We start from the raw sequence: 93449 nt of genomic DNA, 5'->3' as shown, positions 1-93449 counted from the left end.
CAGGTTGGGGATCAAACGCAGGCTGGCGGCGTGTTCGACCGACTGGTGGGTCGGGCCGTCTTCGCCCAGGCCGATGGAGTCGTGGGTGAACACGTGCACCACGCGCAGCTTCATCAGCGCGGCCATGCGGATGGCGTTGCGACTGTAGTCGCTGAAGGTCAGGAAGGTGCCGCCGTAGGGGATGAAGCCACCGTGCAGGGCCACGCCGTTCATGATGGCGGCCATGCCGAATTCGCGCACGCCGTAGTTGATGTGGCGGCCACCGTTGCCCACACCGGTAATGGTGTCGAAGCGCAGGTTGGGCGTGCTCTTGGTGTTGGTCAGGTTGGAGCCGGTCAAATCGGCCGAGCCACCCAGCATTTCAGGCAGGGCGGCGGTAAAGGCTTCGAGTGCCAGTTGCGAGGCCTTGCGCGAGGCAACCGTTTCGCCCTTGGTGTGGGCGGCGATGACGGTGTCCACGGCGGTCTGGGCGAAGTTCTTCGGCAGCTCTCCCTTCATGCGGCGCAGCAGTTCTTTGGCTTCAGCGGGGAAGGCGGCCTTGTAAGCGGCGAACTGGGTGTTCCAGGCGGCTTCGCGGGCGGCACCGGCGCTCTTGGCATCCCAGGCGGCAGCGATATCCTTGGGAATAGTGAACGGGGCGTAAGGCCAGTTCAGGGCTTCGCGGGTCAGCTTGATTTCTTCGGCACCCAGGGGTTCGCCGTGGGCCTTGGCGGTGTTGGCGCGGTTCGGGCTGCCTTTGCCGATATGGGTCTTGCAGATGATGAGCGTGGGCTTCTCGGCCTGGGCCTTGGCGTGGGTGATGGCTTCCGATACGGCAGCCGCATCGTGGCCGTCGATCGGGCCGATCACGTTCCAGCCGTAGGCCACAAAACGCAGCGCGGTGTTGTCGATGAACCAGGGCGCGACCTGGCCGTCGATGGAGATGCCGTTGTCGTCGTACAGGGCGACCAGTTTGTTCAGCTTCCAGGCACCGGCCAGGGCCGCGGCTTCGTGGCTGATGCCTTCCATCAGGCAACCGTCGCCCATGAAGGCGTAGGTGTGGTGGTCGACGATGGCATGGCCGTCACGGTTGAACTCTTGCGCCAGCAGCTTCTCGGCCAGCGCGAAGCCGACGGCGTTGGTGATGCCCTGGCCCAGCGGGCCGGTGGTGGTTTCCACGCCGGGTGTGATGCCGTACTCGGGGTGGCCCGCGGTCTTGCTGTGCAGTTGGCGGAAGTTCTTCAGCTCGCTCATGGGCAGCTTGTAGCCGGTGAGGTGCAGCAGCGCATACAGCAGCATGGAGCCGTGGCCGTTGGACAGGATGAAGCGGTCGCGGTTCATCCAGTTCGGGTTCTTCGGGTTGTGCTGCAGGTGCTGGTCCCACAAAGCCACGGCCATGTCGGCCATGCCCATGGGAGCACCGGGGTGTCCCGAGTTGGCGGCTTGCACCGCGTCCATGGCGAGCGCGCGGATGGCGTTGGCCATGGCGGCCGACGGTTTGCCCGTGGCCTGCGCGGGTGCCGCTACGTCAGGGGTGGTTGCGCTCAAGAGGGTATCGGCCATCGGGGGGTGCTCCAGTGGAAATGCAGGGTGAGGATTCTTGTGAGTCCGGTATTTTACGGGGCTGCCATTGGGCGCTGTGTACTGGCCCGGTAACACGGGGTGCGTGGCATCACAATGGATGCCCCAGCCCACCCATCCCGAACCCCCATGCCGCTCGCCAAAATCGAAGTCCGCCGCAGCCGCCCCGCCGCCGAAGTTACCGCGCTGATGGAAGCCGTCTACCTGGCCCTGCGCGATGCCCTGCAGGTGCCCGAAAACGACCGCCAGATCCGCTACATCGAACACCGCCCCGAGCACTTCTGGGTAGCCCCCGGCAAGACCGAGAACTACACCCTGGTGGATATTCTGATGTTCCCCGGTCGCCCCATCGAGACCAAGCGCGCGCTGTACCAGGCCCTGATGCAGCGCCTGGGTGCCCTGGGCATTGCGCCCGCCGACATCATGGTGGTGCTGACCGAGCCACCCATGGAAAGCTGGGGCATACGCGGCATACCTGCCAGCGCGCTGTAATGGAAAGTTTAAGCTTTTTAGGCCTCTAGCGCATATTCGGTATACGCTAGTAGCTACTTTTTACATAGCAAACAGCAGCAGCCAGCCCACTGCCGCCCCGGCCACCAAAAATGGCAGGGACCAGATGTGGAAGCTGATCCAGGCTTTTTTATCTGGTGCCATGCGTAGGGCGATCAGGTTGGCGAGGGAGCCGACCATCAGGCCGAAGCCGCCGATGTTGACGGCATAGGCCAGCACCTTCCAGTTTTTGGAGAACTCGGCCAGTGCAATCGCGGCGGGTACGTTGCTGACGATTTGCGAGGTGGCGATGCCAGCCCAGAACAGGTGCAGCGGCTGGGCCAGTTCCCAACCTGCCAGTGCGTACTGCACGGCATCCAGCCCGACCAGCAGGCGTAGGTCGATGAACATCAGCACAAACACCAGCAGCAGCCCCCAGTCGATTTGCGCCAGCACGCGCCAGTGCAAAGCCCCCAGGCACAGCAGTACGGCCACCAGGGCCCAGGGGGCGTAGTGCAGGTCGGTCAGCACCAAAAACACGGGGTACAGCAGCAGCGACGCGCCCAGCAGCCGCCGGTTGAGCGGGTGTTCCGTGACGGGGTCGGTGGCCTGCAGGGCGCGGCCTGAGAAGGCCAGGGCCGTCACTGCCAGCAGCAACAGCATCAGCACCGCCACCAGCGGCAGCATGTGCAGCACAAAACTGCCAAACGAGCTGCCCGAGAGTTGCCACAGAAACAGGTTTTGCGGGTTGCCGATGGGCGTGAGGGCCGAGCTTGCATTCACCGCCAGCGCCTCGAACACCACCAGCCGGGTGGTCGGCAGCGGGGTGATGCGGCAGATGCCCAGGGTGAGCGGCACGATGACGAACAGCGCCACGTCGTTGGTCAGCACGGTGGACAGCACGGCGGCGGCGCTGACCAGGCACAGGGCGGCCGCGCGTTCGCTGGTCATGTAGCCCACCAGCCAGTGGCCCAGGCGGTGCAGGGCGCCGCTGGCCTCCACGCCCTGGGTCAGGGCCAGCAGACCGGTGAGGGCGGCAATGGTGGGCCAGTCCACCAGGCTGGGGTAGGCGGCCAGCGGGGTACGGGTGGCGAAGCTCAGGGCCACCAGCCCCAGCAGCAGGATTTGCAGAAAAGTGTCTTGGCGCAGCGCCCGCCAGGCGCGCTGCAGCGGCTCAGCCACCGCGCGGCTGCTGGATCTTGCGCACCAGCGCGGTGGTGGAATAGCCATCGACGAACGGAATCGCCCGCGCCGTGCCGCCGTAGGCCTGCACCACGGCGGTCTCGGCCAGCTTTTGCATGTCGTAGTCGCCGCCTTTGACCAGGATGTCGGGGCGCAGTTCGGTGATGAGCTCCAGCGGCGTGTTCTCGTCAAACCAGGTGACCAGGCTCACCGACTCCAGCGCGGCCATCAGCACGGCGCGGTCGGCCTCGGCGTTCAGTGGGCGGTCCGGGCCCTTGCCCAGGCGGCGGGCCGAAGCATCGCTGTTCAGCGCCACAATGAGGCTGCCGCCCAGCGACCGGGCCTGCGCTAGGTAGCTGGCGTGGCCGCGGTGCAGGATGTCGAACACGCCGTTGGTAAACACCCAGGGGCGGGGCAGGTCGGCGAGCCGGGCCGGTGCGTCGGCACGGCTGCAGATTTTGGCCAGAAAGGCGGGAGGGGCTAAGGTGTCAGTCATGCGCAAATGCTAGCAGCCCTCAAGAACCGCGCTGCTTTGCCGATGATGGAACTGATACTCTTGCCCACACCATGAACCTCATTGCCGTCAACACCGCCACACTGCGCCTCGGACAACCGCTGCCGTTCGCCTTGCGCAATGAGCAGGGCGTGCTGCTGGCGCACAAGGGCTACATCATCACCGAGCGCGAGGAGATCACCTACTGGACTTCGCGCGGCATGACCCTGTGTGTGGACGTGGATGCCGCCGACAACCACCGCGCCTACGTCGGCAAGCTGTACGACATGGTGCGCACGGAGACCCCACTGGGCGACATTGCCGAAATGCAGCTGGAGGTATCGGACCTGGCCAAGGGTACCGCCACCGAAGCGACCCGCATTCCCGACTGGACGGCGCTGCAAATCCGCGCCAACGGCCTGCTGCGCGACCCGCAGGGCGACCAGTTTCTGCCCCGGTTGGAAAAGCTCTACACCGAGCTGCACACCCTGGTGGAGCACCACCCCGATGCCACGCTGTGCGCGCTGATGCACTTGTCAGCCACCGAGGTGCAGATGTACAGCGCCACCCACGCCATGTTGGTCTACGTGGTGTGCAGCCTGGCCGCGCGCGAGGTGCTGAATTGGCCGTCCGACCAGGATGCCACGCTGGGCAAGGCCGCGCTGACCATGAACATCGCCATGACCGCGCTGCAGGACGAGTTGACGGTGCAAAACCAGGCCCTGACGGCCAAGCAGATCGAAGCCGTGGAGCAGCACGCGCAGCGCGCTTTCAGCATGCTGGTGGCCATGGGCGTGGACAACGAAGACTGGCTGCTGGCGGTGCGCCACCACCACGACCGAGCGCCCGGCCCGCTGGAGGCCAAAACCGTGGCCATGCGCCTGGCCCGGCTGCTGCAGCTGGCAGACACCTTCATCGCCCGGCTGTCCCCGCGGGTCGGCCGCCTGTCGATGCCACCGAATGCCGCCATGCAGGCCTGTTATTTCGACGAAAAACAGCATGTGGACCAGGCCGGCGCGGCCTTGATCAAGGCCGTGGGCGTGTACTCACCGGGGGTGTATGTGCGGCTGGCGAATGGCGAGGTGGCGATGGTCATTCGCCGCAGCGCCAACACCACGGCCCCGCGCGTGGCGGTGATCATCAACCGCGACGGCATGCCCATGGGCGAGATGATCGTGCGCGAAACCAATATGCCGACCACCAAGATCATCGGCCACGTACCGCACCGCGAAGTGAAGGTGCAGGTGCAGCTCGAGAAGCTGCTGGCGTTGATCTAACTCAGGTGGCGGCGGGAACTGCCGGTTCCACTTCGGCCGCCAGCTCTTTGCTGACTTCCTTGCGGTAGCGGTTCAGCTCTTGCACGGTCTTGAAGCTGCGGTCCATCAGCAGGCTCAGGTTGTGCAGGATGCGATCGACCACCTTGCCCTCCCACACCGCGTCAAACTTGATTTGCGTGTCCAGCCAGTGCTCCAGCCAAGCAGGATCGGGCAGGCGGCTTTGGATGGTGTCGCGCGGGAACAGGCTCTCGTTCACGTGCAGGTTGGTGGGGTGCAGCGCCTGGGCCGTGCGGCGGGCGCTCGCCATCAGTACGCCGACCTTGGTGAAGGCGGTACGGGCCTCGTTGCCCACGTTGGCGATGGCGCGCTTCATGTAGCGCAGGTAGGCACCGCCGTGGCGGGCTTCGTCCTGGCTGAGCTTGATGTAGATGTTTTTGATGACCGGCTCGGAGTGCCATTCGCTAGCGCGGCGGTACCAGTGGTTCAGCCGGATCTCGCCACAGAAGTGCAGCATCAGGGTTTCCAGCGGCGGGGCCCGGTCGAACTCGAAACGCACGTCGTGCAGCTCTTGCTCGGTGGGCACCAGCTCGGGGCGGAAGCGGCGCAGGTATTCCATCAGCACCAGCGAATGTTTTTGCTCTTCAAAAAACCAGATCGACATGAAGGCGGAGAAGTCGCTGTCATCTTGGTTGTCGCGCAAAAACATCTCGGTGGCGGGCAGGGCCGCCCACTCGGTGATGGCGTTCATCTTGATGGTTTGCGCTTGCTCGTCAGAGAGCAGCGCCGGGTCAAACGCGTCCCATGGAACGTCTTTGTCCATGTTCCAGCGCACAGCTTCTAGTTGTTTGAAAAGTTCAGGGTAGAGCATGGCAATCCTTCGTAACACCTAAGACTATACGCAGCACCGGCCTGTGCGGATTCAAGCCTTTCTCGGCAGGCGCTGTGCAAGTCGCAATTTTTCATTTTAGGCGGTCAATCCGCTCCTTTATGATAGAAGGGTGGCAGTCCGACACATCCGCAGATAAAATAAAACTTGTTGGTCACAAAGTGACTGATTGGTATATTATCGTTATATGTGTTTCCCACCCACTCCGCGCTTCACATTCCTTTACCCCCGTCTTGCGGCGCGGGTCGGGAACTTATGGCGGTCAGGGCCTGTCTGTACCGGCACAGCGGCCGATGGGACGCACACCTTTTTCTGGCAGCGAAGCCGTCCGCACTCTGTGTGTCGGAACGCAACCCCGGGGCGGTTCTCCTCCTCCCTCACTCCCTCGTTCGCCTTGGGGTGCTTCGCAGCCACTTTCCTTCCCGCGGTATGCCCAGCCGCATAAAACTGGCTATCGTCGGCTCCGGCATCTCCGGGCTGGCGGTGGCGCACAGCCTGCAGGGCCAGGCCCACACCACGCTGTTTGAGGCGGGCAGCTACTTTGGCGGCCATACCCACACCGTCGATCTGACCCTGCCCACCCCCGACGGCCTAGTCACCCACGGTGTGGACACCGGTTTCCTGGTCTTCAACGAACGCACCTACCCGCAGCTCATTGCCCTGCTGGCCGAGTTGAATGTGGCCACATCCAAGACGGATATGTCGTTCTCGGCCCAGATACCTGGCGAACGCTATGTGGAATGGAGCGGCAGCACCCTGGCCAGCGTGTTCGCCCAGCGCAGCAACCTGTGGAGCCCGCGCTTTTGGGGCATGCTGCGCGACCTGCTGCGCTTCAACAAGATCACCACCCAGCTCGCGCTGGAGGGAAACGATGCCGCCCTAGCCCAGCCGCTGGGCGAATTCTTGGACCAGCACCGCTTTGGCGCCGCCTTCCGCGATTGGTACTTTTTGCCGATGATGGGCTGCATCTGGAGCTGCCCCACCGCACAGATGCTGCTGTTCCCGGTGGTGACCATGGTGCGCTTTTGCCACAACCACGGTCTGCTGCAGGTGCTGAACCGCCCCCAGTGGTGGACGGTGACTGGCGGCGCGCGGCATTACGTGGACAAGATCACCGCCAAGATTACCGACAAGCGCCTGAACAGCCCGGTGATGCGCATCGAGCGCACGTTGGATGGCGTGTTTATCACCAGCCAGCACCACGGCTTTGCCCGCACCGAGCGCTTCGACAAAGTGGTGCTGGCCACCCATTCCGACCAAGCTCTGGCCCTGCTGGCCGCCCCCAGCGAAGCTGAGCAGGCCACGCTAGGCGCTATCCACTACCACGCCAACCGCGCCGTGCTGCACACCGATGCCTCGGTGCTGCCACGCAACCCCGCGGCCTGGGCCGCCTGGAACTACGAGCGCGCCCCGGCCACCGCCACCGAATCGGCCCGCGTGTGCCTGCATTACTGGCTCAACAAGCTGCAGCCCCTGTGCTGGGCGCAGCCCGTCGTGGTGTCGTTGAATCCAACCCGCGAGATTCCGCGTACCCATGTCATGGGCACTTTTGACTACGCACACCCGGTTCTCGACCTCGCCGCCATCGCCGCCCAGCAGCGCATGCCCGCGCTGCAAGGCCAGCAGAACACCTATTTCTGCGGCGCGTGGATGGGCTACGGCTTCCATGAAGACGGCCTGAAAGCCGGGCTGGCGGTGGCTGAGTTGCTAAAGGCCCGGGTATGAACCAGGCACAGATTGGCTTCGGCCAGGTCCGCCACACCCGGCTGCGTCCGGTGCGCCACGCTTTCGCCTACCCCACCTACTTTTTGATGTTGCCCATGCGCAACCTGTGCAACACACCGCTGGCGATCAACCGCCGCGCCGCTCTGAGCTTTTACGATTGCGACCACGGCGATGGCCAAGGCAGCGCGCTGGCCTGGATGGAGGCCCTGCTGCAGCGTGAAGGCATTACCGATGCCGACGGCGAAATCTGGCTGCACTGCTACCCGCGTGTCTTCGGCCACACCTTCAAGCCCGTCAGCTTCTGGTACTGCCACCGTGCCGACGGCAGCCTGCGGGCCATCGTGGTCGAGGTCAACAACACCTTTGGCGAGCGCCACTGTTACGTGCTGGACCAGCCCCGCTACGGCGTGGAGCTGACGGCAGCCAAGGTGTTCCACGTGTCGCCGTTTTGCCCGGTGGAGGGTGGTTACCGCTTCCGCTTCATGCGATCCGAGAACCAAGAGGTACAGCGCACCGTAGCCCGCGTGGACTATGACGACCAGCAGGGCGCGCTCATCGAAACCAGCGTCAGCGGCACGCTGCAGCCCATCACCCCGGCCAGCATCCGCCAGGCGCTGTGGCGTTATCCGGCCATGACGCTGGGCGTGGTGGCGCGCATCCACTGGCAGGCCTTCCGCCTGTGGCGCAAACGCGTGCGATTTTTCAGCAAACCTCTGCCGCCCAAAGATTTTGTGACGAGATAGAGACAGAAACGCCATGAACACCACCACCGCCCCCCGCTTTTCCGTGCCCAGCGATGCGCCCGCCGCCGCCCGCACCGCCCTAAAGCTGTTGCAACGCCTGCGCCACGGCAGCATCACCATGCAGTTGCCCGACGGCAGCATGCACGTGTTTGGCAACCACCAGCAGCACGGCGACGCTCCCACGGCGGCCATGACGCTGAAGAACTGGAATGTGTGTTCGGCGGCCCTCAAATCCGGCGACATCGGCGTGGCCGAAACCTATATCGACGGCGACTGGACCACTCCCAACCTGACCGATCTGCTCACCGTCTTCATCTGCAACCGGCAAGAAATCGAAGACGTGATCTACGGCAACTGGGTGGGCCGCCTGTGGTACCGCATGAAGCACCTGCTCAACCGCAACACCAAGGCCAACAGCCAGAAGAACATCCACGCCCACTACGACCTGGGCAACGCCTTCTACAGCCTGTGGCTGGACGACAGCATGAACTACTCGTCCGCCTGGTTCGAGGGCGACCTGGACAAACCGCTGCGCGAGGCGCAAAACGCCAAGGTCCGCCGCGCTCTGGCTATGGCCCAGGTGCAGCCCGGCGACCGGGTGCTGGAGATTGGTTGCGGCTGGGGTGCGCTGGCCGAAATGGGCACCATCGAATTCAACGCCCACGTGACCGGCGTGACCCTGAGCACCGAGCAACTGGCCTTTGCCAACCAGCGGGTGCAGCGCCTGGGCGTGGACAGTCGCGCCGACCTGCGCCTGCAAGACTACCGCGACATTGCCGATGCGCCTTTCGACGCGATCTGCTCCGTCGAAATGGTCGAAGCCGTAGGCCGCGAATACTGGCCCATCTACTTCCAGACCGTGGCCCGCCTGCTCAAACCCGGTGGCCGCGCCTGTGTGCAGAGCATCGTCATCGACGACAGCCTGTTCGAGCGCTACATCTCCAGCACCGACTTCATCCAGCAGTACATCTTCCCCGGCGGCTGCCTGCCCTGCCCGCGCGAATTCCGACGCGAAGCCTTGGCGGCCGGGCTGGAGGTGGTGGACGAATTCGCCTTCGGCCCCGACTACGCCGAAACCCTGCGCCGCTGGCGCGACAAGTTCTTGGCTGCCCGCACAGAGGTGCTGCAACTCGGTTTCGACGAAAGGTTCATGCGCTTATGGGAGTTCTACCTGGCCTACTGCGAAGCCGCCTTCGACAAGGGCAACATCAACCTCGTTCAGTACACGCTATTAAAAAAATAGCTACTAGCGTAGGTTTTATATGCGCTAGTGGCCTATTTTGCTTAAATCTGTGGGCGGCGGACGTACCTACCGACGTGGCCTCTGCCATGCCACAGGCCCGCCTGGTGGGCAGCACCCGGCTGAAGGTCTGGGGCTTTGACATCTACGACGCGCAGCTGTGGGTGGCCCCTGGTTTCCAGGCCGCGCGCTATGCCGACACCGCGTTGGCGCTGGAACTGCACTACTTGCGCGACTTCAGCCGCGCCGACATCGCCCGCCGCTCGCTGGACGAGATGCGCCGCAGCGCCCCTATTTCTGACGCACAGGCCAAGGCCTGGCAGCAAAAGCTGGAGGCAGCGTTTTCCGACGTGAAAAAGAACGACCGCATCCTGGGCATCTACCTGCCGCAGACCCGCACCGCCCGCTTCCTCACCAATGGCCAGCCCACCGGCGAGGTCAGCGATGGTGACTTTGCGCGCCTGTTCTTTGGCATCTGGCTGTCGCCCCAAACCTCCGAGCCGGCGATGCGCAAGGCGCTGCTGGCGGGCACCCCATGACTTCTGCCGCGGCATTCACCGCCCGCAACGGCTTTGTGTACGGCCTGATGGGCCTGCCGCTGGCCTTTGTGGCACTGCCGCTGTACGTCGTACTGCCCAACCACTACGCCACCACCCTGGGCGTGCCGCTGGCCGTGCTGGGGCAGATCTTGCTGGGCGCGCGCCTGTTCGACGGCATCATCGACCCGCTGTTGGGCCGCTGGGGTGATGCGCTGTTTGCCCGCTCTGCCCGCGCCGTGCTGGGCGTGGCGGCGATGGCGGCGGTGGTCATGGCGCTGGGCTTCTGGGGCCTGTTCTTTCCCGCCACCCAAGACCACGTGCTGCTGTGGGCTGCGGCCCTGCTGGTCATCACCTACACCGCCTACAGCACCCTGGGCGTGCTGCACCAGTCCTGGGCCGGGCTGTTGGGCGGTAACGAGGCCCAGCGCAGCCGCATCGTCGCCTGGCGCGAAGGCCTGGGCCTGGTGGGGGTGGTGACCGCCAGCGTAGCCCCGGTGCTGCTGGGCCTGCCCACCACGGTGGTGCTGCTGGCGCTGGCCTTGGCCCTGGGCTGGCTGGCCTGGACCCGCGCCATCGCGCCCGCCCCGCAAAGCCCGTCCAAGACCCACGCCACGTTACTGAAACCGCTGCACAACCCCGCCTTTCGCCGCCTGCTGGGCGTGTTTATGGTGAACGGCATTGCCAGCGCCGTGCCCGCCACCCTGGTGCTGTTCTTTGTGCAAGACCGCCTGCAGGCCCCACAGGCGCTGCAGCCGCTGTTTCTGGCCACCTACTTTCTGTGCGCCGCCCTGTCGATTCCGCTGTGGTTGCGGGTGGTCCCCCGGCTGGGGTTGGCGCGCACCTGGCTGGTAGGCATGGGCGTGGCGGTGGCGGCGTTTGTGGGTGCGTCGGTGCTGGGCGCGGGCGACAGCACGGCGTTTTTGATCGTCTGCGCTGCATCTGGTATTGCCTTGGGCACCGACTTGGCTTTGCCCAGCGCGCTGCTGGCGGGCCTGGTGCAAAAGCAAGGCGCTAACGGGCAGGGCTTCGCCGGCCTGTACTTCGGCTGGTGGAATTTCGCCACCAAGCTGAACCTGGCCCTGGCCGCCGGCCTGGCCCTGCCACTGCTGGCCCACTTTGGCTACACACCCGGCGCGCAGGATGCCGCCGCCCTGAACGCCCTCACCGCCACCTACTGCCTGCTGCCCTGCGCCCTGAAGCTGGCAGCGGCGGCAGCGCTCTATTTGCTCATCATTCGCTCCAAGGACTCCCCATGAAACGCCGTCTTCTTTTACTCGCCACCAGTGCTGCCCTGGCGGGCTGTGCGGGTCCCCAGGTCGCCGACTATGCGGGCCAAACGCCCAAGCTCGATTTGCGGACCTACTTCAACGGCACGCTGGACGCGTACGGTGTGTTCACTGACCGCTCCGGCAAGGTGGTCAAGCGCTTCACCGTGCTGATGGTCTGCAGCTGGACCGGTGACGACGGCGTGCTCGACGAGTCGTTTACCTATTCCGACGGCACGCTGCAAAAGCGCGTCTGGCGCCTGCACCGCGAAGCCGATGGCCGCTACACAGGCCGGGCCGACGACGTGGTCGGCACGGCTCTGGGCGCGGAAAGCGGCAACGCTTTCCACTGGCAGTACACGCTGGCCCTGCCGGTGGACGGCTCGGTCTACAACGTGCAGTTTGACGACTGGATGTACCTCATGACCGACAAGGTGATGCTCAACAAAGCCACCATGAGCAAGCTGGGCATCAAGCTGGGCGAGGTTACCTTGTCTTTCACCAAACGTTAAGCCAAATCGGCCTCTAGCGCATATTCCACCTGCACTAGAAGCTATTGAAATCATAGTAAATACCATGGCACTGAATCCCCCCCTCACCGACTGGCGTGGCAAAACCGTGTGGCTGATCGGCGCGTCCAGCGGCATTGGTCGCGCCACCGCAGAGCTGCTGCACGGCCAGGGCGCGCAGGTGGTGGTGTCGGCCCGCCAGGCCGCCGCACTCGATGCCTTTGTGGCCGAGCACCCAGGCGCGCAGGCCCTGCCGCTGGACGCGGCCGACCCGGCCGCCGTGCGCGCCGCCGCCGCATCGCTGGACCGCATCGACGCGGTGGTCTACTGCGCGGGCTACTACCGCCCCCAGCGCGCCACCGCCTACAGCCTGGCCGAGATGCAGCAGCACCTGCAGGTCAACTATGTGGGCGCGCTGCACATGCTGGATGCCGTGCTGCCCACCCTGCTGCGCCAGGGCCATGGCCACATCAGCCTGGTGGCCAGCGTGGCCGGGTACAGCGGCCTGCCGCAAAGCCTGGCCTACGGCCCCACCAAGGCCGCGCTCATCAACCTGGCCGAAACCCTGTACCTGGACCTGCACGACAGCGGCATCGGCGTGAGCCTGATCTGCCCCGGCTTTGTGCAAACCCCGCTCACCGCGCAAAACGAGTTCCAGATGCCCGCCCTCATTACCTCCGACCAGGCCGCCAGCGCCATCCTGCGCGGCTGGGCCCGGGGCCAGTTTGAAATCCACTTCCCCAAGCGCTTCACCCGCTGGATGAAAACCCTGCGCCTGCTGCCCTACCGCGCCTACTTTCCCGCCATCCGCCGGATGACCGGGCTATGAGCGACCCTATCGACACGTCTATCGACAGCATCGTCGAATTCTTCGAGACGCTGACCCCGCAATCCGTCGCCCGCTGCGGCGACTTCTATGCGCCCAACGCCCGCTTCAAAGACCCGTTCAAGGACGTGCAAGGCGTGCCTGCCATCCAGGCCATCTACGCCCACATGTTCACCGCGCTGGAGGCCCCGCGCTTCGTGGTGTTGGAGCGCATCGCCAGTGGCCCCCAGTGCTTTTTGACCTGGGACTTCCACTTCCGTTTCAAAAATTTCGCCACTGGCACCGACCAGACTATCCACGGCGGTAGCCACCTGCAGCTGGACGCAGAGGGCCGCATCACCCTGCACCGCGACTACTGGGATGCGGCGGAGGAGCTGTACGAAAAGCTGCCGGTGGTCGGCGGGCTGATGTGCTGGCTGAAAAACCGCGCCAACGCGTAAGCCTGCGTCAGCTTACGTAAGGGGCGGTGTGGCTAAGATGCCGAGGTGATCCACCCCACCCCCACCCCGTGAAAATCTTCCAGCGCGAGCAACGTTCCCTGTTCGGCGAGATCCTGGACTGGATGCTCACGCCCCTGCTGCTGCTGTGGCCGATCAGCTTGGCGCTGACCTGGCTGGTGGCGCAGGGCATTGCGGGCAAGCCGTTTGACCGGGCGCTGGAATACAACGTACAGGCCTTGTCGCAGTTGCTGGTGGTGTCGCAGCCGCACCAGGCGCAGTTCAACCTGCCCTTGCCCGCCCGCGAATTCATGCGCGCCGACGACTCCGACCAGGTCTACTACCAGGTGCTGGGCGGGCGTGGCGAGTACCTCAGCGGCGAGCACGACTTCCCTGCGCCGCCCAGCACCGAAAAGCCCGCCGAAGGCCCGGTGCACCTGCGTGACGACGAAATGCGCGGCCTCGACGTGCGCGTGGCCTACCTGTGGGTCACGCTGGACCTGCCCGGCAGCCCGCTGGCCCTGGTGCAGGTGGCCGAGACGCGCGAAAAGCGCTCGGTGCTGGCGGCTGAAATTATCAAGGGCGTGATGCTGCCGCAGTTCGTCATCCTGCCGCTGGCCGTGCTGCTGGTCTGGCTGGCGCTGGCGCGCGGCATCCAGCCCCTGAAGCGCCTGGAAGAACGCATCCGCGCCCGTACCTCGGACGATCTGAGCCCGCTGGACGAAAAAGCCGTGCCGCTGGAGGTTGCGCCGCTAGTCTCGTCCGTCAACGACTTGTTGACCCGGCTCAAAGACTCCATTGCCACCCAAAAGCGCTTTCTGGCCGATGCCGCCCACCAGCTCAAAACCCCGCTGGCGGGCCTGCGCATGCAGGCTGACCTGGCCCAGCGCGAAGGCACCAGCACGGCCGAACTCAAACGCTCGTTGCAGCAAATTGGCCGCTCCAGCGTGCGCGCTACCCACACCGTCAACCAGCTACTGGCCCTGGCCCGGGCCGAAAACGGCAGCGTCAGCCTGAGCCTGCAGCTCTGTGACCTGGCCCGCCTGACCATGGAAGTGGTGCGCGACTCGGTCCCCCGCGCGCTGGAAAAACGCATCGACCTGGGTTTTGAGGGTGCCGACTCCGGCAACCCCGGCGTGCAGCTCAACGGCAACCCCACGCTGATCAAGGAACTGGTGCGCAACCTGGTGGACAACGCTATTAACTACACCCCCTCGGGCGGCATCATCACCGCCCGCGTGCTGGCCGATACCGACACCCCCATCGGCCCCATCAGTCCGATTGGCCGCGCCAACCCCAGCGTGCTGCTGCAGGTGGAAGACACTGGCCCCGGCATTCCCGAGGCCGAGCGCCCGCTGGTGTTCCAGCCCTTCTACCGCGCCCTGGGCACTGAAGCCGACGGCTCCGGCCTGGGCCTGTCCATCGTCCAGGAAATCGCCCGCCAGCACAGTGCCGAAGTGACCCTGGAAGACGCCCACCCCGGTGCCACCCCGCCGGGTACGCGGGTGGCGGTGCGGTTTGCGAGGGCGGGGTCTGGGGAGGAGTGAGCTTTCTGCCGCCCGCTGCAGAGGCGCTCAATGGGTCTGAAAAAGCAACCGCGCCTTCCAGCACAAAGCCATGTCAGCGGTGCTTGTCACTGTGTGTTCTGCGTGAAAGCCTCTAGCTCGCTGGTGTAGCGTTCGTTGCGGATTCCGCCATTGCTGTAGTACTCCTCCTCGGTGCGCACGAAACGTTTGACTTCGGGTGCGTACCAGAAGGCCTTGTAGGTACGTCCTGTAGCGGTGGCAGCGAGCGTTTTCGTGACCTGTGCGACGGCGACCGTGGTGTTCTGCATGGCCTGCGTCGTTGCCAGGGTCGATTGGCTCGGCTCGATTTCTGCCTCCCAACGGCCTTCGGCTTCTATCTTCAAGGCGTTGAAGGTACCTGCAGGGACCTGGATGGATTCGTAGCCGATGACCGTGTATTTGTTGTGGAAGGTCTCGGTCTTGTGGCCTTTGTTCGGGTGCTGTTCGGTGTAGTCCAGATTCCATGTTTTGCCTACCGTCAAGGGAAACGCCAGGGGGCGGTTGACCACGGTTTCCTTGCCGTTGACATCGCGCACACGGCTCCAGTCGATCCCTGCCACTGCTTCGCGTGGCGGCTGGGTCGAGCCCTCTTGCTTGGTTTGGTAGTAGATGCTGGTGGAGGTTGCGCGCAACACCGTGAAAACCTCGTGGCTCTGTGTCCAACCGGCGGAGCCCCTTTCGGTCGTGAGCTTATAGGTCCAGGTGTCACCTGGCTTGGGTGTGGGGGTGTCGACCGATTGCGCCAGTAGCGGCAGCGTCCAGGCTGCGCAGAGGCATCCGATTGCAATCCATTTCATAGTTCCGCTCAGATTTTTAGTGGATGAAATGACATGCTAGTAGGGGATGGTAAAGAGTCTGGATTGACCGCCTCAGGGATGCATGCACGCCGTATCCACCACGCGCCGCAGGATGGTGCGGGGCGCGACGGCGTTCCAACTCATGGGGCCGTGCTCGGAAAACACCATCTTGCCTTGGCCCATGGGTTCGGGGTGCTCGGACGCATAGATGCGGCGCACCCGGCGGGCGGCGCAGTCGATTTCGATTTGGTCTTTGGACGAGGCATACGGCTCGCCTGCGCCCACCTGGGGCGTGGTGTGGTCGCGCAGCATCCAGACCATCACGTTGGAACCGACCTTGGGGGGAATGGCCGAGTCGATGTAGAAGACCGAGGCCTCGCTGCTGGAGATGCGTACCCAGTCAGCCAGCGCCGGGCCGCAGGCCAGGGCCCATAGCAGGGGCAGCAGCAGAGCTTTGTTCATGGGGTGGATTGTGGCCAAGCTGCGGGCGGGGATGTTGCGCCAGGTCAATGGACTAGCCCGTGGCCGTCCAGCGGCAGGCACCGTCGTCGCCCACGTCGATGGCGGGGTTCTCCATAAACGAGGTGGTACCCAGGCTGCTGCGCTTGGGCGTGTAGACGAAGCGCTGGATGCGGGCACCCTGGGTTTCCACCTCGTAACTGCCCGCGGCTTGGCCGCCCACCATTTCCAGCCAGACGGTGGTGAACGCAAAGGGCCTGCCGGGCGCGGTTTCCACGTGCGACTCGCGTAGGCGCACCAGGCTGATGGGGCGGCTGTGGCTGCCGTAGCGCACGAAGCCGCCGCTCCAGCCGCTGGTGTCATCGCCCACGGTGCTGAACTGTAACTGGACGGGTTTTTTGCCGCCCTCGGCGACCAGGCAGCGGGTGGTGAACACCCCGGCATCGGCGGCCGGGGCCAGCGCGGCCAGCAGCGCGGTGAATAGCAGAAATCGCATGCTCCCAAATCCCCAAGGTGGCGGACTGGCCACTATACATTCGACGGAGTTACCTATAAATTTATAAGAAATAGGCCGCTAGTGCATATGCTACTTACGCTATTAGCTATTAAAAACATAGCAAAACCAGCTTGCCACCAGGCGCGCGGTGCGGGCCCGTGCGGCCCATCTGTTAAAAGAAGCCGACTATGCCTACCCCTATTGCCTCTTCTCCCTCTACGCTACCCGCCGACAGCACCATCCACTGGACCGAAGCCGACCAGCCCCAGTCCGCCCATTGGCGTTCCGAGCGCGGCGCGCCCGCGCCCAAGCGCGTGGTGCTGGCCGACGACACCATGTCCGCCGACACCGCTTACCGCCTGGCCTGCGAGGGCACGGCCCTGCTGTGGCGCGGCGATTTCCACAACGCCCGCCAGTTGCTGCAGGCCATCGCCCGGCGCATCGACAAAACCCCGGCACGCAAGCAGCGCAAAGCCCCCAAGGAGGCCGCCGCCCCCGCCGAGGCCTTCCACCTGTACCGCCAGGCCCAGGCCCAGCGCGCCCGGGTGCTGAACATGCTGCTGCTGCCGGTGAACGCCGACTACACCATCCCGCTGCGCCGCGCGCCCAATGTGCATGCCGCCTGCCTGGCAGCCTGGGGCCCGGCGGACCTGGCCGTCGGCCCGTCGGTCATCACGCTGCGCGAGCTGCAGGGCCTGACCAGCACCCACGAATGGCGCCGCAAGGGCTTGGAGATCGCGGCGCTGGGCGAGGCCCCGCTGAACCGCATCCACCCGCACTACGGCGTGTTTTCGCCGGTGCGCGGCGAGTACATCGACCTGGTGGCGAAAGCACCCTTGCCAGCGCCCGGCGTCGCATTTGACATCGGCACCGGCACCGGCGTGCTGGCCGCCGTGCTGGTACGGCGCGGCGTGGCCCAGGTGGTGGCCACCGACACCGACCCGCGCGCCCTGGCCTGTGCCCGCGACAACCTGGCCTTGCTGGGCGTGGCCAAGCAGGTGCAGGTGGTGCAAACCGATCTGTTCCCCGAAGGCCAGGCCACGCTGATCGTCTGCAACCCGCCCTGGCTGCCTGCCCGGCCCGGCTCACCGATCGAGCACGCGGTGTACGACGAAGACAGCCGCATGCTGCTGGGCTTTTTGGCCGGGCTGAAAGGGCACCTGGCACCCGGCGGCGAGGGCTGGCTGGTGTTGTCCGACTTTGCCGAGCACCTGGGCCTGCGCACCCGCGCCGAGCTGCTGGCCGCGTTTGACACCCACGGACTGAAGGTGCTGGAGCGCCTGGATGCCAAGCCGCTGCACCCCAAGGCCACCGATGCCACGGCCGCCCTGCATGCAGCGCGGGCGGCGGAAGTCACGTCGCTCTGGCGCCTAGCGGTAGCAGGCGTTTAAAAAGTCTTGACCCAGCCCACGGTGGCCATGCCCAGCATGGTCATCAGCAGGGAGCCCACCACGTGGGCGGAGATGGCCAGCCCGGCCCACAGCATCCGACCCTGCTGGACCAGGGTGACTACCTCGGCGGAGAAGGTGGAAAAGGTGGTCAGGCCGCCCAGAAAACCGGTGATCACCAGCAGCCGCCATTCGGGTGGCAAGCCGCCATGGTCGGCAAAGTAGGCCACGGCCACACCGATCAGGTAGCCGCCCAGCATATTGGCTAGCCAGGTGCCCGGCGGGATGCTGGGGTACACCGCGTTGAAGGCCAGGCCCAGGCCCCAGCGCAGGATGGCTCCCAGCGAAGCCCCCAGGGAAATGACCAGCAGCGACCGAACTAGGTGGATTGTTTCCATGTCGGGCTCCTAAGCCGGGCAGGTTTTGAGGGCTTTGCCGCCCAGCGCCGGTTTCAGCGCCTCCAGCCGGGTTTTCAGCGCCGCATCCACCGTGGGCAGCTTGAGCCGCATGCCGTGGGATTCCAGGCGCTCGGCCACCACGTGGGCGGTGCGTACCCCGTGCTGGGTTACCTCGCCCAGCAGCTTGTTGGCCGCGGCTTCGGTGTCAAAGCTGCCCAGCGACAGGCCGGGCTCCAGGTTGGCGGGTGCGGGCTCGTATTTGACGTGCATGCCACGCAGTTCGGCCTTTTTGCGCTCCAGCAGCTCGGTGCTGGCGTAGCGGCCCATGTAGACCATCCAGCGGCCCGGCTCCACGCCCGGCTCCAGCGACCACGACCCGGCGGGCAGGGCATCGGCCAGGGCTTTGGCCAGCAGAGTGCCGCGCGCCACGTCGAACATGCCCGCGGTCAGGCATTCGGTGGGCTCGGCAGGGGCGCTGGCTACCTGGGTGGGCGCAGAAGCCGCCTCCGCGCTGTGCGGCGGCACCAGCACCACCATTTCGGGGTGGATTTGCTGCTCCAGCCGTTGCGGCTCGGACACCGGGGCCGGTGCCAGGCCGTAGGCCGCCAACAAGCCCTGCGACCAGGCGAAATACACGCCGTTGGCCAGCAGCAAAAATAAAACGATTCCGCGCAGCATCGGCTTAACTGCCATCTTTGGCGGGGCGCACGCTGACTTCGGCGCTGGTCACCGTCTGCATGCCTTCGGGGGTTTGCACCCGCAGGCCGCCCAGCGGGTCCACGCCGCGCGCCATGCCCACGGTGCCATTGCTGAGCGTGATGGCGCGGTCCAGCAGCAGGTCGCGCTGGGCAAACTGCGGCTGGAACGGGGCGAACCCGGCCAGCTCGAATGCCTTCAGGGCCTGCACCAGCGGCGCGGCGATGCGCAGCAGGGCGGCACCGGCATCCACGTCCGGCAGCACTTCCTGCAGCCAGGCCGGGGGCGTGGACAGGCCAGCCGCCTCCCGGGGGGCGATGTTCAGGCCGATGCCGATGACGGCTACGCGCTGGTCGCCCTGGCCGGCGGTCTCTATCAGGATGCCGCCGAGCTTGCGGCCCTGCAGCCACACGTCGTTGGGCCATTTCAGCTGCAAGTCGGGGTGCAGGCTCTGCGCCACGCTCACGCCCACGGCCAGCGACAGGCCGGACCAGTCGGCGGGGGCCAGCGGCAGCGCCAGCGAAAAGGTCAGCGATGCACCCACGGCGCTGTGCCAGTCGCGGCCCAGGCGGCCCCGGCCCGCGGTTTGCTGCTCGGCCACCAGCAGGGTGGGCTCAAAGTGCCCGGCGCGCACGCGGCGCATCAGTTCGCTGTTGGTGGAATCGACCTGCGGCAGCACCTCGACGGTGAAGTCGGGCAGCAGCGGGTAGATGGCTTCCCAGATGGACTCGGCAGGCCAGATCATTTGCGCAACTTGCTGATACGGCGCTTGGGGGCCAGCAGCGTGCCCCGGCAGCTGGGTGCGCCGCACCAGCAGGGGTATTCGGCCTTGAGCTTGGGGGTGTAGCGTTCTTCCAACATCAGGCCGTAGTCGTAGTTCAGCTCTTCGCCCGCGGCAATGTCACGCAGGGCGATGATGAAAATGCGGCCGTCTTGCTCGTCGGTTTCGCAGTTGGGCTCGCAGGCGTGGTTGATCCAGCGCGAGGCGTTGCCGCCAAAGTTGGCGTCGATCACCCGGTCCGCATCCACATGGAAGTAGAAGGTGTGGTTGGGCTGCGCGGGGTCGTGCGGGTGGCGTTCCTGGGCTTCATCCCACGAGATGACCTCGCCCACGTACTCGGCCACCGTGTCGCCCGCGGCGATGTCTTGCAGGGCAAAAACGCCTTTGCCATGCACGCCAGAGCGGCGCACCTGGATGCGGCGGCCGGTTTTTGTAACGGCTTTCACGGGGGTTTTGGAAGTCAAGGGCAAAACTCTGTTAACTTAAATAAGGGAACCAAGCGTGCGCAATTGCACACTGGTTGAAACGGATTGTAGAAGTGGCCCCGGCTATATAAGAGCCGCCGCCCCGCAAAGCCCCCCACAGAATTCAGAAATTGGCGAAATTCCTATGACAAAAACATTGGTGATTGCAGAAAAACCGTCTGTTGCACAAGACATCGTGCGGGCGCTTACGCCCACCGCAGGCAAGTTTGAAAAGTTCGACGAGTATTTCGAGAGCGAGAAGTACGTGGTCACCAGCGCGGTGGGCCACCTGCTGGAGATCCAGGCCCCGGAAGAGTTCGACGTGAAGCGCGGCAAGTGGAGCTTTGCGCATCTGCCCGTCATCCCACCGTATTTCGACCTCAAGCCCGTCGACAAAACCAAAACCCGCCTGAACGCCGTGGTCAAGCAGGCCAAGCGCAAGGACGTGACCGACATCATCAACGCCTGCGATGCGGGCCGCGAGGGGGAGCTAATCTTCCGCCTGATCGAGCAGTACGCCGGGGGCAGCAAGCCGCTGGCCAAGCCGGTGCGCCGCCTGTGGCTGCAGTCCATGACGCCGCAAGCCATCCGCGACGGCTTTGGTGCGCTGCGCTCCGAGGCGCAGATGCAGGGCCTGGCCGATGCCGCCCGCTCGCGCTCCGAGGCCGACTGGCTGGTCGGCATCAACGGCACCCGCGCCATGACCGCGTTCAACTCGCGCGACGGGGGCTTCTTTTTGACCACCGTGGGCCGGGTGCAAACCCCCACCCTGTCGGTGGTGGTGGAGCGCGAGGAAAAAATCCGCAAGTTTGTCAGCCGCGACTACTGGGAAATCCACGGCAGCTTCCAGGCCGAGGCCGGTGCCTACCCCGGCAAATGGTTCGACCCGCAGTTCAAGAAACCGCCGTCTGGCCCAGACGGCCAGCCCGACCCTGAGCAGCGTGCAGACCGCGTCTGGACCGCCCGCGAAGCCCAGGACATCGCCAACGCCGCCCGCGGCAAGCCCGCCACCGTCACCGAAGAAAGCAAGCCCACCACCCAGGCATCGCCCGCTTTGTTCGACCTCACGTCGCTGCAGCGCGAGGCCAACAGCCGCTTTGGCTTCAGCGCCAAGACCACGCTGGCCCTGGCGCAAAGCCTGTACGAGCGCCATAAGGCCCTGACCTATCCACGTACCGACTCCCGCGCCCTGCCCGAAGACTACGTGCCCGTGGTGCATGAAACCATGGCCATGCTGGCCAACAGCGGCATGGCGCACCTGGCCCCGTTTGCCAAGCAGGCGGTGGCGAACCACTACGTCAAGCCGACCAAGCGCGTGTTCGACAACAGCAAGGTCAGCGACCACTTTGCCATCATCCCCACGCTGCAAGCCCCCAGCGGCCTGAGCGATGCCGAGCAAAAGCTGTACGACTTCGTGGTGCGCCGCTTTATGTCGGTGTTCTTCCCGAGTGCCGAATACCAAATCACGACGCGTATCAGCACCGTGGCCGTGGAAGCCAAAAAATACGCCTTCCGCACCGACGGCAAGGTGCTGGTCAAACCCGGTTGGCTGGCCATCTACGGCAAGGAAGCCGTCAACGACGACGATGAAAAAGACGGCAAAAACCTGGTCATCGTGCGCCCCGGCGAAACTGTGCAAACCATCGCTGCCGACCCCAAGGCCCTGAAAACCCGACCCCCCGCGCGCTATTCCGAAGCCACCCTGCTGGGGGCCATGGAAGGCGCGGGCAAGACCATCGACGACGACGAGCTGCGCGAAGCCATGCAGGAAAAAGGCCTCGGCACGCCTGCCACCCGCGCCTCCATCATCGAAGGCCTGATCGCCGAGAAATACCTGCTGCGCGAGGGCCGCGAAATGCTGCCCACCGCCAAGGCCTTCCAGCTGATGACGCTGTTGCGCGGCCTGGGCGTGGAAGAACTCTCCAAGGCCGAGCTCACCGGCGAGTGGGAATACAAGCTGGCGCAGATGGAGCGCGGCCAGTTGAGCCGGGCCAGCTTCATGGCCGAGATTGCGGGCATGACCGAGCGCATGGTCAAAAAAGCCAAGGAATACGACCGCGACACCATCCCCGGCGACTACATCACCGTGGCCACGCCTTGCCCCAACTGCGGCGGCATCGTCAAGGAAAACTACCGCCGCTACACCTGTACCGGGGCCGACGGCCACAGTGACGGCTGCGGCTTCTCGTTTGGCAAATCGCCTGCCGGCCGCACCTTCGAGCGTGCCGAGGTCGAGCAGTTCATGCGCGACCGCAAGATCGGCCCGCTGGAGGGCTTCCGTTCCAAGGCAGGCTGGCCGTTCACCGCCGAGATGACCATCAAGTTCGACGAGGAAACCAAGAACTACAAGCTGGAATTCGACTTTGGCGACGACAAAAAGGGCGAAGAATCCGGCGAGTTGGTGGACTTTGGCGATGCGCCATCGCTGGGCAACTGCCCCAAATGCGGCAGCCCGGTGCACGAGCACGGAGCCAACTTTGTCTGCGAAAAAACCGTGCCCACGCTGGCCCAGCCCACCCCAAGCTGCGACTTCAAGAGCGGCAAAATCATTTTGCAGCAGCCGGTAGAAAACGCCCAGATGTCCAAGCTGCTGGCCACCGGCAAGACCGACCTGCTGGACAAGTTCGTCTCCATGCGCACCCGCCGCGCCTTCAAGGCCCACCTGGCCTGGGACGCGGAAGCGGGCAAGGTGAACTTTGAATTTGCCCCCAGCAAGTTCCCGCCCCGCCCCGGTGCTGCGGCCAAATTTGCTGCCAAAGCCGCCCCTGCAGCCAAGTCGGCTGCGGCAAAAAAGGCCGCTCCAGCCAAGAAGGTGGCTGCCGCCAAAAAAGTGCCCACCAAGAAAGTTGCTGTCAAAAAGGCCAGCACCAGCACCGGCGGCCTGACCCCCAGCGCGGCCCTGGCTGCGGTGGTCGGTGCCGAGGCCCTGCCGCGCCCGCAGGTCATTAAAAAGCTGTGGGACTACATCAAGGCCAACAACCTGCAAGATGCCGCCAACAAGCGCAACATCAACGCCGACGCACTGTTGGCCCCGGTCTTCGGCAAGCCGCAGATCAACATGTTTGAGTTGACCGGGCTGATCGGCAAGCACTTAGCTTAAAAAAACAGGCGCTATCTAAAACGTAGCTGTCAGTGCAGGTACTTACTGCGCTGGCGGCTATTTTTATATAAAACTCTTACCCGCATGCGAGAGGCTACGGTCTGTCGGTGTCTGCGCGTCTTCCTCTATATTGCGGATGCCTGCGATGTGGTGGGTTTCTTCTTGGGACAGGCGGGCGCATAGTTCTATTCCTGTTGACCGCCCCAGGAGGAACCATGCCTCTGTCTATCCGTCCTCTGCGCCTGTGCGCACCGTTTGCGGCTCTCTACGCGGGGGCTCTGGCCCACGCCGAGTCGCCGCCCACCCATCCTGCCGATCTGATGGCCACCGTGGTGCTGGCAGCGGCCAAGCCTGCGGCATCGGCGGCCTATGCATCCGCTGCGGTTGTGTGGGTTCCTCCGGCGACCTGGTTGCTGTATTTCGTGCCGCTGGTGGCGCTGTTTGGCGCGGTGGTCGCCATCCTGGTGATCCGCTCGGCCTTGCTGAAAGCACCACAATGGTCTTTGGCCGATGCCTTGTCTGAAGAGACGCTGTTACCTGCCTATACCGAGGTGATGGTGAATGGCGTGACCACCCGCACGCTGGACAAGGACCCCGACGGCAAGCCGGTGCTGGCCCCGCAAATGCGCGCCAGCAGCAGCCGGGTGATTGCCCTGATGGGCATGGTGGCAATTTTGTTTCTGTTCATCGGCTTTGGCGCGTTCGCACTGTTTGCCCTAGGTAGCACCGGCAGGATGCCCGACCGGATGGACAGCGTGGTGGACTTTCTGATGGCCGGTCTGACGCTGTTTGCCCCGTACTTGGTGAACAAATTTGCATCGGTGTTCCAGGGCTTGGCCGGGAACAAGCCGACCCCATGAACAGCGGGTGGTTTGCTCCTTAAAAAATAGCGTTATGCGCAGGTACTGCCTGCGCTAATGGGTATTTTTATGCCTGGGCTGCGATCACCATGATCTCGACCTTGATCTCTTGCTTGGCCAGCCGCGCCTCTACCGTGGCGCGGGCGGGGCCGATGCCGGTGGTGCCGATCCAGGCATCCCACACGGCGTTCATGGCGGCGAAGTCGCCCATGCTGGACAGGTAGATGGTGGCGCTCAGGATGCGCGACTTGTCGCTACCGGCCAGGGCCAGCACGCTGTCGATCTGGTCCAGCACGCTTTGCGTTTGGGCGGCGATGGGCAGGCTGGCATCTTCGGGAATCTGCCCGGCTAGGTAGGCCACGCCGTTGTGGAGGGTGGCGTCGCACAGGCGGTTACCGGGGTGGATGCGCTGGATGGTCATGGGAGCAACTTTCGGGTGGATGAAAAGAAAGGCCGATAGTAAGGGGCATCAGGCGGTGGCCTGGAACCACGTGGCTTCGTCGATGTGCACCAGGGTGGGTCGGTCGCGCCCGGGGGTGCGGGCCAGGGCGGCGCGCAGTTGCGCGGGGTTGGCCACGGTATCCGTGTGGCAGCCAAAGCCCTGGGCGATGGCCACAAAGTCGGGCGTGGCCAGGTCTACGCCGATGGGGGCTACGCCGGTGCGCAGCATGAACTTCTTGATTTCGCCGTAGCCCTGGTTGTTCCACAGCAGTACCACCACCGGCAGCTGCGCCTCGACGGCCGTGGCCAGCTCGGACAGGGTGAACAGCAGGCCGCCATCGCCCACCAGCGCCACCACCGGCGTGCCGGGGGCCGCCAGTTGCGCGCCGTTGGCCGCAGGCAGGCCGTAGCCCAGCGTGCCGTAGCCGGTAGAGGCGTTGAACCAGCGGCGCAGGCCCAGCGGGTTGAAGCTGAGGTTGCCCACGTACACGGTTTGGGTGGAATCGCCGACGAAGATGGCACCGGGCAGGGCCTGGTCTACCAGCGTGATCAGCGCGGTCAGGCTGCGGGTGGGGGCGTCGAACTCGGCCTGCGCATCGGTCCATGCGGCCTGGGCACGGGCCGCCCCCCAGCCGGGGGTGGGCACGCAGGTGGGCAGGGCATCCACCAGCGCGCCCAGGGCCTGGGCTGCGTCGGCCACGATGCCGATCTCGCAGCGGTAGTTGCGGGCCAGCTGGGCCGGGTCGATGTCGATGCGCACCAGCCGCCCCGGCAGCGCAAAGCCGCCATCAAACACTGCGTCGTAGTCGGTCTCGCCCAGCTCGGTGCCCACGGCCAGCACCACGTCGGCCTGGCGCGCCAGCAGCCTACCGGCCTGGGTGGACTGGATGGAGCCGCACAGCAGCGGCTCGGTGGGCAGCAGCAGGCCTTTGGCGTTGATGGTCAGCTGCACCGGGGCCTGCAGCGCCTGGGCCAGCGCCCACAGCGGCTGGGCCGCGTCCAGCGCACCGCCGCCGACCAGAATCAAGGGCCGCTGTGCCGATGCCAGTAGCTGGGCCGCCTGCTGGACCTGTGCGGGCGCTGCCGCCGGGCGCAAGGGCAGTGCGGCCATGGCCAATTGCAGGTGGTCCGCCGGGGCGACGATCACGTCCAGCGGAATCTCGATGTGCACCGGGCCGGGCCGGGCGCTGGCAAACACCGCAAAGGCGCGCGCCAGCACCTCGGGCAGTGCGTCGGGCGACATCAGGGTGTGCGAGAACACGCTGACCCCCGCCACCAGCTTTTGCTGCGACGGCAGCTCGTGCAAATGGCCGCTGCCGCGCCCCAGCTGGTGGCGTGCGTTGACGCTGGAGATCACCAGCATCGGGATCGAATCCGCCAGCGCCTGGGCCATGGCGGTGACGATATTGGTCATGCCCGGCCCAGTGATGATGAAGCACACGCCCGGCTTGCCGCTGACCCGGGCATAGCCGTCGGCCGCAAACCCGGCCCCCTGCTCGTGGCGTGGCGTGATGTGCCGCAGGCCGGACGCGGCCACGCCCCGGTACAGCTCTACGGTGTGCACGCCGGGAATGCCAAAAATGCATTCCACGCCGTACTGGGCCAGTAAACCCACCAATGCTTCGCCGCAGGTCGCCATGGGATTCCAGGCCTTTTAAAAGAGGGAAAAAAAGGGGGGGTGAGCGGTGTGTTGTGAAACACACCGGTTGCTATGCTAATAGTAGCTGCATACGCTGGGTACACCAGCGCATGCAGCCTATTTAGTTTAAAAATGACAGGTCCGTTCAGCCCAGGTTCGGCACCGTGTCCTGGTAGCTTTTCAGGGCTTGCACCTGGGTCCACCAGTCGGCAAATCCGGGGATGTTGCAGACCGTCGCCGCATCGGGCGTCAGCGACACGTAGAACACGATGGGGGCCAGGTACAGGTCGGCCAGGCTCAGTTCGCCCGCGATGAAGGGCGCGCTGCCCTTGGTTTGCATGGCAAATTCGATCACCTTGCGGCCATTGTCGATACCGGCCTGCAGCATCGCCGCGTTCTTGCCGCCCACAAAATCGGGAAACAGGTGGTAGGCCGCCACGCCGCCCAGCAGCGCGCCGTAGCCGTAGGAGTCGATCAGGCCGACCACCATGTCCATGCGGGCACGGTCGGCCGGCGTAGCGGGGATGAGCGACTTGCCGGGCAGCACGTCGTTCAGGTAGCGGGCAATGGCCGCGGTTTCCAGCAGGCGAAGGTCGTTGACATCGAGCACCGGCACCTTGCCAAACGGGTGGCGAGCCAGGTGCTCGGGCGATTTGGGTTCGCCGGCCAGCACGTTGAGCGGAACCTGCGTGTAGTCGGTAAAGCCCTTTTCGGCCAATACCATTTTGACGGTGCGCACATAGGTGGAGCCGTCAAAACCCCAGAGCGTCATGGTGGACATCGGATGATCCTTTGCGTGAAGTGGAGCAAGAATTTGCCCGCGTAGGATGCCACCGATGGGAATTACCTGTGGGCTAGTGGGGCAAGTTCTCACTGCCGGTGAACCGTCACGATCACGCCGTCGAGTTGGGGGCAGAAATTGGCAAAGTACTTTTCCCCGGCAAGCTCCAGGGTGGCGGGTTTGGCGCATGCATCGCTTGGAAAGACCGCCGAGCTGCGCAGCCACGCAATGATGGCCGCCACTTCCTCCACGTCCAAAGCCATCAGCGACGCGCTGTTTGAGGAGCGTATGCATGCAATGGGCGGCGTACCCAGTGCGATCTCCAGGCAGACCGGGTTGACACCCTAGTTCAATGCGGTGGCGAGGTGCTTGGGGATCGCAGTGTTCATACAGGGAGGTGTGGGAGTCGCTGGGCGTGGTGCAGGCCGCAGGCTGTGCGGGGCAAGCTGGCATTGTCACCCACGCAAACGGGTCCGGCGCAGAGTTTGGGGGGCGGCCCCCGTCCAAGCTCATGCCAGCAAAAACCGCCGCCCCACCGGCGCGCCTGCTTCCAGCATCTCCACCGTCTCGTCTTTCAAGTCCACCCCCGACAACTGCCGCTTGCGGGATTCGCGCAGCAGCATGTGGAGTTTGTAGGCGGCATCGAAGTACGACAGGCCTTCGGGGCGCACGTTGGAAATGCAGTTGCGGGCGGCATCGGTCAGGCCGACCTGGGGGGCCCAGGTGAGGTACAGGCCCATGCTGTCGGGCGCGCTCAAGCCCGGGCGTTCGCCCACCAGCACCACCACGGCTTTGGCACCCAGCAATTGGCCTACCTCGTCGCCCACCGCCACGCGGCCCTGGCTGACGATGGTGGTGGGAGCGATGGACCAGTCTTCGGTCTCCAGGCGTTGCAGCAGGGCGTGGATGAAGGGGGGGGCGTTCTGGGCGATGGCCAGGGCCGACAGGCCGTCCACCACCACCAGGGCCAGGTCGTACGGGCACACGGGCTGGTACAGCGCCGCCAGTTGGTTGTGCGAGGCGGTGTTCAGGCGGCGACCCAGGTCGGGGCGCTGCAGGTAGGTGCTGCGGTCGGGGGCGGCACTGGCCAGTGGCAGGGCATCGGGGTGGCCGGGCAGCACATCGCCCAGCGCCTGCACCAGGCTGGCGGTGTCGAGCGGCAGGTGTACGGCATCGCGGGCGCGGGCGTGGTCGAGCTGGAAGTCGAGCTGCGGCGCGGTGGGCAGGCTGATGCCGCTGCGGCCCAGCGCAATGCGGGCGGCGGTGAGGCTGCGCAGGGCCTGCCAGGGGTTGGAAATTACAGTCATTTCAATTGCTCCACGTTTCGCGCTACCTTCAACCTGTGAAAGTAGCGCGTATTTGCGAAAAACACCGCAGAACCGGCTTTGCCGGGCTGCTGGTGTTGCCCCCTGCAAGGGGGGGAGCGCTGCCACACGCAGTGGGCAAGCCTGGGGGTGTACATAACTATTCCATCGCCAGCAAGGCTTGGGCAAATGGTTCGGGCAGGGCCGCGCCGAGCTGGGCCACACCGTCCCCTTCAAAAATTTGCATGCGGTGCAGCCAGGCCTCGAACTCGGGCGCGGGACGCAGGCCGAGCAGGCGGCGCACGTACAGCGCGTCGTGGAACGAGGTGGTCTGGTAGTTCAGCATGATGTCGTCCGAGCCGGGGATGCCCATCACGAAGTTGCAGCCCGCCGCGCCCAGCAGGGTGAGCAGCACGTCCATGTCGTTCTGGTCGGCCTCGGCGTGGTTGGTGTAGCACACGTCGCAGCCCATGGGCAGGCCCAGCAGCTTGGCGCAGAAGTGGTCTTCCAGCCCGGCGCGGATGATCTGCTTGCCGTCAAACAGGTATTCGGGGCCGATGAAGCCGACCACGGTGTTGACCAGCAGCGGCTGGAAGGCGCGGGCCACGGCGTAGGCGCGGGCCTCGCAGGTCTGCTGGTCCATGCCATGGTGGGCGTTGGCCGACAGGGCGCTGCCCTGGCCGGTTTCAAAGTACATCACGTTGTCGCCCACGGTGCCACGGTGGAGCGACAGGGCGGCGCTGCGGGCCTCGGCCAATAGCGCCAGATCGATGCCAAAGCTGCGGTTGGCCGCCTCGGTGCCGGCGATGGACTGGAACACCAGGTCCACCGGCGCGCCGCGCTCAATGGCCTGCAGGGTGTTGGTCACGTGGGTCAGCACGCAGCTTTGGGTGGGGATCTCGTAGCGCTGGATGATGGCATCCAGCATGGTCACGATCTTGATCACCTGGGGCACATTGTCGGTGGCGGGGTTGATACCGATCACCGCGTCGCCGCTGCCGTAGAGCAGGCCGTCGAGCACGCTGGCGGCGATGCCGCTGGTGTCGTCGGTGGGGTGATTTGGTTGCAGCCGGGTGGACAGGCGCTGCTCCAGCCCGATGGTGTTGCGAAACGCGGTGATGACGCGGCACTTCCTGGCCACCAGAATCAAATCCTGGTTGCGCATGATCTTGCTTACCGCCGCCGCCATCTCGGGCGTGATGCCGGGGGCCACCACGGCCAGCGTGGCGCTGTCCACCGCGTCGCTCAGCAGCCAGTTGCGGAAATCGCCCACGGTCAGGTGGCGGATCGGGGCGAAGGCGGCGGCATCATGGCTGTCGAGGATCAGGCGGGTGACTTCGTCGCTCTCGTAGGGCACCACCTGCAGGTTCAAAAACGTAACTAGCGGCAGATCGGCCAGGGTCATTTGCGCCGCCACCCGCTCTTGCGCATTGCCCGCCGCCACGCCCGCCAGCACATCGCCCGAGCGCAGGGGCGTGGCCTTGGCGAGCAAGTCACGGAGATCGCGGAAGCGGTAGGTGTGGGCACCGACCGTATGGACAAACTGGGGCATGCGGACCTTTGGGGTTGGAACGGCTTTGGTGCACGCAAAGCGTGCACAGTGCAAGTTGTGCAACTTTGATGCCAGCCGGGAGGGGCGTCAAATACTACAAAATATATAGCTACTAGCGCAGGCGAAATATGCGCTAGAGGCCGATTTGATGCTTAAAACTAGCTGTGCCGGTGTTGGGCCAATAGTTTGCCCATTGCCGCCTTGGCGCAGCGCTGCACCGCCATCAGCATCGGGCTGTGCGGCGCGGCCACGCCCCAGCGCTGGCGCAGGTCGTGCTGGATCCGGCCCAGCAGGTGGGCGGCCATTTCGGCATCGGCCAGCGCCCGGTGGGCCTGGCCGGACCGGGGCAGGCGGTGGTAATCCACCAGGGTGCCGAGTTTGTGGTTCGGCGCCTGCGGGTACAGGCGGCGCGACAGCAGCAGGGTGCACACAAAGGGCTGGTCCGCCGGGTCATCGATGCGGGCCAGCTCGGCCTGCCAGAACTTGCGGTCGAACGCAGCGTTGTGCGCTACCAGCGGCAGCTGGCCCACAAAGCGGCTGGCCTCGGCCATGGCCTGGGCGGCACTGGGCGCGCCGGCCAGCATGGCGTTGCTGATGCCGGTGAGCTGGGTGATGAAGCTGGGGATGCGCACCCCGGCGTTCATCAGGCTCTGGAAGCGGTCCACCACCTGGCCGTTGTCGACCAGCACGATAGCCACCTCGGTGGCACGGTCGCCCTGGCCGGGGGAGATGCCGGTGGTTTCGAAGTCGATCACGGCCAAGCGGGTCATGGCATGTTTCCTGGCAGGTCCCCTGGTAGCAGGGCCCACAAGGGCACGGCCTGCACGCCATCGCTCAGTGCAAAGCGGTGCTGGCCGGGGTAGACCACGTACAGCGCGTCCAGTTTCAGGTCGCGCTGGGCGATGCGCATGGATTGCGTGACCTTGGGTGCGTCGGCGCGCTGGAATTCCACCCCGATCCGCTGGCTGCCTTTGAGCATCAGCAGGTCCAGCCGGGCACCGGCGTGGGTGGACCAGGTCCAGGCGCTGTCGGGCTTGGCGATGCGCAGCACCTGCTCCAGTGCAAAACCCGTCCAGCTAGCACCGCACAGCGGGTGCGCCAGCAGCTGCGGCAGGGTCTGCACGCCCAGCAGCGCATGCAGCAGGCCGGAGTCGCGCAGGTAGAGCTTGGGGGCTTTCACCTGGCGCTTGCCCAGGTTTTCAAACCACGGCGGCAGCTGGCGCACCATGAAGGTTTGGGTCAGGTGGTCCAGGTAGCGGCGCACCGTGGTTTCGCTGGTGCCCAGCGAGCGCGCCAGCGGGGCGGCGTTCCAGGTCTGGCCGTGGGTCTGGGCGGCCATCTGCCAAAAGCGCAGCATGGTCGGTGCGGGCACGTTCATGCCCAGCTGCGGCAGGTCGCTGTACAAAAACCGCTGCATGGCCGCCTCGCGCCAGTGGGCGCTGACGGCATCGTCGGGCTCCAGAAACGCCTCGGGGAAGCCGCCGCGCAGCCACAGGCGGTGCACGGCATCGCCGTCTGCACCCACCTCGTTCAGGTTGAAGCCGGTCACCTCCAGCGTCACTGCCCGGCCCAGCAGCGACTCGCTCCGGTGCATGGCGCGCGGCGTGGCGCTGCCCAGCAACAGGTACTGGCCTTTGCGCTGGATGTGCGTGGGGCGGTCGATCAGCACGCGCAGCACCTCGCACAGTTCGGGCATGTGCTGCACCTCGTCGATCACCACCAGGCCGTTCAGCGGGACCAGCGCGGCCATGGGCTCGGCCAGGCGGCGGCGTGCAGCGGCGTTTTCCAGGTCGAAGTAATTCGGCGAGTCGGGGGCCACGAAGGCGCGCGCCAGCGTGGTTTTTCCCACCTGCCGGGGCCCCACCAATTCGACCGCGCGGAAGGAGGTAAGCAGCTGGCAGAGGCGGTTTTGGAGGTCGGTGCGGGCAATCATGGAGGCGCGATTTTAAGGATAAATTGCTGGTAATTCGATTTACATGTGCAGGACATTCCAGCATTTATTTTTTATTTGCAGGTATATCCCATATAGCATGTTGGATTTTTCATATGAATGCAGGGTAAAGATCTAAAGGTCCGGTTTTGCATGATGCTCTTATTTTTAGAGCTGTTCACGCAGGGCTTACCTGCGCCAAAGCCCTGTTTGGCATCCAAGTGCATACCAACGCCCAATTAACTCCGGTGCTGCAAGAACGCGCCAGAGCGGCTACATTTTTTGCATGCCAGACATGACCACCGCCGCCGCCTTGACTCCGCCTTCCACCTCCAGCCCCACAGACACCGGCTTCCACACCCGCGAATGGATGGCCCTGGCGGCCATCATGGTGGGGGTGGCGCTGGGGGCGCTGGATACCGCCATCGCCAACACCGCGCTGCCCGCCATTGCCACGGATCTGCACGCACCGGCGGCCACTTCGATCTGGATCATCAACGCCTACCAGCTGGCCGTGGTGGCCAGCATGCTGCCGTTTGCGGCACTGGGCGATCTGGTGGGGCCACGGCGCATCTTTATCGGCGGGCTGGCGGGTTTCACCGTGGCATCGCTGCTGTGTACCTTGGCCAGCAGCCTGCCCCAGCTGGCGCTGGCCCGGGCGCTGCAGGGCATAGGCGCGGGCGCGCTGATGAGCGTCAACATTGCGCTGATCCGCCAGCTGTACCCGGCCGAGCGGCTGGGCCGGGGGGTGGGGTTGAATGCGCTGGTGGTGGGAGTGGGCTTCACCATCGGCCCGGCGGTGGCCTCGCTGGTGCTGTCGGTGGCCTCCTGGCCCTGGCTGTTTGCCATCAACGTGCCGCTGGGCCTGGTGGCGCTGGCCTTTGCGGTGCCCACGCTGCCGCGCAGTGCCCCACGTGGCCACAGCTTTGACCGGGTGGCCGCGTTCCTGACGGCCATCACCTTTGCTGCGCTGATTCTGGCGCTGGGCTCGGCTGCGCAGCGCGAGGCCTGGCCGCTGGTCGCCACGCCCTTGGCCGTCACGTTGGTGGCGGGCGCGCTGCTGCTGCGCCGCCAAGCTGGGCACCCGGCACCCATGCTGCCGCTGGACCTGCTGCGCCGCCCGATGTTTGCGCTGTCCACCGTCACCGCCATGGCGGCCTTTGCGGCGCAGGGTCTGGCCTTTGTGTCGCTGCCGTTTTACTTTGAAGAGGTGCTGCACCGCGACCCCATCAGCACCGGCTTTTTGATGGTGTCGTGGGCGCTGGTGGTGGCACTGGCGGCGCCCATTGCCGGGCGCATGTCCGACCGCCATCCACCCGGCCTGCTGGGCGGTGTGGGGCTGGCTTTGCTGTGTCTGGGCATGGTGTCGCTGGCGCTGCTGCCCACCGAGCCGCAGACGCTGGACATCGTGCTGCGCATGGCGCTGTGTGGTGCGGGTTTTGGTTTCTTCCAGTCGCCCAATCTGAAGGCGCTGATGTCCAGCGCCCCGCCCGAGCGCAGCGGCGGTGCCAGTGGCGTGATCGGTATGGCCCGCTTGATTGGCCAGACCACCGGCGCGGCCTTGGTGGCCCTGTGCTTTGGCCTGGCGGGCAGCCTGCACGGCCCCACCTGGGCACTGGGGCTGGGTGCCATGTTTGCGGGCTTGGCCTCCATGGCCAGCTTTGCACGGCTGTGGGCGCGGTAAAGAGCGGGTGAAGTGCACGCCGCCTGTGCGCTAGCGCACAGACCCGGTCCGGACCCGCTTTTACAAGCGGTAGATGTTGATACACAAAGGAGCCAGGCAATGTATATTGGAATGGTAGGACTCGGTCGGATGGGGGCCAGCATGGCCACCCGCCTTTTGCGCGGTGGGCACCGCTGCGTGGTCTATGACCGGCATACGCAGGACGTGGAGCGCATGGTGGGGCTGGGTGCCACCGGCACCGGCTCGCTGCAAGAACTGGTGGACGGCTTGCCGCAGCCGCGTGCGGTGTGGCTGATGGTGCCTGCGGCGGCGGTGGACGAGCTCCTGGCGCAGCTCACCCCGCTGCTGGCCGCGGGCGACATCGTGATAGACGGCGGCAACTCCCACTACCACGACGACATTTGCCGGGCCACCGCATTGAAGGCCCAGGGCCTGCATTACGTGGACGTGGGCACCAGCGGCGGCATCGCCGGGCTGGAGCGCGGTTACTGCCTGATGATTGGCGGAGAAAAAGACACGGTGCAGCACCTGTCGCCGCTATTTGCCACGCTGGCACCCGGTGTGGGCAACGCCGTGCCCACACCGGGCCGCCGTGCGGATGCCGGCAGTGCCGACCAGGGCTATCTGCACTGCGGGCCGCATGGCGCGGGCCACTTCGTCAAGATGGTGCACAACGGCATTGAATACGGCGTGATGGCCGCGTATGCCGAGGGCTTCAACATCCTGCGCAACGCCAATGTGGGCCAGCGCGACAGCGTGGTGGATGCCGAAACCACCCCGCTGCGCCATCCCGAGCACTACCAGTACGCGATGGACCTGCCCGAGATTGCCGAAGTCTGGCGGCGCGGCAGCGTCATCGGTTCCTGGCTGCTGGACCTGACCGCCACGGCGCTGACGGCCGACCCCGGGCTGGAGGGCTTTGACGGCCGGGTGTCGGACTCGGGCGAAGGCCGCTGGACCATCCAGGCCGCGATCGACGAAGCCGTGCCGGTACCCGTGTTGAGCGCCGCGCTGTACGCCCGCTTCAGCTCGCGCAATGAGGCCGACTTTGCCAACCGCGTGCAGTCCGCCATGCGGCATGAGTTTGGTGGCCACGTCGAGCAGCCTGCGGCCGGGGCCAAGCCGCAGGGCTGACCGGCAGGTGCCGGATTTTCGGCTTGGCGTAGTTCACTGCTCAGCGAGGCATCCCCATGCAATCTGGTAACAACGAGACCCTGGACCGGCTGTGCATCAACACCTTGCGCACCCTGGCCATCGACGCGGTGCAGGCGGCCAATTCCGGCCACCCGGGAACCCCCATGGGCGCGGCACCCACCGTGTACACCCTGTGGCAGCGCTTTCTGTGCTTCGACCCGACCGACCCGGCCTGGCCCAACCGCGACCGCTTTGTGCTGTCGGGTGGCCATGCCTCGGCCCTGCTGTACGGCCTGCTGCACCTGGGCGGTGTGCAGCAGGGCGACGCCGCGGGTGGTGCCGAGCCTGCGCGCCTGGCGGTGACGATGGCGGACCTGCAGAGCTTTCGCCAAGCCGGCAGCCGCTGCACCGGCCACCCGGAACACGGCTGGACGGCGGGGGTCGAAACCACCACCGGCCCGCTGGGCCAGGGCGTTGCCACCAGCGTGGGCATGGCCATCGCGCAGGCCTGGCTGGCAGCCACCTACAACCGCCCCGGCTACACCCTGTTCGACCACAAGGTCTACGCCCTGGCGGGCGACGGCGACATGATGGAAGGCATCAGCGCCGAAGCCGCGTCGCTGGCAGGCCACCTGCAACTCGCCAACCTGTGCTGGATTTACGACTGCAACCACATTAGTATCGAAGGGGCGACGGGCATCACCTTCACCGAAAACGTGGCTGCGCGGTTTGCGGCCTATGGCTGGCAGGTGCTGCAGGTGGCCGATGCCAACGACCTGGCGCTGCTGACCCACTGCCTGCAGGTATTTGCCCGCACGCAGGACCGGCCCACCCTGGTCATCGTGCAAAGCCATATCGGCTACGGCGCGCCGCACAAGCAAGACACCAAGGAAGCGCACGGCGAGCCGCTGGGGGTGGACGAGGTGCGGCTGGCCAAGCAGTTCTATGGCTGCGACCCCGACGCGCAGTTTGCGGTGCCCGAGGGCGTGGCGGCGCATTTCAGCGCCCACTTCGGCCAGCGGGGCCGGGAGGCGCACGCGGCATGGACCACCCGGTTTGCCGCCTACCGTGCGCTCTACCCGGCACTGGCCGCGCAGATCGCGCACCTGCAGCAGCGCACCCTGCCCGCGGGCTGGGACAGTGCGCTGCCCTCCTTTGCCGCCGATGCCAAGGGCCTGGCGACGCGCGACGCATCGGGCCAGGTGCTGAACGCCATTGCCGCCCACATGCCGTGGCTGCTGGGCGGCGCGGCGGATTTGTCGCCTTCCACCAAGACCGCACTGGACTTTGCCGGGGCCGGTGTGTTTGGGCCGCCTGTTACTGCTGGAACCCAGGCTCTGGGTTCGTACGCCGGGCGCAACTTCCATTTCGGGATCCGTGAACACGCCGTGTGCGCCGCCGCCAGTGGCATGGCGCTGGCCGGGCTGCGCGCCTACGCGGCCAGCTTCTTGATTTTTACCGACTACTGCCGCGGGGCCATCCGGCTGGCCGCCATGATGGGCCTGCCGGTCATCTACGTGTGGACGCACGACTCCATCGCCATGGGCGAAGACGGGCCCATGCACCAGCCCATCGAGCAACTGGCCTCGCTGCGGGCTTTGCCCGGCATGCTGGTGCTGCGCCCGGCCGATGCCAACGAGGTGGTCGAAACCTGGCGGGTGGTCCTGCAGCGCAGCGACTGCCCGGCCAGTTTGGTGCTGTCGCGCCAGGCCCTGCCCACGCTGGACCGCAGCCGGTACGCCAGCGCCGCCGGGGTCGCCCGCGGGGCCTACATCCTGGCCGATGCGGCAGATACGGAGAACGGCCCGCCCGCGGTGCTGCTGCTGGCCAGTGGCAGCGAGGTGGCGCTATGCATCGCCGCCTATGAGGAGTTGCAAGGCGAGGGTATCCGGGCCCGCGTGGTCAGCATGCCGTCGTGGGAACTGTTCGAGCAGCAGGGTGCCGCCTACTGCGACAGCGTGCTGCCCGACGGCGTGGAGGCCCGAGTCTCGGTAGAGGCGGCTTCGCCCCTGGGCTGGGAACGCTATGTAGGCCGCCGCGGTGCGGTCATCGCCATGCGTTCCTTCGGGCTCTCGGCACCCGGCAAAGTAGTGCAGGCGCATTTTGGTTTTGATGTGGCGCATGTGGTAGCTGCCGCCAAGCAGCAAATAGCTCTGTGCCGCGAGATCTGATGCCGGCGCTTGCGCCCGCCGACATGGCCATGCTGGATGGCCTGCAGCGCAGCGCCTTCGACTATTTCGTCCAGCACACCAACCTGGCCAATGGCCTGGTGGCCGACACTTCGCGGCCCGGCTCGCACGCGAGCATTGCCGTGGTGGGCTTTGCGCTGTCGGCCTATCCGGTGGCGGTGGAACGCGGCTGGATGGCGCGTGGCGACGCCGTACAGCGCAGCCTGGCGGCATTGCGCTTCTTTGCGCACAGTGACCAGAGCGGCACACCCGAAGCCAGCGGTGCCCACGGCTTCTACTTCCATTTTTTGCACATGGACAGCGGCACCCGGGCCTGGCGGTCCGAGCTGTCCTTGATCGACAGCACCCTGCTGGTGGCGGGCATGCTGACGGCCGCGGCCTATTTCACCGCCGCCACGGCCGACGAGACCGAGTTGCGCACGCTGGCCGACGCCTTGTACCGCCGGGTCGATTGGCGCTGGGCCCAGCACAAGGGTGCCGCTGTGGTACTGGGCTGGAAGCCCGAGAGCGGCTTCTTGCACTACGGCTGGCAGGGCTACAGCGAGGCCCTCATCCTCTACGTGCTGGGCCTGGGTTCGCCCACCCATCCCTTGACCGCCGCCAGCTTCGAGGCCTGGACCCGCACCTACCAATGGGAAAACCTGTACGGCTACGATTTTCTGTACGCGGGCCCGCTGTTCATCCACCAGTTTTCGCAGGCCTGGATCGACTTTCGGGGCATCCATGACCGCTTCATGCGCGAGAAGCGCTGCGACTATTTTGAAAACAGCCGTCGCGCCACCTACATCCAGCGCGAGTACGCCATCCGCAACCCGCGCAGCTTCAACGGCCTGGGCGCCGACGGCTGGGGCCTGTCTGCCGGAGACGGGCCGAGCACGCCCCGACAGCAGGTGGCCGGTCGGCGGCAGAGCTTTTACGGCTACGCTGCCCGGGGTGTGCCCTATGGCCCGGACGACGGCACGCTGTCCGGGCCCGCCACCCTGGCCTCGCTGGTGTTTGCCCCCGAGATCGTGGTGCCTGTGGTGCGCCAGTGGATGGCCCAGGGTGGCGAACGCACCGTGCTGGCCAGCGGCTTCAATGCCACGGTCCGCACGGCGGCCGGTGAGCCCTGGGTGTCCGAAGGCCGGTTCGGACTCGACCAGGGTTTGCTGGTGTTGATGCTGGAGAACCACCGTTCCGGGCTGGTGTGGCAGCTGTTGCGGAGCAGCCCGTACATCCGTGCGGGTTTGCAGCGGGCGGGCTTCCGCGGTGGCTGGTTAACGCCATGACGGCCGCAGACCCGGCCTGTGTCATGGTCGCGCAAGAGCGCAGTCCCCCGGCCCTCCCGCCTGGCTGGTCCAACCCGGTGGCGCGCGGGCGTTACGACTTGCTGGTGGTGGGCGCGGGCCCCGCCGGGCTGGTGGCGGCGCGCACCGCCGCCGCCGCCGGTGCCAAGGTGGCGCTGGTGGAAGCCCGCCAGATCGGTGGCAACTGCATCCATGCGGGCTGTATTCCTTCCAAAACCCTGCTCCGTAGCGCCAGCCTGTACGCCGACATGCGGGATGCCGCCGCGTTTGGCGTGCGGGCGCCTGCCGAGGTGGTCGTCGACTTCGGGGCCGCGATGGCCCGGGTGCAGCGCATCCGCGAGCGCCTGGGCCGCACCCTTTCGCCCGCGGTGTTGGCGGCCGAAGGCATCGCCCTGTACTTTGGCTATGCCCGCTTTGTCGGGCCGGATGCGGTGGAGGTGGCGGGCAGCACGCTGCGCTTCAAAAAGGCGCTGATCGCCACCGGTTCGCGCCCCGTGTGGCCGCAGATCGACGGGCTGGCCGAGGCGGGCTTTCTGAGCAACGAAACCGTGTTCGACCTGCAGGTGCTGCCGCCCAGCCTGCTGGTCATTGGCGGCGGGCCACTCGGCTGCGAACTGGCGCAGGCCTTTGCGCGGTTTGGCGCGCGCACCCTGATCTCCCACAGCGCGCCGCTGTTTCTGCCCAAGGAAGAGCGTGACGCGGCACAAATGGTCTCCGATGCCCTGGCCCACGATGGCGTGGAAATCCACCTGAACTGCCAGATTCTTTCGGTGCGTGCCGAAGGTGGGCGCAAGCGCGTCCGGATGCAGGTCGAAGGGGATGTGTCGGACACCGTGGTGGACGCCATATTGACCGGCATTGGCCGCCGGCCTGCGGTGCAGGGGCTGAACCTGGAGCGGGCGGGCGTGGCCTATGACGCCGATGTCGGCATCCAGGTGGATGACTTTTTGCGTACCACCAACCCGCGTATTTTTGCGGCAGGCGATGTCTGCCTGGAGCACCCTTTCACCAACACCGCCGAAGCCGCAGCGCGCATCGTGGTGCGCAACGCGCTGTTTCTGGGCCGCCAGCGTGCCAGCGCCTTGCTGATTCCCTGGTGCACCTATACCGACCCGCAGGTGGCGCATGTGGGTATGTACGTGCGCCAGGCACGGGAGCGCCATATCCCCGTGAAAACCTTCACCGTGCCCATGCACGCGGTGGACCGCGCGATTGCCGATGGTGAAGAAGACGGTTTCGTCAAAATCCATGTGCGGGAAGGCACGGACTGCATTCTGGGGGCCACCATTGTTGGCCGGTACGCCGGTGAAATGGTCAACACCGTGTCGATGGCCATGGTGACCGGCATGGGCCTGCGCCAGCTGGCCCAGGTGGTCCACGCCTATCCCACGCAAGGCGAGGCGATCCGGCAGGCGGCCAGCGCCTGTGCGGACACGCTGGCATCCCCGCTGCGGGCCTGGCTGCAGCGCAAATGGCTGGGACGGTAGCGGCATCGCCTGGGCCGGCGCGTAGGCGAAAATCGACACCATGACCTTACCCATTTCCCTGCCACTGCGCCGCTCCTGGCTGGCCCCCTTGGCGCTGGCAAGCGCTGTGCTGGCAGGCTGCGCATCCGCACCGCCCAAGGCCCCACCACTGTCGGCTCCCTCCCTCCCCAACGCCCAGCCCGTGGAGGCGGTGAACCGCGAGGCTGCACTCCAAACAGGCTTTGCGCGCTGGGTGGACAGCTTCCTGGCGACGGCACGCGCCGCAGGCATGGGCGAGGCCACGTTGCACGCCGCGTTCGACGGGGTGCGCTACCTGCCGCGCGTGGTCGAGCTGGACCGCGCGCAGCCCGAGTTCACCCGCACCGTCTGGGACTACCTGGACAACACCGTGTCGTCACAACGTATCACGCTGGGCCAGGACAAGCTGCTGCAGGTCCGCGCCGAGGCCGATGCCGCCGCCACCCGTTATGGCGTGCCGGCCACCATCCTGGTTGCCATCTGGGGCATGGAGAGCAACTACGGCGGCAACTACGGCAACACCCCCACCATCGACGCGCTGGCCACGCTGGGATTTGAGGGGCGGCGCGAAGACTGGGCCCGCGGCCAGCTGCTGGCAGCCTTGAAAATTCTGCAAAACGACGATATCGACCGCGCCCACATGGTCGGCTCCTGGGCCGGCGCCATGGGCCAGACCCAGTTTTTGCCGTCGAACTTTTTGGCCTACGCGGTGGATGCCGACGGCGACGGCCGGCGCGACATCTGGGGCAGCATGGCCGACGTGATGGCCTCCACCGCGAATTTCCTGGCCCGCTCGGGCTGGCAGGCGGACCAGCCCTGGGGTACCGAGGTGCAGCTGCCGCCGGGCTTCGACGTGGCCCGCGCCGACACCACGGTGCGCCAGCCGTCGGAGCAATGGGCTACCGAAGGCGTGCGCACCCTCGACGGCACGCCGCTGCCCGTGCTGGCCGATGCCGACCTGCTGCTCCCCGCTGGCGCCCGCGGCCCCGCCTTCCTGGTCGGCCCCAATTTCCGCGCCATCCTGCGCTACAACAATTCCACCAGCTACGCCCTCGCCGTCAGCCTGCTGGCCCAGCGCCTGGGCAATGGCCCCGGCGTGCAAGCCCCCTGGCCCCGCGACCTGCGGGCGCTGACCCGCAGCCAGTTGCAAGCCCTGCAGACCGCGCTGAACCAGCGTGGCTTTGCCAGCGGCACGCCCGACGGGATGATGGGGCCTGCGACGCGGGAGGGGATTCGGCGCTTCCAGCGCAGTGTGGGCTTGCCTGCCGATGGGTATCCGGATCTGGAGTTGCTGGGGCGGTTGGGGGCGCAATAGCCCGAGGTCCTGCCTTTTTGCTCACGTTTTAATAGCGTGCTACGCAGGATCTATAAGCGCTGGAGCCTGATTTTCTTTAAATTTACCAGGCATCAGCCATTGTCTTCGTCGGCTTCTTCCAGATGGACGCGTTGCGGCACCTGCCGACCGCAGCGCCGTACGCAGACCATCTGCTCCAGCGCATTCGCGTCTTTTTCGCCGCGCTGCGGGTCGCGGGCGTAGGCGACTCCGCGCAAGGGGCTGGCTGCGTCCTCGGCGCAGGCTATCTGGTCCCTGCGCCGATCCAGTTCGTCAAAGTGGTAGACGCAGCCCTCCAACGCCCGCAGGGGACGGCCTTTGCGCAGCAGGTGCACGGTCACCCGTATCGTTTGGAACGGTCCCGTGCGGCCGAGGAACTCACCGCCGTCCAGGTACATCCTGAACTCGCCCTGGTCGCGGCTCCAGCCCAGGTAGTGGGCACCCAGGGACGCGAAGGCATTGCTGCCCAGCGTCAGCGCGGCCAGCGAAACTAGGATGGGCAGAGCCCGGCGGCGTAGCTTTCCCATGGCGTGCTGACTTAGACCAGGGCCACCGTCAGCTTGTAGCTGCTGGTCGAGCTACCGTCTGGCGACACCACATCGATGCTGATCACCGTGCCGGCTGCGACGGCCACTGTGCTGCTGGCACCTTGGGCCACGGCCGTTCCGTTGAGCTTCATGGAACTGATGTTGTTCGACATGGCCGTCGGCTTGATGGCAATGCTGGTGGTTCCGTTCGGCACGTTGAGGGTATAGGCATAGGTCCAGGGATCGAACTTGTTGGGCACCTTGTTGGGCGTGCTGTTGCTGGGCGCGGCCCAGTACACATCGACGCCCACCAGGGTGGCACCAGCGAATTCGATATTGCTCAGTACCGAATACTTCTTGTAGCCATCGGCCGTGTTGTAGTTGACCGTCGCGCCGCAGGGGTAGCTGCTGGTGGGGGAGGTGAAGTAATCCACCGGGCTATCGAGGCCGGTGCCGATGGAGTTGCCAATCGCCATCCAGTTCTTGTCGCGCCACATGTCGCCGATCATGCTCATGCGCGAGTTCTTGGTCGTTGGGCTGGTCGGATTGCCCAGGCGGCCACCACGTATGGACGGTGCGGTTGCGGCATCGCCGCGGTCTATCAGTTGCTGGAAGCACTTGATGAAGTTGTTTACGCCTTCCATGCCCACCGACACGTCCTGGTGCGCATTAGTCACCTCGGTAACCTGGCCGAGGACACTGCTCTTCTTGTAATTGGCCAGCAGTTGCTGGGTCAGCGACAGGAAGATGTCGGCCTTGGCGGTGTTGTACTGGGTGGTATCTGCGGTGTAGGCCCGGTTGCAGGCCTACATGTCCGAACCAAAGACCCAGCCGGTCTGGTTGACGATGGCAGTCATCAGGCCATTGGTATGCCCAGGCTGGGTGTAGGCCGTGACCTGCACATTGCCCAGGTCCAGCACCTGGCCATCCTTGATGGCCACCGCCGCCGTGCCGGCCGCCTTGAAATCCGCGCGGCTGGCGGCCATGAAGGCGGCTTTTTCGATGGCCGAGGCGTACAAGGTGATGCCAGCCGAGGTGAAGTTGTAAATCTGCTCCGCGTGGTCGGGATGGTTGTGGCCGACGATGATGTCGTAGGGCTTGGTGGCAATGCTGTCGATAAAGGTTTTGAGGTTGGCTTTCTGGTAGCCGTACTCGCCCGCGTCAAACACCAGACCGCGTGTGCTGCCCTCGATGTAGAACACAAAGGCCTGGAAGTATTCGGCCGGGTTGTTGATCTTCCATACCGTGGGCGTGGTGCTGGTGCCGGGGTGCATCAGCTTGGCTTGGAAGGCGCCGACGTTCGGGCGCACGATGTTCCAGGTGAAGCTCTGCACCGCGCTGGTCGCCAGGCCGTTTTTCTTGGCTACTGCCTTCAGCTTGTACAGGCGGAAGTCGGTGGTCGAGGTGAGTGGATTGACGAATTGCAGCACGCCGTTTTTGTCGAAGTCGTATTCGGTGCCGGTGGTCGTCGGGTCGGCAGGCTCGGTGCCATCGAAGGTGTAGGTGTAATAGATCTGGGCACCTGGCGTGGGCGTGGAAATCCGGATGTAGCGGCGCGGGGCGGTGGTGCCGGGTTTGCACATCACCTGCGGCGGTGCAACCAGTTGGCCGGTGATGGTGTCCAGAATAGTCTTGGCTTCGCCAGCGGTCAGGGCGGCCGTGGGGGCGAACTGCGTGCTGCTGCTGCCCTTCATGTAGCCCGCCGCGACCATGGCGTTGACGCTGGCCTTGCGGCTGGCGGTGGTTGCCCCCGCATCGGTGAAGGTGGACAGCGCATTCGTGCTGGAGACTGGAATCTTGAACGCCTTGGCGTAGATTTCTGCCGCCTCTTCACGCGTCACCTTTTGGTCGGGATAAAAGTAGCCCAGCACGTTGCTGACAATCGATTCTTCCAGTGCGGTTTCGATTTCTTTGGCGTTCGCGGTCACACCCAGTTTGACGTCGACGAAGGTGGGTTGCGTCAGCCGGTACGGGTTGTTGTACTCGGAGGAATGCACCCAGTCGAAATACTTGGAGATCGATGCGACGAAGCTGGCCCGTGTCATGGTCTCTGCATTGGGATCGGGTGCGTCATCGCCGCCGCCACAGCCCGCCACCACTGTGGCAGTGGCGGCGGAGGCCAGTAACGCGGGCAACCCCAGCAATTGGCCGAAGAAGCGGCGCGACATCTTGTCTTGCGGAGCTTCCGCTGCGATGGGGCCTGGTGCAGTTAGCTTGGCGCTGCGGGGGATCATGGTCTTTTCGGTCATGCGGGGTGCTCCTGGGTAGAGTTTTAAAAAGCGTCGCCGCGGCTGCAATGCGATCGTTGGGGTATTGGTTCAGGTAATGTACGAACTAGTGAGTGATATCCGTATCAGGTAAAACCCGAGCCCATAAACGGGGCCAAACCGCAGTCAGCCAGGCCTTTGCGCGGGTGTGTATACGGGCCGGTCGTTGCCTTTGGTACCCAATTCATGGGGATAATCCAAACCAACTAAAAGGATTCCGTTGGCCATGAGTAAAACCAGTACTGCGCACGCGATCGACCAGACTGTTGGCGCAGGTACAGCCAGCGCACCAGAGACAATGCTTGAAACTGGCCATGCGCGCGACTCTGCGAAAACCTTGCAGAATATTTTGGAAGTGGCCTCGCAGGAATTTGAGAGCAAGGGCTTCAACGGTGCGCGCATCGACGCCATTGCCGAGGCCACACGCACCAGCAAGCGGATGATTTACTACCACTTCGATGGCAAAGAGGGTCTGTATATCGCCGTGCTGGAAGCCGCGTACCGCCGCATCCGCGAAATCGAGTTGTCCATGCATCTGGAGGATTTGGACCCGGTGGATGCACTGCGCGAGTTGACCGGATTTACCCATGACTACCATCTGCAGAATCCCGGATTTGTGCGCCTGGTGATGGTGGAAAACATCCACAACGGCGCCTATCTGGCACGCTCTAAAGTGATCCAGAGCGTCAACAATTCCGCCATTGAAACGCTAAGTGCCATCTACGAGCGCGGGGTAGAGTCCGGGGTTTTCCACCCAGGCATCCGGCCTATAGATTTGCATTTTTTAATCAGCGCACAGTCGTTCTACAACGTCTCCAATCGAAAGACTTTTGCGCTGATCTTCAAGCAAGATGTGGAGTCTCCCGCAGCCATCGCGGCGCGGCGTGCCGGCATTATTGAGAGTGTGGTGCGGATGGTGCTGAAATAGGAAGCAGCCGTCTTTTGGATGGCATGGATTGCTTGCAAATTTATAGCAGTCTATACAAGCTTTAAAAGCGCTGGTGGCCTATTTAACGCGCAGATTCAATTACAAAGTGCGCCTGATCACAACTGGGCCTGGCTGCCATGCACTCAACCGTGGCGCGCAGTGTCCAGCATGGTGGCCCGCACAATATCGTTCAGGCCGCTCTGGTAGGCTTTGCACTGGCTCTTGAGCCACTCCACCACATCGGCATCGATACGCACGGTTAACTGCTGCTTAGCAGGCCGACAGAACTTGCCTCGCACTGCCCCTTCTAGCCCGCCACTTTGGTGGCGGGAAGGTCCGAAAAAACAATAGCGCTTTTCGGCAAAATCAAACGTCAATATTCCCCGCCCGCAGCGCATTCGCCTCAATGAACTCGCGGCGTGGCTCCACCTCGTCGCCCATCAGCATGGTGAACACGCGATCGGCTTCGATGGCATCGTCGATCTGTACGCGCAGCAGGCGGCGCACGGTCGGGTCCATCGTCGTTTCCCAGAGCTGGGCGGGGTTCATTTCGCCCAGGCCCTTGTAGCGCTGGCGGCTGGTGGCGTGTTCGGCTTGGGCGATGAGCCAGGCCATGGCTTGGCGGAAGTCGCTGACCTTCTCTTCCTTTTGGCGCTCGCCTTCACCGCGCATGACCTTGGCACCTTCGCTGAGCAGGTCTTTGAAGGTGTTGGCGGCCTCGGCCAGGGCGGCGTAGTCGGAGCCGTGCACGAAGTCTTGCGTGAGCACGCTGCTTTTGATGTTGCCGTGGTGGCGGCGGCTGATGCGCAGGATGGGTTTGTCGGTGCGCACGTCGAACTCACCGGCTACCTCGGCATCGGGCAGACGGGCTTGCAGGGCGGCGGCGGACACTTCGGCGTCGGCCACGGTGTCCAGGTTGAGCGCCACACCATCGGCCACCGAGCGCAGGGCTTCGGCATCCATGAAGTTTTGCAGGCGGGCGATGACGGCCTGGGCCAGTTGGTGCTTGCGCGCCAGCTCGGCCAGGGTGTCGCCGCTGAGCGTGCTGCCGTTGTCGCCACCGGTGTAGACCGAGGCGTGGATGAGCGCGATGCGCAGCAGGAAGCCGTCCAGGGCGCTGGCATCTTTCAGGTACAGCTCTTCCTTGCCGGCCTTGACCTTGTACAGCGGCGGCTGGGCGATGTAGATGTGGCCGCGTTCCACCAGCTCGGGCATTTGGCGGTAAAAGAAGGTGAGCAGCAGGGTACGGATGTGCGCGCCGTCCACGTCCGCGTCGGTCATGATGATGATGCGGTGGTAGCGCAGCTTGGCGACGTTGAAGTCGTCGTTGCCGGTGGTGCCTCCGGCCTTGCCGATGCCGGTGCCCAGGGCGGTGATCAGCGTCAGGATTTCGTTGCTGGTCAGCAGCTTTTCGTAGCGCGCTTTTTCCACGTTCAGGATCTTGCCGCGCAGGGGCAGGATGGCCTGGAACTTACGGTCGCGGCCCTGCTTGGCGGAGCCACCGGCGGAGTCGCCCTCGACGATGTAGATCTCGCACATGGCGGGGTCTTTTTCCTGGCAGTCGGCCAGTTTGCCGGGCAGGCCCATGCCGTCGAGCACGCCTTTGCGGCGGGTCATGTCGCGGGCTTTGCGGGCGGCTTCGCGGGCGCGGGCGGCTTCGATGATCTTGCCGACGATGATCTTGGCATCGGCCGGGCGCTCTTGCAGGTAGTCGTGCAGCAGGCGGCTGACGATGTCTTCCACCGGGCCGCGCACTTCGGAGCTGACGAGCTTGTCTTTGGTCTGGCTGCTGAATTTAGGTTCGGGCACTTTCACGCTCAGCACGCAGGTCAGGCCTTCTCGCATGTCGTCGCCGGTGACTTCGACCTTGGCTTTTTTAGCGATTTCGCTGTCGTCGATGTACTTGTTGATGACCCGCGTCATGGCGGCGCGCAGGCCGGTCAGGTGGGTGCCGCCGTCGCGTTGGGGGATGTTGTTGGTGAAGCACAGCACCTGCTCGTTGTAGCCGCTGTTCCACTGCATCGCCACTTCCACGCCGATGTTGGTGTTCTGGTCGCTTTGGCGGTCGCCCATGGCGTGGAAGATGTTGGGGTTCAACACCGTCTTGCCCTTGTTGATGAAGTTCACAAAGCCTTTGACACCGCCTGCACCTGAGAAGTCATCTTCTTTGCCGCTGCGCTCGTCTTTGAGGCGGATCTTCACGCCGTTGTTCAAAAAGCTGAGCTCGCGCAGGCGCTTGCTCAAGATTTCGTAATGGAAGTCGGAGTTGGTCTGGAAGATTTCCAGGTCGGGTGCAAAGTGCACTTCGGTGCCGCGCTTTTCGGTGTCACCAATGATGTGCATGGGCGAGACTTCCACGCCGTTCACGGTTTCCAGCAGGCGGTTTTGCACAAAGCCTTTGCTGAATTCCATCACGTGGATCTTACCGTCGCGGCGAATGGTCAGGCGCAGCATTTTGCTCAACGCGTTCACGCAGCTCACGCCCACGCCGTGCAGGCCGCCCGATACCTTGTAGCTGTTCTGGTTGAACTTGCCGCCCGCGTGCAGTTCAGTCAGGGCGATTTCTGCGGCCGAGCGTTTGGGCTCGTGCTTGTCGTCCATCTTGATGCCGGTGGGGATGCCGCGGCCGTTGTCCACCACGCTGATGGAGTTGTCGGAGTGGATGGTGACCAGAATGTCGTCGCAGTGGCCGGCCAGCGATTCGTCGATGGAGTTGTCCACCACCTCGAACACCAGGTGGTGTAGGCCGGTGCCGTCCGAGGTGTCGCCGATGTACATGCCGGGGCGCTTGCGCACCGCTTCCAGGCCTTCCAGGATCTGGATCGAGCCTTCGCCGTAGGCTTCGGTGGCACCCGCCTGGTTGGTGTCGATGGTGGGCTGGAAGTTGGAGCTTTCGGCCGTGCTGTCGCCCGTGTTCACCGCTTCCATGGATTCGGCATCGGTGGGGACAGGAGGGGTTGGAACGGGCGTGTTTTCTTCGGTCATGGCGTACTCTGCTGGTGGGAGGGAGTGCCCCCCATGGAGCGTAATTTATAAGGAAAATAGGCCTCTAGCGTAGATAACGCATAGGCCTGTAGCTACTATTTTTGTAGTATTGAATCGGCAGCGTTAAATGCGCATCGGCATCACGACATATTTGAAATTTTCGTTCTCGGGAATGGTCAGCAGCGCCGAGCTGTTGCTGTCGCCCAGCGAGATGGTGACCATGTCTTGCTGCATATTGGCCAGCGCATCGATCAGGTAGGTGACGTTGAAGCCAATCTCGATACTGTCACCGCCGTAGTCCACGTCCAGCTCGTCCACGGCTTCTTCCTGTTCGGCGTTGTTGGACGCGACGCGCAGGCTGCCCGGTTCGACATTCAGGCGCACGCCCTTGAACTTGTCGCTGGTCAGGATGGCGGTGCGCTGCAGGCTGGACAAAAAGGCCTGGCGGCCCAGGGTGATGTGGTTCTGGTGGTTCTTGGGAATCACGCGGTTGTAGTCGGGGAACTTGCCCTCCACCAGCTTGGTGACGAACTCCATGCCGTCAAAGCTGAACTTGGCCTGGTTGTTGGCAAACTGCATCTCGATCGCACCTTCGGCATCGCTGAGCAGGCGCTGCATTTCCAGCACAGTCTTGCGCGGCAAGATCACCTCTTGCTTGGGCACTTCCACGTCCAGCGCGGCCGAGGCAAAGGCCAGGCGGTGGCCGTCGGTCGACACCAGGCTGAGCTGGTTGCCTTCGGCCACAAACAAAATACCGTTCAGGTAGTAGCGGATGTCGTGCACCGCCATGGCAAACGATACCTGGCCCAGCAGGGCTTTCAGGGTTTTTTGCGGCACGCTGAACACGGGGCCAAAGTTGGCCGCCTCTTGCACCAGCGGAAAGTCTTCGGCGGGCAGGGTTTGCAGCGTGAACTTGCTCTTGCCGCCCTTGAGGATGAGCTTGTTTTGGCTGGATTCGAGCGACACGGTCTGGTCGGCGGGCATGGTGCGCAGGATGTCGATCAGCTTGCGGGCACCCACGGTGGTGCTGAAGTCGCCCGCGTCACCGTCGAGCTCGGCGCTGGTGCGGATCTGGATTTCCAGATCGCTGGTGGTCAGCTGTACTGTGCTGCCGGTTTTGCGCAACATCACGTTGGCCAAAATCGGCAGGGTGTGCTTGCGCTCCACAATCCCGGCGACCGACTGCAGAACCGCGAGAACCTTGCTTTGTGTTGCCTTCAAAACGATCATGTCAATCCCATAATTTTTAGAAACAAGCTTTTTGGAAAATACCGGCAGGCCTGATTTTCCCTGTTTTTATCTGCACTTTTGGACCGCCTTCAGGACTTACGCAAGTCCCCCGTGCGCCCAAAGGGTCGCGCAGGGGACGCTGCGTAAGTTCTAACCCTTTAATGTTTGCTCCAGCACGTGCAATTGCTGGTTCAGCTCGGTGAGCTGCTGGCGTTCGCCGCCAATTTTGCGCACCGCGTGCAGCACCGTGGTGTGGTCGCGGCCGCCGAACAATTCGCCGATTTCGGGCAGGCTTTTTTGCGTCAGCTCCTTGGCCAGGTACATCGCAATCTGGCGCGGCCGCGCAATGCTGGCCGGGCGCTTTTTGCTGTACATGTCGGCGACCTTGATCTTGTAGTAGTCGGCCACGGTCTTCTGGATGTTCTCCACCGAGATTTGCCGATTCTGGATGGACAACAAGTCGCGCAAGGCTTCGCGGGCCAGCTGGATCGACATTTCCTTTTGGTTGAAACGCGAATAGGCCAGGCATTTGCGCAGCGCGCCTTCGAGCTCGCGCACGTTGGAGCGCACGTTCTTGGCCACGAAAAACGCCACTTCCTCGGGCATTTCGGTGCCCTCGGCACGCGATTTATTGATCAGAATCGCCACCCGCATTTCCAGCTCGGGCGGTTCGATGGCCACCGTCAGGCCGGAATCGAAGCGCGACACCAGGCGCTCGTGGATGTCGGCCAAGCCCTTGGGGTAGGTGTCGCTGGTCATCACGATGTGCGACTTCTTGGTCAGCAGCGCTTCGAAGGCGTTGAAGAACTCTTCCTGCGTGCGGTCCTTGTTGGCGAAGAACTGCACGTCGTCAATCAGCAACAGATCCAGCGAGTGGTAACGCTCTTTGAATTCGTCAAAAGTCTTGCGCTGGTAGGCTTTAACCACATCGGAAACGAATTGTTCAGCATGGATGTAGAGAACTTTGGCGTCGGGCCGGTCGGCCAAAAGGCGGTTGCCCACGGCGTGCATCAAATGGGTCTTGCCCAGGCCGACACCGCCGTAGATGAACAACGGGTTGTACAGCTGGCCGGGTGTGCCGGAAACGTGCATGGCGGCGGCGCGGGCCATGCGGTTGGCCGTACCTTCGACCAGCGTGTCAAAGGTCAGCGCGGTGTTCAGGCGGTTTTTGAATTGCGCCTGGGTCGGGTCTTCGGCGGCGGTAGTGGGTTCTGGAATCGCGCCTACGCCCTGGGGTGTCAGCGCCGTGGCGTGCACACGCACCTGGGCTTCCCGCGGAGTAAGGACTAACTCAAGTGGAATGGTTTGGCCATAAAGCTTTTCCAGCAGGGCACTGATGCGGCCTACGTACTGTGCACGGATCCAGTCCAGCTTGAAGCGGTTGGCGACAAACAAAGTGACTTTGGAGAAGTCGTCGTTGACCTGCGCCACCAGGGGCTTGATCCAGGTGTTGAACTGCTGCTCGGGCAGTTCTTGGGCCAACTGCTCTGCGCAGGCTTGCCATAGGCTGTGGCCTGCGCCTGCGCCGGTGTTGGTGGGGGTTCCCTCTGTCATTGTGGGGGGTGTCTACTTCTGTGGATAAATGAGGGATCGGCGAACCGACCATTGTAGTTTGTCCCGCCCTTATCCACAATTTGCTGCGAATGGCTTGCGCGCTGCCCCGGCACGCGCCTTGGCAAGGCATATCTTGCCACGCCCCGAAAAATTTGCCATAATGCCGGGTTTCCCTGACTAAATTCATCTAGACAGTTTCCGGGCCTCGCGTGAGTAACGTGAGTTAAGGCTTTGGGGTATCGAACAGATGGAGATGGGTGTAGCGGGCTTTGTGTCACTGAAGGTGGTGCCAGGCTTTCAGCTTCAGGGTCCATCAAAAGGGCATTCAACCGCCCCCCATTTTTTGGCAATGCACCAATAGGCGCTGCCGATCCGAACTCTTCTAGGATGTCATCATGAAACGCACTTACCAACCGTCGAAAATCAAGCGTGCCCGTACCCATGGTTTCATGGTCCGCATGAAAACCCGTGGCGGCCGTGCTGTCATCAACGCTCGCCGCGCCAAAGGCCGCAAACGTCTGGCTGTCTAAGCTGGCGCACTGACTTCGGTCTGAAACCTGCCGTGCAGCGACTTAAAACGCGGGCGCAGTTTCAGGCCGTTTTAGCGGGTAAAACCGTGGCCCGGACACCGCACTTTGCGTTGCACCGCGCTACTTTGGATGTGCTCCCCGTGCCGCCCAAAACCACCGCTAAATCCACACCCTCTCTTACAGAGCCCGAGTCCACGCGACCGCAGGCTCTGTTTGGCGTTCAGGACGTGTGGGTGGGGGCCATGGCACCCAAGCGCTGGGCCAAGCGTGCGGTGACCCGCAACGCGATCAAGCGCCAGATCTACCAGGTGGTCCAGGCTTTTGAGCCGCGCTTTCCGCAAGCGGCCCACGTGGTACGTCTGCGGGGGGTGTTTGACCGCAAGGTGTTTCTCAGCGCCACGTCCGAGCCGCTCAAGTTGGCGGTGCGTACCGAGCTGGAGCAGTTGTTTGGCATGGCTGTCACCAAAGTGGAACCTGCGCCATGATGCAATCCTTGCTGATGGGGGTCGTGCGTGGCTACCGGTTGCTGCTCAGCCCGTGGCTGGGTTCGGCCTGTCGTTTTGAGCCCACTTGCTCGGTGTACGCATTGGCGGTTTTAGAGCGGCATGGCGCGGCAGCAGGTTCTTATTTGACGCTCAGGCGGTTGGCGCGCTGCCACCCCTGGTGCGACGGTGGGCTCGACTTGCCTCCGCGCGAGCGTCCACGGCTTTTTTCTCCCTTGCTTTCCTCCTCTTCACATAAGAAGTCTTCATGAACGATATTCGCCGAACCATCCTGTGGGTGATTTTTGGTTTTTCTATGGTGTTGCTGTGGGATAAATGGCAAGTTTTCAACGGCCATAAAGCAACCTTCTTCCCGTCACCCGTGGAGCAGGCGGCTTTAGCCAAGCCTGCAGCAGGTACCTCCTCGGTACCCGCACCTGTGGCCGCTACGCCAGCAGCTGGCGTGGCCCAGGTACCTGTAGATCCTGCTGCGCCTGCCGCCACCAAAGAGCAGGTGCTGGTCACCACCGACTTGCTGAAGCTGACCTTTGACACCGAAGGCGGCTCCCTGGTGCGTTCCGAGTTGTTGGGTCAGGTCGATATGGCCGACAAGTCGAAGAACTTTGTCTTGCTCGACGACAGCAAAGACCGTTATTACCAAGCCCAGACCGGGTTGATTGCCGGTGTTGGATCGGTAGCCGGCGCGGCTTTGCCTAGCCATAAAACGGTAATGACCCTGGTGCCCGGCGAACGCACTTTGGCAGAAGGTGCCAAGGACCTGACGGTTCGCTTTGAATCGCCCGTAGTTGGCGGCATCAAGCTGGTCAAGACCTACTCGCTGGCCCGTGGTTCCTACGTGATCAACGTGAAGCATGAAGTGCAAAACGTCGGCACCACCGCGGTATCGCCCCAGCTGTACCTGCAATTGGTGCGCGACGGCAATAAGCCACCGGGCGAGTCCTCGTTCTACTCCACCTTCACCGGCCCTGCGGTCTACACCGATGCCATGAAGTACCAAAAGGTCGAGTTCAAGAAGATTGAAGAAAACAAGGTCGATATCGAGAAGACCTCCACCACCGGCTACGTGGCTATGGTGCAGCATTACTTTGCCAGCGCCTGGTTGCTGGGCGACGGCATCCAGCGCGACCTGTTCATGCGCAAGGTCGATACCAACCTGTACGCGGTCGGCATGATCACGCCGATGAACGACATCGCCCCCGGCGCCAGCAAATCGGTAGATGCCCGCATGTTCGTGGGCCCACAGCTTGAAAAACTATTGGAGTCGCTGACCCCCGGCCTGGAGCTGGTGAAGGACTATGGCTGGGTCAAGATTCTGGCCGAGCCGCTGTACTGGCTGCTCGACAAGATCCACAGCGTGCTCATGAACTGGGGCTGGTCGATTGTGGCCCTAGTGCTATTGCTGAAGATCGCCTTTTACTGGCTCAATGCCAAGGCTTACTCCAGCATGGCCAAGATGAAGGCCATCAACCCCCGCATCACCGAAATGCGCGAGCGCCTGAAAGACAAGCCTGCCGAAATGCAGCAGGCCATGATGAAAATTTACCGCGAAGAAAAGATCAACCCGATGGGCGGCTGCTTCCCCATCATGATCCAGATTCCGGTGTTTATGGCCCTGTACTGGGTGTTGCTGTCCAGCGTGGAAATGCGCAACGCGCCCTGGGCGCTGTGGATCCATGACCTGTCGTCGCCCGATCCGTTCTTCATCTTGCCGGTGCTGATGGCCATGACCACCATGCTGCAAACCTCGTTGAACCCCGCGCCGCCAGATCCGCTGCAGGCCAAAATGATGTGGTTTATGCCGCTGGCGTTCTCGGTGATGTTTTTCTTCTTCCCGGCCGGGCTGGTGATGTACTGGATTACCAACAACGCCTTGTCGATCGCCCAGCAGTGGATCATCAACACCCGTATGGGCGTTCCACCGAAGTTCCATTTGCCCTCGTTCAAATAACACCACCCTGTGGTGTACCAAAGCCGCTGAACCTCCGGGTTGGGCGGCTTTTTTTCTGGAAGACTTCACGCTATGCACAGCCGTAATAACGACCCTATCGCCGCCATCGCCACCGCCCCAGGTCGGGGTGCGGTCGGCATCGTACGGGTCAGCGGCAAGCACATCGGTGCGGTCATCGAAGCCCTGTGTGGTCGCCTGCTCAAGGCCCGCGAGGCCACGTACCTGCCGTTTCGCGACGCGGCGGGTGGCGCCATCGACCACGGCCTAGCCCTGCACTTCCCCGCCCCGCACTCCTACACCGGCGAAGACGTGCTGGAACTGCAGGCCCACGGCGGGCCAGTGGTGTTGCAACTCCTGCTGGCACGCTGCCTGGAGGCCGGTGCAGCCAGCGGTGTGCGGCTGGCCCAGCCGGGCGAATTTACCCAGCGCGCATTTTTGAACGACAAAATCGACTTGGCCCAGGCCGAAGCCATTGCCGACCTGATCGATGCCAGCACCGAGGCGGCGGCCCGCAGCGCGGCCCGTTCGCTGTCGGGCGAGTTCTCGCACGAGATACACGCCCTGCGCGACGGCCTGGTTCACCTGCGCATGCTGGTCGAAGCCACGCTGGATTTTCCTGAAGAAGAAATCGACTTCCTGCGTAAGGCAGACGCGCACGGGCAGCTATCAAAACTACAGCAAAAGCTGGCAACCGTGATGCAGCGCACCCGCCAGGGCGCTTTGCTGCGCGAAGGCATCAAGGTGGTGATTGCGGGCCAGCCGAACGCGGGCAAGTCGTCCTTGCTGAACGCCCTGGCCGGAGCCGAGTTGGCCATCGTCACCCCCATTGCTGGCACCACGCGCGACAAGGTGGCCCAAACCATCCAGATAGAAGGTGTGCCCATCCACGTGATCGACACCGCCGGGCTGCGCAGCAGCGAGGATGCCATCGAGGCCATCGGTATCGAGCGCGCCTGGGCCGAGATCGAAGCCGCCGATGCCGTGTTGTTTTTACACGACCTGACCCGTGCCGACTTGGCCGACTACCAGGCTGCCGATGCGGCCATTGCGGCCGAACTGGCCCAAAAGCTGCCGCCCCGCGTGCCGGTGATCGACGTGTGGAACAAGTTGGACTCGCACCAAGCCGCCCCTGGCGTGCTGGCCCTGTCCGCCAAGACCGGTGCCGGGCTAGACAACCTGCGCCGCAAGCTACTGGACGTGGCCGGTTGGCAGGCCTCGCCCGAAGGTGTGTTTATCGCCCGGGCCCGCCATGTGCACGCTCTGCAGCGGGTCGAAGCGCATGTGGATGCCGCCGTGGCGCATTTGGCGGCGCAGGCGCAGTTGCTGGACCTGTTGGCCGAAGAGTTGCGTTTGGCTCAGAATGCCCTGAACGAGATCACAGGCGCTTTCACCGCAGACGATTTGCTAGGGGTGATTTTTTCCAGCTTTTGCATTGGCAAATGAATGCCATAAACTCTGGCCATGACTACCGCAGCGCCCGATCTCCAAGGCCTAATTGATGCATTGCTGCTGAACAAAGCCCAGGACGGCCTGAACCTGAATCTAGCACCCGCCCAGTGGGATGCACTGGCGCACTATCTGCAGCCGCTGACCGTGGTGCAGGGGGACGTTCTGTTCAAACAGGGTGCGATGGACCGCACGCTGTATTTTGTTGCCAGCGGCAGCCTGAGCGTGCATTTTGAAGATGCCGAGAGCCGGATCCGGTTGGCCATTGTGGGCGCAGGCAGTGTGGTCGGGGAAGGCAGCTTTTTCACCGGAACCCCGCGCAGCGCCACAGTGCAGGCGGGCAGCACCTGTGCCTTGTGGAGCCTGTCTCCCATGCGGTTTACCGAAATGACCCACCGCAAGCCCGAGTTGGCCTTGGCGGTGGCAATGGGCGCTGGGGCGGTGGTCGCCAAGCGTTTGATGCACAGCCGATACCGTGTCGCGGTGACATGAGTAGGCGGCCCCCAAGGAAGGCAAAAGCATGTCTTTTTTAAACTGGTTTTCGCGCAAACCCCTGAAGGATGCAGTCCCTGCGCCCACCCCCGACGTAACCAGGTTGCGAGATGCCCGGATTGACCGCCGGGAGCGGCTGTATGCGATTATGCGGACCTCGCTGGTACAGGCCGGTGTGCAAACGACCAGCTTTAAATTCAAGGTGTTGGCACTGGACGACCAAGGACAGCAGTTTTTGGTAATGGTGGATGTGGCGAATCCTTGGGGCGGAGATGCCGGATGGCGGTCGCGCATCGAGACGCAAGTAGTGGAGGCCGCACAAGCCCAGCATGGGCTGGTGATTACGGCGGTGTACTGGCGTAATAACGCGGAACTGGTGGCCGCGCCGCCCAGCATGCCGGCCACGTTGTCGGGTCCGGAGTCCGGTCCGTCGGACCGTGTCACCCTGGCCGGTGGTGTGGGCCGCTATGAGCCCTTGCAAGACGACGAGGTGGCCGCCTTCCAGAAGGCTTTGGAAGCGGCTTCTCGCCTGCCCTCAGTGCCCGGAAAAATCCACTAACGTAAACAGTGACAAGCCGCTTTCACGCAGTTTGTTGGAGCCACCCAGCTCGGGCAAATCGACAATCGCCGCGCCTTCAACCACCGTGGCACCGAGCTTTTCGAGCAGCTTTTTACCGGCCATCATGGTGCCACCGGTGGCGATCAGGTCGTCGATCAGCAGCACCCGGTCGCCGGCCTTGACAGCATCGGTGTGTAGTTCCACCGTGGCGCTGCCGTATTCCAGCTCGTAGGTTTCTTCTACTGTGGTGAACGGCAGCTTGCCTTTTTTGCGTATCGGCACAAAACCGATATTGAGCTCATAGGCCACCACTGCACCCAAAATGAAGCCACGTGCATCCAGCCCGGCCACCACGTCGGGACGCAGGGCTGGGTCCATGTAGCGGTGCACAAAGGCATCGATCATCACGCGAAAGACGCGTGGGTTTTGCAGCAGCGGGGTGATGTCTCGAAACTGCACGCCGGGTGCGGGCCAGTCGGGCACCGTACGCATATGGGCCTTGAGGTACGCGCTGACGCTGAAGCTTGTCATGGGGATGTCACCAAAGGAGAGGGGTAGCTATTGTGCCTTGGCCTAACCGTGTCAGCCCTTTAAAAACTTATCTTCGGCCAATGCCAAGGTTGCGGCCTCGCCGCACAGCACCAGGGTGTCACCATCGTGCAGCAGCACGTTGTCGCCAGGCTCCTCGGTTTTTCCATTTTTGCGCCGCAAGCTGATCACCCGCACCCCCACGGCGTGCAAGGCCAGTCGGCCCAAAGGCTTGCCCAGGCATTTGGCGGCAATCGTCAGGGTCAGGGTGGTCAGGCGCTCGTGGTGCAGCTCGTCCACGCCGTTGTCATCGGCCCCGTGGAAGTAGCCGCGCAGCAGGTTGTAACGCGCGTCGCGCTGGTCCTGCACCACCCGGATCACCCGGCGCATGGGCACGCCCACCAGCGCCAGCGCGTGGCTGGCCAGCATCAAGGAGCCCTCGATCGCCTCGGGCACGACTTCGGTGGCACCGGCCTGGCGCAGTTTTTCCAGGTCGTGGTCGTCCTGGGTGCGTACGATCACTGGCACCTGGGGCGCGTGGGCGCGGGTGTGCACCAGGACCTTGAGCGCACCCGCCACGTCCAGGTAGGTGATGACCACGGCGCTGGCCCGTGCCAGGCCCGCCGCCATCAGCGCCTGCAGGCGAGCCGCGTCGCCAAACACCACCGAATCGCCCGCCGCCGCGGCCTGGCGCACGCGGTCCGGGTCCAAATCGAGTGCCATGTAGGGAATGCCTTCGCGCTCCAGCATGCGGGCCAGGTTCTGGCCGCAGCGGCCGTAGCCGCAGATGATCACGTGCTTGTTGGCATTGATAGATTTGCGGGCGATGTGGGTCATTTGCAGCGACTGCTGCAACCACTCACTGCTGACCAGCTTCATCACGATCTTGTTGCTGAACATGATGATGAAGGGTGTGGCCAGCATCGACAGCACCATGCTGGCCAGGATGGGATTCAGCAAAGACGGGGGCACGAGCCGATTTTCCTGTGCCAGTGTCAGCAGTACAAAACCGAATTCGCCCGCCTGCGCCAGGTACAGGCCGGTGCGCAGCGACACCCCCATGGTGCCACCCAGCAGCCGGGCCAGCGCGGTCACCATCGCCAGCTTGAACAACACCGGCAAGCTCACCAACAGCAGCACCAAGGGCCAGTGCTCCAGCACCAAGCGCCAGTCCAGCAGCATGCCGATGGTGATGAAAAACAGGCCCAGCAGCACATCGTGGAACGGGCGGATATCGGTTTCTACCTGGTGCTTGTATTCCGTCTCCGATATGAGCATGCCTGCAATAAAAGCCCCCAACGCCAGGCTTAAGCCCGCCAGTTCAGTCAGCCAGGCCAGCCCCAGGGTGATCAGCAACAGGTTCAGCACAAACAGCTCTTCACTCTTGCGCCGCGCCACGATGGTCAGCCACCAGCGCATCACCCGCTGTCCGCCGACCAACAGCACGGTGATCAAGGCTGCTGCTTTGAGCGATGCCAGTGCCAACGAGGTCAGCAGTTGCTCGGGCGACGAGCCCAGCGCCGGGATCAGTACCAGCAAGGGCACCACCGCCAGATCCTGGAACAGCAACACCCCCATGACACGCTTACCGTGCTCGGACTCCATCTCCAGCCGCTCGGCCATCAGCTTGACCACAATGGCGGTGCTGCTCATGGCCAGCGCCCCCGATAGCGCCAAAGCCGTTTGCCACTCCATGTGCCATAGCTTTGGGGCAGCGATTGCCAACGCCAGGGACGCAAAAGTGGCTAACAGCATGGTGACGGTGACCTGGAACAGGCCCAACCCAAACACATGCTGGCGCATGGCACGCAGCTTGGGCAGGTTGAATTCGAGCCCAATCACGAACATCAAAAACACCACTCCAAATTCGCCTAGGTGCTTGATGCCCTCGGAGTTCTGCGCCAGCGCCAGCGCATTGGGCCCAATCACCACGCCCACGACCAGATAACCGAGCATGGGCGGCAGCTTCAGTGAGCGGAACGTGACCACCCCCAGCACAGCGGCCAGCAGGTACATCAGGGTCAGTTCGAGTCCGGTCATGGGCCTATGCTAACAAGCGTAAACCCATAGCCATGCAAACAAAGTGCCAGATGCTCGCCGATAGAATCAGTCCATGACATCCGCATCGCCGCCCGCCCTTCCTTTTGACGCTGCCCGGGCCCTGCGCCAAGCGTGCGAGACCTTCGATATTGAAGCCGCAGCCGTTGCGGGCCTGAAAAACCGCCTGACCGATTCCTTCGCCCGTAGCGTGCACATGGTGCTGAACGTGCGGGGCCGCGTGGTAGTGATGGGCATGGGTAAAAGTGGCCATGTGGGCCGCAAAATCGCCGCGACCCTGGCCTCCACTGGCACCCCTGCCATGTTTGTGCACCCCGGTGAAGCCAGCCACGGCGACCTAGGCATGATCGAACCCCGTGACATCGTGTTGGCCATATCCAACAGCGGGGAGTCCTCCGAGATCACCATCCTGCTGCCGGTGCTCAAGCGCCAGGGCGTGCCCCTGATAGCTATCACTGGCGGCTTGCAATCCACCCTGGCCCGCCACGCCACCGAAGTGCTGGACGGCGGGGTCGACAAAGAAGCCTGCCCCCTGAACCTCGCTCCCACCGCTAGCACCACCGCGCAATTGGCGCTGGGCGACGCGCTGGCCGTGGCCCTGTTGGATGCGCGCGGTTTCCAGCCCGAAGACTTTGCCCGTTCGCACCCTGGGGGTGCGTTGGGCCGCAAGCTGCTCACCCATGTCAGCGACGTGATGCGCTCTGGCGACGAGGTACCACGCGTCAGCCCCGACACCCTGTTTGGCGACATGATGCGCGAGATGAGCGCCAAGGGTGGGCTTGCCGCCATCGTGGACGGGCAGCAGCAGGTGCTGGGTGTGTTTACCGATGGCGACCTGCGCCGCCTGATTGAAAACGGCGTAGACCTGCGGGCCGCACGGGCGCAAGAGGTCATGCATATGCACCCGCGCAGCATCCAGCCCCAGGCGCTGGCGGTCGATGCGGCTGAGCTGATGGAGCGCCACCGCATTACCAGCGTACTGGTGGTGGAACCCAGCGGCGTGCTGGTCGGTGTGGTGCACATTGGCGACTTGATGCGGGCGAAGGTCATTTGATGTCTACCCCGGCACTCCATTTCCCGCCCGAATTGCTGCTGCAAGCCCAAGATGTGCGCGTTGCATTTTTCGATGTTGATGGGGTGCTGACCGACGGCGGCCTGTATTTTTCCGAAACGGGCGAAACCCTCAAGCGCTTCAATACATTGGACGGCCACGGCCTCAAGCTGCTGCAAAAAGCCGGTATCACTCCAGCCGTTATCACCGGCCGCGACTCCCTGCCTTTGCGCGTGCGTTTGCAAGCCCTGGGTATCGCCCATGCGGTTTTTGGCACCGAAGACAAGCGCCCGGCTGCCGAAAAAATCCTGGTTGAGCTCGGGCTGGACTGGTCCCAGGCTGCGGCTATGGGCGACGACTGGCCCGATCTGCCGGTGATGCGCCGCAGTGCCCTGGCCTGCGCTCCTGCCAACGCCCAGGCCGAGGTGCTGTCGGCGGCCCACTATGTCACGCAGCGCTCTGGCGGCCACGGTGCCGCCCGCGAGTTATGTGACCTGCTGCTGGTGGCCAGCGGCCGCTACGCCGCGCTGCTGCAAGCGTACCTCGCATGAACGCGATGCTGCAATCGGCGTGGAACCGCCTGTCGATCTACCTGCCTATTTTGTTGATGGGTGTACTGGCCTTGGGTAGCTACTGGCTGGTGCGCAACACGCCGATTTTTGCGTCGGCCGATGTGGCGGCCCCTCCGACGCACGAGGCCGACTACTTCATGCGCAACTTTTCGGTAAAGAACTTTGATGCCCAGGGCCACCTGAAAAGCGAAGTTTTCGGCACCGAGGCCCACCACTTTCCCGACACCGACACGGTGGAAATCAGCCAGGTGCGCATCCGCTCGGTGAATCCGCAGGGTCTGGTTACCGTGTCTACCGCCGACCGGGGTCTGAGCAATGGCAATGGCTCGGAGGTGCAATTGTTTGGCAACGCCGTGGTGGTGCGCCAGGCGGTGGTCGACAAAGGCGTGGTCGTACAGCCCAAAATGGAGTTTCGCAGCGACTTTTTGCATGCCTATCTGGAGACCGAGCGGGTGCGTTCGAACAAACCTGTCACCCTAGTGCGGGGCGCAGACACCTTTACCGCTGACTCCATGGATTACAACAATCTCGACCGTCAGATGCAGCTCGACGGGCGCGTCAAAGGCATTTTGATACCCCAGCCGGCCAAATAAGGCCGCCCAAGGAAGCGCATGTCCAAACTGGTTTTCATCACAGGCGCCTCCAGCGGCCTGGGCCAAGCCATGGCTCTGCGGTTTTTTCAGGCAGGCTACCGGCTGGCTTTGGTGGCACGCCGTACTTCAGTGGTTGAATCATGGGCTAGCGCACAGGGAATAAGCACGAGTAGCTATCAAATATATAGTGCGGACGTGGCGGTGCCCGATAGCATCATCGCTGCAGGCAGGGCCTGCATCGCCAGCCAGGGTGTGCCGGACGTAGTGGTTGCCAGCGCGGGTATCAGCATTGGCATGGACACCGCCATGTTGGAAGATATTGCCGTAATGGCGAAAATTTTTGTTACCAACAACACCGGCATGGCAGCGACTTTCCAGCCTTTCTTACAGGCCATGGTGCAGCGGGGGAGCGGGGCCTTGGTGGGAATTGGAAGCGTGGCAGGTATTCGCGGGCTCCCTGGCCATGGCGCTTACTGCGCGAGCAAGGCCGCAGTGATTGCTTATTGTGAAAGTCTGCGTGGTGAGTTGCGTCCCAGCGGTGTCAAAGTCGTGACCATTTGCCCTGGTTATATCAATACGCCCTTGACACAAAAAAACGGTTACAGCCTGCCGTTTTTAATGCAACCAGACACCTTTGCCAATAAGGCTTTTGTTGCCATAGAGGCGGGTGTCAGCTACCGGGTCATTCCGTGGCAGATGGGAATCGTGGCCAAGTTAATGCGCTTATTACCCAATGCTATGTTTGACAAGTTATTGGTGGGCCGTGCCCGCAAACCCCGGCAGTCTGCCGATTCCCAAACCCATTGAATACAGCGCGTAGAAACAAAAAAGGCTCCGAAGAGCCTTTTTGAGTGGGATGAAATCCCGGTCAATGCATTAGTAACCGCCACGGCCGCCGCCGCCGCCATTACCACCGCCGCGAGGGCCGGAACCGTAGGGGCTACGAAAACCACCGTCGCCACTACCACCACCACCGCCGCCACTGCGACCACCACCGCCGCCGCCGTAACCGCCACCACCTTCGCCACGGCCACCGCCGCCGCCGCCATATCCACCGCCGCCACTGCGACCACCACCCCCGCCGCCGTAACCGCCGCCACCACCACCGCCGTATCCACCACCACCGCCAGTGCGTGGGGGACGCGCTTCCATGGGGCGGGCTTCGTTGACAACGCAACTACGGCCGCCCAGAGGCTGGCCATTCATGCCGTTGATAGCAGCTTGTGCTTCGGCATCGCTACCCATTTCGACAAAACCAAAGCCCTTGGAGCGACCGGTGTCGCGCTCCATCATGACTTTGGCGCTGGTGACGCTACCGAACTGGCCAAAAGATTGCTCCAGATCGCTGTCGCGCACGGAGTAAGGCAGATTGCCGACGTACAGTTTGTTGCCCATCAAGGGACTCCTCAAAAACACATTAATAAAGCGATGGAATCCCGAAAACGCAATCTGATAACTTAGGACGCGAAACCGATCGACACCGCAAACGTGTATGGAAAAGTAATCCACACTTTTATATTATGCGGCGACTTCGATGGAATTCAAATAAAAAATGCGTGCGTCTTGAGGCCTGAAAATTCCAGGCAACAAAAAAGGGCCACAAGGGCCCTTTTTGTTTTGTGGCTGGGGCGCAAGCCCCAAGCGAACAAATTTTAGTAGCTGTTGCGGCCACCGCCGTAACCGCCGCCACCATTGCCGCCGCCGCCGTAGCCGCCGCCGCCATTGCCACCACCGTAGCCACCGCCACCGCCACCGGAGCGGGGAGGACGTGCTTCCATCGGACGTGCTTCGTTGACAACCAGGTTACGGCCGCCCATAGCTTGACCGTTCATGCCCTTGATAGCAGCTTGTGCTTCGGCATCGCTGCCCATTTCGACAAAGCCGAAACCCTTGGAGCGGCCGGTGTCACGTTCCATCATGACCTTGGCGCTGGAGATGGAGCCGAACTGGCTGAAAGCCTGTTGCATGTCTTCATCGCGGAAAGAATAAGGCAGATTGCCTACGTAAAGTTTGTTGCCCATGAAAGGACTCCTCTAAAAAACGCAAAACGCGATGGAGTCCGATAACCGCAATCAACAAACCATTGAAGACTAAAGCAGACGCGAAACTGACCAATCACCGCAAACTCGTACTGCCACTGGGTGACAGAACATCATGATTATGCCTGTATCTGGCCCAGAAGCTACAAAAACTTGTGATCTTGTTGCTTTACAGCCCGTCATCGGTGCCGTAGTTGCGCCATTGCCGCATGGCGTTGCGCATGGTGAGTAGCTGGCGTTCAAACCGGGGGCAGGCTTGGCAAGCCATCAAATGCAGGCGCAAGGCCACCGTGTCGGACAGCGCAATGCGGCGGTCTTCGCGGGCTACCAAGAGGGCGGCAGCTTGTTTACAGGTACGCCGTAGCGGGATCACACGGTCTCCTTCGATGTGCCAAACCAATTGATTTCCAGGCATTCGCGCAGCCTCAGGCGGGCGCGGTGCAGTTGGACGTAAAGATTGGTCGGAGTCAGACCCAGTTCCTTACAAATGTCGTCGCTGGACAGCTCCAGCCACTCGCGCATCAAAAACACCCGACCCAGCATGGTGGGCAGTTTTTCGGTGCAGGCCTCCATGATCTGGAAGAACTGGCGCGAATTCAAATCCTGCTCGGGGTTACCCCACTCGACCGGGGTTTGGGCGAAGTGGCCATCGGCCTTGAACACCAGGTTGTCCAGCTCGTCAGCCGATTCGTTATCGGTGTCCAGGCACACCTCGCGGGCATTGCTGCGAAACAGGTCCAGCACCTTGTGCTTGAGGATGCCCACCAGCCAGGTTTTGAGCTGCGAACGGCTGCCAAACGACTGCGGTTTGCTCAGGGCGGCCAGCAGGGTCTCGGACACCGCGTCTTCGGCCCAGGCATCGTTGCGCAATTGCAGGCGCGCAAAACGCAACAAATACGTGCGGTGTTCGGCCAGTTCGTGGGTGAAATCCATGGCCGCGAGTATTACACCGGTACAGGAACGCTGCGCCGCTTGGCCACCGCAATCGGCGGGGCCCAGCGGGCGTTCTTGGGCTTTTTGCTGGTGATCAGGGTGATCTCGGCGGGCTCGAAGACTTCCAGGTTGTGGGTGATGGGCGTGGTCAGCACGTACTGGGCCTGGGTGGAGCGCAGGAAGTGGCCGACCAGTTGGATGTTGCGCACGTCCAGGTGGGCGAAGGGCTCGTCGATGAAGACGAAGCCACCGGAGGCGGTTTCGTCGTCTTTGAGCAACGCCACCAGCAGGATCAGCGACTTGATGACCTGCTGGCCACCCGAGGCCTCGCCGTCGTTCAGGCCGATGCTGCCCTTGCCGTCGAAGTTGAAGTGCACCTTGAGCCCGGCCTGGGCCAGCACGGTGTCGTCGTTTTCCAGCACCGGCAGGTCGGCGTTCACCGCCACCCCGGCTAGCTCGCCGAGTTCCTGGATGTTTTTGCGGTAGCGGCGCACGGTGCTGCGCAGCACCTCGATGTAGCTTTCGCGGGCATTGTGCACCGCGATACCGGCCTGGGCATTCTTGGCCTGGTGGTCGCCCAGGCTATAGCCCTGCTCGCGCACCAGCACCTCCATGCGGCGAAAACGCTCTTCCACCGTGGCATCTTTTTCCCAGGTGTCGAGCTGCAGCTCTTCATGCACCGATTCCAGCCGCAGCCGGGCCTGGGTGTCGTTCTGGTAGGTGCGCACCAGGGCCTGCACCACGTGGGGGGCGCGCCAGGCGGCGGGGATCTGGCGGCGGCGGTGGTTCGACGTGTCGATGTGGGCCGTGTGCTGTTTGCGGGTGACCAGCAGCTCGGCGGCCTGGCGGTCGGCCTCCTGGTTTTTCTGGCGCAAATTGTGTTCGAGCTGCCGGTACTGGGTATCGGTTTGCTGGTGCCGGGTTTTGGCATCTGCCGTGGCGGTGTCCAGGCTTTGCCAGCGCAGGCTGGCGGCGATGCGGGCTTGTTTGGCGGCGGGCAGGGCCTGCTTGGCAGCCGAAAACTCGTCGTTGCGCTCGGCCAGCTCCTGGGCGGCGCTGTGACCGGCCAGGGACTTTTGGCAGTCCTTGATCTGCAGACGGATGTCGCGCAGCTCTTGCCCCAGCGGACCCAGGGCCGCATCCAGGCTGCGCAGGTCGCGTTCCACCGCGTCGCGCCGGGCGGTGAGTGCCGCCGCGCCAAACTGGTGGTCGCGCGGCTCGACCCACAGCGAGCGGGCTCCGCGCCCGTCGAAGCTGTAGGCCTGGGGCGTGATCCAGCTGCCCGCCGTCTTGCGGCCCGCGGCCGGGCTGTCCACGCAGCGCAGATGTTGCAACTGTTGGATCAGCCAGCGCGGCACTTTGGCATCGAAGCGGATGTGGGCCAGCAGGGTGTCGGCATCGCCTTTGGGCGCGGTGTCACCGGGCGCGGTGATGTAGTGGCGGTAGCGGTCGGCGCTGGCGATGGTGTCGGCGGCGTCCATGTCTTCGGTCTTGTCCAGCAGCACCATCCAGCGGGAGGCGCGCAGCACGCCTTCCACGGCGGCGCGCCAGTGATCAATGCGCACTTCCACCACCTCGGCCAGGAAACGGTGGCCGATTTTCTGGGCTTGCAGACGCTGGCGCAGGCGGCGGGCATCGTCCGGAATAGGTGGAGTGTTTTGACCCTCTAGCGCTGATTGCGCCAGCACAGCCAGCTCTCTTTTTTGTAGTAAAGCGCTGTGTTTGCTTTGCAGGGCGGATTCGGTGCTGCGCAGGGTGTCCAGGTGGGCGGTCAGGGCTTCGGCATCGCTTTCCTTGTCCACCAGGGCCAGCAGCTCGGCTTCGCGCTTGGCCAGGGCTTCGAGGGGGCGCTCCAGGTCGCGGGTGCTGTCGCGCTGGACGGCGGCGGCATCGCGCTCTTGCAGCAGGCGGGTGGCGGCGGCATCGGTGGCGCTGCGGGCTTCCAGCAGCTCCAGCAGCTGGGCGTTTTGCCGGGCACGCTCGGCCACGGCCTGGCGGCTGTGCTGGCGCTGGCGGCGCTGGTCGCGGCTGCGCTCGGTGAGCTTTTGGCGCTGGCCGTGCCATTCCAGCACCGGCACCACCTCGGTGGCCAGGCGCTCCTGCTCCTGCACCTTGTGCTGCCAGGTCTGGTAGTTGCTGACGCGGTTTTGCAGCTCGGCGAGCTGGGCCTTGCTGTGGTCCAGTTCGTGGCTGGCCTGCTCCATTTCGCGGGCCAGTTGCTGCTGGTGCTCGCGGGCGGTGTCGTAGTGGCCCAGCACCTCCTGGTCGCCAAACACGTCGAACACCAGGCGCAGCAGCTCACGGGGGCTGAATTCGCACAGGCGGTCGGTCTGGCCCTGCTCCAGCGACAGCACTTTGGCTATTGCCGGAGACAAACCGGCGGCAGACAGCACCCGGCCCCAGGCCTCGATGCCCATCAGGCCCAGGTCTTTGTCGGGCATCTCGGTGAGCTGCTCGATGCTGACATCGCCCTCCAGCACCAGGTAGCGGCGCTGCCAGTCGCCGCCGTTGCGCTCGATGCGGCAGGCCAGCGTGACCTGGTCGCTGTAGAGCAGGCGCTTGGCGAAGGGGCGGCTGCTGGTCTGGCGGGTTTGGGCTTTGTTGTCGACCACGGCGCGCAGCCAGGCGATGTTGGCCCCGGCGTGGCGGGCGTAGGTTTTGAAGTCGCGCGGCTGCGAGCATTTCAGGCCCAGCAGGGTGCGCAACGCGTCCAGCAGCGTGGTTTTGCCCGAGCCGTTGGGCCCAGCGATGGTGATGATGGACGCGTCCAGCGGCAGGCTGACGCGTTGGCAGTAGTCCCAGTGGACCAACTCCAGGCTTTGCAAGTGGAACATGGGTATTTACCGGTAAGGTGCTATATAAAAAATAGCTGCTTGTGAAGGTGCAATATGCGCTAGAGGCACTTTTTTTATAAACTCAGGCCGCACTGGCGGCGTTCGCGGCTTCGGCGGCACGGGCGGCTTGTTCGCGTGCCAGCACCTCGGCCAAGGCTCCGTCGAGGATGCGCGGGGCCAGGATGTCGTAGTCCAGCAGTACGTCGAGCAGCGGGCCCTCGGCGATATCGTCCTGGCGGCGCAAGATGAAGCCGTGGCGCTCCAGCAGCTTGAGGTTGCCGTCGAGACGGGTTTTTTTGCCGAGCTGCGGGCCGTAGTCCTCCAGCAGGGCCTTGTACGACAGCACCGGGCTCACGTCGCGCACGGCGGGCAGGGGTTTGCTGCTGGCGAACATTTCGTTTTGCGGCTCGGCCACCGGGGCGCGGCTGGTCTGACGCTCGCGCTTGGGCAGGATGATCAGCGCCCACAGCACCACCAGCAGAGCCACACCGTCGCGCGGCAGCTCCAGGTTGTTGTTGGCGTTGACCCCGGCCTCGCCCATCACCTGGGTCTGGGCGGCGGGCAGCAGGGCCAAGCTGACGTGGTCGGCGTAGATGTTGTCCATCCAGCGCAGGCCAATGTCGGCCAGGCGCTGTTCGACCTGGGTGAACAATTCGGCGTTGACCAGGGCGCGGCGCACCCGGGCGTGGGTGCGTGGCAGGCTGCGGCGGGCCAGCAGTTCGGCGACTAACAGGGCGGCTTCGTCCATGGCTTACTCGCTTTTTTCGGTGGATTCAACAGGGTGTAGTTGCCCGGCGCTGACACCGGCCAGCGTAGGGTGGTCCAGCGTCAGGAAGTCGGTACTCCATTCGACGCGCCAGGGCTGGCGGGCCAGGTCGCCAGTGGCACCCGGCAGTTGGCAGGCCTGGGCATCGCCCAGCAGCGGCAGGAGCTGGGCTTTGTAGGCCACGTGGGCGTATTCGGCATCGACAGGTATGTCGCCCAGCAGCGCATCGACGGCGCGGCGGGGCACGGGTTCGCTGGCGTGCCAGGCCGCCAGCAGATCCGACAGATCGGCCAGCGCCTGCGGCAGGGCCACGGCGCTGAGTTCGCCCAGCGGCGCGGCTTGCGACAGCGGCAGGGCATCGGGCAGGCCCAGCGTGGGGCGGTCGCGTTCAAATTCGGCTTCGGTCACATCGAGCAATTCATGGGGGGACAGCATTACGGGGACGACGGGGTGGGCCAGCGCGTCTTGCAGCAGGTGTTCTGGCGCGGCCAGGGTTTGCAGCCAGCGTTTCACGTCGGTGCTGGTGATGCCGGTGGTACCCAGCGTCACGCGCTGGCGGTCTACCTGCTGCAGCGCGCGGTTGAACTGGCTGGCCATGGCCAAGAGGCGGCTTTGGGCCTGGCCCAGGGCGCGGGCGGCGCGCTCCATGGCCACGTGGCCGTGGGCGTTGCCGATGATGGTGGCAATGGCGGTGCTGGCCTTGTCGATCAGGCGGGCCGCCCGGTCGTAGCGGGTGCGGGCTTCGCGCAGGCGGAATTCGGAACCGCTGGCGATGGCATCTTCAAATTCGGCGTGCAGGCGGCCCAGCTGGGCTTGCAGCATCTGCACCTGGGCGGCATCCAGGGTGCCGAGCTGGTCGGCACCCACCACCTGGCTGAGCAGGCTGGCCAGGTCACCATCGCCATCGGCCCCCAGCGGCGCGGTGTGGAAGATGCCCAGCACGCCGGATAGCTGCTGCGCCAGCGGCGTGAGGCTGGTGCGGCGCTGGGTTTCGTCCCACAGCAGCAGGCCGGTGTCGCGAAAGCGCTTGAACACCGTGTCCAGGGCTTCGGGGCGCACGGCGTGGAACAGTTCGTTGATCTGGTCGCGGTTCAGATTGGCTTCGCTCTGGCCCAGCAGGCCCATGAAGACGAACAGCCGCAGCCGAACCAGCCCGGCCGGGCCGTGGAACAGGCCACGCAGCGCGTCCACCAGGCCGCCATGCTGGTCGATGCGCCAGGCCAACACCGATTCACTGGAAAAGTCAGCGTCGCGAAAGTAATCCGACAGCGTGGTGTCGCTGTCGGAGGGTGTTAATTCTTCCATCGTCAGAACTGGAGTTGGGCCAGTGCGGCCAGCGGTGCGGTTTCAGACCGCAGCACGCGGTTGGCCAGGGTGACCGGGCGGTAGCCGCGGGCGATAGCTGCATCTTCTTCCGAGGGGCTCAGGCCACCCTCGGGGCCGCTGAGGAAATGGATGGGGCCGCTGGGGGAGAGGGCTGCAAGCATGGGCTGGCTGCCAGTTCTGAGCGATAGCAGAAAACCCCCATCGGCGCTGGCCACCCAGTCGCCAAAGCTGCGCACCGCATGCACCTCGGGCACGCGGTTGCGGCCCGATTGTTCGCAGGCGGCCACACCAACGGCATGCCAGTGGGCGCGCTTTTTATCGGCCCGTTCGCCGGTTAGGCGCAGCACGCTGCGCTCGGTGACCAGGGGCTGGATGCTGGCCACGCCCAGCTCGGCGGCTTTTTCCACCAGCCAGTCCATGCGGTCGTTGGCCGGCATGCCCAGTACCAGGTGCACGGCGCGGGCGGCTTCGCGCTCAACCGGGTCGTGCGTGCCCACCACCACGGCCACGTCGCTGCGGCTCATGCGCTCGATCGTGGCTTCAAACTCGCCGCCTTGGCCGTTGAACAGGGTGATGGTCTGGCCGGGCTGCATGCGCAGCACCTGCACATGGCGGGCGGGCCCGGCGGGCAGGTCCAGCGAGGCCCCGGTGGCCAGAGGGGCGGGACAGTAGAAACGGGGCATGGAGGTCAATTGCTATTGTTTATATAGCCGCTTGTGCAAGAGGGATCAGCACAAACAGCCGATTTTTCTTAAAAATTCTAACTAATCACCTTCAAGCTTTAGTCAGAACGCACGCCCTCAAGGATGCCGTGGAACCGGCTTTGCCGGGCCACTGGCATCGCCCCCTGCAAGGGGGGTGGCGAAAGACGCGCAGCGCTGTAGCCTGGGGGTGTGCCACATCACTTTACATGCGACCGTAAGCGAAACCGGTGGCCGCCTGGGTGCCTTCGACCTTGTCGATCAGGCGCAGCAGCGGTGTCAGCTCGCGGTAGCGACCGGCGGTGGCGCGGATGTAAGTGATGAAACGGGGTGTGTCGGCCAGGTACTTGGGTTTGCCGTCGCGCAGGGTCAGGCGGGCGAAGATGCCGGCCACTTTCAGGTGGCGCTGCAGGCCCATCCATTCCACGCTGCGGTAGAACGCGCCAAAGTCGTCGCCCACCGGTAGCCCGGCCTTGCGGGCGCGCTCCCAGTAGCGGATGGTGATGTCCAGCACGAAGTCTTCTTCCCAGCTGTGGAAGGCGTCGCGCAGCAGGCAGGCGATGTCGTAGGTGATGGGGCCGTACAGGGCATCCTGGAAATCCAGCACGCCCAATTTTTCAGAGCCCACCATCAGGTTGCGCGGCATGAAGTCGCGGTGCACGTAGACGCTGGCGGCTTCTAAATTGTTGGCCACGATCTGGGCGAACACGCTGTCCAGCGTGGCGCGCTGGGTGGCGTTCAGGGTGATGCCGCGGTGCTGGGCGATGTACCAGTCGGGGAACAGGGCCAGCTCGCGCTGCAGCGTGGCCGCGTCATAGGCGGGTAACACGCCAGGCTGAGAGGCCAATTGCAGGGTGATCAGCGTGTCTACCGCCTGGTGGAACAGGGGTGTAGGGGCGGGGGGCGTGTCGCTTTGCAGCAGCTCCAGCATGGTCTGCGTGCCCAGGTCGGTGAGCAGCATGAAGCCTTGGTGCACGTCCCAGGCCAGCACTTCGGGTACGCGCAGCCCGGCCTGGGCCATCAGGGCGGCGATGCGGGCGAAGGCTTCGCAGTTCTCTTTGTCGGGCGGGGCATCCATCACGATGCAGCTGCCGGTGTCGGATGCCAGCCGGAAATAGCGGCGAAAACCGGCATCGGCTGCGGCTAGTTGCAGGCTGTCAACGTGCAGATGGTGGGGCGCGGCGATCGCGTTGAGCCAAGTGTGGAAGGCCGCCGCACGCGGGGCATCGGCCCAGACGATAGGGGTGGATGGGGAAGAAGTTGCCGTCGACGGCGGGGGGGAGGTAGGGCTCATGGATAATCCATTCTACAAATCCGGCTTATCTGTGAACTGGATCACTTGCTTGCCGCTGTGAATACTGCCTCTGTTCGACCCACCACCTTCCAAAGATGCCTGCCCTGATGCCTGAAACCCAGCGCAGTACCCGCCGTCGCTTTGCGCTCACGCCTGTGGCTTTTGTCGCGATGGCTCTGCTGCCGCTGGCTTTGCACGCCGAAGAAGCCGACACGCCGCTGGTCCTGCAACCTAGCGCCTTGCTACAAGAGCAGATTCCGCTGGCCATGCGCGAGCAGATGCCGACCTTTTTCTCGGGTGACCACACCCTGGGCCGTCCGGATCTGGACACCGTCATCGAAGGCAACGCCATGATGCGCAAGGGCGACATGGTGCTGCAGGCCGACCGCGTGGAGTACTACCAGCCGGACGATCTGGTCAAGGCGCGGGGCAATGTGCACATCAACCGCGCGGGCAATATCTACGAAGGCCCGGCGCTGGAGCTCAAAGTGGATGCCTTCGAAGGCTTCTTCAGCGAACCACGCTACCAGTTCTTGAAAAACGGCGCTTTTGGCCAGGCCGACCGGGCCGACTTTGTGGACGACAGCCGCGTGGTGTTGCACAACGCCACCTACAGCACCTGCCGCCGCCAACCCGGCCCGAGCTGGCTGCCGGCCTGGATGCTGCGCGCCACCACCATCAGCATCGATACCGAAGAAGAAATCGGTACGGCCGAGGGGGCGGTACTGCGCTTCCAGGATGTGCCGATCCTGGCCTTCCCGACCATGGATTTCCCGCTGTCCGACAAGCGCAAGTCCGGCTATTTGCCGCCCACCATCGGGCTGGACAATATCAACGGCGTGGAGCTGACGGTTCCCTACTACTGGAACATTGCGCCCAACCGGGATGCCACGTTCTTCCCCACGGTGATGAGCAAGCGCGGTGTCGACCTGGGTGGCGAGTTTCGTTACCTGGAGCCCGAGTACAAGGGTACGCTGCGCACCAATTACATGCCTAGCGACTCGTTGCGCGACCGTTCGCGCTGGAGCTATGCGCTGCTGCATTCCGGCACGGTTCAGGCCGGGATTTCGGGCATTGGCGGGGTCGGCCTGAATCTGAACCTGAACCGGGTCAGCGACGACAACTACTGGAGCGATTTTGGCCGGGCCACCACCTCGTTGACCCAGCGCCTGCTGGCCAGTGATGCCACCGTGTCTTGGGGGCGTGGCAACTTCTCGGCCAGCGTGCGGACGCTGAAATGGCAGACGCTGCAAGACGTGACTGCGCCCATCGTGCCACCGTACGACCGCCTGCCCCAGATCACCGGGCGCTATGCCCGTTACGACCTGCCCGGCGGATTCGATGCGTCGCTGGACGGCGACTACACCCAGTTCTCGGCCGACCGCAACCTGACCAAGCAGCCCAATGCCAAGCGCAGTTTTGCCCTGGGCCAGATCAGCCGCCCCTGGGTAGCCCCGGGCTGGTTTATCACCCCCAAGGTGCAGTTGCACGCCACCCGCTACGAATTTGATGCGCCGCTGACCAATGGGGCCACCACCGCCGACCGCACCGTGCCCACCTTCAGCCTGGACACCGGGCTGGTTTTTGAGCGCGATGCCAGTTTTTGGGGCAAGGCGCTGCGCCAAACGCTGGAGCCGCGCGCTTTCTACGTGAACACGCCGTACCGCAACCAAAGCCTGCTGCCCAACTACGATTCGGCGCTGAACGACTTCAACTTTGCCACCGTCTTCACCGAAAACGCCTTCGGTGGCAACGACCGTATCTCTGACAACAACCTGCTGACGCTGGGTCTGACCACGCGCTTCCTGGAACCCGCGACCGGTGCCCAGCTGGCCCAGTTCGGCGTGGCCCAGCGCCTGCGCTTCAAAGACCAGAACGTCACCTTGCCCGGCGGCACGCCCAGCACCGACCGCCTGAGCGACTTCCTGGTCGGCGCGCAACTGAACTGGGACCCGCGCTGGACCTTTGACACCACGGTGCAGTACAACCCGGACACCGGTCGCTCCGCGCGCTCCAGCGTCGGTGGACGCTGGAACCCCGGCAACTACCGCGTGATCAGTGCCGCCTACCGCTACCAGCGCAACTCCAGCGCCACGGCAACCGACGGCAGCGAGCAGATCGACATTGGCTGGCAATGGCCGCTGAGCGCCCTGTGGGGCGACAAAGGCCAGGACCTGGGTGCCGGACAAGGCCAGGGCGCAGGCCGCTGGTACAGCGTGGGTCGCCTGAACTACAGCATGTACGACCGCAAGCTGGTCGATGGCGTGGTGGGCTTTGAATATGATGCGGGTTGCTGGCTGGGCCGCATCGTGCTGGACCGCACGCAAACCGGCACCACCACCACCGCCAACCAGAAGATTTCGTTCCAGCTGGAGTTTGTCGGCTTCACCCGTTTGGGTGTGGGCACCAACCCCCTGTCGGTTCTGAAAGAAAACATTCCCCGCTACCAGTACCTGCGTGAGCAGACCACCACCCCTAGCCGCTTTAGCCAGTACGACTAGCCTTTACGACCCCTCTTTTTCCCCTATCTGTACAATGAGCAATCGCATTTTTCGCATGACGCTGCTGGGCTTGGCGGCAGTGGCGGCCTTGACCACCTTCTCCGCGTCTGCCCAGGGCCTGCGCCCTTCGTCTGGCGCCGGCACCGGGTTAACGGGCAATATCCCCGTCCGCACCTCGGATGCACAGCGCCAGGCGGACTACATCGTCGCCGTGGTCAATTCCGAGCCGATCACCAACAACGAAGTGCGTGCCCGCGTCATCCGTACCCTACAGCAAATGAACCAGCAGGGCACACCGGCTGCGGAAGCCGACCAAGCCGTGGTGGTGCGCCAGGTGCTGGACCGCTTGATTCTGGAAAAAGCCCAGCTGCAGCTGGCGGCCGAGACCGGTTTGAAGATTGACGATGTCACCGTGGATGCAGCCGAGCTGAACGTGGCCCGGCAAAACCAGCTGGACGTGCCCGAGCTGCGCCGCCGGATGGTGCAAGACGGCATGGTGCCCACCCAGTTCCGCGAAGAGTTGCGCAACCAGCTCATCCTGAACCGCTTGCGCGACCGCGAAATCGACGCCCGCCAGCGCATCAGCGATTCCGAAGTAGACCAGTACCTGCGCGACCAGCAGGCCAATACCGACCCCAGCGCTCTGGAGTTGAACCTGGCCATGGTGCTGGTTGCCGTGCCGGAAAACGCCAGCCCCGAGCAAGTCGCCACCCTGCAAGCCAAGGCCGAGGGCCTGCGTGCCCAGGCGGTCGCCGGCACCGACTTTGCGACTTTGGCCCGCACCGCCTCGGATGCGCCTGACCATGCCCGTGGCGGTGCCATGGGCATGCATCCAGCCGACCGCTACCCCGACATCTTTGTGCAGGCTACCCGCGGCCTGGAGACGGGTGGCATCAGCGCCGTAGTACGTTCGGGTGCCGGTTTCCACATTTTGAAAGTGCTGGACAAACGCCAGGGTGGCATGGCTACCACCGTGACCCAGCAGCATGCGCGCCATATCCTGCTGCGCACCGGCCCGCGCCTGACCGAAGCTGCTGCCGTCGAACGTTTGAACGACTTCAAGCGCCGCATCCAGAGCGGCCAAGCCGACTTTGCCCAGTTGGCTAAGGAAAGCTCGGCCGACAGCAGTGCACCCCAAGGTGGCGACCTGGGCTGGTCCAGCCCCGGCCAGTTCGTGCCCGAATTTGAAGAAACCCTGGACAAGCTGGCACCCGGCCAGATCGCCGACCCGCTGGTGTCGCGCTTTGGTGTGCACCTGGTGCAGTTGCTGGAGCGTCGCGAGGCGGCCGTGACCCCCAAAGAGCAGCGCGAAATCGCCCGCGGCATTGTGCGCGAGAAAAAGCTGGACGAGGCCTATGCCCGCTGGCTGGAGCAGGTGCGCTCGCGGGCCTACGTCGAATTCCGCGAACCACCCCAGTGAAGCACATTCCGCGCAAACGCTTCGGCCAGCACTTTTTGGCCGACCGCGGCATCATTGACAGCATCGTCGATGCCATCAACCCCCAGCCCGGCGACCACATGGTCGAAATCGGTCCGGGCTTGGCCGCCCTGACGCAGCCCCTGGTCGAACGCCTGGGCCACCTCACCGTGGTCGAGCTGGACCGCGATCTGGCTGTGCGCCTGCGCCAACATCCACAGCTCACGGTGGTGGAATCTGATGTACTAAAAGTGGACTTTACGCAGTTTCCACTTGCACAAGCGGCTACTGATTCAGGAGCAACTGCTCCGAAGAAGCTGCGGGTGGTGGGTAACCTGCCCTACAACATCTCCACGCCCATCCTGTTCCATTTGCTGGACGCGGTAGCGGTGGTGCAAGACCAGCATTTCATGCTGCAAAAAGAAGTCATCGACCGGATGGTGGCCCGCCCGTCCACCGCCGCCTATGGCCGCCTCAGCGTCATGCTGCAATGGCGCTACGCGATGGAAAACGTGCTCTTCGTGCCGCCCGAGTCATTCGACCCGCCCCCGCGCGTGGATAGCGCGGTGGTGCGCATGGTGCCCCACGTCGACCCGGCAGCGGTGCCGGTGGCTTTGCTGAGCGAAATCGTCCAGGTGGCCTTCAGCCAGCGCCGCAAGATCATGCGCCACACCCTGGGCAAGTGGCTGACCGAGAAAGCCTACGTCGGCGTATTCGACACCCAGCGCCGGGCCGAGGAGGTTCCGGTGGCCGAGTACGTGGCCTTGGCCTTGGCCTTGGCGGTCGCGGCCCCATAAAAAAAGCCCGTCAAAGACGGGCTTTTTTAGTTCCAGAATACCGTAGAACCGGCTCCGCCGGGCTACTGGTGTTGCCCCCTGCAAGGGGGGTGGCGAAAAGCGCTTGCGCTGTAGCCTGGGGGTGTGCCCAGTTACGCGGCTGCGAGCCAGTAACCGGCATTAAACGGGCTGCTCATGCGCAGCGCGAACGGAGAAACGTCCACCAATTTGTCGGTGGGCATTTTCTCGCCGGATTCGGTCAACTCTATGCCTGAGACGGCATCGCTGCCTGCCTCATTCGCCCGTTCTGCTTGGCTGGTGTGTGCAGAACGGGCTACAGAAAAGAATAGAAGCATCGGAACGGTATCTTCCGGTCTCCCCAGTAGTCGGCGGCTTCGCGGAAGATATCCAGCAATTGCTCGCGGGCTTCTTTGTCAAACTTGGCATGCGCCGGGATTTGCTCCAGCACCACCACGAAACCAGGCTGTGGGCCTGATTTATGCAGAGGGTCTGTCATGCAGTCATACAGCGCGTCAAAGTTCTTGCCGAAATGGGTCGGAAAGGTGAATTGTTGGGCAATCATGTCCAGTACGTCCTGTTTGCTCTGGGCATTGGCCAGATTCGCATACAGAAAATGCTGGCCCAGACCAACAGCTGCGTCTTGCAGCTCTTGCACGCGAAAGGCGCGTATAGACTGCACGATATTGCTTCTTACGTTGCGAAGAGGCATATCCGTCTCCGCTTTCTTTTCATTCATCTTCATGTACCCCGATTTCAAAATTCTGTGGAACCAGCGCTAACACGGTTATTCGACGATGTGGCGAAAACTCGCGTAGTGGTCGCTGGTATAAAAACAAGCATCTGGTGCTCTTGGCGGGCCACCGCACACAATGCGTTTGGCCCCTCGGTTGCCAGCACCCGCCGTTTTCACGGTGTATTCGCGGTAATACCCGCGTTGTTGTGATGGCAAAATTCGTTCACGGTTCCCAAACACCACACCATCCTTGTCAAAAGGAAATGGCCCACCTTGCTGGATAAGCTGGTAGGTCACACGGCCTTGAGGGGGAAGCTGGGCGAGTTGGATGGTTTCCAGGCCGCCGATGGGATTGGGTGCCTTGGCATACCCCAATGTGGTGCATAAAACCGATCCAACCAACATTGCCACGGCGCAAATATGCTTGCGAGCTGTGTTTTTTATCGCTTGGACCATGGGGGAATGCACCTTTGGAGAACCTCGGGTTAACCCGGTAATTTCAAGGCGCTAGTGTGCCGTATGTGCCCCAAAAAAGCAAGAGGCTGCCCAAAATTTGGGCAGCCCCTTGGGCATTCATGCCCACTAAGTGAGCACTTGCTGGCGAATTTGGTGTTATCGCACCACGTTGGCATCGGCGACCGTCAAGGCCGTCATGTTTACAATTCTTCGCACTGTCGTGCTGGCAGTCAGAATGTGTACAGGTTTTGCAGCACCCAGCAGCACCGGGCCAATCGCAATATTGCCGCCCGCTGCTGTCTTCAGCAGGTTGTAGGCGATGTTGGCCGCGTCGATATTAGGGAACACCAGCAAATTTGCGTCACCAACCAGGGGGCTATTGGGCATCGTGGCAGCGCGTGCAGCACCGTCGAGCGCGATGTCGCCGTGCATTTCGCCATCGACTTCCAGCCAAGGCGCTTCGGTTTGCAGCAGTTCCAGCACGCGGCGCATTTTGACGGCGCTGGGCTGGTTGCTTTGGCCGTAATTGCTGTGCGATAGCAACGCCGCCTTGGGCTTGATGCCAAAGCGCATCATTTCTTCGGCGGCCATGACGGTGATTTCGGTCAGTTCTTCGGCTGTAGGGTCGTAGTTGACGTGGGTGTCGACCAGGAAAACCTGGCGGCCCGGCAGCATCAGGCCGTTCATGCAGGCGTAGATGGGCACGTCTTGCGGGGTGCTGGAGCAGCCACCCGCGCGCTTGCCGATCACCTGGTCGATGTAGTGCAGGTGGATGGAGGTGTGGCCCCAGGTGCCGCAGATCATGCCGTCGACTTCGCCTTTGTGCAGCAACATACCGCCAATCAGCGTCAAACGGCGGCGCATTTCGATCTTGGCCATTTGCGCCGTGACACCCTTGCGTTCGGTCATGCGGTGGTAGGTTTGCCAGAAATCGCGGTAGCGGTGGTCTTGCTCGACGTTGACGACGTCGTAGTCCAGCTCTTCGCGCAGGCGCAGGCCAAACTTCTTGATGCGCTCGGCGATGACGCTGGGGCGACCGATCAGCGTAGGACGTGCCAGACCTTCGTCCACCACGATCTGGGTGGCGCGCAGCACGCGTTCTTCTTCGCCCTCGGCGTAGCAGACGCGTTTTTTGACGGCGTTTTTGGCGGCATCGTAGATCGGCTTCATCGTCGTGCCCGAGGCGTAGACGAAGTTTTGCAGGCGGGTGCGGTAGGCATCCATGTCGGTGATGGGGCGCAGGGCCACACCGCTGTCGGCGGCGGCCTGGGCCACGGCCGGGGCGATCTTCATCATCAGGCGCGGATCGAACGGCTTGGGGATGATGTATTCGGGGCCAAACGCCAGTTGCTCACCGGCGTAGGCGGCGGCCACCACTTCGCTTTGCTCGGCCTGGGCTAGCTCGGCAATGGCGTGCACCGCGGCAATTTCCATCTCCAACGTGATGGTGGACGCACCCGCATCCAGTGCACCGCGGAAGATGTAGGGGAAGCACAGGACGTTATTGACCTGATTCGGGTAGTCGGTGCGGCCCGTAGCGATGATGGCATCGCTGCGCACGGACTTCACGTCTTCGGGCGAGATCTCGGGATTTGGGTTGGCCAGCGCCATGATCAAGGGCTTGGCGGCCATTTTGGCCACCATGTCTTTTTTCAGCACGCCGCCTGCCGACAGACCGAGGAACACGTCCGCGCCTTCGATGATTTCGCCCAGAGTGCGGGCGGTGGTATTTTGGGCGTAGACGATCTTGTCTTCGTCCATCAGCTCGGTGCGGCCTTCATAGACCACACCGGCTAGGTCGGTGACATAGATGTTTTCGCGCGGGATGCCCAGCTTGACCAGCAGGCCCAGGCAGGCCAGGGCCGCTGCGCCTGCACCGGAGGTGACCAGCTTGACGGTCTTGGGGTCTTTGCCGACGACTTTCAGGCCGTTCAGAATCGCCGCGCCGACGCAAATCGCCGTGCCGTGCTGGTCGTCATGGAAGACCGGGATCTTCATGCGTTCGCGCAGCTTGCGCTCGACGTAGAAGCAGTCCGGGGCCTTGATGTCTTCCAGGTTGATGCCGCCGAAGGTGGGCTCCAGCGAGGCAATGATGTCCACCAGTTTGTCGAGGTCGTGCTTTTCGTCGATTTCTAGGTCGAACACGTCGATGCCTGCAAACTTCTTAAACAGCACGCCCTTACCCTCCATCACCGGCTTAGAGGCCAGCGGGCCGATATCGCCCAGGCCCAGCACGGCGGTGCCGTTGGTGATCACCGCGACCAGGTTGCCCCGGCTGGTGTATTTGAAGGCGTTGTTGGGGTCTTTGACGATTTCTTCGCACGGCGCGGCCACACCGGGCGAATAAGCCAGGGCCAAGTCGTGCTGGTTGACCAGCTGTTTGGTCGCCGCGATGGCAATTTTGCCGGGCGTGGGGAACTCGTGGTATTCGAGGGCAGCGCGGCGCAGCGCGGCGCGTTTTTCTTCGGCGTTAGCCGTGGGGTTGCTCATCTGGCGTCTCCTGCCATGGCCGCCGACCGAAATGCGCCGGGCAGTCACTGTGTCAAAGGGACTGCGATTGTAGGGTCCGCCCAAGGGCGGTTCCCGTACGGGGTTTTGCTTACGCGCCGATTACGCGAAACGGGTGGAGGTTGGCGCGCGGCCCGCAATGTGGCGGAACGTGATGCGGCCCTTGGACAGGTCGTAGGGCGACAGTTCCAGGGATACATGGTCGCCCGCCAGAATGCGGATGTGGTTCTTGCGCATCTTGCCCGCGGTGTAGGCGATCAGGACGTGGCCGTTTTCCAGAGTCACGCGAAAACGCGAGTCGGGCAGCACTTCGGACACAAGGCCCTTCATTTCGATCAGTTCTTCTTTTGCCATTCGTAAATTCCTTGAGGGTAGACGGTATGTAAATTACTAACTTCTAAGCGTGTGCGGCGCTAGGGTTGGAGTGGCGCGCGCGCACCCACTGCAAACCTTGCTCAACCGCGTATTGTGTCGCGGTTGCAGCGTCGTCGAACAGACCGATGAAACGCATCACGCGGTCATGCGAGCCATTTTGGATAGAAACCGAGGCACCAAAGCGGCCATCGGCACATTCACGGGTGAGCGGAGACAAGAGATATTTGCCAGCGGCAATGGAATTGTTGTTTTTGTTCATGATGGGAAACCAGGCTCCCTTACTTATGGGTAGCCAGAAATGCGTGTTGTCACACTGCGTTATTTTTATGACGCACTTCCGATGAAATTGCACAGGAGGCAGGTCGTGCGCAGCACCCGGTGGGGGTATCTGCGGCCAAGTACTTTGAATCTCTGGCCCGCACAGCGTGACAAAGGTGCGGGCAAACTCGGGGTACTTGGATATGGCCAGTGGTGCGGTGTGTTGGGATACACCGCACGAGTTTCATGGCGAAACTGATCTAACCAACCCTGCATTATAGCCCAGGCACGCAAAACCTGCCTAGGCACGCATCAGCGCCTCGATTTCGTCCGGATCGACCGGCACGCCTCGGCTGATCAGCTCGCAGCCGCTGGCGGTCACGATGGCATCGTCTTCGATGCGGATGCCGATGTTGTGGAAGGCTTCGGGCACTTCCGGGCCGGGGCGCACGTAGATACCGGGCTCGATGGTCAGCACCATGCCCGGCTGCAGGATGCGGCTGGGGCGGTTGGTGATGGTTTCACCGCTCAGCGGGTCCTTGCGCTGGCTGTCGGCACCGACTTCCGCCTGCTCTACGTAGCTGCCGCAGTCGTGCACGTCCATGCCCAGCCAGTGGCCGGTGCGGTGCATGTAGTAGGCAAAGTAGGCGCGGCTGGCGATCACGTCGTCCACGGTGCCCACCTTGTTCTTGTCCAGCAGGCCCACGTCCAGCATGCCTTGCGCCAGTACCTTGACGGTGGCCTCGTGCGGGTCGGTGAAGCGTGCGCCGGGTTTGGTGGCGGCGATGGCGGCCACCTGGCTGGCCAGCACCAGCTCGTACAGGGTGCGCTGCGGGCCGCTGAACTTGCCATTGGCCGGGAAGGTGCGGGTGATGTCGCTGGCATAGCCGTCGAGCTCGCAGCCCGCGTCGATCAACACCAGCTCGCCGTCGCGCACCGGGGCCTTGTCGGCGCGGTAGTGCAGCACGCAGGCATTGGCACCGGCGGCCACGATGCTGCCGTAGGCCGGGTACTGCGAGCCATGCCGACGAAATTCGTGCAGCAGTTCGGCATCCAGGTGGTACTCAAACACATCTTCACCGTTGCGCAGCATGCGGGCCGATAGCTGCATGGCGCGGATGTGGGCCCCGGCGCTGATTTGCGCGGCGCGGCGCATGGTCTCCTGTTCACTTGCGTCTTTGAACAGGCGCATTTCGTCCAGCACGCTGCACAGGTCGCGCTGCGTGTCGGGACACAGCGCACCGAAGCGCACGCGGGCGCGCACCTTGTTCAGCCAGCCGTCAACCCGGCCTTCCAGCCCTTTGTGGGTGGCGAACGGGGTCCAGACAGCGCTGCGGTTTTCTAGCAGGCGGGGCAGTTGGGTGTCCAGGTCTGCTACAGAATATGCAGCATCCAGCGCAAGCGCGGCGGGCGCTGCGTCAGGGCCGAGCCTAAAACCATCCCAGATCTCGCGCTCCATATCTTTGGGCGCGCAAAACAGCGTGGACTGGCCTTCACCGGTCACCACCAGCCAGGCATTGGGCTCGGTGAAGCCGGTCAGGTAGTAGAAATAGCTGTCGGCGCGGAACAGAAAGTCGCTGTCGCGGTTGCGCTGCTGCTCGGGCGCGGTGGGGACGATGGCGATGCCGCCGGGGCCGATTTTTTGGGCGAGTTGGGCGCGGCGTTGGGCGTAGATCGTGGTTGTCATGGTGTGTTCAGTTCGGCAAGTTGTTCGGGGGTGCCCACGTTGTGCCAGGGGCCGTCAAAACGGGATGCGGTGATGCGTTGCTGCCGGATGCCGTCAAACAGCAGCGGGCCCAGCGCGGCTTTTTGGCCCAAGGGCAGATGGCGGCACAACTCGGCGCGCACCAGGGCCAGGCTGCTGTAGGTGAGGCGCTGGCCGTCCGGGCCGGGGCCGTCCAGCCCCAGGCCGTTGGCGGTAATGCCGAAGTCGCCCTGCGGGTGGTAGTGCGGGTTGGGCACCATCCACAGGTGGGCCAGCGCATCGCTGTGGGCAAAGTCGACGGCGGCGCTGGCATCGAAGGCAAAGCTGGGTGCGTAGATATCGCCCGCCACCAGCCAGAAGGCATCGCCCAGCAGCGGTAGGGCCTTCTTGATGCCGCCCGCGGTTTCCAGCGCGCCACTGTGGTCGCGGCCTTCCTGGGAATAGGTGATGTGCAGGCCCCAGCGGGAGCCGTCGCCCAGGGCGGCGGGAATGGCATCTTCCAGCCAGGCGGTGTTGATGGCGATGTGGCGCACCCCGGCGGCTGCCAGGGCTTCCAGGTGCCAGACGATCAGCGGTTTGCCTTTGACTACCAGCAGCGGCTTGGGTGTGTGGTCGGTCAGCGGGCGCATGCGCTCGCCGCGTCCGGCGGCGAGGATCAGGGCGTGGTCAATCGGTGGATGGGCAGGCATAGATAAGATTATCGGTGGGACCCATGCAATCCAGTGTGCTATTGAATAAATAGCTACTAGCGTAGGTAGCCATTGCGCTAGAGGCCTAAAAACTCATATTTTTAAAACGGATAGTGCCGGGGCGTGGTTTGCACGGTGATCCAGCGCAGGTCGGTAAAGGCCTCAATGCCGGCCCTGCCCCCAAAGCTGCCGATGCCGCTGCCTTTGACTCCGCCAAACGGCATTTGCGGTTCGTCGTGCACCGTGGGGCCGTTGATGTGGCAAATGCCGGACTGGATGCGCCCGGCCACCTGCAGCGCGCGGGCGATGTCGCGGCCAAACACGGCGCTCGACAGGCCATAGGCGTTGTCATTGGCGCAGGCCACGGCTTCTTCCACACCAACGACCCGCACGATGCCTTTGACCGGGCCGAAGGATTCGTCGCTGTAGATGCGCATGGCGGGCGTGACGTGGTCCAGCAGGGTGGCGGGCATCAGCGTGCTGTCGGCCTTGCCGCCGCACAGCAACTTTGCGCCCTTTGCCAGCGCGTCATCGATCAGCGCGTTGCAGCGCTGCACGGTGGCCATGTCCACCACCGAGCCCAGCACGACGGGACCTTGGCGCGGGTCGCCCAGGGGTAGGCTGGCGGCTTTGGCGGCGAGCAGGGCCACGAAGGCATCGGCCACCCTAGCATCCACGATGATGCGCTCGGTAGACATGCAGATCTGGCCGGAATTGGCAAAAGCCCCGAAGGCGGCGGCATTCACGGCGGCTTCCAGATCGGCATCGTCCAGCACCAGCAGCGGGGCTTTGCCGCCCAGCTCCAGCACCACCGGCTTCAGGTACTTGGCGCAGGTAGCGGCCATGATTTTGCCCACGTGGGTGGAGCCGGTAAAGTTGACGCGGCGCACCGCCGGGTGGGCCACCATGGCCTCGACCACGGCGGCGGCATCGGCCGGGGCGTTGGTGATGAAGTTGACCACGCCTGGCGGCAACCCGGCTTCCTGCAATGCCTCGATGATCAGGCCGTGGGTGGCGGGGCAGAGCTCCGAGCCCTTGAGCACCACGGTGTTGCCACAGGCCAGCGGCACGGCGATGGCGCGCACGCCCAAAATCACCGGCGCGTTCCACGGGGCCATGCCCAGCACCACGCCTGCCGCCTGGCGCACGCCCATGGACAGGTTGCCGGGTACGTCGGACGGAATCACCTCGCCGTTGATCTGCGTGGTCAAGGATGCGGCCTCCAGCAACGTGCCTGCGGCCAGGTGCACGTTGAACCCGGCCCACATCGCCGAAGCCCCGGTTTCCGCGGCCATGGCGGCGATGAAGGCGGGGGCTTTGGCTTCCAGCGCGTGGGCGGCTTTGGTCAGCAGGGCGCGGCGCTGGCCCGGCCCGGTGGCCGACCAGGCGGGAAAGGCGGCAGCGGCGGCTTCCACGGCGGCAATGGCATCCTGCACCGTGGCGGCGGGGGCGGTGGTGGCCACCGTGCCGTCCAGCGGGTTGCGGCGCTCGAAGGTCGCGCCATTGGATGCGGCGGCGGCCTGGCTGTGGATGAGAAGGGAAATGGTGGGCATGGGGTGTCTCCTGATTTTTTTGCTATGCATAGAGTAGCTGCTCACGCTTGTCCTATCAGCGCAAGGGGGCTATTCCGTTTAAATGCTCCATGGCGGTGGCAGCCGCTGTGCCAGACAACCCACCCTAATTCTGAATTAGAGTTTCTAATAACCCATGGCTTAATAAATTAGACCAACTTATATTGCAGCTTGTTACGGCTTTTGAGTCAGGGAGTGGCGCATGAAAGTATTGATCTTGGGCAGCGGGGTGATTGGCACCTGCACGGCGTATTACCTGGCCAAGGCGGGCCACCAGGTGACGGTCATCGACCGCCAGCCCGGCCCCGCGCTGGAAACCAGCTTTGGCAATGCGGGCGAGGTGTCGCCCGGCTACTCATCGCCCTGGGCCGGTCCGGGCGTGCCGCTCAAGGCCATCCAGTGGATGATGATGCACCACAGCCCGCTGGTGATCCGCCCGCTGCTCGACCCCGCCATGTGGCGCTGGGGCGCGCAGATGCTGCGCAATTGCACCGAGGCGCGCTACCAAACCAACAAGGGCCGCATGGTGCGGCTGGCCGAGTACAGCCGCGACTGCCTGGTGCAGCTGCGCGCCGACACGGCAATAGCCTACGACGACCGCAGCCAGGGCACGCTGCAGCTGTTCCGCACCCAGAAGCAGCTCGACGGCACGGCCAAAGACATCGACATCCTGAAGCAGTACAAAGTGCCGTTTCAGTTGCTGGACCGCGAGGCCTACCTGCAGTACGAGCCCGCGCTGGCGTTGGTGAAAGAGAAGTTTGTGGGCGCGCTGCGCCTGCCGGGCGATGAAACCGGCGACTGCTTCAAGTTCACCAACGCCCTGGCCAAAATGGCCGAGGCGCTGGGCGTGGAGTTCCGCTACGGCGTGCAGATTGACCGCATCGCCGCCGACGGCAAGCAGATCACCGGTGTGCATACCAGCGCGGGCCTGCTCACCGCCGACAACTATTTGGTCGCATTGGGCAGCTATTCGCCCATCCTGCTCAAACCGCTGGGTTTCAACCTACCGGTGTACCCGGTCAAGGGCTATTCGATCACCGTGCCCATCACCAACGCCGCCTGCGCGCCCGAATCAACCGTGATGGACGAAACCCACAAGGTGGCCGTCACGCGCCTGGGCGACCGCATCCGCGTGGGCGGTACGGCCGAGCTGGCGGGCTACAGCCTGGAGCTGCACGAGGAGCGCCGCAACACCCTGAACCACGTGGTTACCGACCTGTTCCCCCAAGGCGGCGACACCTCCAAAGCCACTTTCTGGACCGGCCTGCGCCCGATGACCCCCGACGGCACGCCCGTACTGGGCGGCACGCCCTACCCCAACCTGCACCTGTCCACCGGCCACGGCACGTTGGGCTGGACCATGGCCGCCGGCACCGGCCGGGTGATGGCCGATGTGCTGTCCAAACGCACGCCGGAGATCAGCATGGAAGGCCTCACTTTGGCCCGTTATGGCAACGGATTTAGCGGGATGCGCAACACCGGGTAAATTCCGGTGATGAGCACCTTTGATCCCGACGCCCTTGAATGCCTTGCCGCCATCGTCGAAGAGGGCGGTTTCGAGAGGGCGGCCCAGCGGCTCAACATCACCCAGTCGGCGGTGTCGCAGCGCCTGCGCTCGCTGGAGGCGCAGGCGGGCACGGTGCTGGTGGTACGCAGCCGCCCGCTCAAACCCACGGCGGCGGGGCATTTGCTGATCAAGCACACCAAGCAGTTGCGCCTGCTGCGCGCCGACCTGGAGCGCGACATGCAGGAGCTGGCGCCCAGCGCCATGGGCGGCGCACGCGACGAAGAGCGGGTGTCGATTGCCATCAACGCCGACAGCATCGCCACCTGGGCCATGGGCGCGCTGCAGGCCGTAGTGGCCCAGGGCCTACCGCTGGAAATCATCACCGACGACCAGGACTTCACCCAGGAATGGCTGCGCGAAGGCCAGGTGATGGGCTGCGTCACCACGCTGAAGCAGGCCTTGCGCGGCTGTAAGGTAGTGCCGCTGGGTGCCATGCGCTACGTGGCCGTGGCCCAGGCCGCCTATGCCCGCCAGCACCTGCCGCATGGCCTGACGGCGCACAACTTTCGCAGCGTGCCGTTTGTGGCCTTTAACCGCAAGGACGACATGCAGCGCGAATTCGTCAGCCAGGCGTTTGGCCTGAAGCGGGTGTCGTTGCGACAGTTGTTTGTGCCCAGCTCCGAAGGCCAGGTGCGGGCGGTGCTGGCCGGTTGGGGTGTCAGCGTGGTGCCCGAGCTGCTGGCCCGCAGCCTGATCGACAGCGGTGCCCTGGTGCACCTGGCCCCCAGCCAGGCCTTGCACATCCAGCTGTTCTGGCACTGCTGGAACCTGCAGTCTGAAGTGTTGGACACCCTGAGTGTCGCATTGACGCAAGCCGCTGAGGCCACCCTTTCAGACTAACCCTTCCCCAAGGCCAAGCCGCAGGCGAGCCGACACTTCCAGAAACACCGCAGAACTGGCTCTGCCAGGCTGCTGGTGTTGCCCCCAGCAGGGAGGTGGGCGAAAGATGCGCAGCACTGCAGCCTGGGGGGTTACCAAAAGCTCAGGCTCTTGGCCAGGATGTGCTGGATCCACGAGCGCGATGCCGTGTCGTTGGCATCGCCCTTGCCCACCAGCTCCAGCCGCGCGTCCACTACGTCGCCCGATGCCACGACATTGCCGGAGGTGATGTCGATCGGGTTCACCACACCCGAGAAGCGCATGGTGCTGATGCCGTTGTTGAAGGCGATGCTGCGCTCGCCCGCCACCACCAGGTAGCCGTTGGACAGTACGTTGATCACCGAGGCGGCCAGGCGGCCCTGGAACTTGTTGCTGCTGTCGGTGCTGCCCTTGCCCTTGTAGGTGTCGCTGCCCGAGGCGCTGGCATCCACGTTCATGATGCCTTTCAAAATACTGCCCAGCGAGTTGGATTCCGAGCCCGGCCCCTTGGAGGCCAGGGTGCTGGCGCGGCTCAGGTCGCTGTTGGTGACGCTGCTGGCGCTCATGTTTTCGGCGATATCGACCTTCAGGGCATCGCCAATTTTGCGCGGCTTGCGGCGGTCGGAAAACAGCGAGCCGGTGGTCATGTTTTGCCGGAAGATTGCGCCGGTGGCCACGGGCTCGATGTCGGTGGGCGGGGGCAGCGGGTTGGCCCGCACCGGGGGCGGGATGATGCTGTCGCTGGCGCAACCCGCCAGGGTGGCCAATAGCAGCAGGGGCAGACAGCGTGTCAGGGTGGGTGTCATATTTACTTTCATGTTCAGTTTTCAAAACCCGTGACGATGGCGGTCACCACCGGGGCGATCTTGCTGCGGGTCGACGACCACTTGCCCATGCCGTAGACCGGGTCCAGCTCGTAGCTGCTGCGCGACAACACTTTGCCGGTGGAGGTGCGCAGGGTCAGGGTGGCGGTGGTGAGGTAGGTTTTATATTCGTTGGTGAAAGGCGGAATGGCCCATTCAATCCCCGCCACATAATGCAGCCATATATCGCAGGCATTTAAACCGGTGCCAGGTTCGTAAATGCGGCTTTCGATTTGGTGCAAACGCAATTCAGACTGCATGGCTGGCAATATTTCGCTGGCCTGGGAGTCGGGGTTTAATACGATGCAGACTTTGTTGAAAGTCGGATGGATATGGTAGACCGTATCGCGGGCTTTGCTGGGCCCTACCGCAATGACAGAACTTGCCGCAATACCAGAAGCCTTGACCAACTCCAGTATAGGCACCGGGGAGAATAAAGAACACGCTGTCTGTACCCCACACAGCGTGGTTATTCCTAATATTCGGCAATATGGTTTTAACATGCGCATCTCTTTATCCATATAGCCGTATTATTTTCACACCAGGGCGTTGATTGCCTGGGTGGCGGCGGACAAGCCGGTCGACGCGTAGTTGGCTGCAGCGGAAGCGGCGGTGCCCACGCCATTGGCAACAGTGTTGTAGGCGTTTTTCAGCTCGTTGGCGCCAGTGGTGGCCAGTGCCACGGTATTGGTGGCAACGTCCTTGATTTCATTTTCTACCCCGTCTACCACCTTGCCCAGTGCACTACTGGCTTGCGACGCGCTACTGGTCAATCCAATTACCGATGCGGCAATGGGGCCAAATTCTTTGGAGTTTTTCTCAAACGTGCTGACCGTGGCTTTTTTCGCTGCCGCCAGGGCCTGTTGTGCAGCTAATGCGGTGGAGGATGCATTATTGATTTTCATAAAAATCCTTTGGGTTAATTACAGGTTGAATGGGATTGAAGGTGTGGGGTGAATAAATTCTGCCATGTAAGTAAAAGTTTTATTTTGAATAAACGGTATGAAAACCCGGCTGTTTACATTGCTTGACATTAGTCAGTCTGGCAGTACACCACGGATATATATCAAAATATAAAGTGTCTATTTGGTATAGAAAATAAAGATGGATAGCGTACGATTAATAACCCGTTAAATTAATATTCAATATGCGCTGCCGTATTTCCCCAATAGAAGGCACAGGGGCTCTGTGCAGGAGTACACTGCACCCGTTTTTTGTGACTTGTTGGTAACAAAATAGTCGGATACTATTTTTGGAAAACGATGGGGGCTAAAATCGGCCTTATGAAATCCTCCGCCCTTGCCAAAGCTCCCAAGATATCTTTCAAGCAGCAGATGCTGGCCGCGCGCGAAGAAGCCATCGTGCAAACCGTCAACCGCTTGCTGGCCGAAAAAGGCTTCGAGGCCATGACCGTGGACGAGGTAGCCCAGGGCGTGGGCATTGCCAAGGCCAGCCTGTACAAGCACTTTCCCAGCAAGGAAGACCTGGCCGCCGCCGCGATGGTGCGTGTGCTGCACCGCACCCAGGCCTACCTGGACAGCCTGCCCGCCGATGGCCCGCCCCTGGACAATCTCAAAGCCATGGTGCGCTGGGCGATGGAGGTGCAAATGGCGGGCGAAATGCCCTCGCTGCCCAGCCAAAACTCCACCCTGCGGGCCAATTTGATGGGCAATGGGGCTTATCTGGATGCGCTGGTGGGCGTGAGCGACCAGCTGGGCGGCTGGATCCAGGCCGCGCAGAAGACCGGCCAGATCAACCCACAGATTCCGGCGATTGCCGTGCTCTACACCCTGTTTGCCCGCGCCTGCGACCCGGTGCTGGGCTTTTTACAGGCCAGCGGCCAGTACAGCGATGCCCAGGTGGTGGAATGGGTGCTGGGTACCTGTTTTGAGGGTCTAAATGCCCGCTAACGCAGGTAGAATATAGGCTAGTAGCTATTAATAAAGTAGCTTAAAAGGTTTGCAACCAGACCGCGGTGTCCGCCGGCACCCGGCCTTGCGGGTCCAGCGTGCCGCTGTTCAGCAGCACTTTCGCCCTCGCAGGCAGCGCCAGCGGCTCGGCCGACACATTCACCATGCACACAAAGCCCGAGCCGCGGGTGAATACCAGCGCGCCCTCGTGCGACGGCAGCCACTGCAGGCCGTAGCCGCCCAGGCCGATGTCGCTGCGGCGCAGCTGCAGGGCCTGGCGGTACAGGTCCAGCGTCGAGCCCTCGACATGGCTTTGTGCCGACACGCTCAACGCCGCCCACGCGGCGGGCTGGGGCAGCCAGGGTGGCGCACTGGTGGGCGGGCTGAAGCCGAAGTGCGGTTGCGCGCCCTCCCACGGAATCGGCACGCGGCAGCCGTCGCGGCCCCGGCTTTTGCGGCCCGTCTGTTCGAACATCGGGTCTTGCAGTACGGCATCGGGCAGGTCTTCCACCTCGGGCAGGCCCAATTCTTCGCCCTGGTAGATATAGGCCCCGCCGGGCAGCGCCAGCATCAACAGCGCGGCGGCGCGGGCGCGCTGCAGGCCCAGCGCAAAGTCGGCGGGTTGGGCCAGCAGGTCGTCCAACCAGCGCAGCGGGGCGGCGGTTTGGGGCCGGGCGTAGCGCGACACCTCGCGGGCCACGTCGTGGTTGCTCAGTACCCAGGTGGGTGGTGCGCCGACCTCTGCATGGGCCGCCAGCGTGCCGGTGATGCTGGCGCGCAACTGCTCGGCCCGCCATGGAGCCACCAGGTAATCGAAATTGAAGGCGGTGTGCAGTTCGTCGCCGCGCACATAGCGCGCCAGCCGGTCGCCGGGGTGGACCCAGGCCTCGGCCACAAAAATGCGCGGGTCGGCATAGCTGTCGGCCACCTTGCGCCAGGCTTGGTAGATGGCGTGCACGCCGGGCAGGTCCCAGTGCGGGTGGTTCGCGTCTTCGTGGGCGGGCAGGCTGCGGGGGCCCACATCCGGCAGGCCTGCGGCTTTCACTAGGCCGTGCGCCACATCGATGCGGAAGCCGTCCACGCCCCGGTCGAACCAGAAGCGCAGGGTGGTTTCAAACTCGGCCAGCACTTCTGGGTTCTCCCAGTTGAAGTCGGGCTGCTCGGGGGCAAAGATGCGCAAATACCAGTCGCCGGGCTGGCCGTCGGGGCCGGTGGTGCGGGTCCAGGCCGGGCCGCCGAACTCGCTGATCCAGTCGTTCGGCGGGGCGTCGCCATGCACACCTTTGCCAGGGCGGAAGATGAAACGGTCGCGCTCGGGTGAGCCGGACGCGGCCTTCAGGGCCTGCTGGAACCACACATGCTGGTCGGAGCAGTGGTTGGGCACGATGTCGAGCAGCACCTTGAGCCCCAGCGCGTGGGCTTCCTGCAGCAAGGCCTCGGCTTCGGCCAGGGTGCCAAACAGCGGCTCGATGTCACGGTAGTCGGCCACGTCGTAGCCCGCGTCCTTCATGGGCGAGGGGTACCAGGGGTTGATCCACACCGCGTCGATGCCCAGGTCCGCCAGGTAGGGCAGGCGCGCACGTATTCCCGCAATATCGCCAATCCCGTCGCCATTGCCATCGGCAAAGCTGCGCGGATACACCTGGTAGACCACGGCGCTGCGCCACCAAGGGGAAGGGGTGTGGGGGGCTGTCATGGGTGGGCTCCTGGTTGGCGAAAGGCGATGCGCTGTTTCAAATTTTGCCACCGGGCGACGGGTACAGGACGGTTACAGCGCGCTGAATTTGATCCAGCGCAAACACCCATGGATTTATCTTAATTTGATAGCTACTTGCGTAGGCAGAATATGCGCTAGAGGGCAATTTGGCTTAAATTTTGAGTTTCGACCAAGGTGATGCACTGGCTGGCCAGAAACCCCACTTGCTCATTCTTGCGGGCATAACCCAGTGGGTTGGCCACTACGCGGCAGCCCTGGTGGGTGTAGTCGCTGGGGGCGTGCAGGTGGCCGTGCAGCCAGAGTTGGGCGTGGGGGAGCAGGTCGTCCAGCGCGTTGCAGAAACCGGCGGTGCCGGGGGTGCGGCCGTAGCGGGGGTCGGCGCTGTGCAGGCTGGGGGCGAAGTGCGTCACCACTACGGTGTTGCCGTCAAACGGCACGGCCAGGGCGTTGCGCAGCCACTCTTGGCAGACCAGGGCCTGCTCGCGGATGCCGTCGGCCAGCATGGGCAGGCCTTGGCGGGTGGCGCTGTTCTTCTTTAGATAGTAGTTGGCGGCGCGAAAGGCCTTGTCGCGCGCCTTGAGCTGCTGGCCCAGGGTGGCGGCGCTGTCGTCTGCGGGCGGGCCAAGTGCATCGAAGTCGCTCCATAGCGTGGTGCCGATGAAGCGCGTGCCTTGCAACTCCACCACTTCACGCTCCAGCCAGACCAGGCCCAGGCGTTCGCAGGTGGCGCGCAGACGAGTATCGGCTTCCTCGAAATCCTGCCCGTCGTATTCGTGGTTGCCGGGTACAAACAGCACCGGCGTGGGCCAGCCTGAACCCCCTGCGGAGGGCGGCAGGGGCGAGAAGCGGGCCAGGCCAAAGTCAGCATCGGCCAGTTGCGAACCTACCTGGTAGGAGCCGATATCGCCCGCCAGCACCAGCACGTCTGCCCCCGGCGCAGGGGTGGGCACGAAGTGGGGGTGCACTTCCAGATGCAGGTCGGATAGGAGTTGGATGCGCATAGTGAGGATAGAAAACGCCCCATTTTGGGCATGAATGCACTACTTTATGCAGTACGCGCATGGTCTCGGGCTTGAATACCTAGGGAAAACCCTTAATCTAACCCTATTGCAACTTTTCACCGTGAAGACGGTGGTGCCACCATGTTCAGCTTGTTGACCCAATATATCCTGTTCCATAAATCCCAACCCGCCGCTGCGGTGGCTGACAAGGCCAGTGTGGCCCAGGGTTTGATGGAGAGCGCCGATGCCCATGCCGGCCGCGATCCCCGCCATGCGGCCGAGCTGCGGTCCGCCGCCATGGCGGCGCTCAGCGCCGTTCGCTAACTTCCCAGCGCGTAGGCCTTTGCGGCCACACGCGCCACGGCCTGCCTGAGCCACAGGTGGGCCGGGCTGGATTCCATGCGGCGGTGCCATAGCGCATCGACATGCACCGCAGGCACTTCAAATGGCAGGGGGCGCTGCTCCAGCAGATCGGTGCTACCGATGGCATGGGCGAAGTGCTGCGGCAGAACGGTCAGCAGATCGGTCTGGGCGGCGATATGGCCCGCGGTAAAAAACTGGTTCACGGTCAAGGCCACCTGGCGTTTGCGCTGGATCAGGGCCAGCGCCTCGTCGATAAACCCAAACGAACGTCCTGAAAAGCTGACCAGCATGTGGCGCGCCGCACAAAACTGGTCCAGCGTCAGCGTGCCTGCCGCCAGCGGATGGCCACGCCGCATGGCGCATACATAGTGGCCGTCGTACAAGCGTAGATGCGCATACGGTATGCCCTTGCCCACCTGGGCGCGGGCGGCCAAATCGGCCAGTACCGCCGGAAAAAACCCCACCGCCAGATCCAGTGTCTCGTCTTCCAGCAGCTTGCGCGGGTCGCGCGAGGCCAGCGGCAGCACGTGCAGCGACACGCTGGGGGCTTCGGCTTCCAGGATGCGCATCAGGCCGGGCAGCAGCTCGGCGGCGGTGGCATCGGCCATGGCTAGCACAAAGCTGTCGTCGGCCTCGGCCGGGGCAAAGGCGCTGGGGGCCAGCGAGCCCTGCAACTGCCGCAGCGACTCGCGCACCGTGGGCCACAGGGCCAGCGCGCGCGGCGTGGGCTCCATGCTGGGACCCACGCGCCGCACCAGCTCGTCGCCCAGGCTGTCGCGCAGGCGGCGCAGGGCGTTGCTAACGGCGGGCTGGGTGAGTGACAGGTTCTGCGCGGCCCGGGTCAGGCTGCGTTCGGCCATGACTTCGTCAAACACACGCAGCAGATTCAGGTCGAAAGTGCGAAAGTTGGGTGAATTCATGGCAGGGTGCGCAAGTATTTTGCGGATATAAAACCTAATTTGTTGTAAAAATGCTACGTAGACACAGCACTCTAAACCCGAGTCAGGGGTGAAATAAAGGGTAAACCCGCAGTTTGTACCAACCAAAACGCTTTGGACATTCTGCCAACTAGTTCCGCTATGTTTTATATAGCTTTTTGCGTAGGTATCAATTGGGCTAGAGCCCGATTTTTTGCTTATTTTTTGGCAAAAAAGAGATTTTTCGGAGACTGCACGGTCGTGCTATTCCAAGGTCTTGGGCAACCCATTTATCACGCTGGTGAATGCAGATCATCACAAAGATAAATTTAGAAAATACTAGTGTTAACCCTAAGATTCGTTTGCGTTCAAGGCGATCCAGTCCAGAACGCTTTGCAACTAAGGAACACACCATGACCAGCTTTATCAACCCCAGCATCTCCACCGAGCATTCCGGCGTAGCACGCGCTGACTCGGTTGCCACTGCAGCACGTGGTTTTTACCAAAATTTTGACTCTTCCCGTGGTCTGGCGGCCGTGCTGCTCGCCGCTGTGGTGTCCGCCCTGGTGGTGGCTGCCGACCAATTGGTGGACAGCTGGGCCGAAGGCCATTTGCTGATGGCCTGG

The 93449-nt window shown here is 63.6% G+C and carries 90 protein-coding genes and 1 pseudogene; 40 read left to right on the top strand and 51 right to left on the bottom strand.

The window, feature by feature from the left end:
• Window positions 1-1464: transketolase (gene tkt / locus Q0T48_RS04000; RefSeq protein ID WP_295952746.1), on the bottom strand; the 1464-nt coding region annotated here is incomplete at its 3' end.
• A gap of 225 nt (window positions 1465-1689) precedes the next feature.
• Between tkt (Q0T48_RS04000) and Q0T48_RS03995 the strand changes: the two genes are divergently transcribed.
• Entirely contained in the window at window positions 1690-2052 is a 363-nt protein-coding gene (locus Q0T48_RS03995) for a tautomerase family protein (RefSeq protein WP_295952730.1), read from the top strand.
• A gap of 60 nt (window positions 2053-2112) precedes the next feature.
• On the opposite strand, the gene Q0T48_RS03990 is transcribed toward Q0T48_RS03995, so the two are convergent.
• Together Q0T48_RS03990 and rfaE2 are read right to left on the bottom strand one after the other, a co-directional pair.
• Window positions 2113-3231, bottom strand: a complete 1119-nt coding sequence (locus Q0T48_RS03990) for an SLC13 family permease (protein WP_295952727.1) — start codon at window positions 3229-3231, stop codon at window positions 2113-2115.
• Window positions 3224-3727, bottom strand: coding sequence for a D-glycero-beta-D-manno-heptose 1-phosphate adenylyltransferase (gene rfaE2 / locus Q0T48_RS03985; protein WP_295952726.1), 504 nt, complete (start codon window positions 3725-3727; stop codon window positions 3224-3226). Before rfaE2 ends, Q0T48_RS03990 begins: the two co-directional genes overlap by 8 nt.
• Window positions 3728-3798: 71 nt before the next feature.
• Between rfaE2 and Q0T48_RS03980 the strand changes: the two genes are divergently transcribed.
• Window positions 3799-5001, top strand: a complete 1203-nt coding sequence (locus Q0T48_RS03980) for an HD domain-containing phosphohydrolase (protein WP_295952724.1) — start codon at window positions 3799-3801, stop codon at window positions 4999-5001.
• Between the two features lies 1 nt (window position 5002).
• On the opposite strand, the gene Q0T48_RS03975 is transcribed toward Q0T48_RS03980, so the two are convergent.
• A complete protein-coding gene (locus Q0T48_RS03975; protein ID WP_295952721.1) occupies window positions 5003-5869 on the bottom strand; it encodes a ferritin-like domain-containing protein in 867 nt (288 codons plus the stop codon).
• 459 nt (window positions 5870-6328) lie between these two features.
• Between Q0T48_RS03975 and Q0T48_RS03970 the strand changes: the two genes are divergently transcribed.
• The 9 genes from Q0T48_RS03970 (at window position 6329) to Q0T48_RS03930 (ending at window position 14718) form a co-directional block, all read left to right on the top strand.
• Window positions 6329-7612 carry an FAD-dependent oxidoreductase gene (locus Q0T48_RS03970; protein ID WP_295952743.1) on the top strand — a complete coding sequence of 428 codons (1284 nt, stop codon included), beginning with the start codon at window positions 6329-6331 and terminating at the stop codon, window positions 7610-7612.
• Window positions 7609-8355, top strand: coding sequence for a DUF1365 domain-containing protein (locus tag Q0T48_RS03965; RefSeq protein WP_295952719.1), 747 nt, complete (start codon window positions 7609-7611; stop codon window positions 8353-8355). Before Q0T48_RS03970 ends, Q0T48_RS03965 begins: the two co-directional genes overlap by 4 nt.
• Window positions 8356-8368: 13 nt before the next feature.
• Window positions 8369-9598: a cyclopropane-fatty-acyl-phospholipid synthase family protein gene (locus Q0T48_RS03960; RefSeq protein ID WP_295952717.1), complete on the top strand. Its 1230-nt coding sequence runs from the start codon at window positions 8369-8371 to the stop codon at window positions 9596-9598.
• 86 nt (window positions 9599-9684) lie between these two features.
• A complete protein-coding gene (locus Q0T48_RS03955) occupies window positions 9685-10134 on the top strand; it encodes a chalcone isomerase family protein (RefSeq protein ID WP_295952715.1) in 450 nt (149 codons plus the stop codon).
• Window positions 10131-11390 (top strand): MFS transporter, encoded by a 1260-nt coding sequence (locus tag Q0T48_RS03950; protein ID WP_295952682.1) that lies wholly within the window; start codon window positions 10131-10133, stop codon window positions 11388-11390. The genes Q0T48_RS03955 and Q0T48_RS03950 overlap by 4 nt, the downstream gene beginning before the upstream one ends.
• Window positions 11387-11911, top strand: a complete 525-nt coding sequence (locus Q0T48_RS03945; RefSeq protein WP_295952679.1) for a DUF3833 domain-containing protein — start codon at window positions 11387-11389, stop codon at window positions 11909-11911. Before Q0T48_RS03950 ends, Q0T48_RS03945 begins: the two co-directional genes overlap by 4 nt.
• A 64-nt stretch (window positions 11912-11975) precedes the next feature.
• Complete coding sequence (locus tag Q0T48_RS03940) at window positions 11976-12737, top strand: SDR family NAD(P)-dependent oxidoreductase (protein WP_295952672.1); 762 nt, start codon at window positions 11976-11978, stop codon at window positions 12735-12737.
• Window positions 12734-13174: a nuclear transport factor 2 family protein gene (locus tag Q0T48_RS03935; RefSeq protein WP_295952669.1), complete on the top strand. Its 441-nt coding sequence runs from the start codon at window positions 12734-12736 to the stop codon at window positions 13172-13174. The genes Q0T48_RS03940 and Q0T48_RS03935 overlap by 4 nt, the downstream gene beginning before the upstream one ends.
• 68 nt (window positions 13175-13242) lie before the next feature.
• Window positions 13243-14718, top strand: coding sequence for a sensor histidine kinase (locus Q0T48_RS03930; RefSeq protein WP_295952668.1), 1476 nt, complete (start codon window positions 13243-13245; stop codon window positions 14716-14718).
• Window positions 14719-14804: 86 nt separating this feature from the next.
• On the opposite strand, the gene Q0T48_RS03925 is transcribed toward Q0T48_RS03930, so the two are convergent.
• From Q0T48_RS03925 to Q0T48_RS03915, 3 genes are all read right to left on the bottom strand, one after another.
• Window positions 14805-15371 (bottom strand): hypothetical protein, encoded by a 567-nt coding sequence (locus tag Q0T48_RS03925; protein WP_295952666.1) that lies wholly within the window; start codon window positions 15369-15371, stop codon window positions 14805-14807.
• A 234-nt stretch (window positions 15372-15605) separates the two neighbouring features.
• On the bottom strand, window positions 15606-15995 hold the full coding sequence (locus Q0T48_RS03920) for a surface-adhesin E family protein (protein WP_295952664.1): 390 nt from the start codon (window positions 15993-15995) through the stop codon (window positions 15606-15608).
• A gap of 52 nt (window positions 15996-16047) precedes the next feature.
• Entirely contained in the window at window positions 16048-16488 is a 441-nt protein-coding gene (locus Q0T48_RS03915; protein ID WP_295952661.1) for a hypothetical protein, read from the bottom strand.
• Window positions 16489-16676: 188 nt separating this feature from the next.
• Here Q0T48_RS03915 and Q0T48_RS03910 point away from each other — a divergent pair, with 188 nt between their 5' ends.
• Window positions 16677-17879, top strand: a complete 1203-nt coding sequence (locus tag Q0T48_RS03910) for a class I SAM-dependent methyltransferase (protein ID WP_295952659.1) — start codon at window positions 16677-16679, stop codon at window positions 17877-17879.
• Here Q0T48_RS03910 and crcB read toward each other — a convergent pair.
• Genes crcB through Q0T48_RS03890 form a run of 4 tightly spaced genes read right to left on the bottom strand, consistent with a single transcriptional unit; the run spans window position 17876 to window position 20215 of the window.
• Window positions 17876-18274, bottom strand: coding sequence for a fluoride efflux transporter CrcB (gene crcB / locus Q0T48_RS03905; RefSeq protein ID WP_295952656.1), 399 nt, complete (start codon window positions 18272-18274; stop codon window positions 17876-17878). The two genes, Q0T48_RS03910 and crcB, sit on opposite strands and share 4 nt — an antisense overlap.
• Window positions 18275-18283: 9 nt before the next feature.
• Window positions 18284-18952, bottom strand: coding sequence for an SPOR domain-containing protein (locus Q0T48_RS03900; protein ID WP_295952653.1), 669 nt, complete (start codon window positions 18950-18952; stop codon window positions 18284-18286).
• A gap of 4 nt (window positions 18953-18956) precedes the next feature.
• Window positions 18957-19715: a biotin--[acetyl-CoA-carboxylase] ligase gene (locus Q0T48_RS03895; protein WP_295952650.1), complete on the bottom strand. Its 759-nt coding sequence runs from the start codon at window positions 19713-19715 to the stop codon at window positions 18957-18959.
• Window positions 19712-20215, bottom strand: a complete 504-nt coding sequence (locus tag Q0T48_RS03890) for an SET domain-containing protein-lysine N-methyltransferase (RefSeq protein WP_295952648.1) — start codon at window positions 20213-20215, stop codon at window positions 19712-19714. The genes Q0T48_RS03895 and Q0T48_RS03890 overlap by 4 nt, the downstream gene beginning before the upstream one ends.
• 145 nt (window positions 20216-20360) lie before the next feature.
• Here Q0T48_RS03890 and Q0T48_RS03885 point away from each other — a divergent pair, with 145 nt between their 5' ends.
• Both Q0T48_RS03885 and Q0T48_RS03880 read left to right on the top strand, forming a co-directional pair.
• The gene (locus tag Q0T48_RS03885; RefSeq protein ID WP_295952645.1) at window positions 20361-23315 is read left to right on the top strand and encodes a DNA topoisomerase III; all 2955 of its coding nucleotides are present in this window, start codon (window positions 20361-20363) and stop codon (window positions 23313-23315) included.
• Window positions 23316-23530: 215 nt separating this feature from the next.
• Window positions 23531-24175, top strand: coding sequence for a hypothetical protein (locus tag Q0T48_RS03880; RefSeq protein ID WP_295952642.1), 645 nt, complete (start codon window positions 23531-23533; stop codon window positions 24173-24175).
• Window positions 24176-24242: 67 nt separating this feature from the next.
• Here the strand turns inward: Q0T48_RS03880 and Q0T48_RS03875 are convergent, their stop codons facing one another.
• From Q0T48_RS03875 to Q0T48_RS03840, 8 genes are all read right to left on the bottom strand, one after another.
• A complete protein-coding gene (locus Q0T48_RS03875) occupies window positions 24243-24596 on the bottom strand; it encodes a RidA family protein (RefSeq protein ID WP_295952639.1) in 354 nt (117 codons plus the stop codon).
• Window positions 24597-24644: 48 nt separating this feature from the next.
• Window positions 24645-26255, bottom strand: coding sequence for a 5-guanidino-2-oxopentanoate decarboxylase (locus Q0T48_RS03870; RefSeq protein WP_295952637.1), 1611 nt, complete (start codon window positions 26253-26255; stop codon window positions 24645-24647).
• Between the two features lie 145 nt (window positions 26256-26400).
• Window positions 26401-27036 carry a glutathione S-transferase family protein gene (locus Q0T48_RS03865; RefSeq protein WP_295952634.1) on the bottom strand — a complete coding sequence of 212 codons (636 nt, stop codon included), beginning with the start codon at window positions 27034-27036 and terminating at the stop codon, window positions 26401-26403.
• Between the two features lie 89 nt (window positions 27037-27125).
• On the bottom strand, window positions 27126-27299 hold the full coding sequence (locus Q0T48_RS03860; RefSeq protein ID WP_295952631.1) for a hypothetical protein: 174 nt from the start codon (window positions 27297-27299) through the stop codon (window positions 27126-27128).
• A 246-nt stretch (window positions 27300-27545) separates the two neighbouring features.
• Window positions 27546-28343, bottom strand: coding sequence for an ethanolamine ammonia-lyase subunit EutC (gene eutC, locus Q0T48_RS03855; RefSeq protein ID WP_295952628.1), 798 nt, complete (start codon window positions 28341-28343; stop codon window positions 27546-27548).
• A gap of 157 nt (window positions 28344-28500) precedes the next feature.
• Window positions 28501-29892, bottom strand: a complete 1392-nt coding sequence (locus Q0T48_RS03850) for an ethanolamine ammonia-lyase subunit EutB (RefSeq protein WP_295952626.1) — start codon at window positions 29890-29892, stop codon at window positions 28501-28503.
• A gap of 158 nt (window positions 29893-30050) precedes the next feature.
• A complete protein-coding gene (locus Q0T48_RS03845; RefSeq protein WP_295952623.1) occupies window positions 30051-30662 on the bottom strand; it encodes a 3'-5' exonuclease in 612 nt (203 codons plus the stop codon).
• Window positions 30659-31825 carry an ATP-binding protein gene (locus Q0T48_RS03840; RefSeq protein ID WP_295952620.1) on the bottom strand — a complete coding sequence of 389 codons (1167 nt, stop codon included), beginning with the start codon at window positions 31823-31825 and terminating at the stop codon, window positions 30659-30661. The genes Q0T48_RS03845 and Q0T48_RS03840 overlap by 4 nt, the downstream gene beginning before the upstream one ends.
• Before the next feature lie 367 nt (window positions 31826-32192).
• On the opposite strand from Q0T48_RS03840, the gene Q0T48_RS03835 reads away from it, so the two are divergent.
• The 6 genes from Q0T48_RS03835 to Q0T48_RS03810 all read left to right on the top strand — a co-directional run bounded on the left by Q0T48_RS03835 (window position 32193) and on the right by Q0T48_RS03810 (window position 40935).
• Complete coding sequence (locus Q0T48_RS03835; protein WP_295952741.1) at window positions 32193-33506, top strand: MFS transporter; 1314 nt, start codon at window positions 32193-32195, stop codon at window positions 33504-33506.
• Window positions 33507-33605: 99 nt separating this feature from the next.
• Complete coding sequence (gene gnd, locus Q0T48_RS03830) at window positions 33606-34640, top strand: phosphogluconate dehydrogenase (NAD(+)-dependent, decarboxylating) (RefSeq protein WP_295952617.1); 1035 nt, start codon at window positions 33606-33608, stop codon at window positions 34638-34640.
• A 56-nt stretch (window positions 34641-34696) separates the two neighbouring features.
• A complete protein-coding gene (gene tkt / locus Q0T48_RS03825) occupies window positions 34697-36811 on the top strand; it encodes a transketolase (protein WP_295952615.1) in 2115 nt (704 codons plus the stop codon).
• A complete protein-coding gene (locus Q0T48_RS03820; protein ID WP_295952612.1) occupies window positions 36811-38097 on the top strand; it encodes a glucoamylase family protein in 1287 nt (428 codons plus the stop codon). The genes tkt (Q0T48_RS03825) and Q0T48_RS03820 overlap by 1 nt, the downstream gene beginning before the upstream one ends.
• Entirely contained in the window at window positions 38094-39602 is a 1509-nt protein-coding gene (locus Q0T48_RS03815; RefSeq protein ID WP_295952609.1) for a mercuric reductase, read from the top strand. Before Q0T48_RS03820 ends, Q0T48_RS03815 begins: the two co-directional genes overlap by 4 nt.
• Window positions 39603-39642: 40 nt before the next feature.
• Window positions 39643-40935 carry a lytic murein transglycosylase gene (locus tag Q0T48_RS03810; protein ID WP_295952607.1) on the top strand — a complete coding sequence of 431 codons (1293 nt, stop codon included), beginning with the start codon at window positions 39643-39645 and terminating at the stop codon, window positions 40933-40935.
• 92 nt (window positions 40936-41027) lie between these two features.
• On the opposite strand, the gene Q0T48_RS03805 is transcribed toward Q0T48_RS03810, so the two are convergent.
• From Q0T48_RS03805 to Q0T48_RS03795, 3 genes are all read right to left on the bottom strand, one after another.
• Entirely contained in the window at window positions 41028-41480 is a 453-nt protein-coding gene (locus Q0T48_RS03805; RefSeq protein WP_295952605.1) for a hypothetical protein, read from the bottom strand.
• Window positions 41481-41491: 11 nt separating this feature from the next.
• Window positions 41492-42157 carry a cadherin-like beta sandwich domain-containing protein gene (locus Q0T48_RS03800; RefSeq protein WP_295952602.1) on the bottom strand — a complete coding sequence of 222 codons (666 nt, stop codon included), beginning with the start codon at window positions 42155-42157 and terminating at the stop codon, window positions 41492-41494.
• A gap of 129 nt (window positions 42158-42286) precedes the next feature.
• Window positions 42287-43729, bottom strand: a complete 1443-nt coding sequence (locus Q0T48_RS03795) for an S-layer homology domain-containing protein (RefSeq protein ID WP_295952599.1) — start codon at window positions 43727-43729, stop codon at window positions 42287-42289.
• A gap of 244 nt (window positions 43730-43973) precedes the next feature.
• On the opposite strand from Q0T48_RS03795, the gene Q0T48_RS03790 reads away from it, so the two are divergent.
• A complete protein-coding gene (locus tag Q0T48_RS03790) occupies window positions 43974-44675 on the top strand; it encodes a TetR/AcrR family transcriptional regulator (RefSeq protein WP_295952597.1) in 702 nt (233 codons plus the stop codon).
• 143 nt (window positions 44676-44818) lie between these two features.
• Here Q0T48_RS03790 and Q0T48_RS03785 read toward each other — a convergent pair whose 3' ends face one another.
• The 4 genes from Q0T48_RS03785 to dnaA all read right to left on the bottom strand — a co-directional run bounded on the left by Q0T48_RS03785 (window position 44819) and on the right by dnaA (window position 50444).
• On the bottom strand, window positions 44819-45073 hold the full coding sequence (locus tag Q0T48_RS03785; RefSeq protein WP_295952594.1) for a BrnA antitoxin family protein: 255 nt from the start codon (window positions 45071-45073) through the stop codon (window positions 44819-44821).
• Window positions 45042-47660 carry a DNA topoisomerase (ATP-hydrolyzing) subunit B gene (gyrB, locus tag Q0T48_RS03780; RefSeq protein ID WP_295952593.1) on the bottom strand — a complete coding sequence of 873 codons (2619 nt, stop codon included), beginning with the start codon at window positions 47658-47660 and terminating at the stop codon, window positions 45042-45044. Before gyrB ends, Q0T48_RS03785 begins: the two co-directional genes overlap by 32 nt.
• A 123-nt stretch (window positions 47661-47783) precedes the next feature.
• A complete protein-coding gene (dnaN, locus tag Q0T48_RS03775) occupies window positions 47784-48890 on the bottom strand; it encodes a DNA polymerase III subunit beta (protein ID WP_295952591.1) in 1107 nt (368 codons plus the stop codon).
• A 150-nt stretch (window positions 48891-49040) separates the two neighbouring features.
• Window positions 49041-50444 carry a chromosomal replication initiator protein DnaA gene (gene dnaA, locus Q0T48_RS03770; RefSeq protein WP_295952587.1) on the bottom strand — a complete coding sequence of 468 codons (1404 nt, stop codon included), beginning with the start codon at window positions 50442-50444 and terminating at the stop codon, window positions 49041-49043.
• A 395-nt stretch (window positions 50445-50839) separates the two neighbouring features.
• Between dnaA and rpmH the strand changes: the two genes are divergently transcribed.
• From rpmH to Q0T48_RS03735, 7 genes are all read left to right on the top strand, one after another.
• Window positions 50840-50974, top strand: a complete 135-nt coding sequence (rpmH, locus tag Q0T48_RS03765; RefSeq protein WP_092757190.1) for a 50S ribosomal protein L34 — start codon at window positions 50840-50842, stop codon at window positions 50972-50974.
• Between the two features lie 32 nt (window positions 50975-51006).
• Window positions 51007-51459, top strand: coding sequence for a ribonuclease P protein component (locus Q0T48_RS03760; RefSeq protein WP_295952582.1), 453 nt, complete (start codon window positions 51007-51009; stop codon window positions 51457-51459).
• On the top strand, window positions 51456-51728 hold the full coding sequence (gene yidD, locus Q0T48_RS03755) for a membrane protein insertion efficiency factor YidD (RefSeq protein WP_295952579.1): 273 nt from the start codon (window positions 51456-51458) through the stop codon (window positions 51726-51728). The genes Q0T48_RS03760 and yidD overlap by 4 nt, the downstream gene beginning before the upstream one ends.
• The gene (gene yidC, locus Q0T48_RS03750; RefSeq protein WP_295952576.1) at window positions 51725-53425 is read left to right on the top strand and encodes a membrane protein insertase YidC; all 1701 of its coding nucleotides are present in this window, start codon (window positions 51725-51727) and stop codon (window positions 53423-53425) included. The genes yidD and yidC overlap by 4 nt, the downstream gene beginning before the upstream one ends.
• Window positions 53426-53497: 72 nt before the next feature.
• A complete protein-coding gene (gene mnmE, locus Q0T48_RS03745; protein ID WP_295952573.1) occupies window positions 53498-54868 on the top strand; it encodes a tRNA uridine-5-carboxymethylaminomethyl(34) synthesis GTPase MnmE in 1371 nt (456 codons plus the stop codon).
• 18 nt (window positions 54869-54886) lie between these two features.
• Window positions 54887-55363, top strand: a complete 477-nt coding sequence (locus Q0T48_RS03740) for a cyclic nucleotide-binding domain-containing protein (protein WP_295952570.1) — start codon at window positions 54887-54889, stop codon at window positions 55361-55363.
• A gap of 28 nt (window positions 55364-55391) precedes the next feature.
• Window positions 55392-55922, top strand: a complete 531-nt coding sequence (locus Q0T48_RS03735; protein WP_295952567.1) for a hypothetical protein — start codon at window positions 55392-55394, stop codon at window positions 55920-55922.
• Here Q0T48_RS03735 and Q0T48_RS03730 read toward each other — a convergent pair.
• Together Q0T48_RS03730 and Q0T48_RS03725 are read right to left on the bottom strand one after the other, a co-directional pair.
• Entirely contained in the window at window positions 55899-56453 is a 555-nt protein-coding gene (locus Q0T48_RS03730) for an adenine phosphoribosyltransferase (RefSeq protein WP_295952565.1), read from the bottom strand. The genes Q0T48_RS03735 and Q0T48_RS03730 overlap by 24 nt on opposite strands.
• Before the next feature lie 51 nt (window positions 56454-56504).
• Window positions 56505-58490, bottom strand: a complete 1986-nt coding sequence (locus tag Q0T48_RS03725; RefSeq protein ID WP_295952562.1) for a monovalent cation:proton antiporter family protein — start codon at window positions 58488-58490, stop codon at window positions 56505-56507.
• A 73-nt stretch (window positions 58491-58563) separates the two neighbouring features.
• Here Q0T48_RS03725 and Q0T48_RS03720 point away from each other — a divergent pair, with 73 nt between their 5' ends.
• Genes Q0T48_RS03720 through Q0T48_RS03705 form a run of 4 tightly spaced genes read left to right on the top strand, consistent with a single transcriptional unit; the run spans window position 58564 to window position 61531 of the window.
• Window positions 58564-59562 carry a KpsF/GutQ family sugar-phosphate isomerase gene (locus tag Q0T48_RS03720; protein ID WP_295952558.1) on the top strand — a complete coding sequence of 333 codons (999 nt, stop codon included), beginning with the start codon at window positions 58564-58566 and terminating at the stop codon, window positions 59560-59562.
• Window positions 59562-60110 (top strand): HAD hydrolase family protein, encoded by a 549-nt coding sequence (locus Q0T48_RS03715; RefSeq protein WP_295952555.1) that lies wholly within the window; start codon window positions 59562-59564, stop codon window positions 60108-60110. The genes Q0T48_RS03720 and Q0T48_RS03715 overlap by 1 nt, the downstream gene beginning before the upstream one ends.
• Window positions 60107-60724 (top strand): LPS export ABC transporter periplasmic protein LptC, encoded by a 618-nt coding sequence (lptC, locus tag Q0T48_RS03710; protein WP_295952552.1) that lies wholly within the window; start codon window positions 60107-60109, stop codon window positions 60722-60724. Before Q0T48_RS03715 ends, lptC begins: the two co-directional genes overlap by 4 nt.
• Window positions 60725-60742: 18 nt before the next feature.
• On the top strand, window positions 60743-61531 hold the full coding sequence (locus Q0T48_RS03705; RefSeq protein ID WP_295952551.1) for an SDR family oxidoreductase: 789 nt from the start codon (window positions 60743-60745) through the stop codon (window positions 61529-61531).
• Between the two features lie 69 nt (window positions 61532-61600).
• On the opposite strand, the gene Q0T48_RS03700 is transcribed toward Q0T48_RS03705, so the two are convergent.
• The 9 genes from Q0T48_RS03700 to Q0T48_RS03660 all read right to left on the bottom strand — a co-directional run bounded on the left by Q0T48_RS03700 (window position 61601) and on the right by Q0T48_RS03660 (window position 70617).
• Window positions 61601-62119 carry an RNA-binding protein gene (locus tag Q0T48_RS03700; protein WP_295952548.1) on the bottom strand — a complete coding sequence of 173 codons (519 nt, stop codon included), beginning with the start codon at window positions 62117-62119 and terminating at the stop codon, window positions 61601-61603.
• A 257-nt stretch (window positions 62120-62376) separates the two neighbouring features.
• The gene (locus Q0T48_RS03695; protein WP_295952545.1) at window positions 62377-62745 is read right to left on the bottom strand and encodes an RNA-binding protein; all 369 of its coding nucleotides are present in this window, start codon (window positions 62743-62745) and stop codon (window positions 62377-62379) included.
• Between the two features lie 187 nt (window positions 62746-62932).
• Entirely contained in the window at window positions 62933-63136 is a 204-nt protein-coding gene (locus Q0T48_RS03690) for a zf-HC2 domain-containing protein (protein WP_295952542.1), read from the bottom strand.
• On the bottom strand, window positions 63133-63696 hold the full coding sequence (locus Q0T48_RS03685) for a sigma-70 family RNA polymerase sigma factor (protein ID WP_295952541.1): 564 nt from the start codon (window positions 63694-63696) through the stop codon (window positions 63133-63135). The genes Q0T48_RS03690 and Q0T48_RS03685 overlap by 4 nt, the downstream gene beginning before the upstream one ends.
• Before the next feature lie 11 nt (window positions 63697-63707).
• Entirely contained in the window at window positions 63708-66530 is a 2823-nt protein-coding gene (locus tag Q0T48_RS03680; RefSeq protein ID WP_295952539.1) for an ATP-binding protein, read from the bottom strand.
• Between the two features lie 82 nt (window positions 66531-66612).
• Window positions 66613-67278 (bottom strand): hypothetical protein, encoded by a 666-nt coding sequence (locus Q0T48_RS03675; RefSeq protein WP_295952537.1) that lies wholly within the window; start codon window positions 67276-67278, stop codon window positions 66613-66615.
• Between the two features lie 3 nt (window positions 67279-67281).
• The gene (locus Q0T48_RS03670; protein ID WP_295952536.1) at window positions 67282-68601 is read right to left on the bottom strand and encodes a hypothetical protein; all 1320 of its coding nucleotides are present in this window, start codon (window positions 68599-68601) and stop codon (window positions 67282-67284) included.
• A 2-nt stretch (window positions 68602-68603) separates the two neighbouring features.
• A complete protein-coding gene (locus tag Q0T48_RS03665) occupies window positions 68604-69305 on the bottom strand; it encodes a 16S rRNA (uracil(1498)-N(3))-methyltransferase (RefSeq protein ID WP_295952534.1) in 702 nt (233 codons plus the stop codon).
• Window positions 69306-69528: 223 nt separating this feature from the next.
• Window positions 69529-70617 (bottom strand): phosphotransferase, encoded by a 1089-nt coding sequence (locus Q0T48_RS03660; protein WP_295952531.1) that lies wholly within the window; start codon window positions 70615-70617, stop codon window positions 69529-69531.
• A gap of 95 nt (window positions 70618-70712) precedes the next feature.
• Between Q0T48_RS03660 and Q0T48_RS03655 the strand changes: the two genes are divergently transcribed.
• The 3 genes from Q0T48_RS03655 to rsmA are packed head-to-tail and all read left to right on the top strand — an operon-like array spanning window position 70713 to window position 75332.
• Window positions 70713-73118 carry an LPS-assembly protein LptD gene (locus tag Q0T48_RS03655; protein ID WP_366887926.1) on the top strand — a complete coding sequence of 802 codons (2406 nt, stop codon included), beginning with the start codon at window positions 70713-70715 and terminating at the stop codon, window positions 73116-73118.
• Between the two features lie 34 nt (window positions 73119-73152).
• Entirely contained in the window at window positions 73153-74538 is a 1386-nt protein-coding gene (locus tag Q0T48_RS03650) for a peptidylprolyl isomerase (protein WP_295952529.1), read from the top strand.
• On the top strand, window positions 74535-75332 hold the full coding sequence (rsmA, locus tag Q0T48_RS03645) for a 16S rRNA (adenine(1518)-N(6)/adenine(1519)-N(6))-dimethyltransferase RsmA (protein WP_295952527.1): 798 nt from the start codon (window positions 74535-74537) through the stop codon (window positions 75330-75332). Before Q0T48_RS03650 ends, rsmA begins: the two co-directional genes overlap by 4 nt.
• Window positions 75333-75645: 313 nt before the next feature.
• Here rsmA and Q0T48_RS03640 read toward each other — a convergent pair whose 3' ends face one another.
• The 8 genes from Q0T48_RS03640 to Q0T48_RS03605 all read right to left on the bottom strand — a co-directional run bounded on the left by Q0T48_RS03640 (window position 75646) and on the right by Q0T48_RS03605 (window position 83609).
• A complete protein-coding gene (locus Q0T48_RS03640) occupies window positions 75646-76068 on the bottom strand; it encodes a barstar family protein (protein ID WP_295952737.1) in 423 nt (140 codons plus the stop codon).
• A gap of 48 nt (window positions 76069-76116) precedes the next feature.
• The gene (locus Q0T48_RS03635; protein ID WP_295952734.1) at window positions 76117-76470 is read right to left on the bottom strand and encodes a ribonuclease; all 354 of its coding nucleotides are present in this window, start codon (window positions 76468-76470) and stop codon (window positions 76117-76119) included.
• Window positions 76471-76677: 207 nt separating this feature from the next.
• The gene (locus tag Q0T48_RS03630; RefSeq protein ID WP_295952521.1) at window positions 76678-79011 is read right to left on the bottom strand and encodes an NADP-dependent malic enzyme; all 2334 of its coding nucleotides are present in this window, start codon (window positions 79009-79011) and stop codon (window positions 76678-76680) included.
• A gap of 120 nt (window positions 79012-79131) precedes the next feature.
• The gene (gene infA, locus Q0T48_RS03625) at window positions 79132-79383 is read right to left on the bottom strand and encodes a translation initiation factor IF-1 (protein ID WP_092757223.1); all 252 of its coding nucleotides are present in this window, start codon (window positions 79381-79383) and stop codon (window positions 79132-79134) included.
• Between the two features lie 43 nt (window positions 79384-79426).
• Window positions 79427-79663, bottom strand: a complete 237-nt coding sequence (locus tag Q0T48_RS03620; protein WP_295952514.1) for a hypothetical protein — start codon at window positions 79661-79663, stop codon at window positions 79427-79429.
• A 300-nt stretch (window positions 79664-79963) separates the two neighbouring features.
• Window positions 79964-81349: an aminopeptidase P N-terminal domain-containing protein gene (locus tag Q0T48_RS03615; RefSeq protein WP_295952512.1), complete on the bottom strand. Its 1386-nt coding sequence runs from the start codon at window positions 81347-81349 to the stop codon at window positions 79964-79966.
• On the bottom strand, window positions 81346-82056 hold the full coding sequence (gene murU / locus Q0T48_RS03610; protein ID WP_295952509.1) for an N-acetylmuramate alpha-1-phosphate uridylyltransferase MurU: 711 nt from the start codon (window positions 82054-82056) through the stop codon (window positions 81346-81348). Before murU ends, Q0T48_RS03615 begins: the two co-directional genes overlap by 4 nt.
• A 101-nt stretch (window positions 82057-82157) precedes the next feature.
• Window positions 82158-83609: an aldehyde dehydrogenase family protein gene (locus Q0T48_RS03605; RefSeq protein WP_295952505.1), complete on the bottom strand. Its 1452-nt coding sequence runs from the start codon at window positions 83607-83609 to the stop codon at window positions 82158-82160.
• Between the two features lie 220 nt (window positions 83610-83829).
• On the opposite strand from Q0T48_RS03605, the gene Q0T48_RS03600 reads away from it, so the two are divergent.
• Together Q0T48_RS03600 and Q0T48_RS03595 are read left to right on the top strand one after the other, a co-directional pair.
• Window positions 83830-85113, top strand: coding sequence for a D-amino acid dehydrogenase (locus Q0T48_RS03600; protein ID WP_295952503.1), 1284 nt, complete (start codon window positions 83830-83832; stop codon window positions 85111-85113).
• Window positions 85114-85122: 9 nt separating this feature from the next.
• Window positions 85123-86034, top strand: a complete 912-nt coding sequence (locus tag Q0T48_RS03595) for a LysR family transcriptional regulator ArgP (RefSeq protein WP_295952500.1) — start codon at window positions 85123-85125, stop codon at window positions 86032-86034.
• Window positions 86035-86165: 131 nt separating this feature from the next.
• Here the strand turns inward: Q0T48_RS03595 and Q0T48_RS03590 are convergent, their stop codons facing one another.
• The 3 genes from Q0T48_RS03590 to Q0T48_RS03580 all read right to left on the bottom strand — a co-directional run bounded on the left by Q0T48_RS03590 (window position 86166) and on the right by Q0T48_RS03580 (window position 87820).
• The gene (locus Q0T48_RS03590) at window positions 86166-86858 is read right to left on the bottom strand and encodes a flagellar basal body L-ring protein FlgH (protein WP_295952499.1); all 693 of its coding nucleotides are present in this window, start codon (window positions 86856-86858) and stop codon (window positions 86166-86168) included.
• Between the two features lie 14 nt (window positions 86859-86872).
• On the bottom strand, window positions 86873-87175 hold the full coding sequence (locus Q0T48_RS03585; RefSeq protein WP_295952497.1) for a hypothetical protein: 303 nt from the start codon (window positions 87173-87175) through the stop codon (window positions 86873-86875).
• A gap of 276 nt (window positions 87176-87451) precedes the next feature.
• Window positions 87452-87820 (bottom strand): hypothetical protein, encoded by a 369-nt coding sequence (locus Q0T48_RS03580; RefSeq protein WP_295952493.1) that lies wholly within the window; start codon window positions 87818-87820, stop codon window positions 87452-87454.
• A 378-nt stretch (window positions 87821-88198) separates the two neighbouring features.
• Between Q0T48_RS03580 and Q0T48_RS03575 the strand changes: the two genes are divergently transcribed.
• Window positions 88199-88825 carry a TetR/AcrR family transcriptional regulator gene (locus tag Q0T48_RS03575; RefSeq protein ID WP_295952490.1) on the top strand — a complete coding sequence of 209 codons (627 nt, stop codon included), beginning with the start codon at window positions 88199-88201 and terminating at the stop codon, window positions 88823-88825.
• Window positions 88826-88865: 40 nt separating this feature from the next.
• Here the strand turns inward: Q0T48_RS03575 and Q0T48_RS03570 are convergent, their stop codons facing one another.
• Together Q0T48_RS03570 and Q0T48_RS03565 are read right to left on the bottom strand one after the other, a co-directional pair.
• Window positions 88866-90521 carry a glycoside hydrolase family 13 protein gene (locus Q0T48_RS03570; RefSeq protein ID WP_295952487.1) on the bottom strand — a complete coding sequence of 552 codons (1656 nt, stop codon included), beginning with the start codon at window positions 90519-90521 and terminating at the stop codon, window positions 88866-88868.
• Between the two features lie 155 nt (window positions 90522-90676).
• On the bottom strand, window positions 90677-91543 hold the full coding sequence (locus Q0T48_RS03565; protein WP_295952484.1) for a metallophosphoesterase: 867 nt from the start codon (window positions 91541-91543) through the stop codon (window positions 90677-90679).
• 141 nt (window positions 91544-91684) lie between these two features.
• Here Q0T48_RS03565 and Q0T48_RS03560 point away from each other — a divergent pair, with 141 nt between their 5' ends.
• Window positions 91685-91867: a hypothetical protein gene (locus Q0T48_RS03560; protein ID WP_295952481.1), complete on the top strand. Its 183-nt coding sequence runs from the start codon at window positions 91685-91687 to the stop codon at window positions 91865-91867.
• On the opposite strand, the gene Q0T48_RS03555 is transcribed toward Q0T48_RS03560, so the two are convergent.
• Window positions 91864-92826, bottom strand: a complete 963-nt coding sequence (locus Q0T48_RS03555) for a LysR family transcriptional regulator (protein ID WP_295952479.1) — start codon at window positions 92824-92826, stop codon at window positions 91864-91866. The two genes, Q0T48_RS03560 and Q0T48_RS03555, sit on opposite strands and share 4 nt — an antisense overlap.
• A gap of 410 nt (window positions 92827-93236) precedes the next feature.
• Between Q0T48_RS03555 and Q0T48_RS03550 the strand changes: the two are divergent.
• Window positions 93237-93449 (top strand): annotated as a pseudogene (locus tag Q0T48_RS03550) (hypothetical protein); the annotation flags it as partial.

The organism is Rhodoferax sp. (assembly GCF_025354435.1).
GTDB lineage: Bacteria > Pseudomonadota > Gammaproteobacteria > Burkholderiales > Burkholderiaceae_C > Rhodoferax_B.
Note: the sequence above shows the minus strand (reverse complement) of the source record. Positions and strands in the feature narration are given on the sequence as shown.

Excerpts from the sequence above, each read along its gene's own strand:
- Q0T48_RS03995 (WP_295952730.1), top strand. The coding sequence starts at position 1,690 with ATGCCGCTCGCCAAAATCGAAGTCCGCCGCAGCCGCCCCGCCGCCGAA.
- rfaE2 (WP_295952726.1), bottom strand. The coding sequence starts at position 3,727 with ATGACTGACACCTTAGCCCCTCCCGCCTTTCTGGCCAAAATCTGCAGC.
- Q0T48_RS03980 (WP_295952724.1), top strand. The coding sequence starts at position 3,799 with ATGAACCTCATTGCCGTCAACACCGCCACACTGCGCCTCGGACAACCG.
- Q0T48_RS03975 (WP_295952721.1), bottom strand. The coding sequence starts at position 5,869 with ATGCTCTACCCTGAACTTTTCAAACAACTAGAAGCTGTGCGCTGGAAC.
- Q0T48_RS03965 (WP_295952719.1), top strand. The coding sequence starts at position 7,609 with ATGAACCAGGCACAGATTGGCTTCGGCCAGGTCCGCCACACCCGGCTG.
- Q0T48_RS03960 (WP_295952717.1), top strand. The coding sequence starts at position 8,369 with ATGAACACCACCACCGCCCCCCGCTTTTCCGTGCCCAGCGATGCGCCC.
- Q0T48_RS03955 (WP_295952715.1), top strand. The coding sequence starts at position 9,685 with ATGCCACAGGCCCGCCTGGTGGGCAGCACCCGGCTGAAGGTCTGGGGC.
- Q0T48_RS03950 (WP_295952682.1), top strand. The coding sequence starts at position 10,131 with ATGACTTCTGCCGCGGCATTCACCGCCCGCAACGGCTTTGTGTACGGC.
- Q0T48_RS03945 (WP_295952679.1), top strand. The coding sequence starts at position 11,387 with ATGAAACGCCGTCTTCTTTTACTCGCCACCAGTGCTGCCCTGGCGGGC.
- Q0T48_RS03940 (WP_295952672.1), top strand. The coding sequence starts at position 11,976 with ATGGCACTGAATCCCCCCCTCACCGACTGGCGTGGCAAAACCGTGTGG.
- Q0T48_RS03935 (WP_295952669.1), top strand. The coding sequence starts at position 12,734 with ATGAGCGACCCTATCGACACGTCTATCGACAGCATCGTCGAATTCTTC.
- Q0T48_RS03920 (WP_295952664.1), bottom strand. The coding sequence starts at position 15,995 with ATGAACAAAGCTCTGCTGCTGCCCCTGCTATGGGCCCTGGCCTGCGGC.
- Q0T48_RS03915 (WP_295952661.1), bottom strand. The coding sequence starts at position 16,488 with ATGCGATTTCTGCTATTCACCGCGCTGCTGGCCGCGCTGGCCCCGGCC.
- Q0T48_RS03910 (WP_295952659.1), top strand. The coding sequence starts at position 16,677 with ATGCCTACCCCTATTGCCTCTTCTCCCTCTACGCTACCCGCCGACAGC.
- crcB (WP_295952656.1), bottom strand. The coding sequence starts at position 18,274 with ATGGAAACAATCCACCTAGTTCGGTCGCTGCTGGTCATTTCCCTGGGG.
- Q0T48_RS03900 (WP_295952653.1), bottom strand. The coding sequence starts at position 18,952 with ATGCTGCGCGGAATCGTTTTATTTTTGCTGCTGGCCAACGGCGTGTAT.
- Q0T48_RS03895 (WP_295952650.1), bottom strand. The coding sequence starts at position 19,715 with ATGATCTGGCCTGCCGAGTCCATCTGGGAAGCCATCTACCCGCTGCTG.
- Q0T48_RS03885 (WP_295952645.1), top strand. The coding sequence starts at position 20,361 with ATGACAAAAACATTGGTGATTGCAGAAAAACCGTCTGTTGCACAAGAC.
- Q0T48_RS03880 (WP_295952642.1), top strand. The coding sequence starts at position 23,531 with ATGCCTCTGTCTATCCGTCCTCTGCGCCTGTGCGCACCGTTTGCGGCT.
- Q0T48_RS03875 (WP_295952639.1), bottom strand. The coding sequence starts at position 24,596 with ATGACCATCCAGCGCATCCACCCCGGTAACCGCCTGTGCGACGCCACC.
- Q0T48_RS03870 (WP_295952637.1), bottom strand. The coding sequence starts at position 26,255 with ATGGCGACCTGCGGCGAAGCATTGGTGGGTTTACTGGCCCAGTACGGC.
- Q0T48_RS03865 (WP_295952634.1), bottom strand. The coding sequence starts at position 27,036 with ATGTCCACCATGACGCTCTGGGGTTTTGACGGCTCCACCTATGTGCGC.
- Q0T48_RS03860 (WP_295952631.1), bottom strand. The coding sequence starts at position 27,299 with ATGGCTTTGGACGTGGAGGAAGTGGCGGCCATCATTGCGTGGCTGCGC.
- eutC (WP_295952628.1), bottom strand. The coding sequence starts at position 28,343 with ATGACTGTAATTTCCAACCCCTGGCAGGCCCTGCGCAGCCTCACCGCC.
- Q0T48_RS03850 (WP_295952626.1), bottom strand. The coding sequence starts at position 29,892 with ATGCCCCAGTTTGTCCATACGGTCGGTGCCCACACCTACCGCTTCCGC.
- Q0T48_RS03845 (WP_295952623.1), bottom strand. The coding sequence starts at position 30,662 with ATGACCCGCTTGGCCGTGATCGACTTCGAAACCACCGGCATCTCCCCC.
- Q0T48_RS03840 (WP_295952620.1), bottom strand. The coding sequence starts at position 31,825 with ATGATTGCCCGCACCGACCTCCAAAACCGCCTCTGCCAGCTGCTTACC.
- Q0T48_RS03835 (WP_295952741.1), top strand. The coding sequence starts at position 32,193 with ATGGCCCTGGCGGCCATCATGGTGGGGGTGGCGCTGGGGGCGCTGGAT.
- gnd (WP_295952617.1), top strand. The coding sequence starts at position 33,606 with ATGTATATTGGAATGGTAGGACTCGGTCGGATGGGGGCCAGCATGGCC.
- tkt (WP_295952615.1), top strand. The coding sequence starts at position 34,697 with ATGCAATCTGGTAACAACGAGACCCTGGACCGGCTGTGCATCAACACC.
- Q0T48_RS03820 (WP_295952612.1), top strand. The coding sequence starts at position 36,811 with ATGCCGGCGCTTGCGCCCGCCGACATGGCCATGCTGGATGGCCTGCAG.
- Q0T48_RS03815 (WP_295952609.1), top strand. The coding sequence starts at position 38,094 with ATGACGGCCGCAGACCCGGCCTGTGTCATGGTCGCGCAAGAGCGCAGT.
- Q0T48_RS03810 (WP_295952607.1), top strand. The coding sequence starts at position 39,643 with ATGACCTTACCCATTTCCCTGCCACTGCGCCGCTCCTGGCTGGCCCCC.
- Q0T48_RS03805 (WP_295952605.1), bottom strand. The coding sequence starts at position 41,480 with ATGGGAAAGCTACGCCGCCGGGCTCTGCCCATCCTAGTTTCGCTGGCC.
- Q0T48_RS03795 (WP_295952599.1), bottom strand. The coding sequence starts at position 43,729 with ATGACCGAAAAGACCATGATCCCCCGCAGCGCCAAGCTAACTGCACCA.
- Q0T48_RS03790 (WP_295952597.1), top strand. The coding sequence starts at position 43,974 with ATGAGTAAAACCAGTACTGCGCACGCGATCGACCAGACTGTTGGCGCA.
- Q0T48_RS03785 (WP_295952594.1), bottom strand. The coding sequence starts at position 45,073 with ATGCGCTGCGGGCGGGGAATATTGACGTTTGATTTTGCCGAAAAGCGC.
- gyrB (WP_295952593.1), bottom strand. The coding sequence starts at position 47,660 with ATGACCGAAGAAAACACGCCCGTTCCAACCCCTCCTGTCCCCACCGAT.
- dnaN (WP_295952591.1), bottom strand. The coding sequence starts at position 48,890 with ATGATCGTTTTGAAGGCAACACAAAGCAAGGTTCTCGCGGTTCTGCAG.
- dnaA (WP_295952587.1), bottom strand. The coding sequence starts at position 50,444 with ATGACAGAGGGAACCCCCACCAACACCGGCGCAGGCGCAGGCCACAGC.
- rpmH (WP_092757190.1), top strand. The coding sequence starts at position 50,840 with ATGAAACGCACTTACCAACCGTCGAAAATCAAGCGTGCCCGTACCCAT.
- yidD (WP_295952579.1), top strand. The coding sequence starts at position 51,456 with ATGATGCAATCCTTGCTGATGGGGGTCGTGCGTGGCTACCGGTTGCTG.
- yidC (WP_295952576.1), top strand. The coding sequence starts at position 51,725 with ATGAACGATATTCGCCGAACCATCCTGTGGGTGATTTTTGGTTTTTCT.
- mnmE (WP_295952573.1), top strand. The coding sequence starts at position 53,498 with ATGCACAGCCGTAATAACGACCCTATCGCCGCCATCGCCACCGCCCCA.
- Q0T48_RS03740 (WP_295952570.1), top strand. The coding sequence starts at position 54,887 with ATGACTACCGCAGCGCCCGATCTCCAAGGCCTAATTGATGCATTGCTG.
- Q0T48_RS03735 (WP_295952567.1), top strand. The coding sequence starts at position 55,392 with ATGTCTTTTTTAAACTGGTTTTCGCGCAAACCCCTGAAGGATGCAGTC.
- Q0T48_RS03730 (WP_295952565.1), bottom strand. The coding sequence starts at position 56,453 with ATGACAAGCTTCAGCGTCAGCGCGTACCTCAAGGCCCATATGCGTACG.
- Q0T48_RS03725 (WP_295952562.1), bottom strand. The coding sequence starts at position 58,490 with ATGACCGGACTCGAACTGACCCTGATGTACCTGCTGGCCGCTGTGCTG.
- Q0T48_RS03720 (WP_295952558.1), top strand. The coding sequence starts at position 58,564 with ATGACATCCGCATCGCCGCCCGCCCTTCCTTTTGACGCTGCCCGGGCC.
- Q0T48_RS03715 (WP_295952555.1), top strand. The coding sequence starts at position 59,562 with ATGTCTACCCCGGCACTCCATTTCCCGCCCGAATTGCTGCTGCAAGCC.
- lptC (WP_295952552.1), top strand. The coding sequence starts at position 60,107 with ATGAACGCGATGCTGCAATCGGCGTGGAACCGCCTGTCGATCTACCTG.
- Q0T48_RS03705 (WP_295952551.1), top strand. The coding sequence starts at position 60,743 with ATGTCCAAACTGGTTTTCATCACAGGCGCCTCCAGCGGCCTGGGCCAA.
- Q0T48_RS03700 (WP_295952548.1), bottom strand. The coding sequence starts at position 62,119 with ATGGGCAACAAACTGTACGTCGGCAATCTGCCTTACTCCGTGCGCGAC.
- Q0T48_RS03695 (WP_295952545.1), bottom strand. The coding sequence starts at position 62,745 with ATGGGCAACAAACTTTACGTAGGCAATCTGCCTTATTCTTTCCGCGAT.
- Q0T48_RS03685 (WP_295952541.1), bottom strand. The coding sequence starts at position 63,696 with ATGGATTTCACCCACGAACTGGCCGAACACCGCACGTATTTGTTGCGT.
- Q0T48_RS03680 (WP_295952539.1), bottom strand. The coding sequence starts at position 66,530 with ATGTTCCACTTGCAAAGCCTGGAGTTGGTCCACTGGGACTACTGCCAA.
- Q0T48_RS03675 (WP_295952537.1), bottom strand. The coding sequence starts at position 67,278 with ATGGACGAAGCCGCCCTGTTAGTCGCCGAACTGCTGGCCCGCCGCAGC.
- Q0T48_RS03670 (WP_295952536.1), bottom strand. The coding sequence starts at position 68,601 with ATGGAAGAATTAACACCCTCCGACAGCGACACCACGCTGTCGGATTAC.
- Q0T48_RS03665 (WP_295952534.1), bottom strand. The coding sequence starts at position 69,305 with ATGCCCCGTTTCTACTGTCCCGCCCCTCTGGCCACCGGGGCCTCGCTG.
- Q0T48_RS03660 (WP_295952531.1), bottom strand. The coding sequence starts at position 70,617 with ATGAGCCCTACCTCCCCCCCGCCGTCGACGGCAACTTCTTCCCCATCC.
- Q0T48_RS03655 (WP_366887926.1), top strand. The coding sequence starts at position 70,713 with ATGCCTGCCCTGATGCCTGAAACCCAGCGCAGTACCCGCCGTCGCTTT.
- Q0T48_RS03650 (WP_295952529.1), top strand. The coding sequence starts at position 73,153 with ATGAGCAATCGCATTTTTCGCATGACGCTGCTGGGCTTGGCGGCAGTG.
- Q0T48_RS03640 (WP_295952737.1), bottom strand. The coding sequence starts at position 76,068 with ATGAATGAAAAGAAAGCGGAGACGGATATGCCTCTTCGCAACGTAAGA.
- Q0T48_RS03635 (WP_295952734.1), bottom strand. The coding sequence starts at position 76,470 with ATGTTGGTTGGATCGGTTTTATGCACCACATTGGGGTATGCCAAGGCA.
- Q0T48_RS03630 (WP_295952521.1), bottom strand. The coding sequence starts at position 79,011 with ATGAGCAACCCCACGGCTAACGCCGAAGAAAAACGCGCCGCGCTGCGC.
- infA (WP_092757223.1), bottom strand. The coding sequence starts at position 79,383 with ATGGCAAAAGAAGAACTGATCGAAATGAAGGGCCTTGTGTCCGAAGTG.
- Q0T48_RS03620 (WP_295952514.1), bottom strand. The coding sequence starts at position 79,663 with ATGAACAAAAACAACAATTCCATTGCCGCTGGCAAATATCTCTTGTCT.
- Q0T48_RS03615 (WP_295952512.1), bottom strand. The coding sequence starts at position 81,349 with ATGACAACCACGATCTACGCCCAACGCCGCGCCCAACTCGCCCAAAAA.
- murU (WP_295952509.1), bottom strand. The coding sequence starts at position 82,056 with ATGCCTGCCCATCCACCGATTGACCACGCCCTGATCCTCGCCGCCGGA.
- Q0T48_RS03605 (WP_295952505.1), bottom strand. The coding sequence starts at position 83,609 with ATGCCCACCATTTCCCTTCTCATCCACAGCCAGGCCGCCGCCGCATCC.
- Q0T48_RS03600 (WP_295952503.1), top strand. The coding sequence starts at position 83,830 with ATGAAAGTATTGATCTTGGGCAGCGGGGTGATTGGCACCTGCACGGCG.
- Q0T48_RS03595 (WP_295952500.1), top strand. The coding sequence starts at position 85,123 with ATGAGCACCTTTGATCCCGACGCCCTTGAATGCCTTGCCGCCATCGTC.
- Q0T48_RS03590 (WP_295952499.1), bottom strand. The coding sequence starts at position 86,858 with ATGACACCCACCCTGACACGCTGTCTGCCCCTGCTGCTATTGGCCACC.
- Q0T48_RS03585 (WP_295952497.1), bottom strand. The coding sequence starts at position 87,175 with ATGCAGTCTGAATTGCGTTTGCACCAAATCGAAAGCCGCATTTACGAA.
- Q0T48_RS03580 (WP_295952493.1), bottom strand. The coding sequence starts at position 87,820 with ATGAAAATCAATAATGCATCCTCCACCGCATTAGCTGCACAACAGGCC.
- Q0T48_RS03575 (WP_295952490.1), top strand. The coding sequence starts at position 88,199 with ATGAAATCCTCCGCCCTTGCCAAAGCTCCCAAGATATCTTTCAAGCAG.
- Q0T48_RS03570 (WP_295952487.1), bottom strand. The coding sequence starts at position 90,521 with ATGACAGCCCCCCACACCCCTTCCCCTTGGTGGCGCAGCGCCGTGGTC.
- Q0T48_RS03565 (WP_295952484.1), bottom strand. The coding sequence starts at position 91,543 with ATGCGCATCCAACTCCTATCCGACCTGCATCTGGAAGTGCACCCCCAC.
- Q0T48_RS03560 (WP_295952481.1), top strand. The coding sequence starts at position 91,685 with ATGTTCAGCTTGTTGACCCAATATATCCTGTTCCATAAATCCCAACCC.
- Q0T48_RS03555 (WP_295952479.1), bottom strand. The coding sequence starts at position 92,826 with ATGAATTCACCCAACTTTCGCACTTTCGACCTGAATCTGCTGCGTGTG.